78 protein-coding genes and 3 pseudogenes (1 of these 81 running past the window's edge) are annotated in these 84,034 nt (G+C 57.2%); 34 read left to right on the forward strand and 47 right to left on the reverse strand.

Annotation, left to right across the window (positions count from 1 at the left end; all coding sequences use genetic code 11):
- On the forward strand, nucleotides 1–304 hold the end of the coding sequence (locus ATU_RS26105) for an SDR family NAD(P)-dependent oxidoreductase (protein WP_006315793.1). It extends 458 nt beyond the left edge of the window; only the last 304 of its 762 coding nucleotides appear in the window; its start codon lies off the left edge, out of view; the stop codon is at nucleotides 302–304.
- A gap of 55 nt (nucleotides 305–359) precedes the next feature.
- Here ATU_RS26105 and ATU_RS26110 read toward each other — a convergent pair whose 3' ends face one another.
- Entirely contained in the window at nucleotides 360–2,273 is a 1,914-nt protein-coding gene (locus tag ATU_RS26110) for a potassium transporter Kup (RefSeq protein ID WP_010974698.1), read from the reverse strand.
- Between the two features lie 255 nt (nucleotides 2,274–2,528).
- On the opposite strand from ATU_RS26110, the gene ATU_RS26115 reads away from it, so the two are divergent.
- The 3 genes from ATU_RS26115 (at nucleotide 2,529) to ATU_RS26125 (ending at nucleotide 4,910) form a co-directional block, all read left to right on the forward strand.
- On the forward strand, nucleotides 2,529–2,840 hold the full coding sequence (locus tag ATU_RS26115) for a hypothetical protein (protein ID WP_006315786.1): 312 nt from the start codon (nucleotides 2,529–2,531) through the stop codon (nucleotides 2,838–2,840).
- Between the two features lie 242 nt (nucleotides 2,841–3,082).
- Complete coding sequence (gene dinB / locus ATU_RS26120; protein ID WP_006315785.1) at nucleotides 3,083–4,180, forward strand: DNA polymerase IV; 1,098 nt, start codon at nucleotides 3,083–3,085, stop codon at nucleotides 4,178–4,180.
- A 493-nt stretch (nucleotides 4,181–4,673) separates the two neighbouring features.
- The gene (locus tag ATU_RS26125) at nucleotides 4,674–4,910 is read left to right on the forward strand and encodes a DUF6894 family protein (protein WP_006315784.1); all 237 of its coding nucleotides are present in this window, start codon (nucleotides 4,674–4,676) and stop codon (nucleotides 4,908–4,910) included.
- A gap of 355 nt (nucleotides 4,911–5,265) precedes the next feature.
- On the opposite strand, the pseudogene ATU_RS26130 reads toward ATU_RS26125, so the two are convergent.
- From ATU_RS26130 to ATU_RS26180, 11 genes and pseudogenes are all read right to left on the reverse strand, one after another.
- Nucleotides 5,266–6,266 (reverse strand): annotated as a pseudogene (locus tag ATU_RS26130) (IS30 family transposase).
- A gap of 173 nt (nucleotides 6,267–6,439) precedes the next feature.
- The gene (locus ATU_RS26135) at nucleotides 6,440–7,312 is read right to left on the reverse strand and encodes a D-amino-acid transaminase (protein ID WP_010974702.1); all 873 of its coding nucleotides are present in this window, start codon (nucleotides 7,310–7,312) and stop codon (nucleotides 6,440–6,442) included.
- Between the two features lie 61 nt (nucleotides 7,313–7,373).
- Entirely contained in the window at nucleotides 7,374–8,309 is a 936-nt protein-coding gene (locus ATU_RS26140) for a 2-hydroxyacid dehydrogenase (RefSeq protein ID WP_010974703.1), read from the reverse strand.
- 31 nt (nucleotides 8,310–8,340) lie between these two features.
- Nucleotides 8,341–8,754: a VOC family protein gene (locus ATU_RS26145; protein WP_006313628.1), complete on the reverse strand. Its 414-nt coding sequence runs from the start codon at nucleotides 8,752–8,754 to the stop codon at nucleotides 8,341–8,343.
- 39 nt (nucleotides 8,755–8,793) lie between these two features.
- Complete coding sequence (locus tag ATU_RS26150) at nucleotides 8,794–10,017, reverse strand: glutamine amidotransferase-related protein (protein WP_010974704.1); 1,224 nt, start codon at nucleotides 10,015–10,017, stop codon at nucleotides 8,794–8,796.
- Between the two features lie 26 nt (nucleotides 10,018–10,043).
- A complete protein-coding gene (locus tag ATU_RS26155; RefSeq protein WP_010974705.1) occupies nucleotides 10,044–11,213 on the reverse strand; it encodes a M24 family metallopeptidase in 1,170 nt (389 codons plus the stop codon).
- Entirely contained in the window at nucleotides 11,210–12,307 is a 1,098-nt protein-coding gene (locus ATU_RS26160) for a mandelate racemase/muconate lactonizing enzyme family protein (RefSeq protein ID WP_010974706.1), read from the reverse strand. Before ATU_RS26160 ends, ATU_RS26155 begins: the two co-directional genes overlap by 4 nt.
- Entirely contained in the window at nucleotides 12,304–13,467 is a 1,164-nt protein-coding gene (locus ATU_RS26165; protein ID WP_010974707.1) for a M20 family metallopeptidase, read from the reverse strand. The genes ATU_RS26160 and ATU_RS26165 overlap by 4 nt, the downstream gene beginning before the upstream one ends.
- Before the next feature lie 13 nt (nucleotides 13,468–13,480).
- On the reverse strand, nucleotides 13,481–14,245 hold the full coding sequence (locus tag ATU_RS26170) for an amino acid ABC transporter ATP-binding protein (protein WP_006313623.1): 765 nt from the start codon (nucleotides 14,243–14,245) through the stop codon (nucleotides 13,481–13,483).
- Nucleotides 14,242–14,970, reverse strand: coding sequence for an amino acid ABC transporter permease (locus tag ATU_RS26175; RefSeq protein WP_006313622.1), 729 nt, complete (start codon nucleotides 14,968–14,970; stop codon nucleotides 14,242–14,244). Before ATU_RS26175 ends, ATU_RS26170 begins: the two co-directional genes overlap by 4 nt.
- A gap of 33 nt (nucleotides 14,971–15,003) precedes the next feature.
- The gene (locus ATU_RS26180) at nucleotides 15,004–15,813 is read right to left on the reverse strand and encodes an ABC transporter substrate-binding protein (RefSeq protein WP_010974708.1); all 810 of its coding nucleotides are present in this window, start codon (nucleotides 15,811–15,813) and stop codon (nucleotides 15,004–15,006) included.
- 276 nt (nucleotides 15,814–16,089) lie between these two features.
- Between ATU_RS26180 and ATU_RS26185 the strand changes: the two genes are divergently transcribed.
- Nucleotides 16,090–17,019, forward strand: a complete 930-nt coding sequence (locus ATU_RS26185) for a GntR family transcriptional regulator (RefSeq protein WP_169539105.1) — start codon at nucleotides 16,090–16,092, stop codon at nucleotides 17,017–17,019.
- Between the two features lie 73 nt (nucleotides 17,020–17,092).
- Here ATU_RS26185 and ATU_RS26190 read toward each other — a convergent pair whose 3' ends face one another.
- Complete coding sequence (locus ATU_RS26190) at nucleotides 17,093–17,839, reverse strand: Crp/Fnr family transcriptional regulator (protein WP_010974710.1); 747 nt, start codon at nucleotides 17,837–17,839, stop codon at nucleotides 17,093–17,095.
- A 416-nt stretch (nucleotides 17,840–18,255) separates the two neighbouring features.
- Here ATU_RS26190 and ATU_RS26195 point away from each other — a divergent pair, with 416 nt between their 5' ends.
- The 4 genes from ATU_RS26195 (at nucleotide 18,256) to ATU_RS26210 (ending at nucleotide 20,465) form a co-directional block, all read left to right on the forward strand.
- Nucleotides 18,256–18,558 carry a hypothetical protein gene (locus ATU_RS26195; protein WP_010974711.1) on the forward strand — a complete coding sequence of 101 codons (303 nt, stop codon included), beginning with the start codon at nucleotides 18,256–18,258 and terminating at the stop codon, nucleotides 18,556–18,558.
- 400 nt (nucleotides 18,559–18,958) lie between these two features.
- The gene (locus tag ATU_RS26200; protein ID WP_035258201.1) at nucleotides 18,959–19,318 is read left to right on the forward strand and encodes a hypothetical protein; all 360 of its coding nucleotides are present in this window, start codon (nucleotides 18,959–18,961) and stop codon (nucleotides 19,316–19,318) included.
- A 13-nt stretch (nucleotides 19,319–19,331) separates the two neighbouring features.
- Nucleotides 19,332–20,096 carry a Crp/Fnr family transcriptional regulator gene (locus ATU_RS26205; protein ID WP_010974714.1) on the forward strand — a complete coding sequence of 255 codons (765 nt, stop codon included), beginning with the start codon at nucleotides 19,332–19,334 and terminating at the stop codon, nucleotides 20,094–20,096.
- Between the two features lie 141 nt (nucleotides 20,097–20,237).
- Nucleotides 20,238–20,465, forward strand: coding sequence for a hypothetical protein (locus tag ATU_RS26210; RefSeq protein ID WP_006313615.1), 228 nt, complete (start codon nucleotides 20,238–20,240; stop codon nucleotides 20,463–20,465).
- A gap of 124 nt (nucleotides 20,466–20,589) precedes the next feature.
- Here the strand turns inward: ATU_RS26210 and ATU_RS26215 are convergent, their stop codons facing one another.
- The 5 genes and pseudogenes from ATU_RS26215 to ATU_RS26235 form a co-directional block, all read right to left on the reverse strand.
- Nucleotides 20,590–21,132, reverse strand: coding sequence for a sigma-70 family RNA polymerase sigma factor (locus ATU_RS26215; protein WP_010974715.1), 543 nt, complete (start codon nucleotides 21,130–21,132; stop codon nucleotides 20,590–20,592).
- Nucleotides 21,133–21,359: 227 nt separating this feature from the next.
- Nucleotides 21,360–21,461, reverse strand: a pseudogene (locus ATU_RS26220) (DUF892 family protein); the annotation flags it as partial.
- A 40-nt stretch (nucleotides 21,462–21,501) separates the two neighbouring features.
- Nucleotides 21,502–23,643 carry a catalase gene (gene katE / locus ATU_RS26225; RefSeq protein WP_010974716.1) on the reverse strand — a complete coding sequence of 714 codons (2,142 nt, stop codon included), beginning with the start codon at nucleotides 23,641–23,643 and terminating at the stop codon, nucleotides 21,502–21,504.
- A gap of 76 nt (nucleotides 23,644–23,719) precedes the next feature.
- Complete coding sequence (locus ATU_RS26230) at nucleotides 23,720–24,322, reverse strand: general stress protein (protein ID WP_006313611.1); 603 nt, start codon at nucleotides 24,320–24,322, stop codon at nucleotides 23,720–23,722.
- A 24-nt stretch (nucleotides 24,323–24,346) separates the two neighbouring features.
- Nucleotides 24,347–24,664 (reverse strand): hypothetical protein, encoded by a 318-nt coding sequence (locus tag ATU_RS26235; protein WP_006313610.1) that lies wholly within the window; start codon nucleotides 24,662–24,664, stop codon nucleotides 24,347–24,349.
- 531 nt (nucleotides 24,665–25,195) lie between these two features.
- Between ATU_RS26235 and ATU_RS26240 the strand changes: the two genes are divergently transcribed.
- A complete protein-coding gene (locus ATU_RS26240) occupies nucleotides 25,196–25,690 on the forward strand; it encodes a YciE/YciF ferroxidase family protein (RefSeq protein WP_010974717.1) in 495 nt (164 codons plus the stop codon).
- 702 nt (nucleotides 25,691–26,392) lie between these two features.
- Nucleotides 26,393–27,253, forward strand: a complete 861-nt coding sequence (locus ATU_RS26245) for an alpha/beta hydrolase (protein WP_010974718.1) — start codon at nucleotides 26,393–26,395, stop codon at nucleotides 27,251–27,253.
- Between the two features lie 237 nt (nucleotides 27,254–27,490).
- Here the strand turns inward: ATU_RS26245 and ATU_RS26250 are convergent, their stop codons facing one another.
- Nucleotides 27,491–28,075, reverse strand: coding sequence for a TetR/AcrR family transcriptional regulator (locus ATU_RS26250; RefSeq protein ID WP_035258233.1), 585 nt, complete (start codon nucleotides 28,073–28,075; stop codon nucleotides 27,491–27,493).
- 222 nt (nucleotides 28,076–28,297) lie between these two features.
- Between ATU_RS26250 and ATU_RS26255 the strand changes: the two genes are divergently transcribed.
- From ATU_RS26255 to ATU_RS26270, 4 genes are all read left to right on the forward strand, one after another.
- Nucleotides 28,298–29,287 (forward strand): XdhC family protein, encoded by a 990-nt coding sequence (locus ATU_RS26255; RefSeq protein ID WP_010974720.1) that lies wholly within the window; start codon nucleotides 28,298–28,300, stop codon nucleotides 29,285–29,287.
- Nucleotides 29,288–29,414: 127 nt separating this feature from the next.
- The gene (locus ATU_RS26260; protein ID WP_010974721.1) at nucleotides 29,415–29,948 is read left to right on the forward strand and encodes a 2Fe-2S iron-sulfur cluster-binding protein; all 534 of its coding nucleotides are present in this window, start codon (nucleotides 29,415–29,417) and stop codon (nucleotides 29,946–29,948) included.
- A complete protein-coding gene (locus tag ATU_RS26265; protein ID WP_010974722.1) occupies nucleotides 29,945–30,934 on the forward strand; it encodes an FAD binding domain-containing protein in 990 nt (329 codons plus the stop codon). Before ATU_RS26260 ends, ATU_RS26265 begins: the two co-directional genes overlap by 4 nt.
- Nucleotides 30,931–33,234, forward strand: a complete 2,304-nt coding sequence (locus tag ATU_RS26270) for a xanthine dehydrogenase family protein molybdopterin-binding subunit (RefSeq protein WP_010974723.1) — start codon at nucleotides 30,931–30,933, stop codon at nucleotides 33,232–33,234. Before ATU_RS26265 ends, ATU_RS26270 begins: the two co-directional genes overlap by 4 nt.
- 343 nt (nucleotides 33,235–33,577) lie before the next feature.
- Here ATU_RS26270 and ATU_RS26275 read toward each other — a convergent pair whose 3' ends face one another.
- The 3 genes from ATU_RS26275 to ATU_RS26285 form a co-directional block, all read right to left on the reverse strand.
- A complete protein-coding gene (locus tag ATU_RS26275; protein ID WP_035258206.1) occupies nucleotides 33,578–34,243 on the reverse strand; it encodes a nucleotidyltransferase family protein in 666 nt (221 codons plus the stop codon).
- Nucleotides 34,244–34,354: 111 nt separating this feature from the next.
- Nucleotides 34,355–35,110, reverse strand: a complete 756-nt coding sequence (locus tag ATU_RS26280) for a BPL-N domain-containing protein (protein ID WP_010974725.1) — start codon at nucleotides 35,108–35,110, stop codon at nucleotides 34,355–34,357.
- A 109-nt stretch (nucleotides 35,111–35,219) separates the two neighbouring features.
- A complete protein-coding gene (locus ATU_RS26285; protein ID WP_010974726.1) occupies nucleotides 35,220–36,677 on the reverse strand; it encodes a hypothetical protein in 1,458 nt (485 codons plus the stop codon).
- A 323-nt stretch (nucleotides 36,678–37,000) separates the two neighbouring features.
- On the opposite strand from ATU_RS26285, the gene ATU_RS26290 reads away from it, so the two are divergent.
- The 5 genes from ATU_RS26290 to ATU_RS26310 all read left to right on the forward strand — a co-directional run bounded on the left by ATU_RS26290 (nucleotide 37,001) and on the right by ATU_RS26310 (nucleotide 42,238).
- Nucleotides 37,001–37,456: a PepSY domain-containing protein gene (locus ATU_RS26290; RefSeq protein WP_162180346.1), complete on the forward strand. Its 456-nt coding sequence runs from the start codon at nucleotides 37,001–37,003 to the stop codon at nucleotides 37,454–37,456.
- A 3-nt stretch (nucleotides 37,457–37,459) separates the two neighbouring features.
- Nucleotides 37,460–38,125, forward strand: coding sequence for a response regulator transcription factor (locus tag ATU_RS26295; RefSeq protein ID WP_006313598.1), 666 nt, complete (start codon nucleotides 37,460–37,462; stop codon nucleotides 38,123–38,125).
- The gene (locus ATU_RS26300) at nucleotides 38,122–39,480 is read left to right on the forward strand and encodes a sensor histidine kinase (RefSeq protein ID WP_010974728.1); all 1,359 of its coding nucleotides are present in this window, start codon (nucleotides 38,122–38,124) and stop codon (nucleotides 39,478–39,480) included. Before ATU_RS26295 ends, ATU_RS26300 begins: the two co-directional genes overlap by 4 nt.
- A 246-nt stretch (nucleotides 39,481–39,726) precedes the next feature.
- Entirely contained in the window at nucleotides 39,727–41,484 is a 1,758-nt protein-coding gene (gene ggt, locus ATU_RS26305) for a gamma-glutamyltransferase (protein ID WP_010974729.1), read from the forward strand.
- Between the two features lie 55 nt (nucleotides 41,485–41,539).
- On the forward strand, nucleotides 41,540–42,238 hold the full coding sequence (locus ATU_RS26310; RefSeq protein WP_010974730.1) for a glutathione S-transferase: 699 nt from the start codon (nucleotides 41,540–41,542) through the stop codon (nucleotides 42,236–42,238).
- Between the two features lie 297 nt (nucleotides 42,239–42,535).
- Here the strand turns inward: ATU_RS26310 and ATU_RS26315 are convergent, their stop codons facing one another.
- From ATU_RS26315 to ATU_RS26335, 5 genes are all read right to left on the reverse strand, one after another.
- Nucleotides 42,536–44,581, reverse strand: a complete 2,046-nt coding sequence (locus tag ATU_RS26315; protein ID WP_010974731.1) for a response regulator — start codon at nucleotides 44,579–44,581, stop codon at nucleotides 42,536–42,538.
- Entirely contained in the window at nucleotides 44,565–46,073 is a 1,509-nt protein-coding gene (locus ATU_RS26320) for an ATPase domain-containing protein (RefSeq protein WP_010974732.1), read from the reverse strand. The genes ATU_RS26315 and ATU_RS26320 overlap by 17 nt, the downstream gene beginning before the upstream one ends.
- Before the next feature lie 322 nt (nucleotides 46,074–46,395).
- Nucleotides 46,396–46,671 carry a hypothetical protein gene (locus tag ATU_RS26325; RefSeq protein ID WP_006313590.1) on the reverse strand — a complete coding sequence of 92 codons (276 nt, stop codon included), beginning with the start codon at nucleotides 46,669–46,671 and terminating at the stop codon, nucleotides 46,396–46,398.
- Between the two features lie 84 nt (nucleotides 46,672–46,755).
- Entirely contained in the window at nucleotides 46,756–46,980 is a 225-nt protein-coding gene (locus ATU_RS26330; RefSeq protein ID WP_006313589.1) for a hypothetical protein, read from the reverse strand.
- Between the two features lie 116 nt (nucleotides 46,981–47,096).
- Nucleotides 47,097–47,306 (reverse strand): cold-shock protein, encoded by a 210-nt coding sequence (locus tag ATU_RS26335; protein WP_006313588.1) that lies wholly within the window; start codon nucleotides 47,304–47,306, stop codon nucleotides 47,097–47,099.
- A gap of 452 nt (nucleotides 47,307–47,758) precedes the next feature.
- Between ATU_RS26335 and ATU_RS26340 the strand changes: the two genes are divergently transcribed.
- Both ATU_RS26340 and ATU_RS26345 read left to right on the forward strand, forming a co-directional pair.
- Nucleotides 47,759–48,364, forward strand: a complete 606-nt coding sequence (locus ATU_RS26340) for a J domain-containing protein (RefSeq protein ID WP_010974734.1) — start codon at nucleotides 47,759–47,761, stop codon at nucleotides 48,362–48,364.
- Nucleotides 48,365–48,517: 153 nt separating this feature from the next.
- On the forward strand, nucleotides 48,518–48,661 hold the full coding sequence (locus ATU_RS26345; RefSeq protein ID WP_162180345.1) for a hypothetical protein: 144 nt from the start codon (nucleotides 48,518–48,520) through the stop codon (nucleotides 48,659–48,661).
- A gap of 100 nt (nucleotides 48,662–48,761) precedes the next feature.
- Here the strand turns inward: ATU_RS26345 and ATU_RS26350 are convergent, their stop codons facing one another.
- The 12 genes from ATU_RS26350 to ATU_RS26400 all read right to left on the reverse strand — a co-directional run bounded on the left by ATU_RS26350 (nucleotide 48,762) and on the right by ATU_RS26400 (nucleotide 63,610).
- A complete protein-coding gene (locus tag ATU_RS26350) occupies nucleotides 48,762–50,141 on the reverse strand; it encodes an enoyl ACP reductase FabMG family protein (protein ID WP_010974736.1) in 1,380 nt (459 codons plus the stop codon).
- 367 nt (nucleotides 50,142–50,508) lie between these two features.
- Entirely contained in the window at nucleotides 50,509–50,769 is a 261-nt protein-coding gene (locus ATU_RS27035) for a hypothetical protein (RefSeq protein ID WP_010974737.1), read from the reverse strand.
- A gap of 35 nt (nucleotides 50,770–50,804) precedes the next feature.
- Nucleotides 50,805–52,313: an FAD/NAD(P)-binding protein gene (locus ATU_RS26355; RefSeq protein WP_010974738.1), complete on the reverse strand. Its 1,509-nt coding sequence runs from the start codon at nucleotides 52,311–52,313 to the stop codon at nucleotides 50,805–50,807.
- A 440-nt stretch (nucleotides 52,314–52,753) separates the two neighbouring features.
- Nucleotides 52,754–54,001 (reverse strand): SfnB family sulfur acquisition oxidoreductase, encoded by a 1,248-nt coding sequence (locus tag ATU_RS26360; RefSeq protein ID WP_010974740.1) that lies wholly within the window; start codon nucleotides 53,999–54,001, stop codon nucleotides 52,754–52,756.
- A 26-nt stretch (nucleotides 54,002–54,027) separates the two neighbouring features.
- Complete coding sequence (locus ATU_RS26365; protein ID WP_010974741.1) at nucleotides 54,028–54,807, reverse strand: ABC transporter ATP-binding protein; 780 nt, start codon at nucleotides 54,805–54,807, stop codon at nucleotides 54,028–54,030.
- 72 nt (nucleotides 54,808–54,879) lie between these two features.
- The gene (locus tag ATU_RS26370; protein WP_035258212.1) at nucleotides 54,880–56,214 is read right to left on the reverse strand and encodes an ABC transporter substrate-binding protein; all 1,335 of its coding nucleotides are present in this window, start codon (nucleotides 56,212–56,214) and stop codon (nucleotides 54,880–54,882) included.
- Between the two features lie 68 nt (nucleotides 56,215–56,282).
- The gene (locus tag ATU_RS26375; RefSeq protein WP_010974743.1) at nucleotides 56,283–57,377 is read right to left on the reverse strand and encodes a branched-chain amino acid ABC transporter permease; all 1,095 of its coding nucleotides are present in this window, start codon (nucleotides 57,375–57,377) and stop codon (nucleotides 56,283–56,285) included.
- A gap of 1 nt (nucleotide 57,378) precedes the next feature.
- Nucleotides 57,379–58,275, reverse strand: coding sequence for a branched-chain amino acid ABC transporter permease (locus ATU_RS26380; RefSeq protein WP_010974744.1), 897 nt, complete (start codon nucleotides 58,273–58,275; stop codon nucleotides 57,379–57,381).
- Nucleotides 58,275–59,192 carry an ABC transporter ATP-binding protein gene (locus ATU_RS26385; RefSeq protein WP_010974745.1) on the reverse strand — a complete coding sequence of 306 codons (918 nt, stop codon included), beginning with the start codon at nucleotides 59,190–59,192 and terminating at the stop codon, nucleotides 58,275–58,277. The genes ATU_RS26380 and ATU_RS26385 overlap by 1 nt, the downstream gene beginning before the upstream one ends.
- 108 nt (nucleotides 59,193–59,300) lie before the next feature.
- A complete protein-coding gene (gene sfnG, locus ATU_RS26390; protein ID WP_006313574.1) occupies nucleotides 59,301–60,404 on the reverse strand; it encodes a dimethylsulfone monooxygenase SfnG in 1,104 nt (367 codons plus the stop codon).
- A 22-nt stretch (nucleotides 60,405–60,426) separates the two neighbouring features.
- A complete protein-coding gene (gene msuE, locus ATU_RS26395; protein ID WP_035258216.1) occupies nucleotides 60,427–61,017 on the reverse strand; it encodes an FMN reductase in 591 nt (196 codons plus the stop codon).
- A 751-nt stretch (nucleotides 61,018–61,768) separates the two neighbouring features.
- Complete coding sequence (locus ATU_RS26400) at nucleotides 61,769–63,610, reverse strand: PAS domain-containing sensor histidine kinase (RefSeq protein WP_006313572.1); 1,842 nt, start codon at nucleotides 63,608–63,610, stop codon at nucleotides 61,769–61,771.
- Between the two features lie 518 nt (nucleotides 63,611–64,128).
- Here ATU_RS26400 and ATU_RS26405 point away from each other — a divergent pair.
- The 8 genes from ATU_RS26405 to ATU_RS26440 all read left to right on the forward strand — a co-directional run bounded on the left by ATU_RS26405 (nucleotide 64,129) and on the right by ATU_RS26440 (nucleotide 72,811).
- Nucleotides 64,129–65,280: a transporter substrate-binding domain-containing protein gene (locus tag ATU_RS26405; protein ID WP_010974748.1), complete on the forward strand. Its 1,152-nt coding sequence runs from the start codon at nucleotides 64,129–64,131 to the stop codon at nucleotides 65,278–65,280.
- A gap of 12 nt (nucleotides 65,281–65,292) precedes the next feature.
- Nucleotides 65,293–65,901: an ANTAR domain-containing response regulator gene (locus tag ATU_RS26410; protein WP_006313570.1), complete on the forward strand. Its 609-nt coding sequence runs from the start codon at nucleotides 65,293–65,295 to the stop codon at nucleotides 65,899–65,901.
- A 247-nt stretch (nucleotides 65,902–66,148) separates the two neighbouring features.
- A complete protein-coding gene (locus ATU_RS26415; protein ID WP_010974749.1) occupies nucleotides 66,149–67,399 on the forward strand; it encodes a transporter substrate-binding domain-containing protein in 1,251 nt (416 codons plus the stop codon).
- 154 nt (nucleotides 67,400–67,553) lie between these two features.
- Nucleotides 67,554–68,447, forward strand: coding sequence for an urea ABC transporter permease subunit UrtB (urtB, locus tag ATU_RS26420; RefSeq protein ID WP_035215689.1), 894 nt, complete (start codon nucleotides 67,554–67,556; stop codon nucleotides 68,445–68,447).
- A 1-nt stretch (nucleotide 68,448) separates the two neighbouring features.
- Entirely contained in the window at nucleotides 68,449–69,588 is a 1,140-nt protein-coding gene (gene urtC / locus ATU_RS26425; RefSeq protein ID WP_010974751.1) for an urea ABC transporter permease subunit UrtC, read from the forward strand.
- Nucleotide 69,589: 1 nt separating this feature from the next.
- Complete coding sequence (gene urtD / locus ATU_RS26430) at nucleotides 69,590–70,339, forward strand: urea ABC transporter ATP-binding protein UrtD (protein ID WP_010974752.1); 750 nt, start codon at nucleotides 69,590–69,592, stop codon at nucleotides 70,337–70,339.
- The gene (gene urtE, locus ATU_RS26435) at nucleotides 70,339–71,034 is read left to right on the forward strand and encodes an urea ABC transporter ATP-binding subunit UrtE (RefSeq protein WP_010974753.1); all 696 of its coding nucleotides are present in this window, start codon (nucleotides 70,339–70,341) and stop codon (nucleotides 71,032–71,034) included. The genes urtD and urtE overlap by 1 nt, the downstream gene beginning before the upstream one ends.
- A gap of 25 nt (nucleotides 71,035–71,059) precedes the next feature.
- Nucleotides 71,060–72,811, forward strand: coding sequence for a nitrilase-related carbon-nitrogen hydrolase (locus ATU_RS26440; protein WP_006313564.1), 1,752 nt, complete (start codon nucleotides 71,060–71,062; stop codon nucleotides 72,809–72,811).
- Between the two features lie 339 nt (nucleotides 72,812–73,150).
- Here the strand turns inward: ATU_RS26440 and ATU_RS26445 are convergent.
- The 7 genes and pseudogenes from ATU_RS26445 to ATU_RS26475 all read right to left on the reverse strand — a co-directional run.
- A pseudogene (locus tag ATU_RS26445) lies at nucleotides 73,151–73,321 on the reverse strand (3-oxoacyl-ACP reductase); the annotation flags it as partial.
- Nucleotides 73,312–74,673 carry an FAD-containing oxidoreductase gene (locus ATU_RS26450; protein ID WP_010974755.1) on the reverse strand — a complete coding sequence of 454 codons (1,362 nt, stop codon included), beginning with the start codon at nucleotides 74,671–74,673 and terminating at the stop codon, nucleotides 73,312–73,314. The pseudogene ATU_RS26445 and the gene ATU_RS26450, both read right to left, overlap by 10 nt.
- Nucleotides 74,670–75,131, reverse strand: a complete 462-nt coding sequence (locus ATU_RS26455) for a DUF4126 family protein (RefSeq protein ID WP_010974756.1) — start codon at nucleotides 75,129–75,131, stop codon at nucleotides 74,670–74,672. Before ATU_RS26455 ends, ATU_RS26450 begins: the two co-directional genes overlap by 4 nt.
- A 225-nt stretch (nucleotides 75,132–75,356) precedes the next feature.
- Nucleotides 75,357–76,232 (reverse strand): efflux RND transporter periplasmic adaptor subunit, encoded by an 876-nt coding sequence (locus ATU_RS26460; RefSeq protein WP_010974757.1) that lies wholly within the window; start codon nucleotides 76,230–76,232, stop codon nucleotides 75,357–75,359.
- Nucleotides 76,229–76,438 carry a DUF1656 domain-containing protein gene (locus tag ATU_RS26465; RefSeq protein ID WP_010974758.1) on the reverse strand — a complete coding sequence of 70 codons (210 nt, stop codon included), beginning with the start codon at nucleotides 76,436–76,438 and terminating at the stop codon, nucleotides 76,229–76,231. The genes ATU_RS26460 and ATU_RS26465 overlap by 4 nt, the downstream gene beginning before the upstream one ends.
- Nucleotides 76,435–78,450, reverse strand: a complete 2,016-nt coding sequence (locus ATU_RS26470) for an FUSC family protein (protein WP_035258221.1) — start codon at nucleotides 78,448–78,450, stop codon at nucleotides 76,435–76,437. Before ATU_RS26470 ends, ATU_RS26465 begins: the two co-directional genes overlap by 4 nt.
- Nucleotides 78,447–78,818 carry a hypothetical protein gene (locus ATU_RS26475; protein ID WP_035258224.1) on the reverse strand — a complete coding sequence of 124 codons (372 nt, stop codon included), beginning with the start codon at nucleotides 78,816–78,818 and terminating at the stop codon, nucleotides 78,447–78,449. Before ATU_RS26475 ends, ATU_RS26470 begins: the two co-directional genes overlap by 4 nt.
- 71 nt (nucleotides 78,819–78,889) lie before the next feature.
- Here ATU_RS26475 and ATU_RS26480 point away from each other — a divergent pair, with 71 nt between their 5' ends.
- On the forward strand, nucleotides 78,890–79,696 hold the full coding sequence (locus ATU_RS26480; protein ID WP_046033456.1) for an AraC family transcriptional regulator: 807 nt from the start codon (nucleotides 78,890–78,892) through the stop codon (nucleotides 79,694–79,696).
- Between the two features lie 40 nt (nucleotides 79,697–79,736).
- Nucleotides 79,737–80,111, forward strand: coding sequence for a VOC family protein (locus tag ATU_RS26485; protein ID WP_010974762.1), 375 nt, complete (start codon nucleotides 79,737–79,739; stop codon nucleotides 80,109–80,111).
- A 680-nt stretch (nucleotides 80,112–80,791) separates the two neighbouring features.
- Here ATU_RS26485 and ATU_RS26490 read toward each other — a convergent pair.
- The gene (locus ATU_RS26490; RefSeq protein WP_236762375.1) at nucleotides 80,792–81,688 is read right to left on the reverse strand and encodes a LysR family transcriptional regulator; all 897 of its coding nucleotides are present in this window, start codon (nucleotides 81,686–81,688) and stop codon (nucleotides 80,792–80,794) included.
- Nucleotides 81,689–81,816: 128 nt separating this feature from the next.
- On the opposite strand from ATU_RS26490, the gene ATU_RS26495 reads away from it, so the two are divergent.
- A complete protein-coding gene (locus tag ATU_RS26495; RefSeq protein WP_010974766.1) occupies nucleotides 81,817–82,788 on the forward strand; it encodes an MBL fold metallo-hydrolase in 972 nt (323 codons plus the stop codon).
- A gap of 34 nt (nucleotides 82,789–82,822) precedes the next feature.
- Nucleotides 82,823–83,392 (forward strand): pyridoxamine 5'-phosphate oxidase family protein, encoded by a 570-nt coding sequence (locus tag ATU_RS26500; RefSeq protein ID WP_010974767.1) that lies wholly within the window; start codon nucleotides 82,823–82,825, stop codon nucleotides 83,390–83,392.
- Nucleotides 83,393–84,034 lie beyond the last annotated feature (642 nt).

Raw genomic sequence — 84,034 nt, forward strand, 5'->3', positions numbered from 1 at the left:
AAGCGTTGTCACCGCCTACGCTGCAACAAAGGCTGCGCAGCACAATTTGATCCAAAGCCAGGCGCGAGACTTCGCTGGCGATAACGTGTTGCTCAACACTCTTGCTCCCGGCCTTGTCGATACGGACCGCAACGCCGACCGACGCGCTCAAGATCCGGAGGGCTGGGATGAATATGTGAGGACATTGAACTGGATGGGGCGTGCTGGACGACCAGAGGAGATGGTCGGGGCGGCTCTGTTCCTGGCGTCTGAGGCTTGCAGCTTCATGACGGGAGAGACAATCTTTCTGACGGGTGGCTATTGACCGGGGCACTGACGGACGACATGCGGGTTGGCTCCCACCCTGAAAAGATTTTTTGTTAGATCGCGACCTGCTCACCGATCTCGATCACCCGATTGGGCGGGAGCTTGAAGTACGCTGACGGATCAACCCCAAAATCCGCCAGTGCGATGTACAAATCTTCCTGCCAGCGAGGCAGGCCGGTATTCGGCGTGGCGATAAGGTTGCGGCGGCCAAGATAGAACGAGGTCTGCATGATCTCGAACTTGAAACCTTTCTTTTTGCAGAGAGGCAGCGCCTTTACGACATTCGGATCATCCATAAAACCGAAATTGATATCTAGTCGCATGAAATGCTTGGATATCCGCGTTATCTCCACACGGTCGGTGTCAGCGACATAGGGTTTGTCATGGGTCCAGATCGTCAGGATGACATTTTGCTCATGAAGCACGTGATTGTGCTTGAGATTGTGAAGCAGAACGCTTGGAGCCTTGTCAGGCACACTTGTGAGAAAGACCGCGGTTCCCGACACCAAAACGGGAGCACTGCGGGATTCGCGAGAGATCGATCGTTCCAGTGAGGTTATAAAAGTATCGAGGGAGACATCATTCTTGGATATCTTCTCTCTCAGATAGCGCGATCCCTTTGTCCACGTCCACATCACGAGGATGATTACTCCTGCCAGGGCAAGCGGTACCCAACCGCCGTCATGGACCTTCAGCAAATTGGCGGCCAGAAAAACGGCTTCAATCGAAAACAGCGGTGCCAATAAGATCGCGGCAGTGAATGCTGACTTACCTCTGATCGACCGAAGAAATTGGAAGGCCATCAGCGTCGTGACGACCATCGCACCGGTAACAGAAATGCCATATGCGGTCGCAAGCGATTCCGAATCCCCGAATGAGAAGATCAGCACGAGGACACCAATGAACAGTACCATGTTGACGGCCGGCACGTAAATCTGCCCGGTGTTGGTCTCTGACGTGAAACGGATCATTAGTTTCGGCAGAAATCCGAGGTGCACCGCTTGGCGTGCCAGTGAAAATGCTCCGGTGATGACAGCCTGGCTCGCAATGACAGTCGCCATTGTCGCCAGGATAATCATCGGAAACAGCGCCCATTCCGGGTAGAGCAGATAGAACGGGTTTTCGATCGCTGCGGGATTGCTCAATACGAGAGCCCCCTGGCCGAGATAATTAAGGGCAAGTGCCGGGAAGACGAGAATGAACCAGGCCACGCTGATGGGCTTGCGTCCGAAGTGTCCAAGATCAGCGTAAAGCGCTTCCGCTCCTGTCACGGTAAGGAAGACAGCACCGAGCACGATCAGTCCGGCCCATCCCGCATGGGTTATGAACCACAGAGCATTGATAGGATTGACCGCTTCCAGAATGGTCCAGTCGTCGCCGATGTGGATGAGACCGCCCCAGGCCATTGCGAGGAACCAAACGACCGTAATCGGACCGAAAAAGACGGCGACGGCGCCGGTACCCTTGGACTGGACGGCGAATAATCCTACCATGATTAGCGCGGAGAGCGGCAGGACGTAATCGGAGAAGGCAGGCGTGACAAGTTTCATGCCCTCCAGTGCCGACATGACTGAAAGAGCAGGGGTAATCATCGCATCGCCGATGAAAAGTGCCGAGCCTATCAGGCCTGCAAAAAACAGAACCGGCATATAGCTGCCCGTCTTTTTCATCAAAAGTGCGAGCAGGGAGAGAGTACCACCTTCACCGTCATTGTCGGCGCGAAGGAGAAAAAGCACATATTTGAAAGTCACGATGATGGTCAATGTCCAGATCATCAAAGAGATCAGGCCGACGACGTGCTCGTGCTGCACACCGTTTGCCGTAAACGGGCGCAACGATTCCCTGAACGCGTATAATGGGCTTGTACCGATATCTCCGTAGACAACACCAATCGAACCAAGAAGGAGAACGAGGAACTTCTTCGTCTCAGACCGGCTGTCGGGAACAGTGGAATTCGAGGATGTCATCATGTCTCCGGCCGATTACCCGATGCCATATGTTTATGGTGCGTTGCGGTACGTCAAGAGCATAACTTTGAGATCATCGACACATGCGCGTGGAAATTTCACTTGTCTTATCTGACCTCGTCAGACTTGAACGCGTACCGATCATTTCCCACATGACTAACTACCCGCTGGTCCGGGCCCCTCTGGTGAAAGTTACGGCGCTTTTGCGATGTCGGACCTCTAAAACGACATTTACGCCGCGCCATGAGGAGCATCATGATTGCAGACGTCGCTGCATGGATTTTCACCCTGTTTGTTGTAGATCCCTTTCAGGCCGAGATGAAGAGTGCTCTCGAACGTGCAAATCTCCCTGTCGAAGTTGTGCAACAATCGAGAGAGTGCCTGGCCACACAGGTGCCGCGCCTTGTGGAACGGGCGGACAATGAGCCGGGCTGGGCCGTCGCCACGGCCGTCGGCATATCAATCGGATGGACGCCTCCGGAACGTTTGCTTGATGCAACCGACCCGACATGTGGCACATTACGTGGATTGATGGTGTTCGAAAACTCACCCGAAGCGGAAGGGTGAATTCCGAACTATACCCAGGCCGCATGCGTCAACTACAGATATCAGAAAACAAAGATCGAGGGCGGTCGGCATCATGGTCGTGCTGTCATCAGCATATTCTGCTGTCCTCCCGCTTTGATCGACCCATGTCGCTGTCGTGACTCGATTTCGAGCAAATGCCAAACTGTCTGGAAACACCTTGGATTCGTTTCCACCAGATGATATGTTCTCTCTTTGTTTCCGTCCGCAATTGAACGAAATCCATGACAGGCTCAGCCACAATACCGATGCGCAAAATCATTCATGTCGATATGGATGCCTTTTACGCGTCGGTGGAACAGCGGGACAATCCCGAACTGCGCGGCAGACCGGTTGCGGTTGGCAGTGCGGCTGCACGAGGTGTGGTCGCAGCCGCAAGCTATGAAGCACGCGAATTTGGCGTGCGCTCGGCCATGCCGTCCGTCACCGCTGCCCGAAGGTGTCCCGACCTGATTTTCGTACCGCCGCGATTCGACGTCTACAAGGCTGTATCCCAGCAAATTCGGGCAATATTCGCTGAATACACGCGGCTGATCGAACCGCTTTCGCTCGATGAGGCCTATCTCGACGTCACAGAAAACCTGAAGGGAATGGAGATCGCTACGGAAATTGCGTCGGAAATTCGGGAGAGGATCAAGCAGATTACCGGTCTCAATGCTTCCGCCGGTATCTCATATAACAAATTCTTGGCCAAGATGGCGTCAGACCTCAACAAGCCGAATGGGCAGGCCGTCATAACGCCGAAGAACGGCCCGGCATTTGTGGAACAGCTGGCGGTCAAGAAATTCCATGGTGTCGGTCCAGCCACCGCCGAGAAAATGCATCGGTTTGGTATCGAAACGGGTGCCGACCTGAAGTCCAAATCGCTGCAGTTCCTTGCCGAGCATTTCGGCAAGTCCGGGGCATATTTCTACGGCATTGCTCGCGGCATCGATGAACGGCAGGTCCGGCCTGATCGCATTCGCAAATCGGTGGGCGCCGAGGACACGTTCAGCGTCGATATCAACGACCTCGATCTCGCCACTGCCGAGTTGAGGCCGCTTGCCGAAAAAGTCTGGCACCATTGCGAGGCGCAGCGCGTCAGCGGTAAGACAGTTACAGTGAAGGTCAAATATTCCGACTTCACCCAGGCGACACGCAGTCGGACAAGCGCGTTGCCGGTTAACGGAATTCAAGAGATCCTTGAGGCAGCGTCGGCTCTGCTGGCGACCGTCTACCCCTTCCGTCGATCGGTCAGGCTGCTCGGTGTGACGCTCTCCTCTCTCACCAATGATCAGGAGGCGGAGGATGAGGAACAACCGCAGCTCGATCTCGCTTTATAAGGGGCGACGGACGGAAAATGAGGATCGATACGATCGAGCGGAACGGAAGACATGAGCGTCATATTAAATTCGATTGGAAAGATATTCGAACGGCTCCCTTATGGCGCATCAACGGAACAGGAAGAGGGGATGCGCAGAGCGCTTGGGCGGGAGAAACCTTTTCAATCAGGGTTCCATATCCGGACGATGTTCGCGTGCCGATGCCGGATAGAACAGAGATTTGAGCAGCACTGCCGTTAATTGAACTATTACCGGTAGTGTGGGCACGGTGGCGGGAAACTGCGAGCCCGCCGGCGCATCCCAGATGGGTCTTAACCGCTTGCCAGTCACAAACAGTGAAGGAATCGCAGGCGCAAAAGCCTGACCAGCAAGCCCTTGGGCACAGATGCGAGAAGCCGACTTGGGGATCGGGCTACGTTACAAGATTGGGAACCTGAAACCGCAAATTTCGTTAGCGACTAAGGTTCCCACCTAATCATATCGGGATTTTGCAATGCCAAGGTACTTTTTCCACGTGCGCGATGCGCAGGGACTCTCTGTAGACATGGAAGGAGCAATTCTTTCTACGGATGAGCAAGCAAAGCGTGAGGCAGTTCAGGCTGCAAAGGAAATGCTGGCCGAGAAAATTCTCAGAGACGAGATTCTGGATGGCGCCGCGTTTGAAGTAGTGCGCAGTGACGGAATTCTGATCGCAAAAATTCCACTAAAGTCTGTAATCCGGCTCAAATAGTCCGGACGTGACCGATACTTTCTCATTCATAGCGCGCCCAAAGACGGTCTCCAGCGGTGGTAAGTCGCATGACCAGGCCGCCAGCTCTCCAGTCACGATGAACTTTTCCACAAAACTGGCGGCCAACCATGCTTGATCCGGTCAGTCATGGAGTGGCGGACACACGAGCGGACGGTCTCGCGGAACACACGCTGTTCATCGCGCTCGCTTATCGTAATCAGTCCCATCTGCTCTCTCCCAGAGGCCAATCAGATCCGGGGAGTGTGACATTCCAACTTTGTAGAAACAGGACATTCTAACTTTGCAGTGGAGAAGCTAACCCAAGTGCACCATGCCTGCGCTTTAGGGTAGGGGATCACCCTCCTTCTTGCAAATGAGCTATGAACACCTCGGCCGGCGTCCTGTATCCAAGGCATTTGCGCGGTTGATCGTTGATATGACGCGTGAGGCGGAGAAGGTCGCGCTGTGACACGACTGCCAGGTCTGTGCTGCCTGGCAGGAAGCGTCGAATTCGCTTGTTGGTATTCTCGACGGTCCCTTTTTGCCAAGGCGCGCTTGGGTCGCAAAACCAGCTGCACGCACCGATCCCTTCCTCCAAAGCCCTGAACCCGGCAAACTCGGTGCCCCGATCAAATGTGAAGCTCTGACGCGCGAATGCCGGCAACAGCGAAAACGCTCTGACGATCTTATCCATGATTGGCCCCGAGTGCCGGCTCGGGTTCTTGATAAGAACGGTGTAGCGGCTCTTGCGCTCCACGAGCGTGGTGACATTGGCATGGCCGAGTGGGCGTTCAAAGATGAGGAGGTCTCCCTCCCAATGTCCAAACTTCGATCTATTTCCAATGAATCAGGCCTTTCGGATATTCGGTGGGTAGAGGGAAACGCACCGTCGCGCGGCTTCCTCGAACGCATTGGGCGACGTTTGCGGCGAGCCTCAGGCAGATACTGATAGAGACCAAGCGCGTAATCTTCCTTGCTGTAGATGAAGCGGTAGATTGTCTCCTTGCATACGCGAATACGACCGAAGCCGTCCGACTGCAGACGTCCGGCAATCTGTTCCGGAGACCAGCGGGCCTCCAACTGGTTGATGATCTCGGCGCGCAAAGCCGGATGGCGCCGCAGCTTTATCAATCGGCGTCGACGGTCTCTGGAGATGTCGTGAGCAACCGTGCTGTAGTAGCCGTCATAATCTGGCAGTTCACGGTCATGAAACGTGTTGCGCTTGATCTCACGGTAAATGGTCGAGCGATGACGGCCAAGCTGACGCGCCATCTCGTTAACGGGAACCTTTGCCGCCACCAGATGATGAAGACGGCGGCGATCGGCAAGGGTGATCTGCGTATAGCATCGGGACATGCCAAAATCTCCAAAGTGAAGCCATTGAAATCATTGGCATGTCGCACTTGAAAATAGAATGTACCCAATTCCCTATTTAGATCGCATAATCTATCTTATGGAACTTTTATTCCGCGATGTCCCGCAGGGCAATGTTGCCATATGCCACATCGCCGATTTAACGTGAATGCCCACTAGATGCGGGCACCGACGGCTTTTTCCAGGTAGACTTCTCGCAACCGCCGGCTGACGGGACCGATCGTCCCGTCGCCGATCATCTGACCGTCGATCGACACGACCGATGTGACGAAGGATGTCGCAGAGGTGATGAAGGCTTCCCGCGCTTCGAGTGCCTCGGCGATCGTGAAGGAGCGCTCGTCGAGAGCATAACCAGCCTCCTCCGCGAAGCGCAGGACGGCGGCGCGTGTTATGCCATGCAGGATATCGGACGACAGGCTGCGCGTGACAATTTTACCGTCGGCAGTGACGATATAGGCATTGGCTGACGAGGCTTCGGTGACCAGCCCGTCCTGCACCAGCCAGGCATCGTCGGCTCCGGCCTCATGGGCCGCATTCTTCGCCATTGACGGATAGAGAAGCTGGACCGTCTTGATGTCACGGCGGCCCCAGCGGATATCGGGAAGCGAGATAACCTTGAGACCACGTTTGGCGAGCGGGCTTTCGAGCACCGGACGAGCCTGGGTGAACATCACCACGACGGGCGGCGTATCCTTCGACGGGAAGTTGAAGTCGCGATCGGCGTTACCGCGCGAGATTTGCATATAGATCAGGCCTTCTTCGACATTATTGTCGGCGACCAGCTTGCGATGAACGGCCAGCAGTTCTTCCGTGCTCATCGGCGTGGGCATGTCGAGCTCCTTGAGGGAGCGAGCAAGACGGATCATGTGGCCATCGAAATCAACGAGCTTGCCGCCAATGATGCAGGTCACTTCGTAGATGGCATCCGCAAACAGATAACCGCGGTCGAAGATCGAAACCTTGCCTTCTGATTCCGCGCAATATTGGCCGTTGACATAGACGATACGTTCAGGAGAGCTCATGTTCATACAGTTCCAGGGAAAGAGGTGACGTTGTAATGATGTGGCGTTCGTACTGGCGCTACGTGCATCAGTACCCGCGCGCCAGATCGACGGTCGGGGGAAGTGCTCCGCTGCTGCGGTAGGTCAGGATATTGCCAGCCACGATAGCGGCCGCCGTTTCCCGATCCGTCGGCGCCGAGATATGCGGTAGCACGGTGATCGCGGGATGATCCCAGAGCTTATTGTCCGGTGGCAGCGGTTCCACATCGAAGACATCAAGCACCGCATGTTTCATGGCGCCGGAATCAAGCGCCCTGATCAGATCGTCTGCGACGACGATGGGTCCGCGGGCGAAATTGATCAGAGATGCGCCCTCCGGCAGCAGGGAAAGGCGCACGGCATCGATAAGCCCACGGGTCTCGTCGGTGAGAGGAAGGAGACAGACCAGAATTTCCGAGCGGCCGAGAAGCTCCTCGAGCCCCCGATCACCATGGAAGGTCTGCACGCCGTCAATCTCCTTGTGGGACCGGCTCCAGCCGATCACATTGAAACCGGCATACCTGAGACGCGCCGCGGATTCCGCGCCGAGAGCGCCCAATCCGAGCAGGCCGATCGTGACATCCTGCGGCCGGCGATAGGCCAGTTGCTGCCAGACGCGCTGGCGCTGGAAATTCGCATAGGCGGGCATGTCGCGAAACAGATAATATGTCCAGGCCAGCACCGCTTCCGCCATGGTTTGGCTCAGCTGCGGATCGACCAGACGCACGATCGGCAGACGGCTTTCACCAAGCTCTGCAACAAGGCGTTCGACACCCGCCCAGACGCTGTGAATCCATTTCAGGTTCGGCAATCTTGCAATATCCGCCGGATCGGGATTGGCGACGATCGCGATGTCGGCCTTTTCCCGTGCCGCCTCATCGAGTTGCCGGAACGGCACGATCGTTTCACCCGGCATTTTCCGTGAAAGCGACGTCAGCCAGAGCCTCTCCGCGTCCTCGCTCATACGTGTCACCAGCACAATCATCGAATGATCTCCTCTTTCGCTGCCTTCGAGTTCAGTGCGCAAAGACGCTGTCGAAATCCCTGAAACCCTTGACTTCGATTGGGTTGCCGCTTGGATCGAAGAAGAACATCGTGCGCTGCTCGCCCGGCTCGCCTTCAAAACGAACGACCGGCGGTATGTCGAAGGCAATGCCGGCATCTTCGAGACGTCTTGCAAGGGCAAACCATGCTTCGAGTTCAAGAACCACGCCGAGATGCGGCATCATCACCATGTGATTGCCGACCTTGCCCGTGCGCGTCGTTTCGAAAGGCTTGCCGAGATGCATGGAAATCTGGTGGCCGAAGAAATCGAAATCGACCCAGGTGTCGGTGCTGCGTCCCTCCTGACATCCCAGAACGCCGCCATAGAAGCGGCGGGTCTCGTCGAGGTCGGTGACGTGATAGGCAAGGTGGAAAAGCGAACGCATGGATGTTTCCTCTCATTTTTTCTGTTGAATGATATCGGCTCACGAAGCCTGTGACTGCCTGCGAAGCGCCGCCTCAAGAAAGGCGACTAGGAGTGGATGCGGCGCATCTGGGCGGGACGATAGTTCGGGATGGCCCTGCATGCCCATATAAAACGGATGGCCGACGACTTCGATTGCATCAACGACAGAGCCGTTCACCCCGCGTGCCGCAACCCGAAGGCCGTGCGTTTCCATATCCCTGACTAGATCCGGATTGAGCCTGTAGCGGTGGTTGCATCGCACGATGGTGCCGTGAGGGATTAGACCGGCCAGTCGCGTGCCGGCAGTGGGCACGGTCTGCTGATCACCTGTGCGATGCTCGGGAAGCGGCCCGCCATCAGCTGTCGTCCCGCCGGCCATGGCCAGAAAAGTCTTGATGCCGACATCCGGATCTGCTTCCGCCAGATTTGCATTGCGGCGACCGAAGGCCCTCCACGCGACGGCAGTCGCCATTGTTTGCATGCCGAGGCAGAGGCCGACGATCGGAAGCTGGTTTTCAAGGGCGAAGGCGGCGACAGCCGTCTGCCCGGCCACGTTTTTCATGTTCGCGCCACCTGGCAGCAGAATGCCCGCATAGGGGCGAAGTGTCTGTTCGGCATAGGCCTCATCGAACCCGACAGGATCGATGAAGTTTATAGCCAGCGGCAGACGCAAACTGTCTGCCGCATCGGCAAGGCTTGCCAAGGCCGCCGGGTAGACATCCACATGGTCGCTCCTTGCACCAACCAGCGCGATCGTCAGTACCGTCTCGGTCGGCGCCTTCGGTTTGTCCAGCCTGATGCGGCCGAACTGATCGCGCCAGGTGATCACTGTCCCGGTCGCGTCATCCGCAAACTGGTGAACGCCGTCGGCAATCCTGATCGTTTCAACCGACACCGCTTGCAGTTGCGCCGCGGCAAAAAGGCCTGCTATCGCGTTGGCGTCAGCCAGGAACGCCGGATGGATCGGAACCACGATATCGGCTTCGCGGGCGGCATCGATCACTGCCTCGATCGGTGCGACAGGTTCGATCGGTTTTCCCGAAAGCCGCTCGAACCAGCAAAGCCCGCTTGCGGCAAGCCCGCCGGACGCGACCACATGCTGTTCCGCGTCCGCATGACGTTTGGTATCGAAGCGCGACGCCAAATGCATGAATCCGCAATTACGTCTGACCGCGACCGCTGCTGCAGCGGCGCCATAAAGTGCCGGACTGCCAGTATCATGGTGAACGAGGATCAAGCCCATCGTCAGATCCTTTTGATGCTGTGGCGTCAGACGATCAGCAGGTTGCGATCGATCGAGCCGAGGGCGCGATAGCCTGTCTCGGTGACGACGATCGTCTCGCTGACGCCAACCGTGAAACGGCCATAGATGCGCAGCGCCGGCGGAAGGTGAAAGGTCATGCCCGGCTGCAGCTCTGTCTTGACGCCGGTATTGAGGCTTAGAATGGCACCCTCGCCCCAATCCGGGGCAAACGATATGCCGACGCTGTAGCCGAGACGTTTCTTGAAGTTGTCCGTATAGCCGGCGCGGTCGATGACCTTCTGGCAGGCGATATGCGGCACTTCGCAGGCGACGCCCGGGCGGATCGTATCGAGCGAGACCTGCAAGGCCTCCTGGCAGGCCTTCATCATGTCAACTGCCTCCCTCGGCGGTTCGCCGATCCAGGCCGAGCGCATCAGCGCCGCATGATAGCGATCATGGCACGCGGCCATCTCCAGAAATGCCGGATCACCGTCGGTGATGGCACGGCGGCGCCAGGTTCCGTGCGGAACCCCCGTGCGCGGACCCACGGAAACGAGCGGCTCCATGCCGAGATATTCCGACCCGGCCGCAATTGCGGACCCCAACATGGCGGAAACGAGATCGTTTTCCGTGGCACCGACGCGAACCGCTGCGAGACCGGCCCGCATGCCCTCGTCGACATAGGCTGCGGCCTTCTCAAGCTTTTCCACTTCGAGCGGCGACTTGATGGCACGGAACCTTTCGATCACGCCTGCCCCATCGCCGATTGTGCCGAGACGGGCCTGAAGTGCTTCATAGACGGCGATCGGCAGGAACCATCCACGCTTGTCTATGGCAATGCGCCTGGAGGCCAGCCCCCGGCTTTCAATAAGCTTCACCAGGAGAGCAAGCGGATCCTCGCCGTCCTGATACACGACCGCATCAGAAATGAAGGTATTGGCGATGAAATTGAAATATTCCAGCTGGCGGATGAGGAAAACCGGATCGCCATCGGCCGGCAGGATCAACGCCTGAAACGTATAATAACCCGGTGTCTGCTGACCGCACAGATAGAAGATATTTTCAGGCCCGGTCACGATCAGCGCATCGAGGCCCGCTGCCGAAAGACCTTCGCGGGCGAGCGCCTGACGGCGCGCATATTCTTCCCTGGGGAAAGCAGATTCCTGCCCCTGAACGATATCGCTCGGTATGCTCATGCTCCAAACTCCTTCACGAGATGCGTCCTTGCCGCATCAAATTCCAAACCCAAACCCGTTGTGGCAGGTCCCTCGACGCCGCCATTTCGATAGACCAGTCCGTCGGCAGCGTCGTTTTCAAGTCCGTCGGCACCGTAAAGCTCGGCAAAGCGGGGACTGACCGCCGCGCTGAGGTGAAGCGCTGCCGCCGTCGCGACCGCACCCTCGTTCATCTGACCCACCATGAACGGAATATTCGCATTCGAAAGCCGCTTTGCCGCAGCAAGGCTTGCCGCGATACCACCCAGTTTCACCAGTTTCAGATGCGCCCAGAGACGTCCATTCAAGGCCACGATCGCATCGATATCGGCCGATGTCGCAACACTTTCATCCAGCATCAGCGGCACCGGGCTGGCCTCGGCCAGACGGCCCAAAATATCCCAGTCGCCCGGCGCAACCGGCTGCTCCACATAGGCGAGCCCGAAACGAGCGAGCGCCATCAGGTTTTCACTGGCCTCCGTCTCGCTCCATGCCCCGTTGGCATCGATTGCAAGCTTGACCTCGTCACCGAAATTCTGCCGGAGGGCCTCAAGACGCGCGATGTCGGCTGCGAAGTCTCCACCACCGACACGAACCTTCAGGTCGCGGAAACCGCGTGCCACATAGGTTCCGGCCTGCGCGAGAAACCGCTCGGTCGAAGATATGAAGAGCGTCTGATTGGTGGCGTAACGCACCATCGATCCCGCCTTGCCGCCGAGCATGGCACAAACGGTAACGCCGTTGCTTCGGGCAACGAGATCGTGAAGGGCGATATCGATCAGCATGGACACCGGAGCGATCACGTCCGTGCGCGCCGCCAGTTCAGCCTGCATCGCCGCCGGTTCCTGCGACCAGTCCATATCACCCAGGGTCAGCAATGCCTGCTCGACACAGACCTCCGGGCTGATCCCGTTCAGATAGGCGATATTAATACGAACCTCGCCGATACCGATGTGGCCACCATGTTCAAGCCGCAGATAAAGCGTGTCGAGCCCGGCAATTGGGCCGGAGGCAGCCGTATGGAGGAGGAGCCCGTCGCAATATTGGAGCGTGGCCCTGTGCAGAGAGGCTCTCATGGGTTTGGCCGCAGCATCTTTCTGGCAACGTCGCGGTAGATGACGCTGCAGGTGACGAACTCATCCAGCGGCACGAATTCGTCAGCCTTGTGGGCAACCGAAAGGCTGCCCGGTCCAATGACGGTACCCTGCGCGCCGAGCGAGCGGAAATGCACGAGGTCGCAGCCACCCTGAAACCCGAATGGGCCGGGGTCGGAGGTGCCGCTCGCCCTACAGGCCTCCAGACTTGCGGCCACGATCGACTGGTCGGCCGCCGTTTCCGTCGCGCTGCCGGTCGTCGCCTTGTAATCAACGATTTCCGCCTTCACGCCAAACCGGTCGTAGGCATCCTTCAGAAGCGTGGCAAATTCCTGCTTGACGGCGTCCTCGCTTTCACCCGGCACCATACGCCGGTCGAGTAGTAGGTCGCAGGAGCCGGGAAGAACGTTATCCGCATGACCACCGGAAATACGCGTAACCGTCAGGCTCGCCTCGCCGACGAGCGGGTGCGTCCGCTTGCGGACGACATTGTTGTGGAACGCCTCGACCAGTGTCAGAAGCTGGCCGGCTCGATAGATCGCGTTGTCGCCGAGATGCGGCGTGCCGGAATGCGCGGTGACGCCGTGTACACGCACGACCGGGCGCAGACTGCCCTTATGTGCGGAATAGGTCGTGTTGGACGTAGGTTCGCCGACCACGGCAAAATCGATCTTCGGTCTCGCGGCGGCGTAATATTTGGCGCCTTCGCTGGCGATCTCCTCATCCCCGACAAAAACACCGAGAAGTGTGCCGGACCATGCCGTGCGGTCTGCCGCCAGCATCCGCATCGCTTCGATCATCGCGATCAGCGGTCCCTTGCAGTCACAGGCGCCGCGACCGAAGAGCTTGCCATCGTCCTCCCGCAGGATGAAAGCGTCGGTTGTCCAGCCGTCGCCTGCTGGAACCGTGTCCATATGCGTGTTGAAGGCGAAAACCGGACCGGGGCCGTTCTCAATCCTCGCCTCCACGTTGAAACGGCCCGGCTTGTATTCGGTCAGCGACACCGAAAACCCTTCGTCCTTCAAAAGGCGCTCAACGTAGACGGCAACATCCGCTTCACCGCCGGGCGGATTTTCGCTGCGGATCGCGATGATTTCGGCGAGCTCGCGTTTCATGCGCGCGATATCTGGCATAATGGTCATGATAACATTTCACCTAGTGCAATATCTGGTCGAGGAAGCGTGTGGCCCGTTCGTTCACGGTTCCGCCGAAAAAGGAATCGCGCGGTGCGTTTTCAATCACCTCGCCATTTTCCATGAAGACGATCTGGTCCGCTGCGCGCTTGGCAAAGCCCATTTCATGGGTCACGACGATGCTGGTCATGCCCTCGCTGCTGAGTTCGGCCATCACATCCAGCACTTCGCGGATCATTTCCGGGTCCAGCGCCGAGGTCGGTTCGTCATAGAGCATCAGTTTCGGTTTCATGGCGAGGGCCCTTGCAATCGCGATACGCTGCTGCTGGCCACCGGACAGTTCGTCAGGAAAGAAATCGGCGCGTTCGGGGATGCGTACTTTCTTCAGAAGATCCATGGCGATGTCATGGGCATCGCTGCGGCTCATGCCGAGTACCTTCATCGGTGCGAGCATGATGTTTTCGATAGCGGTCAGATGTTGGAAAAGTTCGAAATTCTGGAACACCATGCCGATCTGGCGGCGGATTTTCGGAGCCTGACGCAATTCCCGGGCGATATCGTCGCCCTCGAAGAAGATATTGCCGTCATCGGCGGGCTCGAGCAGGTTGATGCATCGCAGCAGCGTCGACTTGCCGGATCCCGAGGGGCCAATGATGACCATGGTTTCGCGGCTGTGCACGTTGAGGCTGCACGACTTGAGGATTTTGAGGTCGCCAAAGCTCTTGTTGATCCCCATGATCTCGAGCAAAGGCTTTTCTTCGCGGCTATTCATGGATGTTTCCTTCATCGCGCATCTGTCTTTGCGGTGAGCGCGGCAAGACGCGCCATCAATGAAACAGAACGGCGTTTTCCACGCGGACGTTTGCGGTCGAGTGCTCGTTCGAGGAGATATTGAAAGCCCATGAAGATGGAGGTGAGCGCCAGATAATAGATACCCGCAGCTGTCAGAGCCTCGAAATACTTGAAGTTGGAACTCGCTGTCTGATTGGCGACAAGCAACAGTTCCTCGACCGCAACAACAGATACGAGGGCGCTCGTCTTTAGCATCCCGATCATCTGGTTGCCGGTCGGCGGCAAGACGATGCGGGCGGCCTGCGGTATGACGATGTAACACATCACGGCAAACCGGGTCATGCCGAGCGCAAGGCCCGCCGTGCGCTGACCTTTCTTGACCGCCTGCAGGCCCGAGCGAATGATCTCTGCCATATAGGCACCTTCATTCAGGGACAGCGCGATGACGGCACTGACAAAGGCCGACAACATCACACCGAAGGTCGGCAGGACGTTGTAAATGAATATGATCTGGAACAGGACCGGCGTACCGCGAAACAACCACAGATAAACGAGCGTGAATATCTGCAGTGGCCTGATGCGGGATTCCTGCAGAAGCGCCACGATGAGGCCCGCGATCATTCCGAAGAACAACGACGTCACCGTGATGACCAGTGTCAGCAATGCGCCATGGAAGAAAGCGGGCGAGAAGACATAGTCGAAGACCAGATCAAGTGACATCCCGCTCTCCTTTTCTCTTTATTGCCGAACAGGTCAGTTGAAGATCGCTACCGATGCGGGCAGCTTCCACTTTTCGATCAGGGACTTGTATGTGCCGTCTGCGACGATCTCGCCCAGCGCATCCTTGATCGCCTTCTGCACGGCGGCATCACCCTTGCGTGTCGCCATGCCGATGCTGGTATTCGATTCAAACTCCTCGCCGACGGTCTCATAAACACCGGGAACAGAACTCTGCAGAACAACGGCGCCGGGGGTGGAATCGAAGGTGGCATCTGCACGCCCCTGACGAAGGGTCAGCGCCGAGTCCTGGGCTGTCGGGAAAGTCAGCACCTTCACACCCTCAAGGCCCTTTGCCTTGCACCGCGTATCGTCTGCGCGCGCCTGGCTTTCCTGAATGCCGCCGAGGGTTACGGAAACGGTTTTGCCGCACAGGCTGTCATCCCGGCCGGTGATCTTCTTCGGATTGCCTGCCTGTACCAGCACCATATTGCCGATCTTCAGGTAGGGAATGAAATCGACTTGCTCCGAGCGGGCCGGATTGATGTACATGGCCGAATTGATGAGATCGATACGTCCACCGATCAGCGCGGGAATAAGCCCCTTGAACTCCATGTTCATCGGCTTCGCCTCAGCCTTCAGCTTCTTGGAAAGAGCCGAAATGAGATCGATGTCGAAGCCGGTGAGTTGATCGCCCTTCTGGAATTCGAATGGAGCGAACGTCGCGGCGACGCCATATGTCAGGGCGCCCTTTTCCACCAACCCGGTGCCGGGCAGTTCAGCAGCAGATGCCGAGGCGGCAATTCCAAGCGGTACAATCAATGCGGCGAGAATGGTCTTGAGCATGCGCGTTCCCTTATTGTTGTATCAGCATTGCATTTTATGAGCACAACAATACAATTCTGAAAATTCGAGAGTCAAGCAATAATGTTAAATATTGCGCAATTCTTGACTTTGCCTATTTTTTGAACAAAAGGCTAAAATCACGCCAAAATCGCATCATTTAGACCTATACATGTATTCCAGGCCCCTCCACCACTGAGGCGATTATTGATGATGGACTTTTTCTCACGAATAGCTTTTAGTTTGGCCTCACCAGAAAGAGCCTCACGATTGTACAAGATGTCGAATGGAGATACAAAACTGACGCCAGCCATAACCACCAATGCGCAGCAGGGTCGACATCGCCTTGCCAACCAGATTCTCGACCTTATCCGCGACGCGAAATTCGAGATCGGGCATCACCTGCGCGAACAGCAGCTCGGCGATATGCTGGGTGTGTCGCGCACACCAGTCAGAGCGGCACTCAACCTGCTGGCCGAACGCGGTATTGTCGAGGCGAGGAAAAACCAGGGATTCTTTCTGAAGGCCCAGCAGGGCGCTCTCCACCGCACCGAAGTGGAGGTACCCGCCACCGCGGATCAGGATCTCTACACGCGCATCGTCGAGGACAGGCTTTCGGGCGCGCTTGGCGACAGCATCACCCAGGTTGAAATGACAAGGCGCTACATGGTCGATCGCGCCCTGTTGCAGCGGACGCTCGCCCATCTGGTCAATGACGGCCTGCTTTCGCGCAATCGCGGACGCGGCTGGACTTTTCGACCGACCCTCGATTCCGAGATGGCGTTGCGTGACAGTTATGATTACCGCAGCACCTTGGAGCCGGCCGGCCTGCTTCTTGGCAGTTTCCAGGTCGACGCCGGCCTTTTGGAGCGCTCCCGCCTCGAGCATCTCTATCTTGAAGGCCATCCCGAGATCGCGGGCGTCGACCCCCGCCAGCTATTTGAAACGGATGCCCAGTTTCATGAAATGATCGCGGCATTCAGCGGCAACATGTTCTTTCTGCAAGCCATCCAGCAACAGAACAGGTTGAGGCGGCTTCTCGAATTTGGCGGATATTCAAACCGTCGTCGCGTCCGGGACTGGTGCCGCGAGCATCTGGATATAATCGCTGCAATCTTAGAGGGCGACAGGTTAAGGGCATCGAAGCTGATGTTAAATCATCTTAGTGCTGCAAGGGGAGCCGCACGCCACTATCCGAAGTCCGACTAGAAGCAATAAACCGTAAGACGATAAAAAGTACGGGCAACAGGAAATGCTTAAAACCGTCCGCTTCGCCGAAGCGCTAGGCAGAAAAGAGTGAAGGCGTGGCAACATCCGCCTGCATACGGGCCATTAGCCTCTCATATTCTTTTTCCGGAGCGCCATAGGTTATGGTGGCGACCTCTTCCAAAATGCTGCGATTGATGATCCGGACGTTTCCGCGTCTGGCACGAATAGCATGGATGCCTTCTAGAACATGTAATTCGTTGGTGATCCCCGGCCGCCTTACCCCAAGAACTGTCGAGAGAAATTCATGGGTAATGGGCAGATTATCCGTATCGAGCCGATCATGACACATCAGCAGCCAGCGCGCGAGCCTCTCCCGCAGACCATATTGCCCATTTGCAAGGACAAGATGCCCGACCTGAAGCAGGCAGATATTGATATAGCCCAGCAAGAGCTCGCGTAAGCGCGTGTCCTCGTCCATTGCCCGTCGTATTTCAACAGTCGTGATCAGGAAGCCCCGACCGCCCACACACATGATGGTTTCACTCGGCGTCGTTTCCGCGCCCAGCAGAGCGGGCCAGCCTGTGATACCCTCTCGCCCGACCAGCACAGTCTCAATGCTCTTGCCACCGTCATCACGGACAATGGTCGATGCCAAGCCGCTTTCGATAAAACAGAGATGTGAAATAAGCATGTCAGAGGTGACGAGCCGATGTCCCATGGGCAAATCAACGGGCTCCATTCGCGATACAAGCCGCGCGAGCCCTTCTTTGCCGATGATTTGCAATAGTCGATTATAAACGCAAAAACCTGATTCAAGCATAGCGGTTAGTCTGGTTCGCCCCTCTGCTCGAAAACATCAACCTGCAATCATATTAGCAGCGGAAAATCGAATGAAAACAGTGAGTACGTTTCCGTACAAACGCGCGGGAACTCGATTCTATGAGTGACGAGACGGGCCAAAATTCCAAACTCAGGCGCATGTTCGACGCAACATCACAACTGAACTGTCGTCGGGTCTCCCCGCCCCGCTCGAAATTCTGGTTGATGGCCGGACGAGCGGGCCTAACGCCTTGGCCAACCCGCAACGTCTGCCACCTGCTTCCAGTCCGGAAGCGTCAGCACGTCATAGCTTTTGTCGCAGAACTCCTCTGAGACGACTTAGCCCAGCCGAGCTGCAGAAGGAACAAGCTGTTCCCATCATGGTTAGGGACCACCGGACAGGGAGGTTCGAACACCATGCAAAAGAACATCGAATACCAGATCATGGCCCATGAAAACGGGTGGGCCGTTGTCGTCTGTGACGTCATAGGGGGCACTTACCCCAGCAGACACCTTGCTCTTGCGGCCGCAAAGCAGTTGGAGAGCGAGGTAGTTTCGACGGAAGAAGCGGAGCACTTGGGTGCAATTGCGCATCTGACCCTAACTGATGCAGTCGCATCCGACCGGTTGCGAATCTCGTGCCAGATGACGGTGGCTGTGTCTTATCAGGTGGATATCCCTTGCGACGCGGAAGCGGAGAAGTCAGCGTTCCATCGTTGATCGCTGGACCATATCTGAGAGCCGGGAGGGGCTAGGTTGGGCGGCGGAGGTGCATTGTCCAAACGCGTCCGGGATACGTTCCCGTAGAAAAACAGAATCCACCACGATGGCAGGAGGGAAATATGAGGAACTCACAGATCCTGACCGTTTTCCACGTGCGGTCGTGCCGCCTCGACCGCCATAATCTATGGCGAAGGGGCGAGAATTTCAGATCGAGCCCTTCAATCGTCGGCGCCCAACCTGCGCGACTTGGTACTCTTCGCGGCGCAATAGTCTTTCTGATACAGTCGTCCCTCGTACTTATTTCGATTAAATTGGGTGACAGAAGCTGGAATCTCATCGATCGAGCGTTATGGTTGGTAACAGGCACACGCATGCCGTAGTATCCGAGGAGCAAAGCGTGGAGACTGTCAAACGCCTCACCGTCGCAATCATCGGCATGGCCGATACCTTAACATCGCAGATCAGGACAGCCTGGTGTCACGCCCAGATCGACCTTGAGGGACCTTACTCCGCCAGCTTCATAGAACGTGAAGATGTTCTCAAATTCGTCGCCGCGATCATCGACGTTCGCTATGAGGCCGACGTCATGCTGCGCCTGACCGAGCAACTTGACGGAGAAGCCATCCCGTATCTTTTTTTCGTGCCGGAAACGGTTATCGACAGTGAGCCTGGACCTTTTGTCCTATCCGGACGTTCAGAAGACATCGCGAATATTGTTTCCGCCTTAACCGCGCAAGGCGGAGGCGTTCGGCACTAAAGCGAGGCATCTTATGCTGAAACGACCTGACGGCCATAATGAAGCAAATATTTTGCTGTCTCTTTTGCCCGATGATGTTCGACATGACGTTATGAGCGTGTGCAGACCGGTCAAGTTAAACTTGGGTGATATGCTGATTTCCGCAGGTGCACCTATCGAGCGTGTTTTTTTTCCATCATCCGGCATAGCCTCCATTGTTGTGGTTTCCAGATCGGGGCGTAAGACCGAAGCGGGACTCGTTGGAAAAGAGGGGTTTGTGCCAACGGGAGCCTTGGCTGGCGCACAAACAAATCTGACCGAAATAGTAGTGCAGGCCCCGGGCGAAGCGCTTTTCGTGGAAAGAGGATCGTTTGACGCACTTCGCGCACGACATAGAATTTTTTCGGACATCCTGGTCTGCGCTGTACACGCCTCAAGAACACAGGTGGAATGCACCGCTTCTTCCAATGCTACGCAGTCTGTAACGGAGCGACTCGCCCGGTGGCTTCTGATGTGCCACGACCGCGTACACGGAGATTGCTTGCGCCTGACCCACGACTTTTTATCCACAATGCTGGCGGTGAGGCGCGCGAGTGTGACAGATGCCCTGCACGTTCTCGAAAGCCACGGGTTTATCCGTTCCGAAAGAGGAAGAATCACGATTAGGAACCGCGAGACTCTCGAAATATATGCACATGATCTCTATGGTTTGCCCGAGGAGGAGAATAATCGCATGCTCGCCCACTTTCTGCGCGAATACCGGTCCGACGTTGCGCTCGGCGACTTAACCGCTTCCTAGAACGGCGAGGGTCAATAGACCGCACCTTCGCTGCTTTCATCATTGGTACGCTTCCGTACATTTACCTTTACTTTTTTCTCTATAATATAAATGCATCATCCTTCACGCTGTGAAGCGCCGAGCGCGTTTCAAGGAGGTGAAATGCACGAGCATCACTATTATCAACGTTCCGGAATTTTTCTGAACGAAGACATTAATGTCGTGAAGTCTGCGTACGAAACTGTTCTGTCCGCCGAGCCAGATTCCGCTTTATCGGCAACGGACGTCGCCCGTTATGTCCTGAAAATGTATGATCGTGGTGTTGTTGATCCCTCGAAACTTCAAGGGCTCGCAGTTCTCTATTTTCGAACAAAATTACGTGTCGGCTGATGGCAGGCAACCATCTCGCCCAACTCAGAGGCGGTTTCTCGTTAAGGCGTTTCTACTTTTTCGGGACAGCGCGACCGTTTTTCTGGTTTTACTACCCAGTTTTCGGGTGCCTCGCAGGCACAAGTCAATGGGGTGTTCCCACTCGATCTAGCTTTTGCCGTAGCGACTCCCTTGCCCTGTTGACACGACTTTTGATGGTGCCCACGCGGCAACCACAAATGGCCGCGGCATCGGAATAACTTGTTCCTCCGGCTATGAGCAGCAACGCTTTTTTCTGATCTTTGTCGAGTTCAAGGATGGCTCGCATCACTTCTTGGTGCTGCAGACGCCATTCCTGGTCCGCAGGAATAGACATTGATTGCTCTATACCGACCGGCAAACCAACACATTCCCGTCTGGACACCTTGTAGCGAGTGCAGAAAGTATTGCGCAAAATGGTGAAGAGCCACGATTTCAGTGCTGTGCCGGGGGTAAAGCCCTGCAACGATCGAAATCCCCGCAACATTGTCTCCTGCACAAGATCGTTGACATCATCTTCGTTTCTGACGAAGCGACGCGCAAAAGCCGTCAGGGCTGGTGCCAGATCCGCAATGCCGCTCCGCAAAACCTCAAGCTGCGCTTCGGTCAACGTGTTCCCAGGCGCTCCACTCACAGCGTGCTTGGCCATTTTCCCATCCTTTCACTAAGTGGGAAATGCCTACGTGTCGGCTTGGTTGCTGTACGCCAACGTACAATTGCGACATCCACCTGCGGGCGTTGATCGGGACTGCGATGCCTCTGCTCGATTACGCGGTCCGGGATGTTGACCGCACACAATTGGCGGCTTGCTTCGCTATCGTAGAACGAACGTTCCGTACCTCACCCACACCGGCGTCGTTGGATTTGCTCGACCAATGCACTTGGGAGTGCAGGCAGCGCCTTCAAGATCTGACGTTCGGCGAAATAGATATCCTTCAACGTGTCGAGGAAAAGATCTTCCAATGTCTTCTCAGCCATTTCGGTCTCCTGTTGGTTAGCGTTGGGGGATTAGTGTTCGTTATTCCTTGTTGACTGGAACGGATGCCTTGCCGAGTTTCAGCGAGGGTTCCCGAGCCCAGACACGCAATTTCCCAAGTTCTGCCACGAAGGCCGCAAGCCCTTCCTCGCCGGGCAAGGGCAGCACGCCTTCATCCATGGCGTCGGCAATTCCGGCAATTTCCAGCAACGGCAACGCTGACCGGTCGTATCCGATGAATTTGCAGTGCTGGAACGCGTCTGCAACGAAATCCCGGGCAGTTGCCTCCTCGGTCAGCTCAGCGATGGCCGCCTCCGATGTCAGCAGAGCAACCGCATCGAAAAGCACCGAAGGGCCTCCATCAATCATGTGATGTGCCTCGATAAGGGTGCCGTTCGACGCCGTTACGCCCCCGACCTTGGGCGCGATGAACTCGAAGACGGCTTTTTCGGCTGTTACTGCCTGGGTCAGCCCCTTCAGCAGTTTTGCGTCCACGCCATCCGTGATGAGAATGCCAAGCTTTCGGCCTTCGAAGCGTTTGGGACCCCGTTCAACGATGCTGAGCGCGGGCGACGGCTCCAGATCCTGACGGGTAGGAATGGCCGTATTCGCCGGCTCCGGCATTGTCTGAAGGCCGAGCTTCTGCGCCACCGTCGTAGCGAGGGTTTCGTCGATATTAAGAAGATGTGAAACCATCCTCTCTCGAATCTCCACCGTTTCGACCTTGCTGAGTTCGAAAGTCAGGGCCGATGCGATATGACGTTGTTCGGGTGGCGTCTGGCTGATGTAGAACTGCCGTGCTTGACTATAGTGATCGGCAAAACTTTCCGGCCGCAACCTTGCCTTGACCCCCTGCTCCTCAGCCGCGAAATGCTGGAAACCACGCGTCGGCGATTCCCGCTGGCCTTCCCCGAATGAATTCGGCTGATAATTGGCCCGTCCTGTCGGATTTCGCATCGCCATGTGACCGTCCTGCTGGAAATGCGCGAAAGGACACTTTGGCGCATTGATCGGCAAATGCGTGAAGTTGGGACCGCCAAGACGCTTCAACTGCGTATCGAGATAGGAAAAATTTCTACCCTGCAGCAGTGGGTCATTGCTGAAATCGATGCCTGGCGGGACGTTTTGTGTCATGAACGCCACCTGTTCCGTCTCGGCGAAGAAATTGTCCGGCATACGGTCGAGCACGAGCCGGCCGACAGGCTTCGGAGCCAATATCTCTTCAGGAATGATCTTGGTAGGATCAAGAACGTCGAAATCGAAGCTGTCGGCGAAATCCTGATCGAAGAGCTGGACCTGCAACTCCCATTCCGGGAAATTTCCCGACTGGATTGCGGTCCAGAGATCACGCCGGTGAAAATCGGGATCGGCACCATTGATCTTGACCGCCTCGTTCCACGCCACCGACTGCAACCCAAGTTTTGGCTTCCAGTGAAACTTCACAAAGGTTGATTGCTCCTTCGCATTGATGAAGCGGAAGGTGTGCACACCGAAGCCTTCCATGAAGCGGAAGGAACGCGGAATGGTGCGGTCGGACATGATCCACATCACCATGTTCATGCTTTCGGGCGTGAGACTGATGAAATCCCAGAAGGTGTCATGTGCCGTTTGAGCTTGTGGAAAGGCGCGATCGGGCTCCTGCTTGGCCGCATGGACGAGATCCGGAAACTTGATCGCATCCTGAATGAAAAATACCGGGATGTTGTTTCCGACGAGATCCCAGTTGCCCTCCTTGGTATAGAGCTTCACGGCAAAACCGCGGACATCCCGTGCGAGATCGGCCGAGCCCTTGTTGCCGGCAACAGTCGAGAACCGCACAAAGGCCGGGGTTCTTTCCCCTGCCCGTTGAAACAAATCCGCCTTGGTATGGGTGGCAAGGGAATCATAAGTCTCGAAATAGCCGTGCGCGCCATATCCGCGGGCGTGGACGACGCGCTCGGGAATTCTCTCGTGATCGAAATGGAAGATCTTCTCGCGAAAATGGAAGTCATCCACCACGAGCGGCCCGCGAGGACCGATCCGAAGCGAATTCTGGTCGTCTGCAACTGGAGCCCCTTGAGCGGTCGTCAAAACGGGTTCGTCGCCGGTGGCAATCTGGTGCAGCTCGCCACCTGCTCCCCGGATAAGCTGCTGGTCATGGATGGTGGCGGTAATGGACGAGGTGGAATTTGGTTTTCTGGCCATGTTAGCTCCCTACATGGAGTTGACCAAAGGGCCGAGGCGAACTCATGTCCTTGGTCAACGATAACGGGCGTATCAATCAAATTGTTGAACGGCGATACCGATTCCGTTCCTGTTCGACATCTTCAGGCGCGTATGGTCTCGCCGCCTCGTCGAAACGCGTCCAGCCCTGGTCACGATAGGCAGCACGGCGTTCCGGCAAGTCGACATAATTTGACCGTTTGAGGATATCCTCTGCCTCCGGCACAAGATTTTCTTCCACTCTGGCCGTAACGATCGTGCCACCCCTTCTTATGCCTTCCGCATAGACGTTGGCGTCCTCCTCGGAAACGCCGGAGCGTGTCATGGCTCCGATCACCCCGCCGGCTGCACCGCCGGCAACGGCTCCGCCGGCTGCACCCACGGCCGTTGCAGCAAGCCAGCCGGCGGCAACAACCGGTCCCAGGCCCGGAATCGCCATTAATCCAAGACCGGTTAGCAAACCGCCTGCACCACCAACGACTGCGCCAATTCCTGCGCCGGTGCCAGCACCCTCGGCCGCATTTGAATCTTCTCCGTGTCGTCTGTCGACGTTATTGCCCACAATGCTGATATCGTTTGACGGCACGCCCGCTCTCTCAAGTTCGCTGACAGCAGCACTTGCGTCATCGTAATTGTCAAAAAGCCCGGTCACGGTTCTCATATGATTTCTCCCACAAAAAATGCCTCACTTGGCGACGACATTGCCCTGGTAATCCAGCGCTATGGTCACAGCTTTTCCGCCCTTTGTTCCCGATGCCATCCACACGCCTTTGTCATCTTTTTTCAGGTCCTTGACCTGGGTGTAACCGGCCGCCTCAATGCGTTCCTTGGCCTGTGCCTCGGTGAAACTATTGGCGCCTTCCACCGGCGCAGTCGGATTTTTGAGATCCGGTGTCGCAATAGCCGGCATGTCTCCTCCGGGATTGGCGGCTGGCGCCTGTTGGGCGAAAGCCGACAGCGCACTGCCGCCGAAGAACAACGCAACGAGAACAGTTTTTTTCATTTGGATTTTTCCTCCGCTTTCATGGATTTCTAGCTCCCATTTGCGAGATGACTTCCGAGAAAGGAAATCCATCTCGGGCCGGCAGAACGCCTCTCAAACAAACCGAAATGCAGAGAGTTCCCAAAAATTATTTTGGTTGGTGAAGCTGTTCGCCCGATGATCGCCGACGTACGTCAGACGGTGCGTGGCCGGAAGAGCGAAAACGGCGTTGGATACGACACGCTCGCGCGGGTCACTTGTCGCGCAGTGGTGCTCTCAGGGCCTTGCTGTCGGGATATTGATCGTCCTTCGGGCATTCAGCCCAGATTTGTCGTAATTATGAGGCCGACATTATTCAGAGCCTGAAAAATTTCCGCTGTGATGAGCTCCGTCCTCATTTCCGACCACCGAGGAAACCCTTTGGAGAATGAAGTTGGAAGCGGGCTTGGAGTGTCATTGTGTTTCGTGTTTCGGCGGCCGGATGGCGAAGGCAAGGGAACCAAGCCTCCAACTGTGCATTTTCTCCGCGGAAACCAACGACCGGAGGAACCGATGAAAACACTTTCAGACATTTTCGAGCATACGCTGCGGGACGTCTATTATGCAGAGAACGCCATTACGAAGGCACTCCCCAAGGTTGCGAAGTCAGCGAAGAGCGCCGAACTGAAAAAGGCCGCCGAAGATCACCTTGCAGAGACAAAGGATCAGATCAAGAAGCTCGATGAGGTCTTCAAATCCATTGGTAAAAAGGCTTCCGGCGAAAAGTGCGATGCCATTGAAGGTTTGATCAAGGAAGCCGAAGGTCTCATGGAGGAAGCAGAAGGAACTGCGCTCGATGCCGGCCTTCTGGCAGCGTGCCAAGCCATCGAACACTACGAGATCGCTCGCTATGGTTCGCTCCGCGAGTGGGCAAAGGATCTTGGCCATGACGAGGCTCACAAACTCCTGAGCGAAATTCTCGATCAGGAAAAGGCTACGAACAACAAGTTGACCAATCTCGCAGTGACGACCGTCAATAAAACCTCTGCCGCCAAGAAGGCTGCATAAGGTGACGTGTGGTTTTTCTTAGCAGGTCTCCCCAGATCGGGGAGGCCATTTTTAAAAGGGCTAGTCGTGGATTCATCATAGCTGTACGCTTTATCCACCTCCCCCGCGGGTCTGACGGCCTTCTTTTTGACTCGGCTCGCACAGGCCATCCCCGCCTTGGTTTATCGTCGGCCGAAATAGGAGAAATGCCTGGAAAATGGATGGTACAGCGTCAGATTTGCCGCGTAGGTCGGCGCTTGCGCTGGCGTCGTCTGATCCAGACATCGATCGAATTCTTACCTTGATATGGGGCGATCTGGACGTTAGCCCTGGTCGTTACTGTTGGTTTTAATCTGAGACTGAACCATGCCTACCATCATGGTGAGCAACGGGGCAGAAGTGCCTCCTTGGATGAGGCCTTAACGACGTTTGCAATGCCATCGCGCTACGACGCTTGATATTTGCAATGTCCTATTCTTTCCATGCCCAGTTCGCGCCCAGCCGCGGTTTCCGATGAAATGCGACTGCCCAAGCGGGTGGGTGTACCAGACCGTGCGGGAACCCGTTGCGAATGACACCGTTGCCCCTATTCGTCAGATGAGGGCAAGCTCTTTCGGAGGTTTTGTTGGGCGCGGGACTACCTATGCGCTCCGCGAAGCATTTGATCGAGAAAACTCAAAAATGCGCCAGAGAGCTCGTTCTTTCGGTATGCCTAGGAGTGTCATGTTCGAGAACTTTCGTTTGGAGATGGTCAAGCTACCTGAGACAAAGCTGCGAGTGCGCCATGGAGGCTCCGGTCCGCCTCTTCTGCTGCTCCATGGTCACCCCAGAACGCACACCACTTGGTACAAGGTAGCTCCAATTCTGGCTGAGCATTTCACGGTGATTTGCCCCGACCTACGCGGCTTCGGTCAGTCGGGTAAACCAGATGACCCATATGATTATGAAGCTTCCTCCAAGCGTGCCAAGGCCCGGGACTGCGTCGCACTGATGGATCACTTCGGCTTTAATGAATTCTCATTGGCCGGGCATGACCGGGGCAGTTACACGGCATTCCGCACAGCAATGGACCACCCCGCGAGGGTAGCCAAGCTCGCGATCCTCGATGGAGTTCCGATCCTGGAGGCGCTGGAGCATTGCAATGCTCGGTTCGCCACTCAATGGTGGCACTGGTTCTTTTTCGCCCAGCACGACAAACCCGAGCAGGCGATATCCGCTGATCCGTTGAGATGGTACGGCGGAACGGAAGATTTGATGGGAAAGGAGAACTATGCCGATTTTCGCTTAGCAGTCCAAGACCACTCGACTATTCAGGGCATGCTGGGTGATTACAGAGCGGGTGTCCGCATAGACCACCTTCATGACCGTGAAGATCGAAATTCGGGGAGGAAGCTTCAATGTCCTCTTCGTGTCCTATGGTCCCTCCGGGATGATCTTGAAGACCTCTACAACGATGTGTTGGCAATATGGCAACCTTGGGCGGAATTACCAGTGTCTGGTCTGGGGATCGATTCTGGGCACCACATGGCCGAGGAAGCTCCCCTGGAGGTTGCGCGCGAGCTTAAATCATTCTTCTTAGCTTGATATAAATGCGCGCATAATGATGGACGCGATCGCCGTTCCGTGTTGAGGCTCGTCTTACGGCCACCGCTTTTCAGGGTCTTGTCGACCATCCCGTAAAACAATCCCTGCCGCACCCTTATGACTGATCACCGGTATTAAGCGCTGGGAGGAAAGAAGACGAGGCGCGATGTAAACCATCATATATCTTTATCAATTATTTGGTCGACCTTCGCATGTTCAAGGCATGTTGGGGTGACGCTAACGCCGTAGCCCATCCATGACCAGCCGGACGATCCTGTGCGCACGATCGCGCCATTCGGGGCCCTCGGGTATGGAGTATATACCGAAAAGTGCGTTGAGTACGTCTGCAGCCTCGATGTCTCCCTTGACTGCATCAGCCTTGACGGCGTTGTCCAGCAGCCCTTCAAATGCGGTATGCAGTAGTTTCGAGCCCTCGGCAAAGAGGGTGGAATTGGATGTGAACAGCAGTTTCAGGCTATTGGCCATACCCCGCTTTGCCGCCATGTAGTTGACGAAGCGGTTCATCCATTCTTCAATGGCCTCTGCTGGCTCCTCCTCCGCGATCAGGTCGCGCGCAGCAGTTGCCAACAGTTCCAGTTCGCGGCGATACACGCTTTCGACCAGATGTTCACGTGTCGGAAAATGCCTATACAGCGTGCCGATACCAACGCCAGCTCGTCTGGCAATATCCTCGAGTGAGGCGGCCGCGCCCTGCTCTGAAAATGCCAGCGACGCAACTTCTATCAACTTTTCTCGATTTCGCCGGGCGTCCGCACGCAACGGGGCCTCTGAAAGCGGTGGCTGCGTTCGCTCCTTGGGCACGTGAAGGGCACTCCATGAGAAATTGCTTGACGAATGATCGCAAGTCATTAAGTTAAACGGAGGCGCCTCCGTTTATCGGTGCGCCCTTCGTTTCTTTAAATCATATGAGAGGCGAATGTCATGCCGAAATCAAAGAATGGCGCTGGCGGGCCCTGGCAAGTTAAGGGTTCTCAAGGAACTTAACGGCCTGCCGCTCATTCTGACCTCACACGGGAGGCGCTTATGACGCAATCGGCCGATATCATCCGACATAACGGCGGTGCACCACGTTGGTTGCCTCGCAATGCCGACATTCCAACGGTGGCGGTGCCGCAAAAGGCTTTTTCGACCGATACCGCCTGCGACATCCTGAGCTTCGCCATCGCGAATATAAAGGCTGGGCTTCAGGTGGGCCTATGCACGTTGGTGGAGATACGTGGCGGCTCGTCGCGTCCGCTCGGTGCCCATATGGCTGTCGCCCAAGATGGACGTTATTGCGGCTACGTGTCTGGTGGATGCACGGAAGCGGCTGTCGCCGCTGAAGCCTTGCAGGCTATGAAAAGCGGCCATGATCGTTTCGTGTTGCTGGGTGAAGGTTCGCCCTTCTTCGATATCGTCCTTCCGTGCGGAGGCGGCATTACAGTTGCCATTCATCTTCTGAAAGACGTGGACCCTCTCTGTTCCGTCAACATGCTGGTAGATGGGCGCCGGAGTGCAACGCTTTGCTATTCACCCGGCCTGGAGGAGCTTTCACTCGGTTCCCCAGGTGCGCGAACTGGCTGGGATGGGGATATTTTTCTCACGTCATATCGGCCAAAACCGCGCGTCATTTTTTCGGGGCGCTCACTCGAGGTGGAAACAGCCGTAAATGTTGCGAAAGCCGGAGGATACGAGGTCATCTTTTTCGATCACACGGCCGGCGACAGCTTCGATAGCTCCCTGATTGATGCTGATACAGCCGTTGCGCTTCTGCTGCATGACCTGGATCTGGAAATGCCGATCCTCGGCGCCGCACTTGTTGCGACGCCCTTTTATATTGGGGCTCTCGGCAGTTCCCGCACGCATGAAAAGCGCGTCGAGCGCCTGCGGCAAATTGGTCATTCGGAAGAAGCAATCGCTCGCATCAAGGCACCGATCGGACTTTTCGGACGGGCGAGAGACGCGCAGTCTCTGGCCTTTTCGGTCGTCGCTGACATTGCGGCATCACGCCAGTCTTGCGTGATGCACAGCTAGATCAAGAACAGAAATAGCCGTTGCATCGACAGGTTCGACGGATAGCCACAGGCAAACCATCACCAGAAGTTCCACAAGTGCCGCTCGCAGGTGTCTGGCGCGCACTTTCCGATGAGGGAGATGTCCAATGCAATTTACAATTAACGGCACGGCAGTGGAGGTCGAAGCGGATATCCGTACCTCGCTGCTCGATCTCATGCGAAACTACCTGGGATTTACGGGTACGAAGAAGGGGTGCGATCAGGGGGCTTGCGGCGCCTGCACCGTGCTGGTGGACGGCGAGCGTATCAATTCCTGTCTGGCCCTCGCGGTTCAATATCAGGGCCGCAGTATTACAACTGTCGAAGGCCTTGCAGCAAATGGCAACCTTCATCCCCTGCAAAAAGCCTTCATCGAGCATGACGGTTTTCAATGCGGCTATTGCACGCCCGGGCAACTCTGTTCCGCTATCGGCATGGCAGGCGAAATCGAACGCAACATCCCCAGCGTCGTCACCGCCGATCTTTCGAGTAACAGCATCACGGTCGATGATACCGAAATCCGCGAACGCATGAGCGGCAATCTCTGTCGCTGCGGGGCCTATAACGGCATCGTTGAGGCCATTTCCGATACGCTGGTCCAGCAGACGGCGGTGCCGAGCGAAGAGAGGGCACGGGCATGAATATCTTCTCCTATCATCAGCCTTCGGATACGGCTTCGGCAATCGCGCTCAAACAGGCGGGGCCGACCGCGAAATATCTGGCCGGAGGCACCAATCTTGTCGACCTCATGCGGGAGACCGTAGAACGACCGGAAACATTGGTCGACGTCACGCATCTGTCCAGCATCATTGAACGACGCACCGATGGTAGTCTGCTGGTTGGCGCAGGTGTGAAGAACACGGCGCTTGCAGCGCATGATGCGGTGCGGGCTCAATTTCCGCTGCTGTCCCGTGCCATACTTGCGGGAGCCAGCGCGCAAATTCGAAATGTTGCGACAGTCGGAGGCAATATCCTCCAGCGTACCCGGTGTCGATATTTCTATGATAATGCCGCCCGCTGCAACAAGCGTCAGCCCAATTCCGGCTGCGATGCACTGGAAGGGTTCAATCGCTATCACGCGATCCTCGGTGCATCTGAAAGCTGCGTCGCGACACATCCGTCCGACATGTGCGTGGCACTTGTCGCTCTGGACGCGTCGGTTCACCTCCAGGGCCCCGCGGGCACGCGCAGCCTGCCGCTGCGCGATCTTCACCGTCTTCCAGGCCACACGCCGGAGATAGAAACCGAACTCGATACGGATGATCTCATAACGGCCGTTGAAATTCCGTCGCTGCCTTTCGCAGGTCGGTCCACCTATCGGAAGGTCAGGGATCGCGCGAGTTATGCCTTCGCTCTCGTTTCCGTTGCTGCTGCGCTGGATGTGGATGACGCTGGCAACGTGAAAGATGTGAGGTTGGCGCTCGGTGGCGTTGCCCATAAGCCGTGGCGTGCGCTGAAAGCTGAATCGCGTCTCAAAGGCCAGCAGGCAAATGCCGAGAGTTTCCGGGCCGCCGCCGAGGCCGAGCTCGCAGACGCTATCGGCTTACAAGACAACGCTTTCAAGATCGAGCTGGCAAAACGGACCATTGTCGCGGTTCTTGAGGAACTGAAGGGAGAAAGCGCATGAGCACCGATAGCCAGACATTGCCGGAAGCAGGCAAACTAGGCCGCTGGCAGCCTGCTGTTACATCCGATCCGTTGCTGCGCAAACATGGGGCGCTTGGGCAAGGTATATCCCGCATCGAAGGCCCCATGAAGGTTCAGGGCAAGACGCGTTTCGCGGCGGAGTTCCCCTACGACAATATCAGCTATGCGGCACTCGCTTTCAGTACTGTCGCGCGCGGTCGCGTCATCGATTTGAATGTAAGTGCAGCGGAAGCCGCACCCGGGGTTATCCTCGTCATGACCCATAAGAACGCGCCGCGGATGAAGGCGCCGTCCTTGATGATGTCCTCTCCGACAGCAGCGGGGGCCAGCAATCTGCCGGTCATGCAAAGCGACGAAATCCATTGGAATGGGCAGCCTATCGCACTCGTGCTGGCAGAGACGCAGGAACAGGCGGATCACGCAGCATCGCTGGTAACGGCAAAGTATGAACTGTTACCAGCAGTCACATCTTTCGATGATGCGAAGAAATCGCCCAGGCAACTCGACAACCTGCTCGGCCAGCCGCCTTTCATCGACATCGGCGATGCCGAGACCGCGCTTGCCAATGCGGAGGTCAAGGTCGACCTCGTCTACCGCACACCGCGCCACAACCACAATGCCATTGAACTGCATGCGGCAACCGTTGTCTGGAAGGATGATGAGCTTCGCGTGCATGATGCCAGCCAGCTGCTCGACCTTACGACAGGTCAGCTCGCGGATATTTTCGGTCTCGATGTCAGCAAGGTTCACGTGACCTCGCCTTATGTCGGCGGTGGCTTTGGTGGGAAATGCTTCTGGGACCATCAAATCCTGGCCTGTGCCGCAGCCAGACTTGCCGGTCGGCCCGTGCGGATCATGCTGTCGCGCGAAGGAGTCTTCAGGATCATCGGTGGTCGAACGGTAACCGAACAGCGCGTGGCGCTGGGCGCAAAGGCCGATGGAACGCTCGATGCGCTGATCCACACCGGGACGGCAGCCATGACGCTGCATAATTCTTGCCCGGAACAATTCACCTTCCCCGCCCGCCACCTCTATGCCGCCAAGACGTTTCACATCGGTCAGGATGTCGCCGACATGGACATGCTGGCAAATACCTTCATGCGCGCTCCCGGTGAATCCGTCGGGACCTTCGCGCTTGAGTGTGCATTGGATGAACTGGCCGAGAAATTGGGACTGGATCCCATCGAGCTGCGACGACGGATCGAACCAGAAAAGGATCCGACGACAGGTAAGCCATTCTCGTCACGTTATCTGATTGAAGCCTACGAGAAGGGCGCAGAGCAGTTCGGTTGGAGCAAACGGAGCCAGACCCCACGCCAAAAACGTGAAGGCGAATGGCTCATCGGCATGGGATGCGCCACCGCGACCTATCCCTACCATCGGTTTCCCGGTGGTGCCGTACGGATCAAACTGACGGTGGATGGCCGTGTCACTGTGTCGACCGCAGTCCATGACATGGGCATGGGAACGGCCACTGCCCAGATGCAACACCTTGCGGCCCGACTGGGCTTGCCCCTCGATCATGTGACGTTCGAATATGGCGACAGCAAGCTGCCACGTGGTGTGATCGCCGGAGGCTCGACACAAACCGCCTCCATCGGCGGCGCGGTCATCGCCGCAACTGAGGTCTTGGTGGAGGAGTTAATCAAGCTTTCCGGAAATGACTCTCCCCTTGCCGGGCTTTCGCTGCTTGAAGTCGAGGCAAGAGACGGGGGGCTTTCACACATAAGCGACAACAGCCTTTTTGAAAGTTACCAATCGATTCTCCGCCGGGCCGGCCGAGAAGAACTCGTTTGCGAAGCGGAAGCACCTGCACCAGCCGAAATGGAGGCCTTCTCCATGCATTCCTACGGCGCGCAGTTCTGCGAGGTGCATGTCAGCGCACGCACCGGTGAGACGCGCGTCTCGCGCTTTCTAGGTTCCTTCGATGCCGGGCAGATACTGAACAGCAAAATGGCCACCAGTCAGTTCAAAGGAGGTATCATCATGGGCATCGGTCTCGCTCTGACAGAAGAAACCAACTTCGATGAGCGAACGGGACGCATCGTCAACGCCTCCCTGGCGGATTACCATGTGCCAGTGCAGATGGACGTACCAGCAATCGAAATCCTCTACACCAATAAGCCCGACCCCCAAGCCCCCATGGGTGCACGCGGTATCGGAGAAATCGGCATCACCGGAGTTGGCGCGGCCGTCGCCAACGCGGTCTACAACGCGACAGGCGTTCGCGTCCGCGATTTGCCCATTACTCTGGACAAACTGACGGGTGGACTGGACTGACATCTTTTCCAGCGAGGGAACTTTGGTTCGCTCGCTGCGGAAAGCGGTTCAAACGATTGTTGGGTCGATATCATAATTGAAGGCGTGATTGATTGATCCACAAACTTGAGGGCGAAGACTACACCGACGGCCTTAATGGTCGCCGGTGTTCACCTACCTTCATCCGTTAGAGATGGATGGAGACAGTCAAGTCACGCAACTTTCGCACTACGCGAGATGGAATCTCACATCAGCCGCCTTATCGCAGTCCAGTCGGTCGAAGGGCAGTCCACGTTGCTGGACAGCGACTCTAGGCCCCTACAAGAAAAGTAGAAAGCAGCACCGCGTCCCCGCGCCGTGGACTTTATGTTCTTAAAATGCCTCCGGCCGCCACAACAGCCTCTGGCGTATCAACGTCCAGATGCGCCGAATCCCCGATTTCGACATCAATGATCCGCAACCCCGACGTTTCGATGATCTGCCGCGCGCCAACATCGCCTTCAAGGCGCATGACGGCACCGTTTAGTGATCTCGGAAGGATGACCGGGTTGCCACGCTTGCCGCGCGAGACCGCGCGAACGATTGCCCGCCCGGAGGCCATGCGGAAGGCCGAGATCAGCGTGTCGAGATCGCCGATCGTCACGCCGGGCATATCGGCGAGCATGACGAGCACACCATCCGCATCACACGCTGCCGGGGCTGAAAATCCCGCGATCAGCGAGCTTGCAATGCCAGACGCATAATCCGGGTTATTGGTGGTGGTTACTCCCAGCCCGAGGAGCGCAGCCTCGATCTCGCTCCGCCTGTGACCAGTCACAACGATGACGGATGCTGCGTCAGCGGTGAGCGCGATTTCTGCTGAACGGCGCACAAGCGGCTTACCATCGAATTCGGCCAGCAACTTGTGAGCCCCGCCGTCGCCCATGCGGCTGGCTTTCCCAGCAGCGAGGATGATCGCCGCGACGGTCACCGGCCGACGGTTCCCCTCCGCTTTATCTTGCGGGGATGGGCGCGTCTCAATTTTCATCATCCATCCTCCCACGTTCATGTTTCTCACGAACCATTCATAATGATCTCCAATGAATGTAAATCTGCGGCTTGCGGGCTACACGCGATTTTTCGGCAGAGTTGCACACAAAAATCACCTCGGTTCGCTGCGAAACTCGTCCATAACGGAACGGAGCACACGGTGATCAGGCATTTTGTCAATCGGTATGCCCGCTTCGTGAAACCACGATCCACCTGCCTCCGGATGCGGGCCTGTCAGCACGACGATTCCATTGCCAAAATGGTAACGAGCCGCGGCAATATCGCCGTTCTGATAGGTGGCAATCTTCTTGAACCCGCGTATATCTTTCGGCTCTGACATGTACGGACCATCCTGAAAGAAGACCGTCTGCTTTTCCCCGTTCCAACTCGTCGACACTGCCGTGCTGATGATGGAGCTTACAGGAAAGCCGGGACGGCCGACCTCAGATTCAAGCTCATCATCGATGAGGCCTATCCCCGATCCGCTCGCGAGGTAGGCGCCCATGCACGAGCCGAAAAAGCCGCCTCCTGCCTCGACAAATCTCCGGATCGCCTCCACCCGTTGCTCACCAAGGCTTTCAAATGCGGCGGGAATATCCTGGCCTCCGCCTGGCTGAACGTAGATGTCAAATTTTGAAAGAGTCTCATCACTAATATCGATCTTCTCTTCCGCGCCGACGTAATCGACACTGTATTCCGGTCCGAGCGCCATTATCGATTTGCGCATGGTTTCGGAACAATCCTCGCAGCTGGCTGGCCCGCGGTAAACCGCAACTCGAACGATGCCTTCCCTCGCGTTGGAAGAAGTTGCACACCAGGTTGTCGTAGCAATTACCGTCAGTGTGGCGGCAATGGTTTTGATGATCATGCTTTCGTCTCGCTCATTTCGCGCTTGTGGGATCTATTATGAGGCACCAGCGGGCATAAAACTGGAACAGGGCGACAGGGCCGTTCAATGCGCCGCTTCTCCCTGCGGTTCATGGTGTGGCCTTCATCACTGGCTCTTCTTCCGAGGCCTTATCTTCCTGAACACGCATACCCGCGCGTGGCTCGTCGGAGTTTTCACTAGACGGCAAAGTATCGGGTGTTGAATGATCGCGCGATAACCGGTCCTCAGGCGCCCAGGGCTTATCGTCATGGTCCGGCGATACACTGCCTGCGGTATCATCAAAAGTGCCCGCGTTCCCATCGTTCGAGTGATGTTCCAGCGGTGACGGAATAGCCGGCGGCGGTTCGTCCTGATCATCAGGAACATCGGGAGCCTGATCCGTTGAGTTGCTCTCAGGCAGCACCTCCGGCATGGTCCCGGAAGCTGCTTCAGAGGCGGGAAGCCCTGTGTTGCTGAACTCATCAACCTCCGGTGAGCCCGATTTCTGGTTTGCGGAAATGTCTTCGACGCTGAAGTTCACGCCTTGAGGAACAGGTACCACGGCGACGTCCGACAAATCCTCTTCGGGCATCGTCTGGTAAATGTTCGTCGTCTCGTTCGTGACGCTGTATATCGTTTCATAAGTGACGTTCTGGTAGGTCTCAGTTCGGCTTTCGGTCATGACCGGGCTCGAGATGACCATCGGTTCGCTGTAATAGCTGTCGGCGACACCTTGATAGTACCCGTCATAATATCCGTCCCAGTAGGTGTCGATCGACCGGTAGCTCTCAAAAGGGGCGACACTCACATAGTAGCTTGGGTAGTACTCCCTCGTGGTGAGTGAAAGAGCTGCGAAGGATCCAGACAGGACGGTCAGCGTAAATGAAAGGCGTTGATAGTCGTATGCGTTTGCAGGGGTGCTCTGCGTTATCGCAATTTCACGCCGCATCCTGATCACTTCACCGCGAAGAGCTGCATTGTCGGCGACATCGTCCTCCAGCTGCTGCATTCTATACGACAAGTCGGCAACTTTCCTTCTGAGCGCCTGCACATCCGACGCCGTTGCATTTGCCGCAGACGCCTTATGTTTTGCGAGAACGAAACGGCTCGAATATTCTGCCCAGGCTGCGTTGAACCGCTGGAGCGCGCGCGTTACAGCATCGCATTTGGCGGATGACAGTGAATAGCGGGTCTGCAGATTACCGACCGCGTGGGACAGCGCCTTGGTCGCCCGCGAGATGCGCGACGCGTCATGGGCTGCAATTGCGGTTTCCAGACTCTGGACGGCCTGGGTTGCCTCTGTCAGAGCAGCGAGCACTGCCACCCCGCTGCGACGCTTGCTGTCCCCCTTCGCTTCACTGAACGAGAAAGCAATTTCCGCCAGCGACCTGCGCATGTCACCAAGAAGGGCTGGCGCATTCATGCGGACAGGTGAGCCGGCAACCGCCTGCCCCATCGACAGCGATACGATCGCGGTCGCCGCGACGGTTTGCTGGACCAGAGGGCTGGCCGCGAGCGCGGCGAACAGCGGGGTGAGCGACACAAGTTTCAGTTTGCTTCTAGGCATTTTCAGATCTCCTGTTTCAATTGTGTCTCAGCGCAGGAGGGCGCAATCCGTGTATGTCCGGTCGCGGCACTTTAAGGGCCCGTCTACGGACCATCCCGGCGCGTTTCGTGTGGCCAGGATCGTGAGAGCAACCATCCAGAAGACGGCGACAAATACGGCGGCTGGAAGCAGGCGGATGAACATCTGTGAACCTCACTGAACCCAACGGAGCAAAAATCCGTCGGGCAGTGATATATTCGACTGGACCTGACAGCCCCTTGAAGCTGTTGTCAGCGAATTGTCATCTTCATTCGTCTAAAGGTTCTGTGACCAGGGAGGTCAATGTGAAACCCTTGAGCCCAAAGCGATACGTCCGATACTCCGTCGTTCTGGCGTTGATGCTTTCAGCTGCATTTCACGCCCGTGCCTATGCCGAAGATGACACCGACGGAGGCGCCGAAAGCGAAACGTCCTCGCAGACCGAAAGCGACGACGGCGTTGCCGAGGGCGTCTATAATGGCAGTGACGCCGCGGGTTCGATGCGAGGTTTTTCAAACGACATCGAGGATGATGAACAGCAGGATCGCGGGGGGCTAAACAGTCTCCAGGGAGAACATATCCTTTCACTCGACAGCATTACTGCGAAAACCCAGGCACTCACGGACGGTCGCATTTTGGACGCTGAGCTTAAACCGCGCCATGACGGTCTCCGGTACGAACTCAAAGTCCTGGAAAACGACGACCGGTTGCGGCGATACTCATTCGACGCGCATGATGGCCGCCTCATTGGAGTGAAATGACCTATGCGCGTTCTTGTCGCTGAAGATGACAAACGTATAGCTCAGTCCCTTTCCGTCGCACTCGCGGCGGCCGGTTTCGTGACAGAGCTATCGGCAAACGGTGAGGACGCCTGGTTTAGGGGAGAAACGGAGGCATTCGATGCCGTTATTCTGGATCTCGGCCTTCCTGGCCTGGATGGATTGACCATTCTCAAGCGGTGGCGCCGCGACGGGCGCGCTACTCCAGTTCTCATCCTCACAGCCCGTGGAGACTGGAGTGAACGGGTCGAAGGTATCGAATCCGGTGCGGATGACTACGTCGTGAAGCCGTTCAGGATGGAGGAAGTTGTAGCGCGTGTTCGGGCGCTGGTGAGGCGCGCTGCCGGGTTTTCTTCGCCGATTATTACAATAGGTCAATACACCTTGGACACACGTCTGAAACAGGTCTCCATGGGAGGATTGCCCGTTGCGCTCTCTCCGCAGGAGTATCGCCTTCTGGCCTTCATGGCGCACAGGCCGGGTAAGGTCGTCTCCCAGTTGGAAATTACCGAACATCTTTATGCCCAGGATGACGATCGTCTGTCCAACGCTGTCGAGGTGCTGGTTGGTCGGCTTCGTCGCCGACTGGGTGCCGATATCATCATTACGCGAAGGGGGTTGGGATATCTCCTGGGTGGCCATGCCGCATGAAATCAAAATCACTGAAATCCCGCATGATAGTAGCAGGCGCGGTATGGATTTTTTTCGCGCTCATACTCGCAGGATCAGCAATATCCTACATGTTCATCGAAAACGTCGAAAAGGGGGTTCGCTCCGATCTTACCGCGACGCTCTCACGTCTCATTGCCATCATCGATCTTGACGCACAACAAGATCGGCCCCGCCTGACACGTCAGTTGCCAGACCCGAGGTATGAGACCCCATTCAGCGGCGTTTATTGGCAGATCACTGACGTGGACAATCAACAAGCACTGCGCTCACGCTCTCTGTGGGATAAAAATCTCCAGACCGGAGCAAAGAATACGGACGGCGAGCACTTCGCAAGTGTTCAGGGTCCAGCAGGCCAATCCCTGTTAGCGCTGTCGTTAACGACGACGTTCAAGGCCCGAAATCTTGAACGCCACTATCAGATCGTCGTTGCACAAGACCGTTCAATTCTGGACGAAACTATTCGTAAATTCGCGTGGGAAATGGCCGCGGCATTGACCGTGCTGGGCGCATCGCTTGTCTTTGCCGCCCTCTTTCAGGTCCGTTTTGGCCTTCTGCCGTTCCGACAGTTGAAGAGCGAAGTCGAGACTATCCGCAAAGGTGCCGCTTCCTCTTTAGGGAGCGAATATCCGACAGAGGTGTATCCGCTTGTTGCCGAAGTCAACGAACTGTTGAAACTGCAGGAAACATCGATTGAATTTGCACGGGCGCGCGCCTCCGATCTTGCTCACGGGTTGAAAACGCCCTTGTCCGTTCTTGCAACGATTGCCTACGAGCTCGAAAATCGTGGCGAGACATCCGCTGCGTCTGTCTTGTTCGATCTCTCAGACGAAATGAACAGCCGGATAGACTATCAATTGAAGTTGTCGAAACTCAGACAAAGAGCAAGGCTACACAGCTTGCGGGCTCCTCTCGGATCGATCGTCAATCGTGCCGTCGCCGTTCTCAAAAAGACCAAAGAAGGCGAGCAACTGCACTGGCAAATCGAGATGACGCAGAACATCGACGTTGATCTCGATGAAAACGACCTCGTTGAACTGGTCGGTATATTGCTGGAAAATGCGGCGAAGTGGGCGACTTCGAAAGTGCATGTGTCAGCATCGATGCAAGATTATGTTGCGGAGTTGCGCGTCCACGATGACGGACCTGGCATCGGGCAATCCCAGTTGGAGCTCATAGGGAAACGCGGCCAGCGCTTCGATGAAAGCGTTGGTGGTTCTGGACTGGGGTTGGCGATTGCAAGGGAAATTCTCGCGATAAACCACGGCTCGATTACCTTTGAAAGCGGGCAAGGCATGGGCACTCTTGTGATCGTCAGGCTTCCCCTTCCCGTCTGATCGCCACCCTTCAAGCAAAATCATCAACGCCGGTTGTCATTGAAAAAAAGCGGCAAGATAATAGAAGAGATCAAACGCTTGTCGCGCACTGGACCGAAATACAGACGAAGGCCAGGCCTTTGCGGGAGCGAAGGAAGAGTTTGTAAGGTCATCCGCGCCTCACTCATCGCGGGGCGACCTGCCTGCTGGCCCGGTTGGATGCCCTTCTCGCATTAACGGGTCGTGCCGCTTTGGAGGATAAGGCCAATGAAAATGAGATTTCTCAGTGAGGCTTTTCTCGCCTTGATGCTTTCCACCGCAATCACCTCAGCCCAGCAGGCGTCTGACACGGTGGCACCCGAAAAAGCGACTGCTGTTGCGACTGCCCGACGTGTCGAGTCCCGGAGCTTCATGGTCGCAGCGGCCAATCCGCTAGCGGCCGAGGCGGGGCGCGACGTGATCGCCGCGGGCGGTAACGCTATAGATGCGATGGTGGCGGTGCAGACCGTGCTCGGCCTCGTTGAACCGCAGAGTTCCGGTCTCGGCGGAGGTGCCTTCCTCGTCTACTACCACGCAAAAAACGGCAAGCTGACGACGTTGGACGGCCGGGAGACGGCGCCGATGGACGCCACGCCAAAGCTCTTCCTGGATGACAAAGGTCAACCGCTTAAATTCATGGACGCCGTGGTCGGCGGCCGTTCCGTTGGCACGCCCGGAACGGTGCGACTTCTGGAGGAGGCCCATAAACGTTATGGAAAGGCGGATTGGGCAAGCCTGCTGAAGCCGGCGGAAACGCTGGCGACCGAGGGTTTCAAAGTGTCGCCTCGCCTTGCCTCCCTCATCGCGTCCGAGGGCGACCGGTTGAAGAAATATCCAGAGGCCCGGTCCTATTTCTTTGACACCTCCGGGGCCGCCCTGCAGACCGGTGCCCTGTTGAAGAACCCGGCCTATGCCGAGACACTCGCAACGCTCGCCAAAAGCGGCGCCGATGCCTTTTACAAGGGGAGGATCGCCGAGGCGGTCGTCAAGACCGTGCGCGAGGCGACCGACAATCCCGGCGTGCTGTCGCTTTCCGATCTTTCCAACTATCGCGTCATCGAGCGCGAGCCGGTCTGCTTCATCTATCGTGCTCTTGACGTTTGCGGCATGGGGCCGCCATCGTCGGGCGGCATCGCCATCGGCCAGATGCTCGGCATGGCGGAGAGTTTTGATCTCAAGTCCCTGGGGCCGAAAAATGTCGAAAGCTGGCGCCTTATCGGCGATGCGCAGCGCCTCGCCTTCGCCGACCGCGAGCGTTATGTCGCTGACACCGATTTTGTGCCGCTACCGATCAAGGGCCTGCTGGACAAGACTTATCTCGGCGAGAGGGCAAAACTGCTCGACGGCGACAGGGCGCTGGCCAAGGATGCCGTCAAGGCCGGCGAACCGGAATGGGACCACGCGCTGCTTTTCGGCCGGGATGCCGCACTCGAATTGCCCTCTACCAGCCATTTTGTCATTGTCGACAAGGAGGGCAACGTGGTCTCGATGACGACGACGATCGAAAGCGGCTTCGGCTCGCGTCTGATGACGAACGGCTTCCTGCTCAATAACGAGTTGACGGACTTTTCCTTCAAGACACATGACGGCGGCCTGCCGATCGCCAACCGCGTCGAGCCTGGCAAACGGCCGCGCTCCTCCATGGCGCCGACTATCGTGATGAAGGATGGCAAGCCGCTACTCGCCATTGGTTCGCCCGGCGGCAGCCAGATCATCGGCTACGTGGCGCAGGCGCTGATCGCCTATATTGACTGGGGCATGCCGGTTGAGGCGATTGTCGCCCAGCCGCACCTCATCAACCGCTTCGGCACCTACGACATCGAGGCCGGCACTAGCGCGGAAGATCTGGTCGAGCCGCTGAAGGCGCTCGGTTACGAGGTGAAACCGGGTGAGTTGAATTCCGGTTTGCATGCCATCGAGATCACTGCGCAAGGTTTGGCAGGTAGCGCCGATCCAAGGCGTGAGGGAGCCGTTATGGGGGAGTGAACGCTCCGACCGCGGAAAGACGGCGACCTCGGGAGATTGACCAATGGAGGACGGCATGAACACCTTCGACCTTTATTACTGGCCAGTTCCATTTCGAGGCCAGCTCATCCGCGGAATTCTGGCCCATTGTGGGTGCTCCTGGGATGAACACGATGTCGATGCGATTGAAGGTCTTATGGATTGCGGGGCGGAAAAGCAGCCGGTTGCCTTCATGGGGCCACCGGTTCTGATTGACCGCGAGCGCAATTTCGCGATCTCTCAGATGCCGGCGATCGCCATCTACCTCGGTGAGCGGCTAGATATCCTGCCGGCAACTGTTGAGGGCCGCACGCTCAGTGCCAAGATCGTCAATGACGCCAATGACGTCCTCGATGAGTTAACCCTCAACGGCGGGCGCGAGATGTGGACGCCTGAAAAGTGGCAGGAGTTCGTCCCGCGTCTTCAAAAATGGATCCGTATTTTCGCGGATACCGGAGCACGGAACGGCTTGAGCGCTGCTTCGGGCTTTATGCTGGGGACGGAAAAGATCGGGGTTGCAGATATAGTGACAGCAATCCTTTGGACAACTGTAGCTGACCGATTCCCGGCCATTAAGGGCATCATCGAGGACACCTCACCCATAATCTGGGGTCTCTCCAGGAGAGTGGTAGCTACAGCTCCGCTGGCTGCTCTGAACAGTAAAAGTTTCGAAGAATATGGCAACGCTTATTGCGGCGGAGAAATTGAGAAATCGCTCCGAAAGGTAGCAAGTTGAGTTACATCTGCGGGGCGCCACCACCATGTCTGTTTACTGCGGGTCCAAGGTCTTGAGGGCGTTGGAATTTTCAGCACTCTATCATGTTCGACCAAGTATGGGGTTTCGTGGTGGAAGACAGTCTCGTCCTCAAACGGCAGCGCAATATCTTCGTGGTTTTTCCTGCGCTCCTGACCGAACTTGCACTTGGTCACAGGACGTAGCAGCGAATAATGAGGTTTTCACGCACCCACCTGATGCGTGAATGAACCGATCAGCAAAACTGCCGGCTTGCGTTTGGCGGGCGATGCCGAAGTGCTATGAAATCTTACTGAGCATAAGCGCCAGCTCGTCCTGGGAATATGGCTTTGACAGTCTGGCCACCTCAAGTTCCACGCCCGACGGAAAGTCGACGTAGCCTGAGGCCAGCACGATAGGCAGGCTCGGTAGGCGGTCCCTGACTGCTTTCGCCAGTTCTGCGCCCGTCATGCCCGGCATGGAATAGTCAGTGATTACCAGGTCGAAAGTGGCGCCGCCATCAATCAAAGAGAGCGCCTCCTTGCCTGAATGGGCTTCCACGACCTCGTGGCCGAGGTCAGTCAGCATGTCAGCCGAACTCATCGCAATCAGTGCGTCGTCGTCCACGAGAAGGATTCGCTTGGGACCGGCATCGTTCCGGGCATCGGCTACGGCGACATCCTGCTCTTTTTCCAGACTCTGCGATGTCGATACCGGAATCCAAAGGTCCGCCGTCGTCCCCTCGCCCACGGCGCTTGCCAGCTTCAATTGGCCGTTCAGCTGCAACGCAAGACCATGAACCATGGATAGCCCGAGACCCGTGCCCTTGCCGAGTTCCTTCGTGGAAAAGAACGGCTCGATCGCTTTTTGCAGCGTTGCCGCGTCCATGCCCTGGCCTTGGTCAATCACCGACAGCACGACATAACGTCCGGGTGCGAGGAGGTCCGATACCGTCGGCTGTACCGCTTCCTTCAGCCCGATCTTGATCGTTCCGCCGTCCGGCATCGCGTCACGGGCATTAACGGCAAGGTTCAAGAGGGCGAGCTCCACCTGGTTGGCATCGGCCGATACGGCCGGGAGGCGCTCCGGAGCGACTACTTCTATGGCAATCCTCGATCCCACGGACCGTTGCAGAAGGTCCTGCATATTGGTCACGAGACCGGCAAGGTCAACCGGGCCCACCTGAAGGTCCTGCCGACGCGCGAAGGCAAGAAGCCGCTGGGTGAGCGAGGCGCCTCGCTGCGCGCCTTGGAGGGCTCCATCAATCAGTCGAGTTGCCTTCGCATCGTCTGTCAGATGTTTGCGGAGCAGTTCGAGGTTGCCAAGAACAGCCATCAGGAGATTGTTGAAGTCGTGGGCAACCCCACCAGTGAGCTGGCCGATCGCCTCCATCTTCTGGGCGTGACGAAGCTGCTCCTCGGCCCGTTCTCGCTGACTGACCTCGGCCAGCACGAGCCTGTGCGCCTCTTCCAGCTCACGTGTCCGCTCCGCAACGCGTTCCTCAAGAGTTTCGTTGAGATGGCGCTGCTGTTCTTCCGATTGCATACGCTCGGTTATGTCGGCCGAAACGCCGACCAGCCTGATGGGCCGTCCAGTACGGTCGCGGTGCAGTTGTGCACGGATTTCCGCGCCATGAATAGAGCCGTCAGGCCAGACAATCCGATAGGTAATGGAATAGTCAGCTCCCGTTTCGATCGTGTTTCGCAACGCATCCTTCATCCGTGCAGCGTCATCCGGGTGAATGGCCTGCAACAGGTCCTCATAGGTGAAACCGTCGTTCGGCGAACGACCAAATATCCCCCTGCAGGTCGCCGAGGTCGTCAGGACATTTGTGGAAAGATTGAGTTCCCAAGCACCGAGGCGGCCGGCCTCGAGCGCTGTCTGAAGACGGCGTTCCCCTTCGTCCAGTGCCTCCATACGGGCACTCGCCTCGTATTGTCGGCGTCGCGCGCGCATTGCGGAACGAGCGACGCTGATAAAAGTTGTCGGATGGAAGGGCCGCTCGACGAAACTGACATTGCCGAGAACTTCCGACAGACGGGCGGCGGCCGGGTTGCGCTCGGGGCCACCGCCGCGCGCGGTCAGTATGATAATGGGAAGGTCGGACCAACTCGGCTGCGTCTCGATCCACGAGACAAGCGGGCGCAGATCAACCGACCGCAAAGCCTCTTCCGTCATCACGGCGAAAGCGACATTCTCGTTCAAGTCTGCCACCAGGGCGTCCAACGTCGGGACAATGTTTGCACGCAGGCCGGCTTCGTGCAGCAAAGCTGCCGCAATCGGCGCGTCGCGACCGATAGGAGTGTGGATAAGGCCAAATATATCGCGCTCAGGAATGGCTGCCATCCTCGTCAAGTGTTTGCAAAAGGGGCTGTCGGTTTCCCACGAAGATAGGAACACCGCGCAGGATTCCCTGGAACGCGGAGAGCGGTTCGCCGAGCGTCAACCCATTTGCTCCAATTTTATATTCGCGAATGGTATCTTCATGTCGTCCAGTACGCTTCTTGATGACCGAGATCGCCCGGCGAACGCGGGCCTCCGCTTCGAAGTAGCGCAGCAGGATGACTGTATCGGCAAGATATGTCACGTCCACCGGGGATTTCATGTCGCCGACGAGGCCGTGCTGCGCGACAGTGATAAAGGTGTTGGCACCCTGCCTGTTCAAATATTGCAGCAACTCGTGCATGTGAAGGATAAGTGCGTTCTCCTCCGGCATCGCAGCCTGATAGCCGTTTATGCTGTCTATCACAACTGTCTTGGCGTCGAAGCTGGCGACCTTGTCCCTTACGCGCTGGGAGAACTCGCCGGGTGACAGTTCGGCCGCATCCAGCTGCTCGATATGGAGCAGGTTCTTGTCACGCATGGCCTCCAGATCAAGCCCCATCTCCTTTGTGCGGTCAAACAGCAGTCCCAGTTCCTCATCGAAGACGAAGATTGCCGCCCGCTCGCCGCGACTGACGGCGGCCTCGACAAACTGTAGTGCAAACAGGCTCTTGCCGGTGCCGGCGGGGCCGATCAGAAGCGTGCTGGAGCCGCGGGCAACGCCGCCGCCCAGGAGATCGTCAAACTCACTGATGCCGCTCGCCACGAGAGTCCGCTCAAACGCCACCCTGTGTTCAAGTGCGCGGAGTCGCGGGAAGACTTCGACGCCACCAGTCTTGATGGTGAAGTCATGATAACCACCACGAAACGCCTGCCCTCGATATTTCAGAACCCGAAGCCGCCGACGCTCCGACCCGTAGTCTGGAGCCAGCTGCTCAAGGTGGATTACGCCGTGCACCACGCTGTGGACCGTCTTGTCCATTGCGTCCGAGGTCATGTCATCAAGAAGTAGAACTGTTGCATCGGAGCGCGAGAAGAAGTGCTTCAGTGCCAGTATCTGGCGGCGATAGCGAAGCGAACTCTGCGCCAGCAGCCGGATCTCCGAGAGACTGTCGATCACCACACGATGGGGCTTTACCCGTTCAAAGGCTTCGAAGATAAGCTTTGTCGTCTCCCCGAGTTCCAGGTCGGAAGAATACAGGAGACTTTGTTGCTGGTCTGCATCCAGAAGACTTTCCGGCGGAACGAGCTCAAAAATCTCGACCTGATCGCCTATGTCCTTCCCGTGCGAGGAAGCACTGTCACGCAGTTCCTCCTCCGTTTCCGAAAGCGTGATGTAGAGGCAGCGCTCGCCAATGGTGGCTCCCTCCAAAAGAAACTGCAACGCAATTGTCGTCTTGCCGGAGCCGGGAGCCCCTTCAAGCAGAAATACATGACGCCGGGAGAGGCCGCCGGAGAGAATGTCATCGAGGCCCTCTACCCCGGTCTTTGCTTTTGCAACTGAATTATCTGTCATGCATCCTCCATGGCTACCTCTGAATTACGGTAAACGCTCTGGTTTCCTATACTAGAAGACGCTGGAACCGGAAGATTCGTTCCACTATCACAGGCAAACGCTGCCCCGGTGCGGGCACGATTGCAAGCGTCCATTCAGTGCGGAGATAGAGCCCGTGGGTCAGAAGGTGGAGAGTAGGCCCTGGATTTTTTAGAGGCCTTCTTTCCTTTTTTGGAGGTAGGAGGTTTATCTGCAAAGCTAATTTCAGCGACACGGGTTCGCCAATGAGCGGCATCGTCCTCTTTACCAGGAAGACAATGATCGCAGTGATTGCGTGGTGCAATCAGGCCCGGTCATATGTAAAGGACGTCAGAAGGGACGTTACGAAATTGCTGGCTCGTTCCTTGACCAGTGTTTCCGTCCATTCGTCGGTGTCACGAAGCCTCAAGTCCGTGTAGATGCTGTCAACGGCCGCTTCTTCGATCCGCTTGATGTGGCCGCTGAAGGCTGCCTCCCCGCCGGCATGATACATGTCGCGGACGACCATGCGCAGGATCTCCTGGATCGCGATCTGCCAAGCGGTGTTGATCGTCTGCAGTTCGTTTGTATCCGATGCCATGAAATCTCCTGCGTTGGAATGAGTGTCGCATTTTGCGCCACGCTCTTCGATAAGGCCTGAAGCCACGACAGCAGACGGGACTGATCAGCCCTTCTTTGCACGTTTGGCAAGCAAGGCATTCGTCGCCGATGTCCGCTCGGCGTGCTCTTTGGAAAGACGCGCCGCTCGAAGTCTTAAAGTCTTTGCATCCCTGACCTGCGTTGCCGATTCAAGCTCTTCCACAGCGCTGTTCTTGGAAAAGAACTCTGTCTGTAGATTGCTGAAGGCAATCTCTGCCTGTTGGCGGGATTTACTGTATCTCTCTGTCATAGGTCCTCAGAGGCTTGGAGTCGAAACAAAAAGGCCAGGCAAACCGCCTGGCCTTAAATGATAACGTGCTTCCGGCAGTGCCAGTACATCCGTGGTCAAAGGGAAGCAGATACCGATTATGCGGACTGCAGATTGCAGGCCGACATCTTGCCCGACTTCATGTCGCGCTCGAGATCGAAGCCAATCTTCTGGCCTTCAACGAGTTCGCGCATTCCGGCGCGCTCGACAGCCGAGATATGAACGAAAGCGTCAACGCCGCCGTTGTCAGGCTGAATGAAGCCGAAGCCCTTGGTGGAATTAAACCATTTTACTGTGCCAGTGGTCATGATGAACCCTTTCAAAGCATAGATTGAGGAACCGCGAAGCTGATGCCACGCAGAGGAAAACCGACTATTTTTGAGAGGGAAGTTCGCTTAAAGCGCGGTGCCAATCGCGCGGTAGACAAAGCTCGGCAAGCAAAAGATCGATGATGCATCTATACGGAACTGCGGTCGCCACGTCAACGTTTAGTTTTCAAAATCGCGATTTACGTCCATTGGTTGCATCCCTCGGGCGCGACCGGAATGCAACCTGGTTCAATTCTCGGCACCTGTTACGCGATCCTGCCTCCCATGGCCAAAAACCGCCATCCCGGAGTTTCTGAGCCTACGGCCACGTTGGCAGGAAAGCTGTCGTGATCCTGAGCTGCGGGACTGGATTCCGCAGAGACGATCCACGAATGGCATTTCAAAAGACCACCGCAGTTGCCCAAGCGGTCCTCTGCGTCCATACAGTTACAATGACGCATGATTCGAAAATATTCGTAGGCCTTCGGTCCCCTCGCAAAAGATCGCCTTCGGCCAGCGAATCCACAGGTCCAAAATGCCAATGGGACGGGTGTGAAAAGACCGGCGTTCACCGCGCGCCCGTGGGCGCGGGTGCAGAAGGTCTTTATCTCATGTTCTGTCTTGAGCATGTGACGGCCTATAACAAGGGATACAGCTTCACCACGGCCCCACCCAATCCCAACGTCGCCCGTTACCAGAAGGAGGCGACAACCGGCGCTCGCCCGACTTGGGGAACCCGGGTGAGCGAAGCAACCGAAACTCCGCTACCGTCTTCGGTTCGTTCGGGCTCGGCAAAGACGCTGAATGCGCGCAGGGCCGACAGGTCGGGACAGACGAAGGCCGGTGCCCAGCAGAGAAAACTGAAGGTGCTTGAAGCCAAGGCTTTCGACACGCTTGGCCTTTCGCCAGACGCGACATCCAGCGAAATCAGGAGCCGCTATAAGGAGAGGCTCAAAATGCACCATCCCGACGCCAACGACGGCGATCGCAATTCAGAGGACGCACTTCGCGCCTCGATCGAGGCGTATAGAATCCTTAAACTGAACGGTTTTTGCTGAAACCTGTTCGACAGCTCGTGATACCCGCCTTGAAGGTTATCCGATTTCCTGTTCTGGCCAGAACGTTCAATCGGAAGTGATGGCCGACCCCCTATCGCCTTTTGCTGCTTGCACATCTCAGGCACTGTGGTTGCTAAAACATTCGTATAAGCTGTGGTTCTCAAGACGACCGCCGACATCAGCATGTATCCCAAGGCGATGGCTGCGAGCGGGATCACCTATGGGGAAATCATCGACCGACTGGTGGAGCATATAGCTGCGCCATCCGGCAGCCACGCCATGAATCTGGCGCGATAAAACAGACGCACCGGGTCACCTGCGCCATGGGTCATCGATGATGAGGCGGCTATGTCTTTGGTCGGTATTTGAACTGCTTCCAAGCTGGGCTGGGAAGCCTTCACGCCATCTCAATTTGTGAGGGTTCCATTCCCTGCGCGATAGGTGGCGCGGGAGAATTCGAATGCTGGTGGGAAGCGTTAAGTCGCTGAGCCACGATATCGTGGTTGAGCCACAGAACGGGACCGGAGGGTTTGGAGGATTCGCGAAAAATTAGCTGCCCGGTTGCCTTCACTACAAGACCGCTCAGGAGGTCGCTGATCATCACCTTGCCATCCCGATGCATCCGGGTGATCTCGTTTGACGTGCCGATGGTCAGATCGGCCTGTGCCTGACTGTTTGCCATCGGCCATGCCGAAAAGTCATAGAACGGGCGCATGACATCGCTGGCCTGCATGGTGGCGATCTTGCTGAAGACGTCTTTCATGGTTAAGCCATCAACCAGCAACTGCTCGCAGGCTTGCCACTGCTCGTCTGCCCATTCACTCCCGTTTTCCTTCTTCAACGCAAGCAGCAGCGGTATCAGGGGCAGCTCGATACCCGTGAACACATCTGAAGAATTGGTCCGGATTTCGGGGCAGTTATAGACAGTTGCCTTGATCCCTTTCGCCCAGGCTTCCTCTGCAATGCTTTCGAGCCGCATCTTGGCGTAACCCTGGGTGTAGTTGGTGTAGGTCTGCCAACGATAGCTTCCGTCAATGAGGACCGCCGATCCGTGGTAACCATAGGCCGTATATCGTACCTGACCGCCCGAAGCTTCCACGCGCTCGCGGATCGCTGCGCTGAAATCAATCAGATGGCGAAAGGTGTTCGCGGAGACATCGTCAAAATTCTGCAGAATGAGTTTCCCCAGATCACTGTCGATCAGGGTCTGCGACGACATGTGGCGAGTACCAGTTCCCTTGTAGATTCGATTGGCGATGACCAGGAATACCTTCGCCTTCGGAATGCCGCCGGCCATTGTGTGAGAGAAGAATACATTGCGGCCGTCGGGGATCATTCCATCCAGGACGGTCATGACCTTAGAAAGCGACTCCGTGAAACGCGCAGTGGCGATATCGCGGCACTGCTCGACATAGTCCCATTCGAGCTTGTCGTGCTCCCAGCTCTCAAGCGTCATCTTTGCCAGGAGATCGGTGGGAGTCGGGCCTCCCGCCGGCGCGTCAAGATCGAAGCCTGCCATAAGAGGTATGTTGATGATCCTGCCGCCCAACTGGGCCTCCGCCGAAGACAGTTCCTCGGCGTTAAGCGGCCGCAGTGCGTTATTCTCGTCGCGCCGCCCGACGGTGATCCCCACAATCTCCATTCCAGCCCGTCTGGCTTCGTCAAGCAGGCCGGTGGCGTATCCGCGACCGAACAGTTCGCCGAAGAGTACGAAAACATCGCCCTTACGGAAGACCGTGTTCTCGGAAAGATGATTCAGTGCAACGGGATTTTCCATACTGTCAGCTCTTTAATTCGTGTGTCGTCGAGCAATGGCTCTTACGAACTTTCACAAAGACATGACCGTGTTGGCGCAGAATTGGAACTCATTTTCGGTGACTGTTCATTTCAAAACGTGAAGTCAGTCTCTGTTGCTCCTACAATCCAGGGAAATGCCAGGCCGTGGAGATCGGCCCACCGACAGATTCCAGGAACAAATGCGCGTGGTGTGAACGGCCAGTATGAAGGCTTTCACGACTTTCGGAATCCGACCGACACCAGCCATTCCAAGCATTCCGTGATGGATCTAGAAGCGGACTCTTGCAAACCCATCATGGCAAAAGCCCTGCTTCCCGATACAGAGCCAGCCGGATTGTGGTCACGCTTTACGCCTGCGATGTGCTTCCATGTTCCCTGGGCCGCGACTTGACGATCGCAACCGTGATATCGCCTATGGTGATAATTATAGATCCTGCCACGACACAAAATCTCGGTTGCTCGCCAAGAAACAGAAAGCCGATCAGGCAGGCAAAAATCAACAATGAATAATCAACCGGGCCGACAATCGAGATGGACGCAAGACGAGAGCCCCGTACAACGCAATATCGCGCCGTCACTGCGAGCAGCCCGAACGGGATAAAGGACATCGCACTTGATGCCTGCGGTTTCAGACGCGGTTAACCTACGGAACAATTGTTTGCGACTTAGAGCGCTGGAGGCCTGTTGTCCGATCGCTCTCTGGATACGTTTCGGCCACCTGAGCCGGGGGATACGAAATCCTGTGCTCATCAAGCGAGCCGCGAATTTGTTCCGCGACGAAGATTGCGTGCTCGGTAACCTGCGGCAACCCCATCAGCTCTCCAAAGGTTCCGCGCGCAAGCGGCCCGGCAACAAACAGTGAAGTGGTGCTTACGCCTGAAGCCGATAGGGGATTGGATTTGGCATCGACCAAAATGCCAAGTCCGGTCGGACAGGGTTGCAACAGACCCGCCTCCTCAAGGTCTCGAAGCAAGGCTTGGCTTTGAAGAATGCCGCCATGAGCCGGGCCCGTGGTGACGACGATTGCATCGACATCAAGCACTTCGTTAACGCTGCCGCGCCGGGGTCGCAACATCACCCTGTAGCCAGCATCAATCCGCACCACGGATGAGAGCGAGGCAGCCCGAACATCCATTTGGCCGCTTGCGGTCGCCTGCTCCACAGCAACCTCGACCTGCGGCGCGATGCGAAAGCGATGCACATCCCAGATTGGTCGCAGGTGCCGCGCTATGCGCCGCCTCTCAACGACTGGCAGGTTTTTCCATATTTCGTTACCCTGCCCCCTCAGCGCATCCACGACGCTATGCCATGTCATGCCTTGTTGTTCTGCTTCCCGCAGAAGGTGGCGAACGTGATGAAGCAGCTTGCTTGCAGAGTTGAACGGCTCAGACAGGAAATCGCCGAAAGGCCCCTGCTCTGCCGGTCCATGGCCGCGAGACCGCAACCCTCTGCGAGAGATAGACGTTATCTGGCCGACATGTCCGCGCCTCTTGAGAGAGGCAACCACATCGGCAGATGTCAAGCCGTTTCCAACGATGAGAACATGGTCTCCACGCTCGACAACGTCGATTGCATCGGCCACGGTGACATCCGCAATCAGCTTTGGATCATCTTTAAAAGGTTGAAGCACCCGAGGCAGAAAGGGTGGAGGATGGCTGACGGCCAGCACGACAATATCTGCAATGAGCACCGTCCCGTCAGACCCGATAATCTCGTAACGGCTCCCTCTTTGTGAAACGGAAATCGCTTTTGTCCGCCAGTGCCGGATACGGCCGTCATCTAAAAACGGTTGGATCCGTGCAGAGACGTAGTCGCCAAAGACAGACCGCTTCGGATAAGGCGAACCATCGTGACCCATCAGCTCGGTGTCATCATCGGCGGAAACACCATTAAGATAACTCTCGAAGTCATCAGGTATATCCGGAAACAACGTCATTCTTGCTGCGGGGACGTTGACCCGATGCGCTGGATCAGTGGCGCTATAAGCCAAGCCACGGCCCAGTTCCGGTCGCGGCTCGATGACCACGACGGACATATCAGCCGGAATTGCCTTGCCCGCAACCAGATGCACTGCCATCGCAGCGCCTGTAAAGCCGCCGCCGACAACGGCCACGGTTACACGGGCAGACGCTATAGGAACAAAAGAACTCATTGCCTCTGTGTTCTCCCCTAGGAGAGCTATGCGCTATATGACAAGGTAATAAGCGAGATGCCAATAGGCACTTCCGCTTCCTGCTCATGATATCGCTCGTTATTATGATAGCCGCTTGCGATGTCGCAAATGTTCACCCGGTTCAAAATACCTTGAACGGATCAACCGAAAGCAGATTGAAACCGGTCGGCATGTCACGTTCTTCTTCTGCTGAGGTGTACAGCTTCGCGAGGGAAGGCTTCCGGGTCAATATCCTCTCAAGATTACTGTTCTATTTTTCTTCGGTTCCCGGCAAAGCACTTCGCCCTAAAGCGTTTCGATTGAAAATTGGATCGAGGCGGCTTCCACGCCATTTGTTCAATCTCTTTCATTGGTTTGGCCGAGGTAGCTAAAAGAATGCGAGGCGGGCGCCTTTGCGCGCCCCGGGTTCCAAAAGTTTCTCAGCTCCAGGCGTGAAGAGGTGGCTTCTCGCCATTGAGGAAATACTTGCCGAGGATCGAATATTTCCACCGGACCGGATCGTGCAGGGTGTGGGTACGGGCATTGCGCCAATGGCGATCAAGATGATGCTCAGCAAGCGTGGAGCGGGTGCCAGCTAGCTCGAAGAGCTTGTTGGTGGCCGCAATCGCGATCTCGGTCGCGAGGATTTTCGCCTCCGCCGTAACGACCTGCGCCTCGGCGACCGTTTCAGCATTCGGGTTCTGGATGGCGCGGTCGATGGCATAACCGGCTTTCTCAAGCAACGCCTGAGCCGCATGCAGGCGTAGCGTCAGATCGCCGACGGCCTGGATCGTGTAGGGATCATCCCAGGCATGATCGACACCGCTATCCACCCAGGCACGGCTCTTGGTGCGGACAAAAGAGACGGTTTCATCAATAGCCGCCCGCGCAATCCCCGTATCGACCGCGACCTGGATGATCTGGAAGATCGCGCCATCCGCCGTCGGCTCGGCATAACCCTTGTAGCCGGGAACCAGATAGGTCTTCGGCACTTTGACGTTGTTGAGGATCACCGTGCCGGATAGCGTCGTGCGCTGGCCAAAGGACGACCAGTCGTCGATGACGGTCAATCCGGGTGCGTCCCGCTCGGCGATAGCGTACCATGCACGCCCTTCATCATCGAGCGCGACGATCGGCACGAGATGGGCGAGAAGTGCGCCGGAGGAATAAAATTTCTGTCCGTTGACGATCACATGGTCGCCGGCATCCACGAACTTCGTCTCGAAATCCGCGGCCCGCTTGGAGCCGAACTCGGAAAAGGCATTACCGAAGCGCGTACCGCGCAGCACCTCTGCGAACAGCAACTTTTGCTGGGCCTCGTCGGAAACCGTGCGGATCGCCGCAACGACGCCGAGATGGTTCTGCGCAATCTGGCCAATGGAGGAATCGGCCGCAGAGACAATCTCGATCACCTTGGCCAGTGTTGCATAGGAGACCTCCGGACCGCCGAATTTTTTCGGTACGTTGATCGACCAGAGGCCGCTTTGCGAAAACGCATCAAGTTCCTTCACCGGCCAGATACGGTCGCGGTCACGAAGGGCAGCGCCCGGCGCGATTTCGGCGGCCACAATCTTCGCGACTTCGATCGCCTCGGCATCACTCCTGATGATGTGCGCGCGCTCGGTTGGCCGCGGCACGGCCGGAACGCCCTCGACGGCATCCTTTGTATTGACGTTGGAAATGGTCATTTCATGTCTCCTCTTCGATCTGGTTTTCAATGAATATACGCGGCGGCAGATGCCGATGGTTTCTCGCCGAGATAAAAAGCCTTCACATCATCCCGCGCCCTGAGTTCGGCAGCCGTGCCCGAAAGCACGCTGACGCCATTCTCCAGAATGACGGCCCTGTCCGCATAGTTGAGCGCCACCGCCGAATTCTGCTCGGCTACGAGGATCGACAGGCCTTCCTCGCGATTGAGGTGTTTCAGCGTGCGGAAAATGTCCTGCACGACACGCGGCGCAAGCCCCATCGATGGCTCATCGAGCACCAGCAGCCGGGGTCGCGACATAAGCGCCCTGCCGATTGCTGTCATCTGTTGCTCGCCGCCGGACGTGAGGCCGGACAGAACCCGGCGTTTTTCCTTAAGTCGCGGGAAGTGCGTATAAATTTTCTCAAGATCAACCGCGATTTCGGCACGTGAGGCGGAACGGCCGAGACCGCCGGATACCAGGTTCTCTTCGACCGTCAGCGCCTTGAAACAATGGCGGCCCTCGAGCACCTGCACGAGACCGAGACGGACGAGGCGTGCCGGGGTTTCGTGCGTGACAGCGCGGCCGTCGAACAGGATATGGCCGGCGACCACCTGCCCTCGTTCAGCTGGCAAAAGGTTCGAAACCGCCTTCAGCGTCGTGGTCTTTCCCGCGCCGTTCGCACCGAGAATGGCGAGGATTTCCCCTCGCCCAAGCGAAAGCGTGACGCCATGCAAGGCGGTGATGGCATGATTGTAGGTCGCATGGAGACCCTCCACCGTGAGCAGCCTGTTATCCTCGGTCATCTCGATCTCCTTGGTGCTTTTCGGATGTCGTGGCCGGACAGGAGGAAAAGCCCTTGCCCGGCCGCGCAAGCATCAATTCGTCACGGAAGCCGCGTCTTCCGAGGTGCGAAGCTTGATGCCCTTTTCAGCCGCATAGGCTTCCGACGACTTCTCGATGATCGGGCGCAGCAAGGCCCAATCCGGCGCGATCCAATCGGAAACCACGTTCCACTTCTTGCCGTCCCACTGCTGGAACGTCACATAGCCGTTGCCTTCATGGTTATCCCAGGTGACGTTGATTGAGTGGAAGAGATCCCTGGCGCCCAGCGCCTCGACGCGGGCCGGATCCAGTTGCAGATGCTCGAAGCCCCAACGAACCTCGTCGCCGGTAAGCGTCCGCTTGCCGAATTTGTCCTGGGCGATCCGCACCGCCTCGACATTCAGGATACCATTGACGATACCGAGATTGTGGTAGACGGAACCGATGCGGCTCTTGTCTTCGAGGTTGCCCTTGCCTTGGTCATAAAGCGTCTTGACGATCTCCTTGACGACCGGATATTCGGCACCCGATGCCTGGGTGGTTATGGCGGTATAGCCCTTTGCCGCGGCGCCGGCGGGAATGACGTCCTCTTCCGAGTTGGACCAGACATTGCCGATGATGTGATCGACCGGGAAGCCGGTCTTTGCGGCCGTCTTCAGTGCCACCGGGTTCATGACGCCCCAACCGCGCAGCACGACGTAATCTGGCTTGGCACGGCGGATCGTCAGCCACTGTGACTGCTGCTCATTGCCCGGATGTGGAACTTCGATCTGCTGCAGATCGAAGCCATATTTCTTAGCCAGCAGGTCGTAGATCGGGATCGTTTCCTTGCCGTAGGGAGAGCCGTGATAGAGCACGACAATCTTCTTGCCCTTCAGACCCTCAAGTCCGCCTTCCTTGGAGGCGATGTAGTTCACGATACCGGAGGTCTCGCTATAGGGGTTGAGCAACAACGGGAAAACATAGGGAAAAACGCGACCGTCGGTCGAATCCGTGCGGCCATGGTTGATGGTAATGAGCGGCACCTTGTCCTGCGTGATGCGGTCGATCATCGCATAGGCGATGCCAACCGAGAGCGGGTTCCAGGCTGCGATACCGTGATTGCTCTTCAGCCGTTCATAGGCCTCGACGCCGCGTTCGACCTCGTACTGGGTTTCGGCCTCTGACCACGTCAACTTAACGCCGTTGACGCCGCCGTCCCTGACATTGATGAGGTTGAGATAGTCGATGAAACCACCGAAGAAGCCGGTGCCGCCGGCCGCGTAGGGGCCAACGCGATAGCTCTGCAGGGGAAAGTGCTGCTCGTCCGCCATGGCCGGGAAGGCGATGGCTGAGAGGCTGATGCCGGCGGCGAAGGCTGCGGCCTTGATCTTGGTATAAAGGGTCATATCTGGACACACTCCGTCTGTCGGCTGGCGCTTTGCCATCCGCGTTGGTTTCAGGACTTCAATGGCTGTCAGGCTTTTCTTGTTGGAAGCCCTTTAGCCTTCGGGGCCGGGCTTCGAGGGGTTCGCGCCCGCCTGATGGCGGCCGCAATGCGTGACTTCAAGCGATCCCACAACGACACGAGGCCGTCGGGCTCGAGGATCAGAAACAGAATGATCAGGGCGCCGATAACGATGCGCTGCGTCATGTCGAGCACCCCGGAATCGAACACGTCCCCCAATAACAGGGAGCCGAGCCGGGAGAGGACAAGCGGAAAGACGACGATCAGGGCCGCACCGAAAAAGGCGCCTCGGATCGATGCAAGCCCGCCAATGATGACGATGAAAAGGATCTGGAACGAACGGTCGAGATTGAAGCCAGCCGGCTCCACCGTGCGCAGATAGGCAAAGGCCCAGATCACGCCTGCAACGCCGATGATGAAGGACGAGATCGCAAAGGCGAGCAGCTTCGTGCGCAGCACCGGAACGCCGATGATGCGTGCGGCGGTCTCGTTGTCGCGCACTGCGATGAAGTTACGGCCGGTCTGCGACGACACCAGGCGGTAGGCGAGGAACGTGAGGGCCGTGACGGTCGTCAGCGCGAAGAGATAACGCCCGACCGGTCCCTCGAATGAAATCCCGGCCAGCGACAACGCCGGTGCATCGATGACGCCTGATGCGGATTCGTTCGAGAGCCAGCTGAATTTCGTCAACGCCCATTGCACGAAGAACTGAGCGGCAAGGGTCGAGACGGCGAGATAGAAACCACGCAGGCGAAGGCTGGGCAGGCCGAAGACGATGCCGATGATTGCTGCCGAAAGACCGGCGAGCACGATCGAAACGGTGAGCGGCAGCCCATCGACCCGCAGGTCGAAATTGTAAGCCGCGAAGGCACCAACGGCCATGAAAGCGGCCGAACCGAGCGACACCTGACCCGCATAGCCGGTGAGCAGGTTGAGACCGACCCCGGCAAGGCTGAGGGCAAGGAACGGCAGGAGGATTGCCTCGAAGAGATAACTGGTGCCGACGAACGGCACGACAAGATAGGCGATGGCAAGCACCACGACCGTTCCGGCACGGCGTGGCAGCGAACAAGGCAATGAAAGATCGGCTGCAATAGCGGACATCTCAGACCCTTTCCACGAACTTTTGACCGAACAGGCCGGAGGGACGGATCAGCAGAAAGGCAAGCGCCACGACATAGGCAAACCAGCCCTCGATGCCGCCGCCGAAATATTCGCCGATATAGACCTCGGCGAGCTTTTCCGACGCGCCGACAAGCAGACCACCAATGATCGCGCCGAGAATGGAATCGAAGCCGCCGAGAACCAGCACCGGCAGCGCTTTCAGCACCACCAGCGACAGCGAGAACTGCACGCCGACGCGCGCGCCCCAGAGCAGTCCCGCAACCAGAGCAACGAGACCTGCCGCCGCCCAGACGCTCGCCCATATCCAGGGCAACCTCAGACCGACAGCCAGAGCCGCGAACTGGTCATCGGCGACAGCACGGAAACCGAGGCCAATGCGGGTATAACGGAAAAAGGCCGAGAGAGCCGCCACCATGCCGGCCGCGACGAGCGCGGCAAAGATGTCGAACTGGCTGATGAACACCCCGCCGACATCGAAAGGAATATCCTCGATGCCGAGATCGAGGCCGTGAACCTGCGTCCCCCAAAGGAGTTGGGCCGCACCCTCGATGATGTAGGAAAGACCGAGCGTTGCCATAAACAGCGTGATCGGCGGTTTGTTGGTGAGCGGCCGGAGCACCACACGTTCGATCGCAATACCGATGACCACCATGATGGCAAACGTAATCGCGAACGCGGGGGCAAAGGGTACGCCACGTTCGACAAGGCTGACGAAAGTCAGCGCGGCGAACAGGAGAAGCGCTCCCTGCGAAAAGTTTAGAACACCCGATGTCTTGTAGATCAGCACGAAACCGATCGCGACGAGCGAATACATGACCCCGGAGAGCAGCCCGCCGATCAGCACCTCGATAAAGAAAAGCCAGTCGAACTCGGCCATCAGATCCCCTCCCCATCTTCATTTTCCGGCGCAATGCCGAGATAGGCGTCGATGACACGTTGGTCGCTGGCGATCTCCGCCGGCGTGCCGTCGGCGATCTTGCGACCGTAATCGAGCACAGCGATACGGTCCGAAAGCCCCATGACCACCCCTACGTCATGTTCGATCAGCACGACGGTGATCGCATATTCGTCGCGCGCGAGCCGCACGTAGTCGGCAAGCTCGTTCTTCTCGGTTGCCGTCATGCCGGCCATCGGTTCGTCGAGCAGCAGGATGCGCGGTTCGGCGGCGAGCGCGCGCGCAAGCTCCACCCGCTTTTGCAGGCCGTAGGGCAACGTGCCGGCAAGCCGGTCGACATAGGGCGTCAGGTGCAGGAACTCGAGGATGCGCCCTGCCCGTTCGCGGGCATCGGCCTGTTCGCGGCGTGCGAGCGGCAGACCGGCCACCTGGCTCAGAAAATTTGCGCGGCTGACGTAAGCCCGTCCGGCTGCAACATTGTCGAGAACGCTAAGGCCCTTGAACAGTGCAAGATTCTGGAACGTTCGCGCCACACCGAGACGGGCGAGCTTTTGCGTCGGCACGGGTCGATAGGCTGTGCCATCGATCGCGACATAGCCCCGATCCGGCCGATAGACGCCGGAAATGACGTTGATCAGCGAACTCTTGCCGGCACCGTTAGGGCCGATGATGGCACGGATTTCGCCATGCCGCACGGCAAGGTCGATATCCTGTAGAGCGGCGATGCCTCCAAACGAAAGGTCGATACCGCGAAGTTCCAGCGCGAGCCCTTCAGCCTGGTGCGGCGCGCGGCGATCATGTTCGACGCGCTCGCCGTGGAGGGCGACGTACTCGCGGATGTCCGCGGGGACCGCCACCTCGGCGCCAAGACTTGCAAGCAGAAAATTCGATGCCGACATCGTTCAGTCCATGCTCCGCCCGAAAGGGCACAGATTTCCAACCGCGAAGGCTATCAGGCCCCGCGTTGCGGGCAGCGGCTTAGGGCCGCTGCCTCTCCGGTTTGCTAGTTATTCGGCGGCGATTGCCGCGCCGACTTCGGCCTGCTCCAGCGCGCGTACGAGCGGAATGACATGCTTGCCGAAGTATTCGACTTCTTCCTGAAAATGCAGGAAGCCTAACAGAATGAGATCGGCACCCGCGCGCTTCAGGTTGACGATGCGCTCGGCCACCTGAAGCGGCGTACCGATCAGGTTGGAGCGGAAGCCGTCATTATACTGAACGAGATCTTCGAAGCTGGACTTCGCCCAGTTGCCTTCACCTTCGGGAGAAGACTTGCCGGCGTTCTTAACCTCATGGCCGAAGGCATTGACCGCTTCGGGATTGGCCTTCTCGATGATCTCGGCGAGCACGGCCCTCGCCTCTTCCTCGGTCTCGCGCACGATGGCGAAGGCATTCACGCCGACCTTGACAGAGTGGTTGTTTTCCTTGGCCTTTGCACGGATGTCGTCAACCTGCTTGGCGATCTCCTCCGGGGTATTGCCATTGGTGAAGTACCAGTCGGAAACGCGGGCGGCCATATCGCGGGCCGCGCGCGAGGAACCGCCCTGGAAGATTTCCGGCTGCGGATCGATCGGCTTTGGCTTAAGGGAATAATTGTTGAAGCGATAGAAATCGCCGCGGAAGGTGAAATTTTCTTCCGTCCAGATGCCGCGCAGAGCCCGGATGAACTCTTCCGAACGGCGGTAGCGCTCGTCGTGATCGAGCCACGGTTCACCAATGGCGTGGAACTCGCCGCGGAACCAGCCACTGACGACGTTGATCGCGACCCGACCGTTGGTGAGGTGATTGATCGTGGCAATCTGTTTTGCGGCGAGCGCCGGATTCCACGGACCAGGCAGGATGGCGGCGATGACCTTCAGCGTCGTCGTCGATTCCAGAAGAGCGTGACTGAAGGACACGGATTCATGCTGGAATTCGGCGCCGTAGCCGGCGGTGAAGCGGATCTGGCTCAGCGCGTAATCGAAGCCGCTCGCTTCAGCGATCTGCGCGAGCTTGCGGTTGTAATCGATGGTCCAGCTGGTACGCTGCTCGATATTGGAGATGACGAGGCCGCCGGAAACATTCGGCACCCAATAGGCGAATTTCACGGGCTCGGCATGGTGTTCAGTCATGGAAATCTCCTCTTTCCTGATGTTAGTTGGCGACCGCCTCGTTCGAAACGACGCGAAGGGCCGAATGGTGATCTGCGGCAGCGACATCTCTCGCCGGTAGAAGATCGATCAATTCGGCGACGGCGCGCTCGATGCGCGCCTCAACCTCCGGGTTCGAGAGCGTGTATCCGGTGAAATCCGCCTCGACGGCGTAGACTGTCGTTGGCACGGTAACGGCGCCAAAGAAGCCGAACAGTGGCCGGAACTGATGCTCCAGCATGAGGCCATGCAGCGGCGTACCGCCCGTTGCCGCAAGGACCACGCGCTTGCCTTGAAGTGCACGGAAATCGACGAGATCGAAAAGATGTTTTAACGCGCCGGTGTAGGATGCACGGTAGACCGGCGAGCCGACGACAAGCACATCGGCAATTTCCACGGCATCAATAATCCTGCGGCCAGCCTCATCAAGTTGATCAGCGCGAAGAGCCCTGAACAGGATCGGCGCTGCCACAGCCAGATCGATCGTATCCACAGAGACGCTTGCTCGTCTTTCGATCGAGGCCAGGATGTCCGAGACAACACGCGCCGTGCGTGACGGTTGTTTTACGCTGCCGCTTATACCAAGTACGTTCATCGTTCGCCTCATCCTTGTTGCCTCTAATTTCTATAGTTTTGATAGATAATCAAAGATGCAAATTCCAAATTGAGGGCACTTTGAGAAAACCAATCTTGTGAATTTGCTCTCCGGCGCAATGGGCTGAGCGGCGAACTGTTTTAATACCTCGTCATCCGCCGAGCGGGTTCGTCTAATTTCGCGGTTGTGAACCCATGCGAACGTGTGACTCGCAATTATCGGCCGCTGCTTTGGCTTAATCGGTAGTGTGAGGAGCTTTTCCGGTCACTGCCTCTCTCAGCTCCAGCGCGGCGGAGACCCGATATGATTTTTGAGCGCTTCGGCAAATGTCCCGAATCTCGTAAATGCCACCTGAAGTGCGTGGGGAAGGTGGGTTCCGAGAGGCCTTCATTCCACTCTTCGCCCGGCGAAAAGCGTATGAGATCACCCCGCGTGGACGGAGGGCCCAGAGAGCCAGTTCGGCAGGAGCGACACACCCATCCCGGCGTCGCAGCACCGTTCAGCACTTCAAAATTGTCAGACTGAGACGCTCTCGAATGCCTCGCCTGTCGGCGCGCCTATGAAGCTTGTCGGGGAGACGATGTTAGGCGTGGTTGCGAGCTTAAGCTGCCAATTAGGGCGGTATACCCACTTACGGCCACATCAGAAGCCTATCGCCGGATGGAGGCTGGCGGATTGTTTGGGAAGCTGGATTCCGGGACCAACATCGAATTGGAACTCAATTTGTCTGCTGTCGCTCGTGCACCAGGAATCATACGTGATTTATCTCCGCCTCAATGACACAGATCACGCCGTTCTTCTCGTAGAACAATTTTGTCTCCCCGTTCAATTCGGCCGATAGCAGCCGCTCGACAAGTGTCGAACCGAAGCCTTTTCGCTGGGGTGACATGACCTCCGGACCACCTCGCTCCTCCCAGACTACCCGGAGGCGTTCACCATCGGTCCCCTGGCGTTGCCACGAGATGGATACTTGGCCTTCAGGCACAGACAGGGCACCATATTTGGCTGCGTTCGTTGCCAGTTCATGAAGCGCGAGGGAAAGCGACACAACTGCTCGTGGCGGCAAAGATACGCCCGGTCCGCTTATTTGAAAGGATTCGGCAGGATAGGGCGACAGGGCCTGCTGCAAGACGGCTCTTAAATCCGCGTGCTGCCAATCGGCGTGCACCAAAAGGTCTTGCGCTCTGCTGAGCGACCCTAACCTGCTAGTGAAGGCTTCCATATCCTCGTGATTTGCCTTGTCGCGACCGATCGTCTGTCTTGCGATTGCGGTCACTGTCGCAAGGATGTTCTTGACGCGGTGGTGGAGTTCATTCACGAGAATGGATCTCAGCCGGTCGGCATCCTTACGGGCAGTAATGTCGTGCGCCGTCTTGGAAGCGCCGATAACCCTTCCGTTGACATCACGGATCGGGGAGACACTGAGAAGCACTTCGACAAGCCGGCCGTCCTTGCGAAGACGCTGCGTTTCGTACGGCTCAACGATACGACCCGCCTTGATCTGTCTCAGGATTGTCGGCTCCTCTTCTTGCCTATCATCCGGCACCAGCATCAGTACAGTCCGGCCAACGACCTCATCCTCCGAATAACCATAAAGCTTTTCCGCAGCTGCATTCCAGCTTGTAATGGTCATGTCGAGATCGATACCCAAGATCGCGTCATTGGAGGAAGCGATCATAGATGCGAGGTGCCTTTCGACCTCTTGGGCGTGCCGTCGCTCGCCGATATCAGCGGATATGGCAACAGCTTGCGACATGTTTCCCTGATCATCCCGGATTGCAGAGACCGAGTTCAAAACCCACACCAAACTGCCATCACCACGGACGTAACGCTTTTCGATCTCGAAGCTCTCTCCGGTTTCGACCATATGCTTGAACAGGCGCTGGTTTTCAGGCAGGTCTTCGGCAAACGTGATGTCTTGCATCTGGATGCCGATTAGCTCGTCCCTCCGCCGCCCGACAATCTGGCAGAAGTGGTCGTTCACGCTGATCAGTTTTCCGGTCAGGTCGCCAAGAGCTATTCCTACGGCTGACTGCGCAAAGATGGCCCTTAGACGTTCTTCGCTCTCTCGCAGAGCGGCATCCGCCTTCACCCGCTCGGTCGTTTCATTGACGATGCAGAACACACCCCTAACGATGCCGTCCTGATCCGTGACCGGAGAATACGAAATATCGAAGTACACCGTCTCGGGGTAACCGTGTCTTTCGATATAAAAAGGCCTGTCTTTCGCGGCGATCGTCTCTCCCTTATCGAGAACGCGTTTCAGCAGCGGCTCGAGGTCATCCCAGAGTTCGTTCCAGTATTCACGCGCCGGCCTGCCGAAGGCATGTGGATGCTTGTTGCCGATAGTTGGCGCGTAGATGTCGTTATATAAGGCAACGAACTCTTGTCCCCAGAACATCACAATCTGCGCTTGCGACGGAAGCATGATGCCGATAGCGGCGTGCAGACAGGCGGGCCACTCTGATCTCGGGCCAAGCGGTCCTGATGCCCAGTCTGTCACATCGAGAAGACTGGCTACGGGGACTGCATTTGCGGGCTCATTAACGTTATTCAGGATGAGAATCTCCACTTCAGGAGTGACAGGCTGCAACTTATAGAACTTTCCGGAGCGAGCAAGAAGTTCGCCACGATTGCAGCGTGTTTCATATGTCCGAGCGCTGGCATGAGAAGTAGCCAGCGCGGAGGGTCATGCCTCAATCGTCAGGACTTGCAGATCGAAGCTTTATAAAGCCGCACCGCAATATGGGGTACCAATCATTATCGGGACCGCATGCATGTTCTCGTCAAAGACGGTATAGTCGTCCGTCATAGTCTACGACAGTCGATGGTGATCAGACTGGAGGCAGTGCACCACACGGCTTTGGGATCATGCCGACGGACGGCGGCTGCCAACCCCTCGCCAAGGAGACGCTGAACGGCGCCTAAGAGACGCGCTCATCGAATGATGATCGCGCCGTCTACGCCAATACCTACGACAGGTTCGGCTATTGTCAGATCACACGGAAACTGACATCATCCTTTCGCGGGCTCTAATGGGTCGCTGATAATCCACGAGCAGGGTAGCTCTCGACCGGAAACGGGCGGGAGCTTTTTTATTTTTAGGTGGCGATGATGAATTCAGAAAGCTGGCGGGTCGGTGTGCTTTTCTCCGAAACAGGCGTGACCGGAGCCGTGGAAAAAACCCAGAGGTTCGCGACCTTGCTGGCAATAGAAGAAATCAATGCAGCCGGCGGCGTGCTTGGCCGAGCAATAGAGCCAGTCGCCTACGATCCCCAATCGACACCCAATCTCTATAAAGAGCTTGCGATGAAGCTTTGCGATGAGGATCGGGTCCGGGTCGTATTCGGTTGCCATATGTCCAGTACCCGAAAAGCCGCTTTGCCTGTCATCGAGGCTCGTGATGCATTGCTGTTCTATCCGACCCTTTACGAAGGCTTCGAATATTCCAGACACTGCATCTACACGGGTGCAGCACCTAATCAAAATTCTGTTCAATTGGTCGATTTCCTGACCACACATTACGGAAAGCGCGTTTTTCTAGTGGGGTCGAACTACGTCTATCCTTATGAATCGAACCGGACGATCAGTGACCTCTTTCTTCAGGTGGGCGGACAGGTTCTGGACGAAATGTACGTCCCGTTGAACCTCAAAACCGAAGACATCGCCAAGATCATCCGTCACATTGGAGCTGCACAACCGGACGTCATCTATTCGACGATCGTCGGCGACGGTATCATTCCGTTCTACACGGCGTTCAAGGAGGCGGGGTTTGATGCGGCGACGATGCCCATCGCCAGTCAGTCGACAAGCGAGGCCGATGTGATCCGCATGCGGCCGGAGGTGGCCGAAGGTCATATTACCGCTGCACCCTTTTTCGCCTCGCTGGATACACCCCGCGCTCACGCTTTCGTCTCGGCTTACCAGAAGCGATATGGCAAGCAGATGCTGCCGACCGCTCCGGCCGAGGCGGCCTATTTCCAGGTCTATCTTTACGCAGCAGCTTTGCAGCGCGCCGGCAACGATGGGCTGGAGCAGCTTCTGCCGGCTCTCTATGAGGTGGAGTACGATGCACCGCAGGGCGCCGTGAAGATAGACCGTCTGACCAACCACACCCATCTGTGGCCAAGAGTGGCAAGAGTGAATGCGCATGGCGGCTATGACATTGTCTATGATCCGTCGCTGCGGGTGGCACCGGACCCGTTCATGCGGGAATATCGTCCGGACTTGACGCAGAATTTCCACCATCGTGTTCAGGTCTGAGAGGGAGCGACGATGTCTTTCGCCCTTCTCAGAGATCTGCGGGATCTCAAGGTTCTGGTCATCCACCCCCGGACATCCGAAGGAGAGTTCCTTGTCGATCACCTGCGCCGTATCGGTTGCACCGTCAGTTGCCTCTGGCCAGTGCCTGCCGAGCTGCCGCACGGCACGGATGTCGTCTTTCTTGCCATGGAAGATGAGGCGCGGCCGGAAATCGAACGCTTGCTGAAGTGTCTCCCCAATCCCGCTCCGACCATGCTCGCCATCGTCGGTTACGAAAACCCCTCGACGTTGCAGATCGTTCTGGAGAGCGGCGCGCTCGCCATTGTCGAGAGACCGATCAAACCTTTCGGCCTGCTGACCAATCTCGCCATCGCCCGCAGCCTCTGGCTGGAGCGCCAAAAGCTGGTCAAGGAGGCGCGCAAATACAAGCGCAAGGTACTGGGCGACCAGAAGCTCGCCCGGGCAAAAGCCATTCTGATGGCCAATCGAGGTACCAGCGAGAATGAAGCCTATCGTGAAATGCGCGAACAGGCGATGGCCCGGCGCGTGCCGATCGATGAGATCGCCAATTCGATTATCAGTGCTGAACAGCTCTTGCGCCCTCCCCAAAAACATGATTAGTTTTTCATGTGTTCCAAATGAACACCTCCGACACATCCCTTCGTTTTGCGAAGCCATGTGTCGCTGTTGCACGCGGCAAAAGCCGTGATGCGGTGATGGCAAGGGTGCCCGCAGGCTGTGACAAGCCTCGCGGGTTTTTTGTTATCTGCTGACAGTGACGTCAGCCCTCCAATATTTTCGGCATGAAAGCCTCGCCATAGAGCCGGGCAGTGCCACTGCGTGCGCCAATCAAAAAAGGGGAACCAAGATGGTGTTCAACAGACGTGAATTTCTGAAAACCGCAGCCACCGCTTCCGCCGCACTTGCCCTGCCGGCGCTGGGCGGCCGCGCCTTTGCAGCCGACGCCATCAAGGTCGGAGCGCTTTATTCGCAGACGGGTGGTCTTTCCGTGGCCGAGAAACTTCTGGCCAATGGTGTCATGATGGCCGTGGCCGAAATCAACGCGGCCGGCGGCGTTCTCGGCCGCCAGGTCGAAGTCGTGGTAGAAGATGGGGCTTCCGATCCGAAAACCTTCAGCGAGAAGGCTTCCAAGCTGATCCTCAAGGACAAGATTTCCACCGTATTCGGCTGCCACACCTCTGCCAGCCGCAAGGCGGTGCTGCCGATCTTCGAACGGCGCGGCGCAATGCTGTTCTACCAGACGCATTATGAAGGCTTTGAATGCTCGCGCAACGTCGTCTATTCCGGCGCCGTTCCAAACCAGCAGCTCTCCAACTACATTCCCTGGATCGTCGAGAAGCTCGGCAAGAAAAAGTTCTTCATCGTCGGCTCGAATTATGTCTATCCGCGCGAGATGGCCAAGGTTTCCAAGAAGCTGATCGAAGCGGCGGGCGCCGAATGGGTGGCGGACGAATATCTGGAACTCGGCCACTCCGAATGGGCCGTGATGGTCAGCAAGATCAAGGAATCAGGGGCGGATGTCGTTCTTTCCAACGTCGTCGGAGACTCGATCATCGCCTTCTACCGCGAGTTCAAGAACCAGGGCCTGTCGCAGGAGGATATTCCGATCTGCGCGACGGTGACATCCGAGATCGAGATAGCGGCCATGGGTGCGGAATATGCGGCGGGCAGTTACACCTCTTTCCCCTATTTCATGTCGATCGAAACGCCTGAAAACAAGAGCTTCATCGAACGCTTCAGAACCTTCGTCAACGATCCGAAAGCCGTGACATACCATTCTCTCGAGGCGGCCTATTTTCAGGTATTCCTGTGGAAGCAGGCGGTGGAGAAATCCGGCGACCTGTCCGCCGACGCGATCCGAGCCGGCATTCGTGGCCAGACCTACGATGCGCCGGGCGGCAAGGTGACGACCGACCCCGACAACCTGCATTGCTGGCTAACCCCACGCATCGGGCAATGGCAGCCGGACGGTCAGAGCAAGGTCGTCAATGCCTATCCGGCGCCGATCAAACCGCTGCCCTATTCGGCCTATGGGGAGACGGAAAGCAATCTGTTCTGCACCACCAACGGTCTCGACGCAGCAAAGCTCAAAGGCTGACCCCTCCCCGCGTGGTCCCGCCGAACCATGTTTGGCGGGACAAAGTCTCGGCAAGGCGGATCTGCGTTTTTTGTCTGCTCGGCACCAACCCGATTTCGGCAATGGTAAGAAGCAGAACAAAGTCTGGTCCGCCCTTCTCACGAACGGTGGCGTTATGCTCGACATTCTCTTTATCGGTCTCAGTCTCGGCTCGATCCTTCTTCTGGTGGCACTCGGTCTCGCCATCACCTACGGCGCCATGGGCGTCATCAATATGGCCCATGGCGAAATGGTCATGATCGGCGCTTATGTCGCCGTCCTCTCAGGTATCTGGCTGAAAACTAGCCTTCTGCTTGCAATACCCCTGGCTTTTGTCGTGACGGCGTTGCTCGGCCTGATAATCGAGCGGGTGGTTGTGCGGCGACTCTACGGCCGCCTGCTGGACACGCTTCTCGCCACCTGGGGCATTGCCATCCTTCTGCAGCAAGCCGTAAGGCTCGAACTGGGCCTCACCTTTTTAGGCATTCATATAGAAGGGCTGGGAGCTGGACTGCAAAATGTGGCCGTGCCTTCATATCTGCAGGGCACTTTCAGGTTCGCCGGCGCCGACATCAACGCGTATCGCACCTTCATCATCGCGGTGACCGCCGCGCTGACGCTGGCGACATGGTTCATCCTCTACCGGACGACAGCCGGCATGCAGGTGCGCGCCATCATTCGCAACCCGAAGATGGCTGCGGCCTGCGGCATCGATGTAAAACGCATTAACGCGCTCACTTTCGCCTTCGGTTCCGGTCTCGCCGGTGTTGCGGGGGTCATGATGTCCGGCTTCAAGACCGTGTTCCCGGATATGGGCACAACGATGGTCGTGGACGGTTTCATGGTCGTGGTAACGGGCGGCGTCGGCAGTCTCTTCGGTACGGCCCTGTCTTCCGGGCTTCTCGGCGAAATCAACGCGCTGGTGGCCATCGGCACGAACGACATTCTGGCGCGCGCCGTCGTTTTCGGGGTCGTCATCCTCGTCATTCTCGTAAAGCCCAGCGGGCTGTTCTCCTTCAAGGGGCGCTGACATGAGCAACGAACGGAAATTTCAGATCGCCGCCTATGTGCTTTTCATCGCGATCATTTTCGCGGCCCCCGTTTTCGGCGACGAATTCTGGCTGAACCGCATTTCGAAATATCTGGTCTACGGGATGCTCGGCGTCGCCATTGCGCTGACCTGGGGATATGCAGGCATTCTCAATCTCGGTCAGGGACTGTTTTTTGGTCTTGGCGCCTACATGCTTGCCATGTCGCTGAAGCTGTCGAGCCTGACCAGTCTGCAACAGGGGTCGGACAAGCCGGTTCCGGATTTCATGCTCTGGAATGCCGAGCCCGGCGCACCGACGGAACTCTGCTGCATCAACAAGGGCTCCTTCCTCTGGCTTCCCTTTCAAAGCCAGTCGGTGGGGCTCGTGCTTGGTGTCCTGCTTCCCGTGCTGATCGCCGGCGCGCTCGGCATGCTGGTTTTCCGCAAGCGCATTTCCGGCGTGTTCGTGTCGATCATCACGCTGGCACTTGTTCTGCTCGTGCGTCTTGTCGTGGTTGACGCACAACCGGTAACGAACGGCTTCAACGGACTGACGGACCTTGGCTGGTTGATGGTCGGCGGTATCGAATTCGACCCCTATAGTCGGGCAACCTACTATCTGTGCGCCGCCTGCCTGTCGCTGACACTCATCGGCGCACGTCTTGTCGTGGAAACCCGAGCAGGCATGATCCTGCAGGCCATCCGCGACGATCAGGTTCGCGCCCGTTATCTCGGTTTCGACGTGTCGCTCTACCAGGTGTTCTTCTTCGTCATTTCGGCCGGGATCGCCGGTGTTGCCGGCATGCTTTATGTGGTCGTCGCGGAGTTTGCCTCGCCGACCTTCATGGACCTGTCTTTCTCGGTGACGATGGTCGTCTGGGCTGCCGTGGGTGGACGCTCCTCGCTGCTCGGCGCCTGCATCGGCGCGATCCTGATCAACATGATCGAGGCAGAGGTCAGTGAAACCGAAGCGCTGGTCGAGGCATGGAAAGCGATCATCGGCCTCATCTTCGTTCTCGTCGTCCTGTTCATGCCGCGTGGCCTTGGCGGCGTTGCGCATGATGTGCTGCGGACGTTCACTAGACGGGTCAAGCCAGCCGTGGCGCCTTCAGCGTTGCAGCAACAAAGCGAGGCATTGTGATATGAGTGCAATTGCATTGACCGTCGACGGTCTCAGCGTCGAATTCGGCGGCTTCAAAGCCGTCAGCAATGTCAGCATCACCGTCCGCGACGGCGAATTGCGGGTGTTGCTCGGCGCAAATGGCGCCGGCAAGACAACCCTGATGGATCTGATCAGCGGCAAGACGCGCAGCACGCAGGGCAAGGTCTTTGTCTACGACACCGACATCACCAACTGGCCGGAGCACAACATCGCGCGTGCCGGGATTGGCCGTAAATTCCAGATCCCCAGCATTTTTCGCGATCTGACCGTGCGGCAAAACCTGGAAGTGGCCAATTGCCGCAATCCATCGGTGTTCGCCAATCTCCGGTTTGGATTTTCCCCTGCGGAAGCGAACCGCGTCGATGAGGTGCTTGCCCTCACGGGGCTCGAAGCGGAGAAGGATGTGACGGCGGCCTATCTCAGCCATGGCCAGACGCAATGGCTGGAACTGGGCATGCTCATCGTTCAGGATCCCAAGGTGATCCTGCTGGACGAGCCGACGGCCGGCATGACCCAGGCCGAAACCCGCAAGACAGCCCAGATCATCAAAAACCTCAAAGGTCGCCACACCATTCTCGTCGTCGAGCACGACATGGGGTTCGTTCGTGAAATCGCCGAGTACATCACTGTTCTCCATCTGGGAGAGGTTCTGGCCGAAGGAAGCGTCGGGGATATCGAGCACAATCCGAAGGTTCGGGAAGCCTATCTCGGTTCGAAAGGAATTTCCTGATGCTGACCTTGAAAAACGTACACAGCTATTACGGCCGCAGCCATATTTTGCACGGTGTCACGCTTGACGTTCCGACCGGCAAGGTGACGAGCATTCTGGGCCGCAACAGCACCGGCAAGACGACCCTGTTGAAGACCCTGATGGCGCTGACCGACGGCATGACAGGCGAAATGCATTTGCAGGGACAAGATATCTCATCGTCGCCGACGCATATGAGAGCGCGGGCGGGTATCGCCTATGTCCCCCAGGGCAGGGAGATCATCCCGGATTTCAGCATCCGCGAAAACATCCTGATGGGTGCTTTTGCGCGTGCCGACCGCAAACGTGAAATTCCAGCACTCGTACCGGAACTTTTCCCATATCTGATGGCCAACCTCGACCGACCGGGCGGTGTGCTTTCCGGCGGCCAGCAACAACAGCTCGCCATCGCCCGCGCCCTGGCTGCGGACCCGAAAGTACTGCTGCTCGACGAACCCAACGAAGGCATCCAGCCCTCAATCGTCGAGGAGATTGAAAAGATCATCATCCGGCTCAATCGCGAGATCGGCATGACGATCGTCCTCGTTGAGCAAAACGTAGCGTTTGCGCGGCATGCCTCTCACCACTTCGCCATGCTGGAGAAGGGAGGCGTGGTCGCCGCCGGTGCCATAGACGCGCTCTCCGACACGCTTGTCCATCGACATATGGCCGTCTGAGAAGACGGATCATTTATTAAAGACAATGGGAACAATCATGACACCGACACAGAGCTATACCGCCGCCGCTATCCAGTTCGAACCGACCATGTTTGAAAAGGCGCGTAATATCAGCCGGCTGACAGCCCTTTGCGAGGAAGCGGCACAGGCAGGCGCGCGCCTGATCGTTACGCCCGAAATGGGAACGACAGGCTATTGCTGGTTCGACAGGGCGGAGGTCAAACCATTCGTCGAGACCATTCCCGGACCGACCACCGATGTTTTCCATGCCATTGCCCGTCAACACCGCTGCTATATTGTTGTCGGCATGCCGGAGGTCGATCCAGAGAGCGATCTCTATTACAACACGGCCGTACTCATCGGTCCCGATGGCGTCATCGGCCGGCATCGCAAATCACACCCCTATATCGCCGAGCCGAAGTGGGCCGCCAACGGCGATATCGTGCACGAGGTCTTCGAAACGGAGATCGGCCGGATTTCAATGCTGGTCTGCATGGATCTGCACTTCTTCGAGACGGCGCGGCTCGAAGCTCTGGCCGGGGCCGACATCATCTGCCACATCTCCAACTGGCTGCAGGAGCGCACGCCCGCTCCCTACTGGATCAACCGCGCCTTCGAAAACGCATGTTATGTCATCGAAAGCAACCGTTGGGGGCTGGAAAGAACCGTGCAGTTTTCGGGCGGAAGCTGCCTGATCGAGCCCGACGGAACGGTTGTCGCATCAATCGATACCGGCGACGGAATTGCCTATGGCAAGGTCGATCTCGCCCGCGCCCGCCGCCGCGAAGTCTTGAGCGAACCGGTCTTCAAGTCCCGACGACCTGAGCTTTACATGAACATGATGACCAACAGTTTCACCTGGAATCCCGGCGATTATTTCCGCCTCTACGGCTATCAGCCAATCCCGCGCGGACGCACGTCGCGTGCGGCCGTTGCCCAGTTCGCACCAACCTCGGTCATTGCGGACAATATTGCCCACATCACACGGCTGGCAACCGAGGCAAAGGCGACAACGGCACCGGACATTCTGGTTTTCCCGGAACTGTCGCTCACGGGGCTTGACGATCCACACACGCGAGCAGAGCCGCTCTCGGGACCGGCTGTGTCGGTCTTCGTTCGTCTGGCCATGAAGCTCGGCCTCTATCTCGTTGCGGGTTTCGCCGAGGCGGACGGAGACAGGATTTACAACAGCGCGGTCCTTGCCGGGCCCGAAGGCCTTGTGGGCAATTATCGCAAGACACATCTCGGCGTCGCCGACAGCTGGGCGACGGCTGGGGACGACTGGAAAATATACGATCTTGCCATCGGCCGGGTGGGTCTGGCGATTGGCCACGACGCGCTTTATCCGGAAGCCATCCGTTCGCTTTCGCTGATGGGGTGTGATCTTGTCGCGTGCCCTTCAGCAATCGCCGGCAATTTCACCGGCAGCCACGCAGGTACGAAGATCCCGCACAACTATCCTATTCCAAAGGGTGCCGATCCATTCCACTGGCACGCCCTGCGCGTACGCGGCGGCGAAAACAACGTCTATTTCGCCTTCGCCAACGTGCTGGATGCCGCACGGGGTTACCAGGGGAAAAGTGCCGTGTTCGGCCCGGATTCCTTTGCTTTTCCGCGTCAGGAATCGGCAATTCTGGATGAGGAGGGGATTGCCGCTGCAGCCGTCGATACCACCAATCTCGATACGCCTTACCCAACGAACATCGTCCGGCGAAAGGACCTTGTCGTCATGCGTCAGCCGCATCACTATCAGCCGCTCGTCAAATGGCATCAGTAAAGGCGGCGGCATCTCCATATTCGCGACGGTCCCGCAGATCATTGCGGGACCGGGCTGCATCACACGGGCTTCAGAGCCGAAGACGCGGCCCGGCTCGCCTTCCCTTGTGATTTCGGACGATGGGGCGGTCAAGGCGGGGCTTGTTCAGCCCGGCTTGGCCAACCTTGCAAACGCTGGCGCTGGAGCGACGATCTTCGCCGGCGTTGTCGCCGATCCACCGGAATCCATCATTTACCGGCTGCGGCCCGGGCGATCGGCCACCCTGCTGCCAGGTCTAGCTCGACAATAGACAAGACCACCCAGCGCACCGTGGCCGCCGAACAGTGTGATTTTCATATTTCACCGCGCACTGTCGATAATTGCGCCACCGTCCGGCGTGAGGCTGTAGCCAGTCATGAATTGAGAATCCCTGCTCGCAAGGAACAGCGCCACCGGGGCGATGTCATCTTCGGGCGAGCCGAAACGGGCGAGTGCGTTGGCTGGAGGAGGAACGTTTTTTGTCAAGTCTCCTTGAGGTCGCTGATCAGTGTCGGCACCAGTTCTCCGACGGTCGGGTGGATCGGCACTGCCCATCTGAGTTTTTCAGTGGTTGCCCCGAGGTTCATGGCGTCGAGAACGCCGTAAACCGCCTCGTCACCCCCGACGCCGAGAAAGGCGGCACCGAGCACTCGATCGGTATCAGCCTCGGTGACGAGCTTCATGAGGCCGAGCGTCTCACCCTTCTCGACGGCTCGACCGACGCGGTTCATAGGCCGGGTCGCGACCTTGATCCGGTGGCCTGCCTCCTTCGCCTGGCGCTCTGTCATGCCAACACGCCCGAGTGGCGGATCGATGTAAAGGCCATAGCCGAGGATGCGGTCTGACACTTTGCGGTCGCCGCCATCGAGGAGGTTCGCGGCGGCGATCTCGAAATCATTGTAAGATGTGTGGGTGAAGGCCCCTCGCCCATTGCAGTCGCCGAGCGCCCAGATGCCTTCGACATTTGTCTGAAGTCGTTCATCCACCGTGATGTAACCACGCCGATCAGTCTCGACGCCAGCTTGGTCGAGGCCAAGATCGTCGGTATTCGGCTGGCGTCCGACGGCGACCAGGACATGGCTGCCGCGGACGTCGCCCTGATCAGTCCGCACGGTAATCTCGGCGCTATCCGTGGTCACGGACACGATCTTATGGCTCAAAAGGACCTTAATGCCATCCCTGGTCAGAATATCCGCGATGGCTTGCGAAATATCCTCATCCTCCCGGGACGCCAGATACTGCCCGCGCTCGATGACCGTAACCTGTGCGTCGAAGCGCCGATACATCTGCGCGAACTCCAGTCCGATGTAGCTGCCGCCGAGCACCACCAGGTGCTTCGGCAACTCTTCGAGCGCGATCACCGATGTGCTGGTAAGATAAGGCACATTTGCCAATCCGGGGACATCGGGGATGTGTGGTCGCGCGCCCACATTAATGAAGATCTGTGGTGCAGTGTATAGCGAACCGCCCACCGACACGACCTTCGCGCCCACGAATCTGGCATGGCCATAGACGACATCCATCGTCTCCAGACTATCAAACCATGATGCTAGGCCGCTTCTTGCGTCAAGCGTCACCTTCCTCGCACGAGCTGCCACGGCTTTCATGTCTACAACGGGCTCACCATCAATCCTGACGCCGAATTCCGATGCACGCCGTGCGACCTGCGCGGTCTTGGCGCTGGCGACCAGGGTCTTTGTCGGCATGCACCCGGCGTTCACGCAGGTTCCGCCGAGAAATTTCCGCTCGATCAGGACGACCTTGCGGCCCATCGCCGCCATGCGTGCTGCGAGGAACGGTCCGGCCTGTCCCGCTCCGATGAAGATCGCGTCGTACTCTTTCATGGCACGGACACCGCAACGAGTATCGCAAGGGCGACGGCGAACGCATCTTCGAGCAGGGCGGCAGGAAGATCACGGCCGAACCGGTTGGCGAGATAGGCGCGAACCGACGCACCGCCCAAAGTTCCAATTACAGCGCCAATGACACCCGTAATGAGGCCAATAACCACTGTGTTCCCAGTCGCGCCGATAGCAGCTCCGCTGAGGGCCCCCATCGAGATACGTGCTCCGAACTGCATAGGCACTTTCCGTGAAGGCGTGCTGGGAAGCTGGTCGGTGATGAGTTCTGTAACGGCAAGCAACGTGAAAATCATCGCGGCCCAGAGCGACCCCATGAATGAAAGACCGGTCTGCGAGATGTCTAACCATCCGAGATAGGCACCCCAGGCAATCGCGGTGGGAGCGGTCATAGCGCGCAGACCAGCGACAGTCCCTATGAGAATTGAGAGAAGAATGAGCATTCAAGTCCCCTGAAATTACGCAAATCAAGAACGTGCCGCGGTTATTGGCCGGCGGACAGATGGCCGGGGTTCCTGAGACACCTCCGGAGGCGTGCGCTCCGAAGGCCGTAGGTCACCACTGACTTGGTCCGGATTGATCATCCATGAGGGTATCATTCCCGGGCGGTTTGGTCGACTGATGAGAAGTGCCAGCCGTTCCGCTTGATGTTCTTGAGGCAAAGGTGTTCATTTACTTTGCTCGATTGCGATCGTTGCCGTCCTGCCCGCAATCAGTCGAACATTGTTCGGGACGTGATCGATTTCGATCCGAACCGGAATTCTCTGGGCCAGGCGTACCCATGAGAACGTCGGTGCCACGCTTGCCAGTGAGCCAGCAGTATCGCTTCTCTCCCGATCCTCGATCCCGGCGGCGACACCGGCAACATGTCCGATGGCCGATTCCGGCTCACCCATGATGTCAATCTTCACCCGATCACCGATATGAATCCGTGGGAGTTTTGTCTCTTCAAAATACCCCGCGACGTAGACGGATTCTTTTTCCACCAGTACGCCAACGGCATTCCCGGCCAAGACATAGTTCCCCTTGCGTAGGGAGAAGTTCGTGATCGCTCCAGATGCCGGTGCTCGCACAGTTGTGCGTTCAAGGTTCAGTTTAGCAAGATCGCGGGCAACCAGCGCAGACTGATATGCTGCTTCTGCCTGATACATCTGGGTTTCCGCGTGCTGCCGTTCTCTCACGCTGGCAGCCTCTTTCGATGCGAGGCGTTGATATCGTTCAAAATCAACTTTGGCCGCATCCGTCCCGGCCTTGGCCCCTGTTACCTGCGCTTCTGCCTCGCGAAGAGCAAGTTCGAAACGGTCTTTTTCGATACGAAACAGGGGCGCGTCTTTCTCCACTAGCGCGTTGTCTGAAACGAGAACTTCAGTGACAGGCCCGGATATATCAGGTGCAAGTCGGACGATGTCTGCGCGCACATGAGCATCACGTGTCCAGGGTGTGCCTATATGGAAAGACCATAAATGCCAGCCCATAACTGCTGCGCAGCTTGACATGGATAAGGTCAAAAGAACTCGACCCGAGATAAACACGAGGTTTTTCATATTTGAAGCCAGTTGATAATCGCTGAGACGCCACCGACAAGGGCGATGTACAGTGCGAAATTGAATAGCGAGCGATGCCAAACCGCTCTGTAAAACCCGACCTTGCCGAGGAGTGACGCGAGAACGCGGAAAGCACCATACGCAAATAGGGCGAGCGCTGCGAACGAAGGCAGGAAAATGCCATAGAGATCGAGTTGTCCGATCAAGCAGCTCTCCTATTTGGAGACGGTGTTTTAAGCGTCGGCGCATCAGCGTCCGGAGCAATGCAAACACGAAGGGCAACGGCGTGCGACAGAAGCTCAATATCCACCGCCGTCCTTGCCTCGGCGGAAAGGATCAGATCGTCTAACGCCCTGACAGCGTTTTTCAGGCGTTCACCGCGTCCAGCGCGCGGCTGTTGGTATAGGGTCCTGATCGTCGGAAAGATCGGTTTCGCAAGGACCTGGAGACCGCCCGACACCGTTTCAATGCGCTCTAGCATTGCTGTCAAGTGAAGCCCTGCCCGGAGATCCCTAAGAAGGTCACCATCCCAGATGTCTGAAGTCGTTGGAACCTTTGCAGCTCTGGAGGCAAAAAGGCCGGCAATATCGGTCATGCGGTCATAGGTGACGTGAGCGTTCGAATATTTTCCGGCGGCTATGTTTGCCACATGTTTCCGGGTAACCGAAAAGAATCTTCGTGCGTTCGTCTCTGCACGCACAGATCGAAAGATGCCGCAGACTGTGATCGTCCAGACCATTGCGAGGATGGTCGCAACCGCGGCATTCGAGAATGTAACGAAGTCGGCACGCGGATATGCCTGGAGCGTGAGAAGAAGAGGAAAGTTTATGCAAAGCCCCATGCCAACGATTGCAAGCGAAGGCACCGCGAGACATATGCCAGCTGGAACCAAGAACAGCCCAAGAGCTGCGATGAGGGGCACAAAACCGTCAATTACCGGAAAAATCGTGAAATTGTAGACGAATGCCGCCATGACTGAACACATTGTCACACCAACAAATTTGCGCATGGCAGGAACCGGGTCGTCCATCGTGGCAAGGAGGCAGCAAAGCACGCCCGATATCTGGGTGAACGTCATTCCGTCCGCCCAGCCGCTTTCGATCCAGAAGAAGATCGACGTCGCAAGGCAGACCGCGACCGTCAGCGATGATAGCAATGCCATTCCGATATCACGATGCTGCGCGCGGCGCCTGTGGGGAACACGGACTACTCTTGCGTTATTTTCCCCTTCCATCGATTTTAGGAGAGCGCGGCACTCATCAGCAAGGCGAAGAATATTCCGCACGGTTCGGGCGGCGTTGGCAAGGAGAAGTTTTTCCCATGTATGACGCGTGGTGGCGGAGGTAAGCGCATCGATTCTGCTGTCGAGGATCTCCGCGGAGCCTCGGGTGTGTGAAGCCGCATCTGTGATTATTGCCAATGCCTGCGTCGCGCCGGAGGTGTTGAGCTTGCCCAGTGATCGTCGCAAATCCTCCATTTCGCTCAGCAACGGTAGAAAGGCAGCCATCCGGTATTGCATTGATCTTACCAGCGATACCGCCCATCGATATCTGGATCCGTCATACTGAAGGTGAAGGTTGAAAGACCGTAGGTCGGCCGCGTCTGCAGCGAGGGCGTGGCGTTCGACCCTGCTTTGGGTTTCTGACAGTTTGCCGGCTGCTGTCGCTTCGAGGAGTGTTCGCGCCCTGTCCATCCATCCATCAATCCGACTAATAAGGACGGCTCCCACATGAACCGGGAAAACAATGTGGCTCACGACCGAGGCGCATATGATTGCAAGCCCGATCTCCTCGACGCGGGACACAACAGTATCAAACGTGTTCGCTGGAGCGCTGACCAATGGCAACCCCGCGAGAAGCACCGTGTACCCCGCAAGCAGTGAAACGTAACTGCGAGGTGTGCGATCAAGAAGACTGATAAAGGTGCATGCAGCGACCCACAGGACGATCGCACCGGAAAGAAGTATCGGCTCGTTTACAAGATTCGGGACCATGATCAGCGTTGCAAAACTGCCGACAAGTGTACCGAGTAGCCGAAAGACCGACTTCGAAGAGATCGCGCCGGAAAGCGGATGAGCAACGATGTAAACAGTCGCAACCGCCCAGTACGGCCGGTCCAGATCGAAACTGATGGCGATAAGATACGCCAGCATGGCGGCAAGGAATGTCTTCAACGAAAAGATCACGTTCCCGCTTGTGACAACCGGTCGGACGCTCAAATGTCATCTCCCGGTCGGGCCCTGTTCCGGGTGGTGCATTGCTCAGCACTCGCATCGCTGTCCGCCAAGCCATAGATCCCGGGTGGAACATAACAAAAGAGCGGCGAGGCGAGGCAGGCGTGCACATAGAGTTCCGCCAAGTCAGCATCTGAAACATGCGACGCGACCGCCTGCTGACTGGCAAACAGTGCACGGATTTTCGAATAGAGTGCGTTTGCAATTTTTTTCAAAACAGCACTGCGGGCAGCGATGCGCTCCTTTCCGGACGGAGGAAAAACGCAGATTCGGTAAAGCCCTTTCTGCGGCAGGCGAATTTCAGTCTGGACTATATCAGCCCACCATCGATCGTCGTGGTTTTGACTTGCCATGATCATTCTCCGAACTGTTACCCGGAAACCGTATCGACAAAAGACGTGAATGAATTTAGATATCCTCTCAAATGATCACTAAATCCAACAAGGCGCGGATATCGCTTTCTGGAGCCCTCGCTGACCATGACCTCGAAAACTCTAGTGCGGCTGTGCGCTCCGTGAGGATCGACGTGTCGCAGAATGAACGCGAGGCTCCCGAACACCAACATCGCAAGGGGCAACTCGTCATGCCCCTGCGGGGAGGCGTGACATGCAGGGTTCCAAGCGGCATGTGGATGGTTCCACCTCATTGCGGTGTCTGGGTTCCGGGAGGCATGCTTCACAGCAATGTTGCCACCGCCAATGCGCGACTGTTCTTTCTGTTCATCGAGCCAGGGGCTGCCGATCTGCCGAACCGGTGCTGCACGCTCTCCCTGTCCCCGCTCGTCAGGGAGCTTATCATCGAGTTGGCAGATCAGTCAGAAGTTGCGACCGCTGACTCGGAACTCATGACAACACTCCTTCTATCGGCCTTGTCGCGGATGCCGGTGGAGCATCTTCATCTTCCACTGACGGATGAACCCCGGCTCGCGCGCATCGCATCGGAGTTGGCGGACGATCCTTCCGATCGCAGCACGATGGCGCAATGGGCAAGACGGGTAGCAATGAGTGAGAATTCGCTCGCACGTCTCGTTCAGCACCAGACCGGCCTGACCTTCGGCCGTTGGCGTCAGCAGTTGCAATTGATCATCGCAATCCGAAGCCTTGCATCGGGGGCAACGGTACAGCAGGTTTCAGGCGACCTTGGATATGAATCGGTGTCTGCGTTTATTACCATGTTCAAGAAAGCGCTCGGCACTTCGCCATCAAGATATTTAAGGAACTTCGACCGCTAAGCGTCACGAATACGGGCAACTACCTCAGAGGAGATGAAGCATGTTCACCCACGTCATGATCGGCAGCAACAATCTTGAGCGTGCAAGAGACTTCTACGATGCGACCTTCGTCGCGCTCGGCGGTAAGCCCGGAGAAATCGATGCGAGAGGCCGACTTATCTATGCTCACGAAGGGGGGCGGCTGATGATCACGAAACCGATCGACGGTAAGCCGGCGACCGCAGCCAACGGTGGGACGATCGGGATCGCGGCGGCAAGTCCTGACCATGTCCTGGCGTGGCATGCCGCTGGCGTCTCGCACGGCGGCACGGCAGTCGAGAGTCTGCCTCTGGAGCGTCCTACCGGGGCATTTGTCGCATATCTTCGCGACCCTGACGGCAATAAACTGACGGCGCGAACACCACCGACAAAATGACACGGGTTGCTATTGCCCGCGTGATGTCTCGCCGCCGAATGACCTTAATTGAAAGGTTGCGGGGACACGCGCCAAGCTCCACTATGGCGCCTTCGGTAGCATTAAAAACGGGCGCTGCCGCTGTGGGCTTGAATGTCCGTGCCCGCAATTTGAAAGGAGGACACAATGTCTTCCCGCGTCCACACAATCGGCTTCAATCCCGCCATCAATCTCATTCTCAATCAGATGCTGCACAAAGCTGAATATGTCACTTCGAGGATGAAACCGCTCTCCGGTCCACTATCGAGGCAATCGCATGCTGTGCTGCACCGGTTCTTGTCTGGTGTAATGTGCCCGGCCGATGCCGATCTTCCATCGGGCCCTGAGCCCCTATTCGCTTTCGGACGTCCTTAGTCTCAAAGGCGAACCGGCGTCGATCGCCGTTGCCGCCACAGGGCTATGAGCGTTGCGGCGCAACCGGTCCTGTAAAAGCGTGCATCATGGCCGCCGGATTCTCTCAGCCTGAAAATGGCAACAAGGATACACTCGTCCATATCTCTGCCGTCGAGTGCGCTGAAATGTGCGAGCTCCTTGGCGATCGGAGGAACTGCAACCTCCAGTCAGCCTGACCGGCCTCGCTCGCTGACGACCAAATTTGATGAGCGCCCGACAAAGCTTGCCGGAGCGACCGGGTTGGCACGCTAATAGGCCATTTGCGCGCGCAGACGCGGCGTGATCCAGTTCAGGAAGCGTCGCACTTTCATTGGCATAGGATCGACTGGCCCATGGACGACATTAACGGGCAGCGGTTCAGGCGCGAATTCGCTGAGGACCTCCTGCAAGGCGCCGGACTTAATCTGATCGGCCACCTGGTAGGAGAGCACGCGGATGATGCCGATACCTGATACTGCCGCCCGAATTGCCGCCTCCGTCGTGTTGACCGCGAACCTTGCTCTTGGTTCGACGTTGAAGGCGGTCACGTCGCGGCGGTAGCGCACTTCTGGTGCAGTCGCAAAGCCTTGGAAACTTATTCCGTCGTGTCGAGCGAGATCGTCGGGTTGAAGCGGAACGCCTCGGCAAGCGAGATAGTCGGGGCTGGCGCAAACCACCCGGCGTACGGCGCCGACGCGTGTGGCGATCAGCGCGCTATCGGCTAGATGGCCAATGCGCAGGGCGACATCGACGTGCTCATCTGCCAGACTTATCTGTCGATCAGCCAATGTCAGCCGCAGGTCGATTTCCTGATGTTCCCTCAGGAATTCCAGGGCAATCGGCAGAACATGGCGTTCCCCGAAGGCAATCGGTGCGGTCATATGCAGCCCTCCACGCAGCGCGCCATGGGCACCGCTGACCTCTTCTTCCGCTACGTCCAGTGCTTCCAGGATACGCCTTGACGCAGCGACATAGTTTCGTCCTTCATCCGTCAAAGTCAGGCCACGGCGGGTACGAAGCACCAGACGGGCACCGAGATGCTTTTCAAGGTCGGCGACCTTGCGACTGACCGTGGCGAGCGGCGCATGCAAGCGCCGGGCTCCCGCCGATAGGCTGCCGGCATCGACCACGGCAAGCAGCACCGACATCGCATCAAATCGATCCATCTTATCCTTCCATAATTTGAGAGGAACATTCCTGAAATTCCACGATACCCTATCCATTTTGGATATCCTAGCTTTCATGATGTCGAGGGAACGCCGCCAGTCGCCCTCCCAAGGTCAGGAGAAAGTTCATGCCCCTACTCTCACGTCGCACCTTTGCCAGCGCTCTTCCCCTTGGTTTGCTTGCGGGAGGACTAATCGGCGTCGGAAAGGCCATTTCCGCAACACCGGATCGTGCTGTCACTCTAGCCACCGTAACGCCGCTGGCGCAGATCAGCATTGGTCGCTTTACTGTGACGGCACTGGCGGACGGCTATGCAGACATGCCGTACAACTTTTTCCCCGGGCGCGAGCCGGGTGAAGTCGAAAAGGCGGCCGCGGTCGAGTTCACAGCCCGGAAAAGCGGGGTGCGCTTTCTCTTTAACCAGTATCTCATCGATGACGGCCAACGCCGTATTCTAATCGATGCTGGTGCAGCGGGCTCAATCGGCCAGACAGGCAAATTGCCCCAGGCACTCGCCGCTCTTGGTCTGCAGCGCGACCAGATAGATGCGGTGATCGTAACTCATATGCACCAGGACCATATGGGAGGCCTGATCGCCGGCGGCAAAAACAACTACCCCGGTGCGGAGCTTTATATCGATGGTCGCGACGTCAAGCATTGGACTGACCCGGCAAAGCGCAGCGGTGCACCCGTGTATCTGCAAACCAGCTTTAGTATGGCAGAAGAGGTCGTGCGCCTGTACCCGCGGTTACAGGCCATTGATAGAGAGCGTGATATCATCCCCGGTGTCTCGATCGTCGATTTGACGGGCCATACGCCCGGGCACATCGGCGTGCGAATAGAAGATGACGGCAAAAGCCTGATCATGGTTTCGGACATGATTTTTCCGGTGGTACATCCAGCAGCGACGGATGTATTCTTCCTGTTCGAGCAGGACCGGATAGCAGCCAAGGCAATGCGCGACCGCTTTTTTCCACGCGCGGCCTCAGAAGGTGCGCTCATTGCTGCTACACATATGCCGTTTCCGGGGCTCGGCCGGGTCGTTTCAGACCGTGGTGAGATGCGGTGGGAAGTCGCGGATTGGGCGTTTCAGGATTGAGGACAGATTCGTCCGCCGGGAAGAGGTGTATACCATGAGCAGATATCTGGATATTGCCACGACACCGTCTGTCGCCGTCGCGCAGCAGCACTATGGCAGCGCCGATCAGTGGGCACGGGTTGCCGCACGCGGTAGCGCAGATGAAACTGCCCAGAGCCAGCACCTCGGCCCGGCCGAAGCGGCTTTCATACGGGAGCGCGACGGTTTTTATCTTGCCAGCGTCTCTGAAAGCTGCTGGCCATACGTCCAATATCGCGGAGGCCCGGCCGGCTTTCTGCTCCCGCTTGGGCCCACGCTATTGGGCTTTGCGGATTTTCGTGGAAACCGACAATACATCACTACGGGAAATGTCAGCGTCAACGACCGCGTCTCTCTGTTTCTCATGGATTATGCTCACCGCCGCCGACTGAAAATCTTCGGACATGTGCGCGTCATTGACGCAAACGATGACCAGGAGCTGGCCGCGCGCCTGACGATGCCGGATTATCCTGCACGGGTGGAAAGACTGATACTGATTGCCGTGGAGGCATACGATTGGAACTGTCCTCAGCACATTACACCTCGCTTTACGTTGGCGGAGTTGGAGCGCTGGAGATTGGAGTGACGTGGATCGCGCGGCTTTCTTCCTGACACCCTCGTGCCCATCGTGATCACTATCAAGGCGTTGTGCGCCGGTCGGAGTTGTCAACAAGCGGAAGAGCAAGCCCCCGGCGTCACCAAATAGTGCTACTGGCCTTATCCAATATGACAACCCGAAAATCGCATTGTCGGGGCGGCCGGCGGGCAAGGTCGCAGCGTTTGCCTCCAAAGCCAGCGCTCATGGGTGCGTACATGGGGCAGGAATGTTGGACTTCCCCAGCCACCACGCCTTGGAATCTGGGTGCAAAGATCGTCAGTGTTCCTCTTGAATGGGGCCTGGCAAAAGAACGTGTCTGCGCCTTGGAAAGTTCGGCCAGCACACACCACGTTCTCGGCACGCTCGAAAACGCCGACAGGATTACCGCCAAGCCTGAAGTTTGTGATGCTCTCCCAGCAATTTCTTCTCACCCTCGTTGTGACGTGCAGCGAAAACCAAGATGTGCACGAAGTTCCCCGTATTTTTGGCACGGAACAGCAGCACACTCGAGAATCGGGTGGCCGTCGGTGAACTCTACAAATCCGGGTTTTGCGGTGCCGGCACCTTCAAAAGCCTAGCGGCGCTCCAAGATCGCCTCCAAAACGGGCGGCGACGTTCACTAAGCCAAGG

The organism is Agrobacterium fabrum str. C58, from assembly GCF_000092025.1.
GTDB classification, from domain to species: Bacteria; Pseudomonadota; Alphaproteobacteria; order Rhizobiales; family Rhizobiaceae; genus Agrobacterium; species Agrobacterium fabrum.

Excerpts from the sequence above, each read along its gene's own strand:
- ATU_RS26455 (WP_010974756.1), bottom strand. The coding sequence starts at position 75,131 with ATGCTCATTCTTCTCTCAATTCTCATAGGGACTGTCGCTGGTCTGCGC.
- ATU_RS26155 (WP_010974705.1), bottom strand. The coding sequence starts at position 11,213 with ATGAGCATACCGAGCGATATCGTTCAGGGGCAGGAATCTGCTTTCCCC.
- katE (WP_010974716.1), bottom strand. The coding sequence starts at position 23,643 with ATGGCCAGAAAACCAAATTCCACCTCGTCCATTACCGCCACCATCCAT.
- ATU_RS26315 (WP_010974731.1), bottom strand. The coding sequence starts at position 44,581 with ATGGCAGCCATTCCTGAGCGCGATATATTTGGCCTTATCCACACTCCT.
- ATU_RS26230 (WP_006313611.1), bottom strand. The coding sequence starts at position 24,322 with ATGAGAACCGTGACCGGGCTTTTTGACAATTACGATGACGCAAGTGCT.
- ATU_RS26415 (WP_010974749.1), top strand. The coding sequence starts at position 66,149 with ATGGTGTTCAACAGACGTGAATTTCTGAAAACCGCAGCCACCGCTTCC.
- ATU_RS26310 (WP_010974730.1), top strand. The coding sequence starts at position 41,540 with ATGAACACCTTCGACCTTTATTACTGGCCAGTTCCATTTCGAGGCCAG.
- ATU_RS26175 (WP_006313622.1), bottom strand. The coding sequence starts at position 14,970 with ATGTCACTTGATCTGGTCTTCGACTATGTCTTCTCGCCCGCTTTCTTC.
- ATU_RS26450 (WP_010974755.1), bottom strand. The coding sequence starts at position 74,673 with ATGAAAGAGTACGACGCGATCTTCATCGGAGCGGGACAGGCCGGACCG.
- ATU_RS26150 (WP_010974704.1), bottom strand. The coding sequence starts at position 10,017 with ATGGGCTTGATCCTCGTTCACCATGATACTGGCAGTCCGGCACTTTAT.
- ATU_RS26405 (WP_010974748.1), top strand. The coding sequence starts at position 64,129 with ATGATGAATTCAGAAAGCTGGCGGGTCGGTGTGCTTTTCTCCGAAACA.
- ATU_RS26410 (WP_006313570.1), top strand. The coding sequence starts at position 65,293 with ATGTCTTTCGCCCTTCTCAGAGATCTGCGGGATCTCAAGGTTCTGGTC.
- ATU_RS26235 (WP_006313610.1), bottom strand. The coding sequence starts at position 24,664 with ATGAAAAAAACTGTTCTCGTTGCGTTGTTCTTCGGCGGCAGTGCGCTG.
- sfnG (WP_006313574.1), bottom strand. The coding sequence starts at position 60,404 with ATGACTGAACACCATGCCGAGCCCGTGAAATTCGCCTATTGGGTGCCG.
- ATU_RS26475 (WP_035258224.1), bottom strand. The coding sequence starts at position 78,818 with ATGGCAAGTCAAAACCACGACGATCGATGGTGGGCTGATATAGTCCAG.
- ATU_RS26255 (WP_010974720.1), top strand. The coding sequence starts at position 28,298 with ATGACGCAATCGGCCGATATCATCCGACATAACGGCGGTGCACCACGT.
- urtC (WP_010974751.1), top strand. The coding sequence starts at position 68,449 with ATGAGCAACGAACGGAAATTTCAGATCGCCGCCTATGTGCTTTTCATC.
- ATU_RS26115 (WP_006315786.1), top strand. The coding sequence starts at position 2,529 with ATGATTGCAGACGTCGCTGCATGGATTTTCACCCTGTTTGTTGTAGAT.
- ATU_RS26210 (WP_006313615.1), top strand. The coding sequence starts at position 20,238 with ATGCACGAGCATCACTATTATCAACGTTCCGGAATTTTTCTGAACGAA.
- ATU_RS26205 (WP_010974714.1), top strand. The coding sequence starts at position 19,332 with ATGCTGAAACGACCTGACGGCCATAATGAAGCAAATATTTTGCTGTCT.
- ATU_RS26495 (WP_010974766.1), top strand. The coding sequence starts at position 81,817 with ATGCCCCTACTCTCACGTCGCACCTTTGCCAGCGCTCTTCCCCTTGGT.
- ATU_RS26480 (WP_046033456.1), top strand. The coding sequence starts at position 78,890 with ATGATCACTAAATCCAACAAGGCGCGGATATCGCTTTCTGGAGCCCTC.
- ATU_RS26365 (WP_010974741.1), bottom strand. The coding sequence starts at position 54,807 with ATGACCGAGGATAACAGGCTGCTCACGGTGGAGGGTCTCCATGCGACC.
- ggt (WP_010974729.1), top strand. The coding sequence starts at position 39,727 with ATGAAAATGAGATTTCTCAGTGAGGCTTTTCTCGCCTTGATGCTTTCC.
- ATU_RS26325 (WP_006313590.1), bottom strand. The coding sequence starts at position 46,671 with ATGGCATCGGATACAAACGAACTGCAGACGATCAACACCGCTTGGCAG.
- ATU_RS26330 (WP_006313589.1), bottom strand. The coding sequence starts at position 46,980 with ATGACAGAGAGATACAGTAAATCCCGCCAACAGGCAGAGATTGCCTTC.
- ATU_RS26215 (WP_010974715.1), bottom strand. The coding sequence starts at position 21,132 with ATGGCCAAGCACGCTGTGAGTGGAGCGCCTGGGAACACGTTGACCGAA.
- ATU_RS26110 (WP_010974698.1), bottom strand. The coding sequence starts at position 2,273 with ATGACATCCTCGAATTCCACTGTTCCCGACAGCCGGTCTGAGACGAAG.
- ATU_RS26180 (WP_010974708.1), bottom strand. The coding sequence starts at position 15,813 with ATGCTCAAGACCATTCTCGCCGCATTGATTGTACCGCTTGGAATTGCC.
- ATU_RS27035 (WP_010974737.1), bottom strand. The coding sequence starts at position 50,769 with ATGTCCTTTATCCCGTTCGGGCTGCTCGCAGTGACGGCGCGATATTGC.
- ATU_RS26125 (WP_006315784.1), top strand. The coding sequence starts at position 4,674 with ATGCCAAGGTACTTTTTCCACGTGCGCGATGCGCAGGGACTCTCTGTA.
- ATU_RS26240 (WP_010974717.1), top strand. The coding sequence starts at position 25,196 with ATGAAAACACTTTCAGACATTTTCGAGCATACGCTGCGGGACGTCTAT.
- ATU_RS26340 (WP_010974734.1), top strand. The coding sequence starts at position 47,759 with ATGACGCATGATTCGAAAATATTCGTAGGCCTTCGGTCCCCTCGCAAA.
- ATU_RS26160 (WP_010974706.1), bottom strand. The coding sequence starts at position 12,307 with ATGAGAGCCTCTCTGCACAGGGCCACGCTCCAATATTGCGACGGGCTC.
- msuE (WP_035258216.1), bottom strand. The coding sequence starts at position 61,017 with ATGAACGTACTTGGTATAAGCGGCAGCGTAAAACAACCGTCACGCACG.
- ATU_RS26300 (WP_010974728.1), top strand. The coding sequence starts at position 38,122 with ATGAAATCAAAATCACTGAAATCCCGCATGATAGTAGCAGGCGCGGTA.
- ATU_RS26285 (WP_010974726.1), bottom strand. The coding sequence starts at position 36,677 with ATGCCTAGAAGCAAACTGAAACTTGTGTCGCTCACCCCGCTGTTCGCC.
- ATU_RS26370 (WP_035258212.1), bottom strand. The coding sequence starts at position 56,214 with ATGACCCTTTATACCAAGATCAAGGCCGCAGCCTTCGCCGCCGGCATC.
- ATU_RS26185 (WP_169539105.1), top strand. The coding sequence starts at position 16,090 with ATGTCGAATGGAGATACAAAACTGACGCCAGCCATAACCACCAATGCG.
- ATU_RS26195 (WP_010974711.1), top strand. The coding sequence starts at position 18,256 with ATGCAAAAGAACATCGAATACCAGATCATGGCCCATGAAAACGGGTGG.
- ATU_RS26485 (WP_010974762.1), top strand. The coding sequence starts at position 79,737 with ATGTTCACCCACGTCATGATCGGCAGCAACAATCTTGAGCGTGCAAGA.
- ATU_RS26140 (WP_010974703.1), bottom strand. The coding sequence starts at position 8,309 with ATGATTGTGCTGGTGACACGTATGAGCGAGGACGCGGAGAGGCTCTGG.
- ATU_RS26265 (WP_010974722.1), top strand. The coding sequence starts at position 29,945 with ATGAATATCTTCTCCTATCATCAGCCTTCGGATACGGCTTCGGCAATC.
- ATU_RS26385 (WP_010974745.1), bottom strand. The coding sequence starts at position 59,192 with ATGTCGGCATCGAATTTTCTGCTTGCAAGTCTTGGCGCCGAGGTGGCG.
- urtD (WP_010974752.1), top strand. The coding sequence starts at position 69,590 with ATGAGTGCAATTGCATTGACCGTCGACGGTCTCAGCGTCGAATTCGGC.
- ATU_RS26375 (WP_010974743.1), bottom strand. The coding sequence starts at position 57,377 with ATGTCCGCTATTGCAGCCGATCTTTCATTGCCTTGTTCGCTGCCACGC.
- ATU_RS26320 (WP_010974732.1), bottom strand. The coding sequence starts at position 46,073 with ATGACAGATAATTCAGTTGCAAAAGCAAAGACCGGGGTAGAGGGCCTC.
- dinB (WP_006315785.1), top strand. The coding sequence starts at position 3,083 with ATGACAGGCTCAGCCACAATACCGATGCGCAAAATCATTCATGTCGAT.
- ATU_RS26500 (WP_010974767.1), top strand. The coding sequence starts at position 82,823 with ATGAGCAGATATCTGGATATTGCCACGACACCGTCTGTCGCCGTCGCG.
- ATU_RS26135 (WP_010974702.1), bottom strand. The coding sequence starts at position 7,312 with ATGAACATGAGCTCTCCTGAACGTATCGTCTATGTCAACGGCCAATAT.
- ATU_RS26355 (WP_010974738.1), bottom strand. The coding sequence starts at position 52,313 with ATGAGTTCTTTTGTTCCTATAGCGTCTGCCCGTGTAACCGTGGCCGTT.
- ATU_RS26165 (WP_010974707.1), bottom strand. The coding sequence starts at position 13,467 with ATGACCATTATGCCAGATATCGCGCGCATGAAACGCGAGCTCGCCGAA.
- ATU_RS26270 (WP_010974723.1), top strand. The coding sequence starts at position 30,931 with ATGAGCACCGATAGCCAGACATTGCCGGAAGCAGGCAAACTAGGCCGC.
- ATU_RS26190 (WP_010974710.1), bottom strand. The coding sequence starts at position 17,839 with ATGCTTGAATCAGGTTTTTGCGTTTATAATCGACTATTGCAAATCATC.
- ATU_RS26280 (WP_010974725.1), bottom strand. The coding sequence starts at position 35,110 with ATGATCATCAAAACCATTGCCGCCACACTGACGGTAATTGCTACGACA.
- ATU_RS26490 (WP_236762375.1), bottom strand. The coding sequence starts at position 81,688 with ATGGATCGATTTGATGCGATGTCGGTGCTGCTTGCCGTGGTCGATGCC.
- urtE (WP_010974753.1), top strand. The coding sequence starts at position 70,339 with ATGCTGACCTTGAAAAACGTACACAGCTATTACGGCCGCAGCCATATT.
- ATU_RS26245 (WP_010974718.1), top strand. The coding sequence starts at position 26,393 with ATGTTCGAGAACTTTCGTTTGGAGATGGTCAAGCTACCTGAGACAAAG.
- ATU_RS26275 (WP_035258206.1), bottom strand. The coding sequence starts at position 34,243 with ATGATGAAAATTGAGACGCGCCCATCCCCGCAAGATAAAGCGGAGGGG.
- ATU_RS26440 (WP_006313564.1), top strand. The coding sequence starts at position 71,060 with ATGGGAACAATCATGACACCGACACAGAGCTATACCGCCGCCGCTATC.
- ATU_RS26260 (WP_010974721.1), top strand. The coding sequence starts at position 29,415 with ATGCAATTTACAATTAACGGCACGGCAGTGGAGGTCGAAGCGGATATC.
- ATU_RS26295 (WP_006313598.1), top strand. The coding sequence starts at position 37,460 with ATGCGCGTTCTTGTCGCTGAAGATGACAAACGTATAGCTCAGTCCCTT.
- ATU_RS26460 (WP_010974757.1), bottom strand. The coding sequence starts at position 76,232 with ATGAAAAACCTCGTGTTTATCTCGGGTCGAGTTCTTTTGACCTTATCC.
- urtB (WP_035215689.1), top strand. The coding sequence starts at position 67,554 with ATGCTCGACATTCTCTTTATCGGTCTCAGTCTCGGCTCGATCCTTCTT.
- ATU_RS26170 (WP_006313623.1), bottom strand. The coding sequence starts at position 14,245 with ATGAAGGAAACATCCATGAATAGCCGCGAAGAAAAGCCTTTGCTCGAG.
- ATU_RS26335 (WP_006313588.1), bottom strand. The coding sequence starts at position 47,306 with ATGACCACTGGCACAGTAAAATGGTTTAATTCCACCAAGGGCTTCGGC.
- ATU_RS26145 (WP_006313628.1), bottom strand. The coding sequence starts at position 8,754 with ATGCGTTCGCTTTTCCACCTTGCCTATCACGTCACCGACCTCGACGAG.
- ATU_RS26360 (WP_010974740.1), bottom strand. The coding sequence starts at position 54,001 with ATGACCATTTCCAACGTCAATACAAAGGATGCCGTCGAGGGCGTTCCG.
- ATU_RS26380 (WP_010974744.1), bottom strand. The coding sequence starts at position 58,275 with ATGGCCGAGTTCGACTGGCTTTTCTTTATCGAGGTGCTGATCGGCGGG.
- ATU_RS26350 (WP_010974736.1), bottom strand. The coding sequence starts at position 50,141 with ATGGAAAATCCCGTTGCACTGAATCATCTTTCCGAGAACACGGTCTTC.